The following is a 115,343-nucleotide window of genomic DNA, read 5'->3' as shown; positions in this document are numbered from 1 at the left end:
AGGTGCCAGGCATAAAATCCCTCCGTAAAAATAGAAAACGCCTCGAGGGCGCTTCAATCTAATCTTTAAACAACCATTCAATTATACATTAATATGCTCTATTTATCTTGTTATTTATTCTCCCGGGGCGGTCTTTTGCCCCAATACTGATAATAATCCGTTCGGATAAACCCATTGAACAGCTTCCGTTTCTTCGTGGCTGGCTTGCCATAAAATTTCTCAAAGTCCTCGTTGGAAGTCATGATGTATACAGACCATGTATCAAGAGGGATCAGAACTTTTCCCATCTCTTTATACATTTGCTCCACAGCACTCTTTTCACCCAGCCGCTCGCCGTATGGCGGATTGCTGACAATCACTCCATATTGATTTTGGGTTGTGAAATCCTGGACCCTCATTTGTTTAAATGTAACCAATTCTCCCAGTCCTGCCTCAAAGGCATTCTCTTTGGCGATATTTACAAGCCTATGGTCGATATCGGATCCAGTGATCTCCAGCGGCTGGTCATAATTAGCCATGTCCTCCGCCTCAGTCCTGGCCTGGTCCCATACCGCCCTTGAAATCCAGTCCCATGATTCAGAGACAAATTCCCGGTTGAAGCCTGGTGCAATATTCTGTCCAATCAAAGCAGCTTCGATAGGAATGGTCCCTGACCCGCAGAAAGGATCTGCAAACGGACGGTCCGGCGTCCAGTTCGTCAGCATCACCAGGGCAGCGGCCAATGTTTCTTTTAATGGTGCTTCACCTTGATCGACCCGGTAGCCCCTCTTGTGAAGTCCGCTTCCGCTGGCATCAATTGTAATGGTTGCGACATCCTTTACAAGCGCAACCTCTATTTTAAATAAAGGGCCGTTTTCTTCAAACCATGAGGTTTTTTTATAATGTTTCCTTAATCTTTCCACGATTGCTTTCTTTACAATCGCCTGGCAATCAGGCACACTGAATAATTTAGACTTTTGGGACTTGCCGCTGACCGGAAATTCGGCATTTTCCGGTAAAAATTGTTCCCATGGAATCGCCTTGGTCCGTTCAAACAGCTCGTCAAAAGTATAGGCTTTAAACTCACCAGCCTTAATCTTAACCCTGTCAGCGGTCCGCAGCCACAGATTGCTTCGGGCTATTGCAAGCTCGTCCCCCTGGAAGGTAATTCTCCCGTTTTCTACTTCACACTCATATCCAAGGGACCTGACCTCCTTGGCAACCAACGCCTCCAGCCCCATGGCAGAGGTAGCAATCAAATCAAATTTTTTCATCTATTTCACCCTTAATGATTTATATTCGGCTGTTGAACATCTATCATACCAGTTTAGCATCTGTCACTTCAAATAATCTATGTAAAAATAAAAGCCCTCCCGGCAATAGGAGAGCTTTTAAAAAACACTCATACAAAATCAATTAATAACGTTCTGTAAGCCATGTTTTGTTCCTTTGTGCTGCAAACGACAAATGTCTCGCACTCCGGTGGTAACCATCTATCTACAGGTTTTCACCTGTCCTTCTCTTCGTTCATTTCCTCCAAGAAAGTGCCCCTACCATTGTTTGGGTTTCTCGCTCGCGGGGTTTACCTCGTTCCACCCTCACCATTTCTGGTGAGGCTCCGTCACTGTGGCACTTTTATAGGTACTCATGCCATATCGATATCGACTTAGGCACTTTCCCTGCCGTCAGCCGCAAAAGGCGGCTGCCCTGGCTTATGAATTGGCCAGGCACGAACACTACGGGCATCTCAGCCCGTGCGAGCATGGACTTTCCTCTGCAGCAAGCTGCAGCGATTACCCGAACGCTATTAACGACTACAAAAACTATTATATATAATCAGAGGTAATATAGCAATGGTAATCAACTTGTAAATTTGGAAATAAACGGATTTAATCGTACAATTTATTACCAAATACGTGTTTTTCCAAGTTTGATAATCTCTTTAAAATATCAAAATTGGTTGTCCCGGCAGCAGCTTGTGTTGCAGGCCGCCTTGAAGCTTCCTCAAGCTGTTTTTTTAGCCGCAGGTTTTCTTGCTGAAGATCTTCGATTTCCTGATGGAAGGTTTCATAATCCTTAATCACCAGATCAAGATATTTATCCACGTCTTCAGGCTTATACCCTCGCATAGCGGTTTTGAACTCTTTTTCCAAAATATCTTTCGCTGTCAGTTTAATTTTATCAGATAGCATCATATTCACCTCAATTTACCCCTATCATCAACTTATATTTTTTCAAAAACGAGCAATTTTGTCAATTTTTCTACTTAAGCTAAAACTCCTGGTTATTGAACTCTTCTTCCTCAACAATTAACTGCAGGTCGTGGAAGCCGATCATCCGGATATCATATCCTTTTCTTTCCTGCTTCTGTTTAGCGGCTTCAAGGAAATATCTGGGGCTTCCCTCCTTTTCGGTGTCATACAGGATAATGAGCACATCACTTTTTTCAATCAAAAACTGGTTAGCTGCTTTAAGCTGCAAAGGTTTTTCATATGGACGCCTGGAAACCGAGTCAACATGATCCGCCTGGACAAGGACCGACTCATACCATTCCTTATTGTTTTCATTCCACTTTTCTTCCTGCTTTAAAAAAGGAGTAATGACAGACAGCTTTAAGTCAGGTAGATATTCCTGCAGCTGGAAGACAACTTCGGCTGCCCATAGCTCGACTCCGGGCTGTCCGCTGATGACAACCCATTCAAGACCTTCTTCTACCAGGGGGACAAGCTGCTTGAGGATGGCCGTTTTTATGTAGTTGACTGCAGGATGCTTTTGATTAAAAACACCAAGTTCATACGCTTTATACCCTGTTATGAGCGCAACTTTTGTCATGGCTTCTCCTTTCGCATCATTTCTAAGTGTATTCATTATTGTTTTAAATATTAACGTATGAATAGATTAATTTGGCAGTACGAAGTAAAAACAAGGGCTTTGCAGTCCAAGCCCTTGTTTTTATCAGCCTTTTAGTACTCTGAGACATTTAATTCCAAAACCTTGATTCCCTGAATAGGACTATCTTCCGAAAAATGGACCTGCACCTGGTCCGGGACCAAATGCACCGAATGGCGGACGTGGTCCTCCATAGAAATGCTGATGCGACACTTCATTTACAGAAGACTGAGTGTGCGGGAAATAATGAACATGATCAAATTTTGTATGATGGACATTAGTTGTGTGCGATGGATGAATATGCGGCACCACATTATTAGAGAAGCTATGGTTCACACAGCATTTGGTTGGATGAACGACAGCTGGCAAAACTTTTGTTGGTCTACAAAACATTTTATTCGCTCCTTCCTCATAAACTTTTTCTTTACATTACAGCCTATGAAAGAAAGGAGTGTCTTGTACTAAGGAAAACACCTATTTTAATAGCTTTTATCCTTAACAGACCTTAGAGGAAAGTATAAAAATTGTCTTTTAAGCCTGTAAAAACAATAGCTGTCAGACAAACGACCACAAAAAACATAACCAAAATTGCTTTATACATGATTAACAGCCCCACATAAAAATTATTAGTTTTATTCCATACAAGATTCAATTTTAACGTTGAAGGCTGGGAGATACAACAGGAATTTAGTCGATTTTCCAACTGATTTGTTAATTTTCTGTGACACCATGAAAAGATTCATTTTGGCAGGCTGCTTTCAGCTCAATCAACATGGGATTTTACTTCCTGATTGGCAATCATTCCATCTGATATATGTTCCCGCTTTACCTGTTTAGACATGATCCTGTTGATCCTTTTGTCTAAATCTGCTGTTACCCTACCATTCTTTTTCCCGTTTTCCATCGAATTAAGCAATGATATTGCTTTTTCACAGTAATGTGCAGCCGTTCCGTAATCCTTGCTGTGGTGTTCATGATACTTTGCCAGTTCAATGCAGGCTTCAACTCTTTTAATAGGCTCTCCTGCAGTTGCTGAAGACTCCCATAGCGGGACTGCCTTTTTCCAATCTTTCACTCTCTTAAATTCATAGGCAAGAGCATGCTTGGCCGCGATTGATTCCGAATCCTTGGCCTCTGCAATATCCTGAAACAATTCCTTGGCTTTTTCCCTTTCTCCAAGATAGGAAAACCATCTTCCAACCTCAAATGCCTCTTTTGAGGTTCTCGCTCTGTCTTCACCCAGCAGCTGGAAAGAAAGATGGGCATACAAAGTGATGAGTGACAGAATGTCAAGCTCATTATGTTTTATAACACCCAGCAGTCCTTCAGGGTTTTTTCTTTCTAGAAAATCAAAATAGATCATTGGTGCCAGGTAACCGGGAATGTCATCCTTCCGTTCAAATCCAAGAATCTCTTTCTCGACAGCGGAAAGTTTCATTCGATCGATTTTATGCTTCCATAACCTTCTGGCACCGTGAAAAAGATCAAAATGTCCAAATGCCGGCAGCTTAGGAACATGATCACGGACAAGCGTATGGCGCGTCTTTACTTGCGGCCAATCAAAAGCCTTTCCGTTATAGGTGACAAGAGTTGTATAGTCGACACTGGCCAGAAAGCTCTGGTAAAGGGCTACCTCAGCGCCTGGCTGAGGCAGGATATGCTGGGTCAGGACTACCCGGTCAGCAGTCAGCCTGGCATGCCCAAGCAAAAAAATTGTATTGCCGGCACCGCCCCCAAGGCCTGTAGTCTCGGTGTCAAAAAAGAACAAATCCCCCGGTTTGTGCCCGGCAGCTGATAATGGATGGGAGGTGCCGGCCTCATTCCACCTTGCCACAGCTTCGGCAGCATCTGCAAATCGGTATTTGCCATGTTTATGCATTAACGGGTAGGTTACTTCCCGGACCAGACAGTAATTGCCATCAAAAAAATAAGGTTTTACGCTTTCCTGCTCCCATATGTCGCTATAAGGAATCTCTTCCGGAATGACTGGAAGCGGACTCGCTGCACTCTCAGCAGGGAATGGCTTTTGCCCGCCGGTTAAATGTGGTTTTAATCGGTTAAGCTTTTTCTTTAGCGACATTTCGATCCTCCTTCCTTAAGAAGCCGCGTTCTTCAAAAAGTAATTAATAATCTTAATAACATCTGCTTTTGCACTTTCTGAAGCTGTATCAGTCCCGATACAGGAAGGACAGCCAGAAGTGCATTGGCAGTTTTCAACCATCCGTTTTGTTTCGTCAAGGATGTGTTCGATCCCCTGATAGATTTTTTCACTAAGGCCGATGCCACCAGGGTAGCGATCATAAAAGAATATGGTTGGTCTTTCATTATGAGAAGCTTTTACCTGCGGGACCACATGTACGTCCTGAGGGTCGCACATAACAAATAAAGGCACAATATGCTTGAGGGATTGTGCAGCTCCGATAAGCCCCTGTTCCAGCCTTTCATCCCCCATGCCGGAACGACCTTTGTCAAAGGAAATCCAGACAGAACTTGTATGCAATTCCTCCTCGGGAAGATGAATCGGACCGGAACCAATATTTTCATGCGATTCAAACTTAATCTTTTTAAAAATGGTGGCCATTGCTCTGACGCTGACATCGCCGTATCCAATTTCTGCAGACCCAAGGTTTCGATGTTTATCCATTTCTAGCACGTTTAGCTGAACGGCAAGATTAGCATCCGTAAAATAATCAACAGCTACTTCCCTGACAAAGGCCTTCTTTTCTTCCCAATCGAGCTTTTCCACCTGAAACTGGATTCCCTGATGCAAATAGATGGCTTCGTCATGTAAAAGAGTCATGGCAGAAAAGGTATCCATTTCACCAATGACCCGTACATTCGCGATATCAGATTGATCTATGATGACCACATTTTCCTGGGAAGCGGAACGCAGGGAAATGTTATGGGCAGGAAAGGCATCATTCATCCAATACCACTTATCACCGTTCTGGTGCAAAATGCGTTCTTCAGTCAAGTATTCAAGTATTTCTTCCACTTCTGCTGTTCCAAAATGCTCTCCTTTTTTAAACGGGAGCTCATAGGAAGCACATTTTAAATGGTCGATCAGGATGATCAGGTTGTCAGGATTAATCCTCGCTGTTTCAGGGCTTCTGTTAAAAAAGTAATCAGGGTGCTGAATCATGTACTGGTCAAGCGGGCTGGAGCTTGCGACCATCACAACAACAGCTTCACCATGCCTTCTCCCTGCCCGTCCAGCTTGCTGCCAGGCGCTGGCAATCGTTCCAGGATATCCATTCATGATACAGACCTGAAGCTGGCCGATGTCCACTCCAAGCTCAAGGGCATTGGTGCTGACGACTCCGTAAATTTCCCCTGACCTAAGACCTTTTTCAATTTCACGGCGTTCAGTTGGCAAATACCCTCCCCGATAACCTCTGATGGCCTTTGGACCGAGCTTATGCTTAACCAGCTCCTGCAGGTAAGTCAAAAGGATCTCAACTCTCACCCGGCTGCGGGCAAAGACGATGGTCTGGATTTTATTCTTGAGGAACATCCCCGCCAGCATTCGAGTTTCAAGCGTCGCACTCCTCCTGATATTCAGGGGTTTGTTTACAATGGGCGGGTTGTAAAACAGGAAATGCTTCCTGCCTGACGGAGCCCCATTGTTGTCAATCAAGTTCATTTTTGTTTCAGTCAGATTTTCAGCAAGCTCCAGCGGGTTTGCAATGGTTGCCGAAGTACAGATGAATATTGGATCACTTCCATAATAACGGCATATCCTCTTCAGCCTCCTGATTACGTTCGCTACATGGCTTCCAAATACACCTCGATAAATATGAAGCTCATCAATCACCACAAACTTCAGGTTTTCGAAGAGCGATACCCACTTTGTATGGTGCGGCAATATCGCCGAGTGAAGCATATCGGGATTGGTAATGACAATATGGCCCGCTTTCCGCACCTTTTGGCGGATATTTGCAGGCGTATCCCCGTCATATGTATAGCTGTTAATGTTAAGGCCGGATTCCTGAATAAGTTCATTAATTTCGCTTTTCTGATCCTGGGCAAGTGCTTTGGTTGGGAACATATAAAGTGCCCGGGAATTAGGATCATTGATGATTTCCTGTATCACCGGCAGATTATAGCAAAGGGTTTTTCCCGAGGCAGTTGGGGTTACAGCTACCATGCTTTGTCCCCTTGCTGCTGTTTCAAATGCTGATTTTTGATGTGTATAAAGCTCGCCAATCCCCCGCTTGTTAAGAGCGTCAATTAAAGCTGGGTGGATGCCCTCCGGCAGTGCGGAAGTTCTAGCTTCCTTTTCTTCAATTGTATGCCAATGAACAATATTGTCTCTTACAGATTCATCCAGCTTTAGGCTGTCCATAATTTCTTTTAAATTTTTCCGGAACTTCAAAACCCTCACCTCATTCCTTCATTGTATCGAATAAATGTTCGTTCAAAAAGGGAAAAACGGTGATTTTTTTATGCTATTTTTTAACAGCCTGCCGTCTGCCCCTCTTCATTGCCGGCATATTTTGTTAAAATGGTTTTATTGTGATATTTACTTGAGGTGAACCAATGAACAGTAATTAATTAAAGGAATTTTTAGCTAAATACTCATTATTCAAGGATTTGGATGACATGGAGCTTACGAGAGTTGCAGAAATTTCAATACTAAGAAAATGGGAAAAGAACAGTCATGTATTTCTTCAGGGGGACACGCTTGAGAATGTTTATTTTATCCTTGACGGCAAGGTTAAAATCTATAAAAGCGATATCAATGGCCGGGAGCAAATCGTCGCCATCCTCAAAAACGGGGAAATGTTCCCGCACATAGGCTTTTTCCGGAAAGGGGGCTACCCTGCATTTGCGGAAGTCCTTGAGACTTCAGACCTGGTGGTTATTCCGATCGCCCTCTTTGAAAAAGTGCTGATCGAGAATCCACACTTAAGCATAAAAGTTTTTAAAGTACTGGGAGAAAAAATTGTTGATTTGCAGGATCGGCTTGAGGAACAAATTTTGAACAATACCTATGAGCAAATTATTAAACTCCTTATCCGTTTGGCTGATAAGCACGGGGAAACCTTGGAAGATGGGAGGGTCTGTCTTAAACCTGAATTTACGAACAGGGATCTTGCCAATATGATAGGCACTACAAGGGAAACCGTCAGCAGAACGTTGACGAAAATGAAAAAAGACGAATTGCTGGTGATGGATGGCACTCATAACATGTTCTTTGATCCTAGAGCACTTTTGGAAGAGATTCTATAGGAAAAACCCGCTCCCCTGTTTTGTTTATGGGGAGCGGGTTCTCATGTTAGGATTCTGCGGATTCCAGCATGGCTTTCAAGTCCTCCTCAACTGTTGTGATGAGCTTCAAATTAAATGTTTGCTGAAGGACATTCATGACCCCTTCAGAAATAAACTCAGGCGGCTTTGGCCCTATGCGGATATCCTGAATCCCAAGGCTGAAGAGACCCAGCAGGATGGCAACAGCTTTCTGTTCGAACCACGAAAGCACAATGCTTACTGGCAGCTCATTGACAGGACAATTAAAAGCATTGGCCAGTGCACTGGCAATCTTTATGGTAGAAACAGAGTTATTGCATTGGCCGAGGTCGATGTACCTTGGGATTTCTGTTCCTGGCACAACTCCGTAATCTACATCGTTAAAACGGAATTTTCCGCAAGAAGTAGTGAGAATAACAGCCTCCGGCGGCAGGGATGTCGCAAGCTCCCGGTAATACTCCCCCCCCTTGCCCGGGGCATCGCACCCCGCTATGACAAAGAAACGTTTGATTTTACCTGCCTTAACAGCATCAATCACTTCAGGCGCAAGCCCTAATACAGTTTCATGATGAAAACCAGTCAGCAAGGTTTCATCTGAATGAATATTTGCCTCCGGCAGTTCAAGAGCCCTTGTAATTAATGGCTCAAAATCATCATTTTCAATTTTTTGGACATTTTCCAGTCCGGCCACTTCATAGGAAAACATCCTGTCCGCGTAGGATCCCTTGATTGGCATAACGCAGTTTGTAGTGGCAAGGATGGCACCAGGGAACTTTTCAAACAAACGGCGCTGGTCGTACCAGGCTTTTCCCATATTTCCCTTTAAATGGCTAAATTTCTTTAATGCCGGATAACCATGTGCCGGGAGCATTTCAGAATGAGTATAGATGTTGATCCCTTTTCCCTCTGTTTGCTTTAACAGTTCTTCAAGTGCAAATAGATTATGGCCTGTTACAACAATCGCTCTGCCTTCAATTTTATTTTGGCTGACAGTAATCGGCTCCGGTATGCCCAGACGCTTTGTATGGGCTTCATCCAGCATTTCCATGACGCGGACTGCCGACTGTCCTACTTTCATCGCCATATCGATATGTTCCTGCAAATTAAAGTTAGAGTTGGTCAATGTCATATAAAGTGCTTCATGAGTGGTAGCATCCACAAACGGATCGGTGTATCCCAACTGGCTGGCATGCGTCCGATAGGCGGCTATCCCCTTAAGCCCAAAAACGATCGTATCCTGCAAACTTGCAATTGTTTCGTCTTTTCCGCATACTCCGATTACTTTACAGCCCCCAGCTGGAGTCTGTTCACATTGATAACAAAACATATCTAATTACCCCTTTTCTTCAATTGCTTCCTGTAAACAGAATACGATAGATAAAAAAAGCAATGCGTGATAAAAGTCACAGGGGTGCTAAGTGTCACAAATCGTTCAAGATTAAAACGATATTCAAAAAAAAAAAGCAAGCAGAGAGTATCAGTTCTGCTTGCTTCACAGCCAGGAGCTATTTATTTTATTAGACTTTTAATATGCCCCCCAATCCTTTTACCATGGACGAAACCTGGCTGACTGCATTCATCATCTGTCCAGCAGTATCAATCATTTTATTGATATCAAGGTTTCCATCCTGACTCTTAAACGAATTCATGACAGATTGAAATCCAGAAGGCTGTTTTGGCAGGAATGCCTGATGAGGATAAGGATTCATATTTTGATAAGTTACTGCCGGCTGGGAAACCGGACCGTATCCATACGGAGGTTCCCCCTGCTGCAGAGGATTCCCAAAAAGGCTTTGGGAGACATCGGATCCATACCCCTGATTAGCCCCCTGCCAGGCTGAATGCATGGGAACCTGGCCATAATTTACTTCCTGCGGGTAGAAAGATGGATCGCCCATTTGCATGACAGGCCAGTTTGGCGCATATTGCTGTGGAGGCTGCGGCAGCATTCTAGCTTGACCTCCATTCCAGGATACTGGAATGGGGTGAGAGGCATAAGGAAAGTTTCCCGGCATTCGTCGTCTCTGGGTATACATGAACAAACCTCCTCCTCAATTTTTCGCTGGAATATTTTATGACCATAAAGCCCAGTTGGTGAAAAATTGAACGTGATTTCTCATGTCTAATCATGAAGAATCCTGTCTGAAATCTCAATTTTTGAAAAATAAAAGACCAATTACCTGGCATGATAAAATAGAGAAAAGCCTTAAGGAGGAAAATCATGAATGTTCACGAGCTAAAAATCATGTTTTCGCAAGCCAGGGACTATACACCCAGCCATGTTAATGAATTACTGGATTTTGCAAAAAAAGCTTACGTGTACAATGAAATTTCCTTCAAAGATTATCGCTGCCTTGTTCGTGAGTTAGAGCTTCAAGGGGCAGAATTCCCGGAAGACGCAAAACAATTTTCCTGAGAAAAAAAACAAAGTGCCGTTTGGTACTTTGTTTTTTTTTGCTAAAGTGAAGAAGTATCAATGAAGTATCAGGCATAATCCTCTATAATTCTTTCCAGCGCCTTTAAGAAGCTATTTAACACAAACTCAATGGATTGAATATGCCCAATAAACCTTTTTCTGCTGGTCTCTGGGAAAAATGCCTGGATTGAAACCATCTCGATATTTTCTGCTGCTGATAAAATCTGACGAGTGTGAAGATTCCGTTGTGGGTGTTTCATAAGCCAGTCGGAAGCTTCTTTCCTCCAAATTTCGGCTTCTTCCTTTACATTATCAGCAAAAGGCTTTACTTCTTTATAAAAGTCCCCTTTTTCCCCTGAGGCTTTTGCCTGCTCAAAACGCAGCAATGCCTTCTCATTATAAGACAGTAACCTTTTAGTCTTAATCATTAACTCTTTCTCAGTAATCATGCCTGGAACCCCCAAAATAAAAAGCAGCTTCGTCAGGAAGCTACTCTGCTATACCCTCATTTTATTTAATTTAGTATCCCAGTTCAAGTTTAATGGAAGGAACACTGCTGCTGTATTGTTTCCTGGATTCCAGTGGATTATTTTTTTCAAGGTCCCTTAAACTTTCCTCGAGGGCAATTAATTTTTTTCCACAATCTTCAAGCCGGCTTTCTTGAGATCCGTACCAGTCGTTCCAATATTCCTCAATTGAGGAATGCAACTCAGACTCAAGCATATTAAGCTGATCATTCAACTCAGACAGCATTAACAACACTTCTTCCCTTTCAATCCCTGCCGTTTTCATCATAGGATCCTCCTTCGGCTTGTACTGACCTGGAATATGCTTTATGGCCCATTTCGAGGACAAGTTTGTAAGTCCCTTCAACTAATGCTCTCTGTCTTTTCCAGGTGCTAAACATATTCGACCTTTCTCCCCCGAGCTCCTTCTCCCTGACAAAACTAGAAGCAATTCGGCAAAGAAAGCGAAATTCCTTTCATGAATTCAGGATTCGACAAAAGCTGCCGCATGAAAATTACAATTGTGCACAAAATACTAACCGGAGGTGTTACAATGAAAAAACAAGAAAAAAGCAATAAACAACAGCCTAAAAACCTGGAAGAAAGAAAAGCCGGATACGGTGACAAGAAACTAGAAGGTCCAGACCGTCCATCAACTTGATGAGGAAAGACCCGCAAGAGAAAAGCAAGGGAAACCTTGCTTTTTAATTTTTCCCGTTTATTTCATTAGCTGCTTTAAAAGTACAAGCGTTTTAAATTGCTGCTGTTTCCCAACAAACCATTTCGTGAGATCAATCGGATGTTTATGGCATACCTTCTTTTCCATCCAGGATTTCTGTAAGCCTTGTTTTAGATACCAGTCTTCCCGGGCTGTTTCATGATGCCGGACGACAGGATAAATACATCTTAAATAAGGGGTGTCCCGATATGTCTTTTCGCGGAAATACTGTTCATAATCATTTCTTGACCCGGTATGTTCAGTTAAAAGAGCAAATTCGAGAAAGGAAGGATACAGCTTAGGGTTAAATAGGATATCTGCGAGTCTTTTGCCCAGGTCAATCCGTTTATGAACGTTCTTGAAGCCATTTACACTTGCACCAAAGAGCTTCCCGTTAATAGTAGGAAGCAATACCGCGCTAAAGTGAAGCCGGTCCTGAAAAAAAAACATGAATGTATCAAAAACCTGTTTTTGGTACACATGATGCTCGACAACTGTCCTGTGAATGACATTTTGCTCATTGACAATTAACGCGGTCATCAACTGTTTTTGATCCCTGTGTATCCAATATTGTTCCCATTCCCGTAACATGAAAGAAGATACTTTTAAATATGGGAGCAGGTGAAACATTTTTCGCTTTTTTTGCGTCGAATACTCATAGAGGAGAAGCTGAGGGTATGCATCGTGGAAAATCGTCCAATTCGCTCGCTCATATGTTAAAAAAAGCCGGTTCCTAATGGATGGCTTTAGGACTTTTGGGTACCATTCCCCTTCAAGGTCACACATGCTGTATCCCCCGTTACGGGAAACCATGCTTGCAAGAAATGCCCATTTTATATCCGGATGTTGTAAATAAAAGTCTAAATAGGCCGAAGTTCTGGAAACATTATCAACATTTTTTCTTGCTGTTTCCGACTGAATTTTAAACAGGATTTGTACTTCCTCCGCCGTCAAATCCAGAGTCCCGGCATCTGCCCCTGTTTCCATGCTGCTCCCCCCTTTCCTTTTTATCCTAGCTTTAAATGGGGCTTTTTATTCAACCACACAACGTAAAGATTTGGTATGATAGGTAGTAGTTTGCGAGGTGGGTATAATTGAACTTTCATTATCCGAATGGAAAACGATATGTTCCAAAGACAAATACAGCAGCACCAAAAATCCGGAAAGAAAAAAATTTTGCATACAGCAATCGGGGGATGACGCTTGAAGAAGACCTGAATGAGACAAATCTGTATTATCTTGAGCAGAATATTGCCGTTATCCATAAAAAGCCTACTCCTGTCCAGATTGTTAACGTGGACTACCCTAAAAGAAGTGCAGCCGTCATTAAAGAAGCCTATTTCAAACAGGCCTCCACTACGGATTACAATGGCGTATACAAAGGCAAGTATATCGATTTTGAAGCGAAAGAAACAAAGTTCACCAGTTCCTTTCCGCTCAAAAACTTCCACACCCACCAGATCCGCCATATGAGGGATGTATTATCCCATCAAGGGGTCTGTTTTGTGATCCTGCGCTTTACTAGCCTGGAGGAGGTTTTTTTGCTTGAGGCAAGCTATCTGCTGTCTTTTTGGGACAGAATGGAGGAAGGCGGCCGTAAATCTATAACCAAAGAGGAGGTAGAGAAATATGGCCATCAAATACCTCTTGGTTTCCAGCCCAGGATTGACTATATTAAAGTAATAGATTATCTTTATAACCTTAGTTAGTTTTATTTTTTGTTTATTAGAAAGGAAGGAATAGATATGGCAGACAAACCTCAGACAAGGGAGGAGCGCCGTAAACAGCTTGCCGCAAAGAACCCTAAGACCAAGACACAAAACAAGAAATCTGCAGGCAGCAAAGCTGGAGGCACATTTAAAAAGGTCTTTCTTGTACTGATTGCCTTGGGAATTATTGGAATGCTTACTGGGATTGCTACGTTCGCGTTTATGGTTAAAGACACACCCAAGCTGGATGAATCCATGCTTAAAGATCCTATTTCCTCCAAGATTTACGATATAAATGGGGAACTTATAACTGAAGTTGGCTCTGAAAACCGTGATTATGTTGCATATGAAGATATCCCAAAATTAGTTGAAAGTGCAGTATTAGCAACAGAGGATGTCCGTTTTTATAAGCATAACGGCATTGATCCCATCCGTCTGGGCGGAGCGGTTATTGCCAATATTACCGATGGATTCGGAGCTGAAGGCGCAAGTACAATCACACAGCAGGTAGTCAAAAACTACTTCCTTTCTTTTGATAAAACGATAGACCGTAAAGCAAAGGAAGTCTGGCTTGCGTTTCAGTTGGAACAGAAATATACGAAACAAGAAATATTTGAGATGTATGTAAACAAAGTGTTTGTTTCAGAAAATAGCCATGGTTTAGCTACTGCTGCAAAAATTTATTTTAATAAAGATTTAAAGGACGTTGAACTTCATGAAGCGGCGCTGCTTGCCGGCATGCCGCAGAGCCCAAATAACTATAATCCTTTTAAACATCCTGAAAAAGCGGAAAAAAGGCGCAATATCGTTCTTTCCCTGATGAACCAGCATGGCTTCATTACAAAAGAGGAAATGACTGAAGCCCAGGCAATCCCCGTCACTTCAAGTTTGGTGGCAGAGGGTGAACGCCAAAAACATAAAGAAAAGCCATTCGATTCATTTATCGACCGGGTAATTGACGAAGTGGACGAACAAGGTGATTTTGATATCTTTTCCGATGGACTTCAAATTTATACGACCCTGGATCCCGATGCCCAAACTTATGTTGAAAAAGTTTTGAACTCGGACGAAGCAGTCAACTATCCTAACGATGAAATGCAGGCAAGCATCGTCCTGCTGGATACACAGACAGGCGAAATCCGTGCAATTGGCGGAGGACGCAACCAGGAAGGACAGCGTGGATGGAACTATGCCACCGATTTGAAAAGGCAGCCTGGTTCAACCATCAAGCCAATCCTTGACTATGGCCCGGCGATCGAGCATCTGAAATGGGGAACATACCATATGCTCGAAGACAAGCCATACAGCTATTCCAACGGCCAGCCGATATCAAACTGGAACAATTCCTATATGGGCCCAATGACCATGAGGACTGCTCTTGGAATGTCCAGAAACATACCGGCACTGCAGGCTTTGCAGGAAGTAGGTCTTGAAAAAGCCCGGGATTTTGCAGTTGGACTTGGAGTTGAGTCCCTGCCCGACCCGATAACGGAGTCGGCAGCAATTGGCTCATATGATGTGTCTCCCATGGAGATGGCTGGAGCGTATGCAGCATTTGGAAATAACGGTTTCTATACTGAACCACATGCAGTGAAGAAAATTGTTCTGCGTGACAAGACAGAAATTGATATGTCGCCTGAATCTGAAGTAGCGATGAAAGATTATACAGCCTTCATGATTACAGATATGCTGAAGAGTGTCGTTAAGGCATCCTATGGAACAGGCCGAATGGCCGACATACCTAGCCTGCCAGTTGCAGGGAAAACAGGTACAACCAACTATACAGATCAGGAAATCAGCGATTGGGGAATTCCGGATGGCGGAGTCCCTGACTCTTGGTTCGTAGGATACACGAGCAGGTACACTGCAGCAGTCTGGACAGGGTATGAAACTAGAAAGAATGCCCTCCTTGCCGACGGGTATCAGCAAAAAATTTCGCAGCTTCTCTTTAAAAATGTGATTGAAAAAGTTTCAGAGAATGTAGACACTCCTGACTACACAATGCCCAAAAGTGTTGAACAAGTCTCAATTGAAAAAGGATCAATACCGGCGAAGCTTGCAAGCAAATACACTCCAAGCGATCAAATTGTCACCGAATATGCTATAAAAGGAAATATTCCTACCGAGGTCTCCAAAAAATTCGACAAGCTGGATTCTCCTTCAGGCCTGGGAGCCAAGTATGACGAAGAAGCCAACCAGATTGTCTTGACATGGCAATATGGCAATAAAGACGGTGTTAATTTCAATGTCAGTGCATCTCTGGATGGCGGTGCGGAACAAAACTTAACCTCGTCATCAGAAACTAGCTTGACCGTTTCAAACCCTGCACCGGGAGGAAATTACTCGTTTAAAGTGACAGCTGTTCGGGGTAATCAAAGCAGTAATGCAGCAACTGTTTCGATCAGCATACCTGATCCTGAAGAAGAGCCGGAGGATGAACCAGGCGAAACCGGTGATGAGAGTGAAGATGGAAACAACCCCGAAGATGAGAATGGAAACAGCGGCAACGGCAATGAAAACGGGAATGGAAATGGGAATGCTAACGGTAACGGGAATGGAAACAACAATGGTAATGGAAATGGAAATGGAAACGGCAATAACAATGACGCTGAGACCGGAAACACAAATGGTGATGAAGAAGGTTCTGATGGATCGGAAGGTACGCCGGGAGAAACAAATACCGGGGAAGGAACAGATACTGGTCAAGACAGCCAGCCTGCCGCAGGTGAAGAAAGTACTGATGGCAGCGAAGGCGGAAATGAAGAACCAAACAACAGCGACACAGGAAATGAAAACTAGCCCATCCCTATTCCATAAAAAAACGCCCGGGAATTTTATTCCCGGACGTTTTTTTTTATCTTTTTAAGCAGTAGCGTTTTTGCAAAAAGTTTTTCCTGTTCAATCATCAATTCAGCGAGCTGTTTATAGGAATGGTAGTGATTAGGCTGTGACATGATAAAACTAACCCTGTCCTCGATATTCGTTGGCTTTGCTTTTAGTGTATCCATATTATCCAAAGGGAAATGAACCGGGATGCCATTGGTCCAATATAGCATCTCAATAAACAAGCAAATGGCGACTTTCATTGATTCCCCGGCATTCGCCCTATCCCGATTAGCAAATTTCCGGGCCAGATCATCCTTAAGGGAGTGCCACTGCTCCAGCAGTCGCGGAATAGCCATCTCGGAGGTCTCCCATGGTCTGGGCGCCTCGATGCCTTCCTGAAAAGCTGCATCGTAAATAAAAGGAATATCCAGGTGAAATTCCTGGAAGTATTTTTCTTCCCACTTATTTGCATCCCCAGAAAACAAAAGTTCCTCTGTCGGAAGCCAACCCTTGAATTTTTCCACTATATGCCCCTGCCCTTCATCCGCTTCTGGCCTTCACGGCATAGTTCCAGCAGCGGACAAATTTCACATTGAGGGTTCTGTGCTTTGCAATGATACCGTCCAAAAAAGATCATTCGGTGATGGGTGACCGACCATTCTTCTTCGGGTACTTTTTTCATTAAAGCCTTTTCAACCTCAAGGACCGAGTCCTTCCAACGGCAAAAGCCAAGCCGTTTAGATACGCGTTCAACATGTGTATCTACTGCAATTGCAGGCACCCCGTAAGCAACTGACACAACAACATTGGCTGTTTTTCGTCCCACACCAGGCAGCTTTGTTAATTCGTCCCTGTCTTCGGGAACAATGCCGCCGTAATCATCAAGAAGCATTCTGCAAAGCTTTTGGATATTCTTTGCTTTATTGCGAAAAAGGCCTATGGATCTAATGTCTTGCTGAAGCTCTTCAAGAGGTACACCGAGATAATCCTCAGGTGTTTTATATTTTTCAAACAAATTCTTGGTTACCTTATTGACCAATGCATCTGTACACTGTGCAGACAGGGCAACCGCAATGACCAGTTCAAATGGATTGGAATGGTTAAGCTCACAGTGAGCCTCAGGAAACATCCTTCCCATTTCATCAAGACAATAACGTATTTGAGTTTTATTCAGCATAGATACCACCCGTTGATTTTGTAAAATGATAAAAAACGAGAGAATCTTTCCCTCGTCTGTTTAATAATCTTCCTATTGTTCAAGCCAATTGTAAAACGGCACAGGCCTTGACTTAACCTTGGGCTCATCTGCCTGCCTGGCCTGCCCTTGATGCTGCCTGAATTTCCTGCCATAGCTTTTTGCCTGTTCAATTGTTTTAATTCCGTTTTTCTTCCATTCAAACAAAATCCGGTCGATGTACCTGAAATTTAACTTCCCGGAAATGACAGCTTCTCTCAGTGCAGCTTTTATGATGACAGGATCATGCTGATCATCGTCCATCCACATTGCCAATGTTTCACATTCAAAAGGAGACAATGGCCTTCCAAATTCTTTTTCAAAGCAGGTATACAAATCAGTTTCTTCTACCTGTCGGGCTTCAACTTTTTCCCTTTTACGGTTTAGAAGGAAACGATCAATCAATTTCTCCCAAAGCGGCTCCAGAGAGTACTTTTCAAATCTTATGCCTTCCGGCGAATCACCGTCAATGATCTCAATAAAACCTTTTTGAATAAGGGCACGTAGCATTTCAGTACAGTCAAACGCTGTTACAGCCATCCGTCCGGAGAGCTCGACTGGAGTTGGAAAATCATTGCCTTTTTCTGAAAAGTGAATGACCTGAAGAAGAAGAACGAGCTCCTGCTCAGTCAGGTGCATATTTTTGTATTCTGTTAATAAAGCAGCGGGGATGGTAATATTCCCTGCCCGCAGCCAATCTAAAAAGTCAGCTTTTTGCATACCGGACACCTCATTTCTAAGTATAACACGGAACCCAGCCGCAAGTAACAGAATGCAAAAAGATTAAAGATGGGAATTAGTTTTAAAAAACTGAAAAGAATAAACGCCCAGCCGGCAATCCGGATCGGGCGTTTGACAACTACATTAAGGATATAGGCGGTTTAACAGGCGCGGGAATGGGATTGTCTCCCTAACGTGCTCCACTCCGCTGATCCAGGCAACTGTGCGTTCAAGCCCAAGACCAAAACCTGAATGCGGCACGGAACCATACTGGCGTAAATCAAGGTACCATTGGTACGTTTCTAATGGAAGCTCATGCTCATCAAGTCGCTTCTTCAACAGATCGAAATCATGGATTCTCTCTGATCCCCCAATAATTTCACCATAGCCTTCAGGTGCAATCAAATCCGCACAAAGCACAACCTCCGGGCGGTCTGGTGCCGGCTGCATATAAAATGCTTTAAGAGAGGTCGGATAATGCGTGATGAACACTGGCTTATCATAGCTCTCGGCAATTGCCGTTTCATGTGGGGCTCCAAAATCATCTCCCCATTGAACATCTGTAAAACCTTTTTCATGAAGAAGCTTCAGCGCATCATCATAAGTAATCCGAGGGAATGGTGCCTGGATATTTTCCAATTTGGAAGTATCCCTTCCAAGAGTTTTGAGCTCGACCTGGCAGTTCTTAAGAACGGATTGAACAATATAGGAAACATATTGCTCCTGTACTTTAAGATTATCCTCATGTTCATAAAAAGCCATCTCCGGCTCAATCATCCAGAATTCAATTAAGTGACGGCGTGTTTTAGATTTTTCTGCCCTGAAAGTAGGACCAAAGGAGAAGACCTTGCCTAATGCCATGGCAGCCGCTTCCAGATGAAGCTGTCCGCTCTGTGAAAGGTAGGCATCCTCATCGAAATATTTAGTATGGAACAGTTCACTTCCCCCTTCAGGTGAACTTCCCGTCAGGATAGGGGGATCGACTTTAGTAAATCCTTCTTGGTTAAAAAACTCATAGGTCGCTCTGATAATTTCATTCCGTACTTTCATAACCGCATGCTGACGACGTGAACGCAGCCATAGATGGCGATGATCCATCAAGAACTCTGTTCCATGCTCTTTAGGAGTAATTGGATAGTCTACAGCTTGATGAATGACTTCGATGCCTGTCACCTGCATTTCAAAGCCAAGGGGGGAACGCTCATCCTTCTGCACTTTGCCAGTCACATACAGGGAGGACTCCTGTGTAATGGACTTTGCAAGCTGGAAAACTTCCTCCTCCACCTCACTCTTGACAACTACTCCCTGAATGAATCCTGTCCCATCCCGAAGCTGAAGAAAAGCAATCTTTCCGCTGGACCGCTTATTAGCAAGCCATGCACCAATTTTAACTTCCTGGTCAACATATTTATAAACTTCGGATATTGTTGTTTTATTCACTGTTTGTTCCCTCCAAAACTATTGCCTAACTGGGTGATATGTACGTTACTATTATAACGTTCGTAAAAAAAGGGGGCAACCGTAAAAGGCGGATGACCGAACCATCGGCCATCCGCCCACTTTTCCTTACCCTCGTTTTGATTCAATATAGTTCTTAATGCGATCTACAGCAGCCTCCAGCAGATCTAAAGAGGTAGCATAAGATAAACGGATATAATCAGGAGCTCCAAAGCCTGAACCCGGGACAACGGCAACGTTGGCCTCAGTCAAAAGCTTGTCGACAAGTTCATCCACATCCTTGCAGCCTGAAATGGCAGCAGCCTCGCTGACATTAGGGAAAAGGTAGAAAGCCCCTTGCGGCTTTATGCAAGAAACACCAGGAATCTCCACAAGCTTCCGGTGCACAATGTCGAGTCTTTCTTCAAAAGCCTGACGCATTGCCTCAACCGGTTCCTGACTTTCGGCATACGCTGCAATCGTAGCATACTGGGCATTTGAAGTTGGATTTGAGGTACTGTGGCTGGCCAGGTCTGTCATTGCACTGATGATTTCGCTGTTTCCTGCTGCATAGCCAATTCTCCAGCCGGTCATTGAATGGGATTTGGACACACCGTTAATAATGATGGTTTGTTCCTTTAATTCGGGCGAAAGCTCAGCGATTGAGACATGGGTATGTCCGCCATAAACAAGCTTTTCGTAAATTTCATCCGATACGATTAAAATACCAAGCTCCAGGCATACTTTACCAAGTGCTTCCAGTTCTTCTTTAGAATAAATCATTCCTGTAGGATTGCTTGGTGAATTGATGATTACGGCTTTAGTCCTGTTGGTGGCAGCTTCTCTTAGCTGTTCAGGTGTAATTTTGAAATCATTTGCCTCGGCTCCGTTAATATAAACTGGAGTTCCGCCGGCAAGTTTAACCTGCTCCGGATAACTTACCCAGTATGGGATTGGAATGATCACTTCATCCCCTTCATCCAAAATGACCTGAAAGAGAGTATACAGGGCATGCTTCGCGCCATTGGTGACAATGATTTCTTTTGCGTCATAGTCAAGGCCCTGGTCTCTTTTTAGCTTGGCAGCAACCTCTTTCTTTAATGCAGGAAGACCTCCGGATGGAGTGTATTTTGTCAGGCCGGCCTCCATTGATTTAACTGCAGCATCAATGATATGCTGCGGGGTGTTAAAGTCCGGCTCGCCCGCTCCCAGTCCAATGACATCGATTCCCTGTGCTTTCATTTCCTTCGCTTTTGCAGTAATTGCAAGTGTAGTTGAGGGGGTAAGCGTCCCTACCCTTTTCGCAAGTTTGATCTCCATCCCAAATTACCTCCATAGTCTATATCTAAAAATTATCAATTGCCCTTAATTTTTCACCGGTTTCAAAATCAACATAATAATAATTTAAATTGTCATTCCCGGTCTTATATAGAATTTCCCAGGCAGGACGGTCCGTTTTTTGGATCCGTGCCATCCCCAGCTTCACTGATATGACCTGCTCGGGTTCTCTGTCTGCATATACAGTTTTGACAGCCTGGTCTTCTTTTACACCATCGCTGACCAGCTTTGTCATAATTTTCTTATCCTTTTCTGAAACCCACACATAAACAGCTTGTTCCTTTTCATTTCTTGCTTTCAACACATAATACGATTCTTCGCCATGATAAAGTTGAAAATCGGAGAATTGAGTCAGCTCGGTTTCCTGTTGAAGGAGTTTGACCGCTTTTTCTTCAGCCGATTTTATTGGCTCTGTGGAATTCAGGTAAATGCCCACCATGCCTCCGATACCCGCAAGAACAACTGCTATCGCAGCAACAATCCATTTTTTCATTCAATCACTTCTTTACGTCCGGTATATTGTAAAAATTGCCTTTTCCTTATCTACCTGATCAAGGGCCAGACCAAACATCAAATCCTTATGCTTAAGGGTCCTGTTAAGCGCATCAACAATTTTGTATAGATCAGGACTTTGCTCAAGCGTTACGGTTGATAAAATTTCAATCTTGGATTCCATGCAGTATACCTCCTTGCGCAAAACAAAATTTGTTACTTATAACAAGGCACCTTCAAGCGAACAATAATATTACTACTAAAACATCCATAACACCCATTATAACAGGTGTTTTAAATTGTAGATATTACTGTTTACTGAAAAATCAACTAAATTTTCTTCTGGTTCACACACACCTATTTGCTGCGCAGAGATGCGCAGCTTTTTTTGTCCGCTGTTCCATTAAAGCCACCTTTGGATAAAAGGAATTATTTTATCAATAGACGCTTTCCTTACTGGAACAGGAGGTATCGATTGCAAAAAAGCACGGCCATAGGAGGTAGTCAGTACCCTTCTGTCAAAAACAAACACAATCCCCTTGTCGGTGGACGTTCTAACCAGCCTTCCGAAACCTTGCTTAAATCTCAATACGGCCTCTGGCAGGGAATACTCGGAAAACGGATTCCCCCCCCGCTGCCGGATATGCTCGCACTTAGCCTCCGTCAGGGGTTCACCAGGCGGGGAAAAAGGAAGACGCACTATAATAAGACAGGATAAATCTTCCCCTGGTATATCGACCCCTTCCCAAAAACTGCTTGTCCCAAAGAGAATCGCTTTGTCGAATCTTTGGAAATTTCGCGTGAGCCGGCTCCTGCTGCCTGCTGTGATTCCCTGGGCAATTAGCGCAAAATCTTCAAGCAAACCGCTTTCTTTAATCAGCTCATAGGTTTTTCTGAGCATGTCATGGGAAGTAAAAAGGATCAGCATCCTCCCTTCGGTTGCTTCTGCAATTGAAATAATATGCTCGGTTATGGCCGCGATATATTCATCTTCACTCACCGTTTTTATTTCTGGCAAATCATCAGGAACAATAAGCTCGACCTGTTCCTGATAGCGAAAAGGCGACGGAATCTTTACTTCAATAAGGGGCATGTCACCAATCCCCAGTTCCTGTTTAATATACTTGAAAGAATCTTCAACCGTTAAGGTGGCAGATGTTAGCACCACACTGCTCTTGGCTTCAAAAAAACGCTCCTTCAGATGGTCCGAGATATCGACTGGCCGGCCAGAAATTGTGGTGAAGTTTTGGACCGCCCGAAGATCTGTCTCAATCCATCGGAGGTTCTTCCCATTTCTGTCAAGGATCAAATCTCTCGCCGTACGTCTTGCTGACTCTAATTCCTCTTTCAAGATGAAAAGCTCCTCCAGGAAAAGCTTCTCTTCCTGATTCAGCTGGTTTCTATACCTCTCCACCAACGAGAACCGCTGTTCAATCGCAATGACGACATCCCTTAACATGAATGAAAAGCGTTCTGCACTTGCATATAAAGCTTGCCACTCCCTGCCTTCTACACGATCCGGAAGCCTGATTTGAATTCTGTTTTTTAATGAGGGATTTATTTTTTTCCTTTTTACAAAAAGGCTTGCAGCTTTAAATAATTGATCTGTTTCATATTGAAGTCCGCTGATGATTTCGTTCAGCTTATATGTATGTTCATTAAAACTGGCTCCTGCTCCAAGCCTGACAAGCAGCTTTTCAAGCTTATGAAAAAGGTGTCCCTGCTCATACTGCCCAAGCTGGTTCAGCAGCAGCCGGACAGATAAGTAATCCAGGCTTTTTCCGAAATATCTCCCGGCAACCTTTTCAAACTGGTGTGCCTCATCCAAAACAGCATACTCATATTCCGGCAGGTACGATCCTTCTGAATTCAAGTCCGACAGCAGCATAGAGTGATTCGTTATAACCAGGTCGGCATTTTCTGCTTCCTTTCGCGCCCGCAAATAAAAATCCCAGGCATCCCAGTGCTTGGCTTGTATAAAAGTTGATTCCCCGTTCTTAATCTTATTCCAGTAAATCATTCCGCCGCTAGAAAGGTTCAGTTCATCAATATCTCCTGTTTCCGTCTCAGTCAGCCAGACAATAATCTGCATTTTTGAAAGAGTCGTATCGTAATTATCATCCTCTTCTTTCAATGACTGTTCAAATCTTGCCAAGTTAATATAATGGTTTCTGCCCTTTAACAAGACCGCCTTAATCGGAAAGTCAAACATGGCTCTTAATTTCGGGAGATCATTTACTAAAAGCTGGTGCTGCAGCTGGGTGGTAAAGGTTGAGACAACAATTGTTTTTCTGTAAATCTTAGAAAAAAAGACGGCTGGCACAAGGTAGGCCAGGGTTTTGCCTATACCGGTTCCTGCTTCAATCATGGCATGCCTTCCATCTTCAAAAGCACCGAAGATCTGGTCCATCATTTCAAGCTGGCCATTCCTTACTTCAAATGCCGCAAGGGCTTTGGCCAGAAGGTTTTGTTTTTCTTCCCTGCCGTAAGGATAAGCCGGGGATTTGTGATCCGTTTTAACGAGCTGGAAGGGACGTTTTAAGGCAATCCCCCTCATAATTTCAAGGTCCTGAGGCAGCTCTTCCAATTCCCTCTCTTTCCTTTGCAATGCCTCATCAAACAGCATATAAAGATCACTTTTCAGGCCTGCTGAAAGCTTGCACAGGCTTTTAACCGTTGTATGCGGAAATTCATTCAGCCGGCTTAGCATAATAAGCAAAAGTTCCGCTGTTACATAGGCATCGCTGTCTGCCTGGTGCGGCCGGTCATGGCTAATGCCTTCCCTGACTGCCAAATCTGAAAGCTTATATCCATCTGCTGTTGGAAACAGTATCCTGGATAGCTCCACTGTATCTATGATATGGCCGTAAAAACCTTCAAAGCCCGCGTTTTGCAGCTCTTCCTGGAGAAAACCGAGATCAAAGAATACATTGTGGGCGACAAAAAATGCACCATCCAGCATTTCGATCATATCTTTTGCAATATCTGAAAATGCCGGGGCATCATTAACCATTTCATCACTGATCCCTGTTAACTCCTCGATGAAAGCTGGAATTGGCTGCCCAGGATTTACAAGTGAAGTATACTGCCCCGTGATTCTTCCGTCTTCAATGATAACCGCCCCGACTTGAATAATTCGGTCCCCTTTTTTTGGAGAGTTTCCTGTAGTTTCTAAATCAACCACCACAAATTTATTGCCCATTATGCACACCTCTATATTCAGTCATTCAACGGTATCATAAAAACAGAAAAGAAAAAAGTATTGCAAGTAAGATTTCACGAATTTCCCGAAGAAGGTCGGGCGCTGCTCGACCTGAACCAATTAGAGAAAATTATACAATATCTTCAGGAAAAAAGCTTCCGCAATGCGGAAGCTTAAAGAACCGTCCGTTCCGGTTCCGCTTTTAGAATTTCAACAATCCTGTTATTCTCGTCCATGATCGCAACCTTTGGGTGATGGTATGGAACTCTTTCCTCGGGAACAAGGGCATAGGAAATGATAATTACAACATCTCCCTCCTGCACCAGACGTGCAGCTGCACCGTTCAGGCAGACTACGCCGCTTCCTCTTTCCCCCGGAATGATATAGGTTTCGAAACGCGCTCCATTATTATTATTTACAATTTGAACTTTTTCATTTGCAGCAAGCCCTACAGCATCCAGAATTTCGGTATCGATTGTGATGCTTCCAACATAGTTTAAATTAGCCTCGGTCACGCGAGCCCGATGGATTTTGGCATTCATCATGGTTCGGAACATAAATAGAATTCCCCCTCATTTTCCTATTCTACTTCCAGGATAAGATTGTCAATCAGCCGTGCTTTTGAGAATTTGACAGCCAGGGCAATAATCACATTCCCGGTCAATGTGCGCAATGGCTTTAGGTCCGGATAGGAATAAATACTGACATAGTCTACTGCAGCCTCACAATGATTGTTAAGATGAGCTCTGACCATCTCAATGAGGGTTTCTGGATTCCTTTCACCCTTCTCGATTGCCTCCCGCGCTTCCTGAAGGCTCTTATATAAATGTGCAGCCTGGCGCCTTTCTCCCTGATCAAGATAGACATTCCTGGAGCTTTTTGCAAGGCCGTCCTCCTCCCGTACGGTTGGTACAGGCACCATTTCCACAGGAAAATGAAAATCCTTTATGAGACCATCTACCACCGCTGCCTGCTGGGCATCCTTCAATCCAAAATAAACCCGATCAGGCATAATGATATGAAATAGTTTAGTCAAGACGGTTGCAACTCCATCAAAGTGCCCCGATCTGGAAGCGCCGCACAGGACATCAGTCCGCTCCTGTACGGTCACTTTTACAGATGGAGGCTTTGGATACATCTCTTCTGCTGATGGATAAAAAATATAGTCAACTCCGGCATTTTCTGCAGCGGCCCGGTCTCGGTCAAAATCCCTTGGATAGGCGTCCAGGTCTTCCCCTGGGCCAAATTGAAGCGGATTGACAAAAATACTTAAAACCAGTATTTCATTTTCTTTTTTCGCTCTAGTTAAAAGTGTAATGTGCCCTTCATGGAGAAATCCCATTGTCGGAACGAAGCCAATCGATCTCCCCTGAGCCTTCAAGGCCGAAATCTCAGCTTGCATTTCTTTTACCCTGGTGATTATTCTCATACTTTCCCCCCATAAAGGACCTTCAGCTCTTCTTCCTTCATCGTGAAACTATGTCTGTTTTCGGGAAACTGACCAGCCCGAACCTCATTGACGAACGCATTCAGGCCAGCTAAAATCGGTTCCCCAATATTTGAAAATTGCTTGACGAATTTTGGGATACGATTGACTCCATAGGTTAAAATATCATGATAAACGAGCACCTGACCATCCACTGACGCACCGGCTCCAATTCCGATCGTGGGGATTTCAAGAGCAGCCGATATTTCTTCTGCAAGCTGCCTCGGCACACATTCAAGCACCAGTGCAAACGCACCGGCTTCCTGGCATTTTTTTGCATCCTGGATCAGTTTACGGGCTGTCTCCGAATCCTTGCCCTGTACTTTATATCCGCCAAGGACAGCCACTGACTGTGGGGTGAGTCCTAAATGAGCAACAACAGGAATCCCCGACTTCACAAGAGCCTTTATATGATCAGCTACTTCTCCTCCGCCTTCAAGCTTTACAGCATGAGCACCTGTTTCCTGCATGATTCTTGCGCCATTCAGCAGGGTATCCCTGATGGAAAGGTGGTAGCTCATGAAGGGCATATCGACTACTATGAAAGTATCAACCGCTCCTCTCTTGACGGCTTTTGCATGATGAATCATATCTTCCATCGTGACAGGTACGGTTGAATCGAGACCAAGAACCACCATTCCCAGCGAATCCCCTACCAGGATCATATCTGCCTCGGCCTGTTCCACAAATTTTGCAGATGGATAGTCGTAGGCTGTCACCATGACAATCTTGCTGCCAGAAACCTTCATCTTCATAAAATCATTAATGTGTTTCATACTCTCATTCCTCCTTTTAAGTAGGAGAGGTGATAAATCATGCAGCACGATGAAATCAAAAAGGATCCTTCTTAGCCAGAAGGATCCCGTAAAGTTACATACATAATTCATCCCTCTGTCCCGGTCCGGCTGCGGATCTAGGCAGAACTAATTTTTTATAATAGAAAAGAGTTTACAGGTGCAGTTCGTTACGATACCGCCCAAAGTGATTATATAAAAAAAAACGGATTTTGGCTATCTATTCTGTCAATCGTTCTCAAGAAGAATATCAGCAGAATACACTTGACGGACTGCCCCATCTTCCTGCTCGATCATAAGTACTCCGTCCTCTGTAATTCCCAAGGCTTTCCCTTTGATTTCCCCTGTTAAAGTCCTAGCAATGATATTTTTCCCAATGCTTATGGCATAGCTTTCCCAAAGCAGTTTGATGGGGTGAAAACCGTTTTGCAAATAAGTGATGTACAGTTTCTCCAATCTGGAAAGGACTGACTGAATCAAGGAAGCCCTTGAAATTGGCTTGCCAGACTCTATTGCAAGCGAGGAAGCTGTATGAAGAAGCTCTTCAGGAAAGTCTTCGTACTGCTGGTTTACATTGATTCCTATTCCGATAATAACGGCTTTGATCCGATCTGAATCAGCCTGCAGTTCAGTCAGAATGCCGGTTACCTTTTTCCCGCCAACCAAAATATCGTTTGGCCATTTAATTTGGGGCATAAGGCCGGTCAGCTCTTCTATTGCCTGCACGACTGCAACGGCAGCCACTAATGTTAGCTGGGGAGCTCTTGGCGGAGGAAGATTGGGCTTTAATATCACACTCATCCAGACACCGGAATATTTAGGGGAATGCCATTGGCGATCCATTCTGCCTTTGCCTGATGTCTGTTCTTCGGCAACAACCACTGTTCCGTCGCTGACTCCGTCCGTAACAAGTCTATGGGCAATTTTTTGAGTTGAGCTTACACTTTCCTCATAGTGAATCGTCCTCCCAAGAAAAGCCGTTTTCAGACCCAGGCTAATTTCGTCCGCCGATACTTTCTCGGGCGTCTGCAAAATTTTATACCCTTTTCGTTTAACTGCCTCAAAAACAAATCCTTCTTTGCGGAGCTCTTCGATGTGTTTCCAAACAGCTGTTCTAGAGCACCCGGCAATTTCGGCTAAATGCTGCCCGGAAAGAAACTCTCCTCCGGCATCTGTAAAAGCCTCTATCAGTCTTTTCCTGAGCTCTGATTGCACTTTAACAGCCACTCCTTTATCTCTGCTTTCGTATTCCTTACTTTCCCAAGCAGAACTGCTTTCTCAATATCTGACACTGCCTCTTTAATCCAAGGACCGGGTTTCCTGTCAAACCACGATATTAGGTCATTCCCATTCACATCTAGCTCAGAGGAGTTCTTTATCGGCAAACTGTCAAATAACGCTTCCAGCTTGTCCAGCACCGCCTCTCCTCCGGCAAGACAGTGAAAGATCCTTTCTGCTGAGAGCATAACGGACTTCCCTGAATGATACGCTGATTCAGCGTCCCAATTGTCCCCCAGCCGGAAATCCAGCCATTTCAGGATGTGAATGCAGTGCTTCATTTTCTTTACTGGCAGCTTCCATTTCCTTAGGAAATCTTCTGCCTCCTGATCATTCAGGTTCATAAAATAAAGGAGCAGCGACCACATTTCTTCAATAGTGAAGCCAGCAGTTCCGCAGCGGGCAAGGTCGGAAAGACATTTTTTCTTTCCTGCAAGCCCAGGTAAATAGGAGTGTATCCCTGCCTCTAGCAGCAGGGGCAAGGCCTTACTGACATATTTACCAGCCAGCAGCTTTTCAAACTCTGCCGTTCTTCTTTCAACCGCAATGCTTTCAAGTAAATGACCCTGTTTCTTTAGCGCAGCAAATGTTCCATGTTCGATTGAAAAGCCCAGCTGGCTGACAAACCGCAGCGCCCTCATGATTCGAAGAGCATCCTCACCAAATCTATCGGATGCTTTGCCAACTGTTTTAATTTGCTGATCGCTGATCGAAACAGTCCCATGGAATGGATCAATTATATTTCCTGTCTTGTCCATTGCCATTGCATTCATCGTAAAGTCCCTGCGCTTTAAATCTTCATTTAGGGAACGAATAAATTCGACATTGTCCGGTCTTCTATGGTCGGTATACTGTGACTCCGTCCTAAAGGTCGTTATCTCGTATGGCACCCCATTGTACAGGACTAAAATGGTCCCATGTTCGATACCAAGGTCAACAGTCCGCGGAAAGATTTTTTTTAGCTCGGCAGGCAGTGCGGAGGTTGCAATATCAACATCTGCAATCTTACGGTTCAAAAGAGAATCACGTACAGACCCGCCGACAAAATACGCCTCAAAACCCGCCGTTTCTATTGCTTCCAGCAACGGAACAGCTTTTAAAAAAGGAAGCTGCATTATCGACTCCCCTGTTCAAGAACTTGTTCATAAATTGCTTCATATTCCTCAACAATCTTTTGTGCCGCAAATTTCTCTTTTACAGCCAGTACAGAGTGTTCTGACAGCTGATGGTATAAATCTGGATCACTTAAAAGCCTGATTGCTTTTGCCGAGAACTCTTCAATATCCCCCAGGTTGCAGACAAAACCTGTCACACCGTCCTCAATCACCTCGGGAATTCCTCCTACATTTGTCCCAATGCACGGAACACCGCAGGCCATTGCCTCGAGTGCGACTAGTCCAAAGCTCTCTTTTTCTGACAACAGCAGCTTTAAATTGCTGATCGAATACAATTCCTCCAAATTATCCTGCTTGCCGAGATACAGGACTTTGTCCCTCAGACCCAGCTTATTGACAAGATCGCATACTACCTTCATTTCAGGTCCGTCTCCAACCAGCAAAAGCTTTGCAGGCATGCTTTTGGATATATTGGCAAAGGTTTTCACTACATCCGTGACCCGTTTTACTGCCCTGAAGTTAGACACATGAATAATGACTTTTTCTTCCGGCAGGATCCCGTATTCCTGTCTCAGTTTGCTGGAACAGCTCCTTCTGTAGATACGGTCATCGATAAAATTGTAGACGCACTGAATGTTTTTTTTCGGATTAATCAGATCATAGGTTTGGCCAACAAGTGAATTTGATACTGCCGTTACAGCGTCGGACCTCTCAATTCCAAAACGGATGGCATCGCTCAAGGATGGATCATAGCCAAGGACAGTGATATCTGTCCCATGGAGAGTGGTCACAATCTTGAGATCTTTTCCGCTCATTTCCCTTGCGAGAATTGCGCAAACCGCATGCGGGATTGCATAATGGACATGGAGGAGGTCCAGATTTTCACGGACTGCCACCTCGGCGATTTTGCTGGCTAACGCAATATCATAAGGAGAGTATTGAAATACTGAGTATTGGTTCACCTCTACTTGGTGGTAGTAGATATTGTGATACATTTTGTTGAGCCGAAATGGCAGACTTGAAGTAATAAAGTGGATCTCATGCCCCTTTTCTGCCAATAGCTTCCCAAGCTCAGTAGCGACAACACCTGAACCGCCAACGGTCGGGTAGCAGGTTATGCCGATTTTTAATTTTTTCATCCTTTTTCTCCTAACAAATCATGAATTACTAACGGCGTCCTTGTCTTGAACCCCTCTGCATATTCGACTCCAGCTTCTTTCCCAAATAATCTTTCACGTGCTTCTACCGTTTCTATGTAGCCATTTACAAGCGGTGTCTCGTAGCTATTTTTATCTTTAATAAATTGACTCTCGTATGCCAGTAGGGCCCTTTTCTTAGTTTCCATAAAGTTCGTTATATCAATGACAAAATCCGGCCTGTGAAACCCATTTATCATGTAAAAAAATAAAGAGCTTACCTTATGAGGCGGAAGTCCGTCACCACTGTCAAATTTTTTAATCCCTGCTGAAAAAACCGCCTCTTCGACCAGTCGAGCACAGTTCCCATGGTCAGGATGACGGTCTTCAAAAAAAGGAGCAAACAGAACCAGCGGGCGAGTGCGCCGGATAACAGAAACAATTTTCTTTATGTATTCCTCTTTCATTAGCAATCCTCTGTCCGGGATATCCAGCACTTCCCGAAAGCCAGCACCAATGATGCCAGCTGCCTTTTCCGCCTCTTCCATTCGGAGCCCGACAGTGCCATTTGATGATAACTCCGCTTTTGTCAGATCACATATTCCTATTTCTTTTCCTAATGATGCGTATTTTGCAATCGTCCCTCCCATGCCGATTTCAACATCATCAGCATGGGCCCCGATTGCAAGAATATCAAGCTTTGTTCTAGCCATTGTTTGATTCACTCACCCTTTTTTACAATTTTCCTCCAGTCAAGGTCTCCCCGTTCTATGCCCCTGATCAATAATTCGGCTGTTCCCATATTAGTAGCAAGCGGGATTGCATAGACATCACAGAGCCGGACCAGGGCAGTAACGTCAGGCTCATGTGGCTGTGCCGTCAGAGGATCACGGAAGAAAAAGATGGCATCCATTGTATTTTTTGCGATCATAGCTCCAATTTCCTGATCACCGCCAAGCGGGCCGGATTGAAAGCGGTGGACATTCAGGCCTGTGGCTTCCATTATGCGCAAACCGGTAGTTCCCGTGGCATAGAGATTGTGTTCCTCAAAAATAGGCTTGTATGCCACCGCAAAGCGGACCAGGTCATCTTTTTTCTTGTCATGGGCAACCAATGCTATATTCATTTTCCCCAGCTCCTCTATTCAATAATGTTTTCAAGGCCATAAACAAGTGAATCCTTTTCCATAACCGTCTCGACAGCCAGCTTCACCCCGGACATAAATGAAGCACGGTTATAGGAATCATGGCGGATTGACAGTGTCTGTCCATCTGAACCGAACATCACCTGCTGGTGGGCAATAAGACCAGGAAGACGAACAGAATGTATATGCATTCCTTCAAAATCCGCTCCTCTTGCGCCAGGAATCGCTTCTTTTTCGTCATTATGCCCTTGTTTTTTCCTTTCGCGTACAGAAGAGATCATTTCTGCAGTTTTAACCGCTGTCCCAGAAGGGGCATCAAGTTTTTGATCGTGGTGAAGTTCAATGATTTCTACATCACTGAAGTATCTTGCTGCCATTTTAGAAAATTTCATCATCAGTACAGCGCCGACAGCAAAATTAGGTGCAATAATACACCCTAGTCGAGTTTGTTTGCAGAGATCTTCCAGCTTGGCTAAATCTCCTGTTGAAAAACCAGTAGTCCCAACCACAGGGCGTACTCCCGATTCAAGTGCGATAACGGTATGCTCCATGCCAACTTCAGGTGTAGTCAGGTCAATCAGCACATCAGGCTGCTGTTCTTTAAAGCACTTATAAATATCGGTATAAATAAGTGCATCTGAATCGACACCCTCTGCTTCCCTGAGAGATTTTCCATCGTTCCTGCGATCGAGGACACCCGCCAATTCAAAATTCTCGGTCTCCAGCACAAGTTCTACGGCTTCTTTTCCCATGCGTCCCCGTGGTCCTGCCACGACAATTTTTACTTTTTTCATTATGTACTCTCCTTTACTGATCTTCTATCCTAGTCCATCGGTCTTTATCTCTGGTGTTGAACTTTTCCATCACGAGCTCATGAGCCTTTTGCAGGTCAATGTTCAGGGAATTGGCGAAGCAAATTAAGACAAAAAGCATATCACCAAGCTCTTCTTCAATCGCCTTTTCCTTTTCCTCTGATTTTTTTGGCTTTTCTCCATAATAATGATTTACTTCCCTTGCAAGCTCTCCCAGTTCCTCTGTCATTCTTGCCATCATTGCAAGAGGGCTGAAGTATCCCTCCTTAAATTGACTTATGTATTGGTCTACTTCTTCCTGGAGTTCTTTTACCGTTCTGTTTTCTTTCAAATTGCCTTCACCTCAACTGCAATTCATTTTATTCTATGTATATCTCTTTTTGATGTTAGCCTACAAGGGTGGTTTTGACAAATATTTTAGTCAATAAAGGCTATACTGTTAAAGATTGCCCCGGTGGGGGTAATTTTATATAATTAAGTACGCCTTGGTATGTTCTCAAATGATAGGGGGGCTAACATGTTTACTGGACTTAAAATCAAGAATATTTTCTTTATCCTGATTGGTTCTGCGATTTTTTCATTTGGACTAGTCCATTTTAATATGCAAAATAATTTAGCTGAAGGCGGGTTCACTGGAATTACACTCCTTCTATACTTTGTATTTGGCTGGGACCCCGCAATCACAAACTTAATTCTTAATATCCCGCTTTTTTTTATTGGATGGAAGCTTCTAGGAAGGAATGTATTTTTATATACTCTTATTGGTACACTTGGCGTTTCCGTATTTTTAGCGATTTTTCAAAGATTCCAGATCAAAATGCCACTATACGAAGATCTTTTTCTTGCCGCCCTGTTTGCTGGTGTATTTATCGGGATTGGCCTCGGAATCATCTTCCGCTTTGGAGGAACTACTGGCGGTGTTGATATCATAGCACGGCTTGCACAGAAATATTTTGGCTGGACAATGGGCCGCACTATGTTCATGTTCGATTTATGCGTCATCACACTTTCTTTGATTACATATTTAAATTACCGTGAAGCCATGTACACCCTTGTCGTCGTTTTTATTGGAGCAAGAGTCATTGATTTTATGCAGGAAGGCGCTTATGCTGCAAGGGGTGCCATGATTATCTCGGATAAAAACCAGGAGATTGCCGATAAAATCCTGAAAGAAATGGACAGGGGCGTAACGATGCTAAAAGCTATGGGCTCTTTTACAAAAAAAGAACGCAATGTCCTTTATTGTGTGGTCGGGAAAAACGAAATTGTCCGGTTAAAAAGTGTCATCAACAGTGTTGATCCCCATGCTTTTGTTTCGGTCACTGTGGTCCATGATGTATTGGGAGAAGGGTTTACCCTTGATGAAAACAAGCTTCCCGTTGAAAGATAGGAAAAGAGCCGTGCGATTGCACGGCCCTCTTTTTTAAGATGAATTATTCCTCTCTGGTCATTCCTGTATAGATCAGCACCAGACGCAATAATTCGAGCACTGCTACTGCCGCAGCAGCCACGTAGGTCAGGGCAGCGGCATTTAGCACTTTCTTTGTTTCGCGCTCTTCGTCATTCCGGATGATGCCGGCGCTTACGATTTGGTCCATGGCCCTGTTTGATGCATTAAATTCCACTGGCAAAGTAACCAGCTGGAACAGGACAGCAGCCGCCATAAAAATGATCCCCAATAGGAGCATGTTGCTCATTTGGGCAAAAATCCCGATCATCACAAGAATCCAGGAAAAGTTTGAACCGAGGTTGGCAACAGGGACAAGTGCATGGCGGAAACGCAGGAAAGAATAATCCTCCTGATCCTGAATGGCATGCCCCACCTCATGCGCCGCAATCGCAGCTGCCGCAACCGAATGGCCATGGTAGTTCCCAGAAGACAACCGCACTGTTTTTGAACGGGGATCATAATGGTCGCTTAAATATCCTCTTGTTTCTTCCACACCGACATGGTAAAGCCCATTATCATCAAGAATCTTCCTTGCCACTTCGGCGCCGCGGTATTGTGAGGAAGAAGAAACCTGAGAATACTTCTTATACGTTCCCTTTACCCGAAACTGTGCCCATATAGGAACCAGAATTACAATCGCAAAATAAATGAGAATCAATCGAAGAACCTCCTATTAAATCTGGGTGCTTACCTCTTATTTTATTGATGAAAAATAATTGTGTCAATTCTTTCGCTCTTTTTGACGATTATTCATTCTTTCCCTGTCTGCTTTGAACTTTCTCCAGCCAACATATGACAGGGTCAGAATAATGATACTTCCTGTTGAGATGATGACCCACCATAAGGACGGATCTGATTCATCTTCTGTCATGCCGTCAAAGATGTCTTTTAAGTCCGACTCCAGCGCTTCAAGCTCCTCCTGCCCGTCTTCATTGGACAATACCTGGGGACGGTAATGGTTGATAAAATTTACCCGCGTATTTAATTTTTGAATCTGTTCAGGAGAAATATCAATCTTTAAGCTGGGATAAATAACATTATATAAAGCCAGAAAGGAGTCAAGGTTGGATAAAAACACTTCCTTATTGCCATCATAGGCAGCATCTTTCATCCCGCTAAATACAGTCATGATTGGTTCTTCCATTTCTGTCCAAAGCGGCTGATGGGTTGAAAGCAAAGCATCTATGACAAGGCGAAACTTCGTCACCCTGTTCATTCGTTCATCATGCTGCATAGTTGCGCTTACTGCAGCCTCAATCGCCTCATCATGGGCAACCGTAATGATTCTCAGCTCGTCCATCGAAAAAGAACGGCCTTCCCCTGTAACAGTAAGGAACTCTTTTTCGAAATGCTCAAGCAGCTTTTTAGCATCCTGATACCGATGGATCTTCACCATTTGAAGCGCTTCATCGGATATGCTGTCCAGCTTTTCAACTGAAGGTGCCGGTTCAGCATATACCGCAAGCGGCACCAGCAACAGCAGCACTGCCATCAATATAGCTATCCTTTCTCTCATTCCTGTCCCCCCTCTAGATACTATTAAAATGTATGAGAGGGTGGACAAGGTTATACCAATTTTATAAGCGACTGTGTTTCAAAAAACAGTAGTATTAATTAACAATTAGCTTGACGATTTGATTGACAGGACAAAACGATTTTTACGCAAGCAAAAGAAATAGCCTATTCCAATGGACAGGATGCTAAGCCAGAAGGTAAAATATCCAATTTCCCTGATGTAGAGATCCAGCAGATGATAGGTGGGCATCATCATAAAAACATAATCGATGATTTCATTGTGGAGGACCACAATCGATGCTAAAACTAAATGCCATGCTTTTATCCGGTAAAACGGGGAATACAGCACCCCTTCAATCGCCATGGCCAAATGTGACCCCATGAGCATGAGGCCAATCCAATCCAGTTCCCCGGAAACAATGAAAACAAGAAGGTTCATGACTACAGCCCATATTCCATATTTTACTAGGCTGACGATGGCCAAAGCTTCCATTAAAGGCCAGTTCTTCCCTAAAAGAAAAGCGATGAGGACAAATACGAAGAAAAGACTCGCCGTGGGGCTGTCCGGCACAAATGGAAGAAAAATACCCGGTGTATCTTTCAGCTGCGATTGGTACCAGTAGTAACCGTATGCTGTGCCCCCAAGATTGATGATGAGCAGCAGCCACAAAACAGAACGGTTTGCAAGAAAGGGATAAAATCGTGAAATCATTGGGATTCTCCTTTTAACAAAAAAACCGGCGGGAAAACCCGCCAGTTTCTATTTTTACTTAAGTTCTGCAATATATTCAGACATCACTTTAAGCTCTTCATCTGTTCCTTTAAAGACACCAGCCGGCATATTGCCTTTACCATTAACGGCAATTTCGGCGATTTCCTCTGCTGATAATCCTGTTTCAGTCAGCTTTGGTGCTGCAGCACCGCCGCCAAGCTCTCCACCATGGCAGCTCAAGCATGTATTAGCTTCAGCAATTTTATATCCATCGGCGTTTTTGTCGATTTCAACAGCAGAAATCGCACCCATCTTTTCTTTCGCTTCCCAGTCTGTTTGATCTACTGACTCCCAGGTTAAATAGAAAACGGCAGCTACGGAGAGCAGCATAAAGCCAGTTGCCAACGGACGCTTTGACGGGCGTCGTTCTGGACCGCGGTCGATAAACGGAGCAAGCATCAATCCTCCGAACGCAAGGCCTGGTATGACCAAAGCCCCGATAACGGTGTACGGACCAGCTGCAAAAGAGTATTTTAATAGCTGGTATAAAAACAGGAAGTACCAGTCAGGAAGCGGAATGTAGCCGGTATCAGTCGGATCGGCCACCCTCTCAAGCGGAGAAGGATGGGCCACAGTCAGGCACAAAAAGCCGATCAGGAAAACTGCACCAACCATCCATTCTTTTAAAAGGTAATTAGGCCAGAACGCTTCCGTTTTGCCTGGATATTCCGAGTAGTCTTTAGGAACAAATGGTTTCCTCTCAGCAGGCACACGTGAATCGCCTACAAATTTCATTCCTTTGCCACGATGCATCGAGCAATCCCCTCCTTTTTACGTAAAGTTGAACGAAACCTTTCATCCGAACAACGTAAATTACAGCATTTTACAATGGTCCAGAAATACCTTGCCTGCGGATCATGATAAAGTGCGCCGCCATGAGGCCGAAAAGTGCAGCAGGCAGGAAGAATACATGGATGGCAAAGAATCTGGTAAGAGTCTGTGCACCCACAATCGCTGCATCGCCGGCCATCAGTATTTTCAGGTATGGTCCGAGCAGCGGTACTGCTTCCACGATCTGCAAGGTTACTTTTGTAGCGAATAACGCTTTCATATCCCAAGGCAACAGGTAACCTGTAAGGCCAAGACCAAGCATAACAAAGAAAATCAATACCCCTACAACCCAGTTCAGTTCACGGGGTTTTTTATAAGCTCCCTGGAAAAATACCCTCAATGTATGTAAGAACATCATGACAATAACCAGGCTGGCTCCCCAGTGATGCATACCGCGGACAATTTGTCCAAAAGCAACTTCATTTTGAAGGTAATAGACAGATTCCCATGCATTCTTGATATCTGGAACATAATACATAGTCAGGAACATTCCTGAAAGGATCTGAATGACGGTAATAAAGAATGTCAAGCCGCCAAAACAGTACACAAATGCGGAAAAGTGATGCGCCGGGTTAACATGCTCCGGTACCTCATGATCCGCGATATCACGCCACAACGGCGCAATATCTAAACGTTCATCTACCCAATCGTAAATTTTGTTTAACAATTATTACGCCCCCTCCCGTGGTTGAGCTTTTCCTAGATAAAGGATGCCGTCTTTCTCCTGATATGGATAGACATCAAGCGGTGCCAACGGCGGAGTATTCGGAACATTCGTTCCATCCTTCTCATAAAGGCCGTAGTGACATGGACAGAAGAATCTGTTTGGATTCTGCTTGTCTGCATTCCAGTCAACTGTACAGCCCAAGTGTTTACACACAGGTGAAAGGGCCACAATTTTACCTTCGTCATTTTTAAAGACCCATGCAGTGCCAGTTACTTCAGACTCATACCATGCATCTACCTGGTCAAATGTGAAGTCAACACGCTGCGGTTCATTAGTGATATCAGCCACTTTAACATTTGTCGCTATGTAATCGCCACTGGCATTCGCTTTCAGAACTGGATCCACGGCAAAACGCACCATTGGCATCAGCATGCCCGCAGCCATGAAACCGCCTACACCTGTAAGTGTATAATTTAAGAATTGTCGTCTTGAAACACGATTCTTGCTCAAGCTTTTCCCCCCTCTATTCCCATTTTAAGTACATCGGACATAAATTGAACACATTTTAGACTAGGACATAATCATGATATATCAATATCTTTATAAAATCAATATAATACTATGTTGAAAACATTTTCACACTGCATAAAAATTCCCTTCTATTCCTCTTCCCTCCATTTGCTGATAAAAAGGTTCATCAGCTGTCTTACCTGGTCCTCCATGACAGAAACTTTTGACCCCTCGTCCATTTGATGCAGCGGCAGCGAGGGCAGCCAGAGCAGTGTGCCTTTCAGCTGTCCTTCCCGCTGCTTCCAGTCGATGTCCGACGTTACATAGAATACATGCCTGAACTGCCTGTCCATCAGCTGAGTTTCCCATTTCTGCAGCAGGGCCATTGATTCTTGAGCCGTATTTTTAAAATACGAATAGCCGGGAAGCAAAAGGATCCTTCCCTGCAGCTGCCTTTCAAGCTGGCTTGAGAGGATATTGGCGAAGTCGGTCATTGAGGCTGTTTCTTTCATATCATCCCCAAGGGAAACCGGCAATAAAGGAACCACCGCCGTATCAATATATTCTGAGGCCTTCATGAATTTTTCAATATCTGCTGGTGACCATTTCATACATTTCAACTCCAATTTTTTATTCTTCTTAATCTTACCACTATGGGTTCACATTGGCAGTAAGAAAGCAAAATTAAAAAGCTTGCTTTAAAAGCAAGCTTTTTAACTTCCCGGTCCCAGCTGTTTTAATTGTTCTGTCAAACGCTGGAATTCCTCTTTATCCTGTCTGTCAAGGGCTTCGTCGATCAATCTTACCAGCTTATCTTTTTGAAAGCGGTAAAGACTGTCTTTAAGGAAGCGCTCTGCGATTAGCCGGTCTTTGTCAGTGATTTGAAGCCGTTTAGGCATATAAGGGTTTTCCTCGAGGACTGCAGCAAATTGATGTGCCTTGTTGGACGCATGGAAATTCAATTGAATATAAATTTCTTCATCCCGGTTCAAGCGAATGTCATGAAAAGATTTCTCTGCATCAGTCGTCATGATGTTTTCCTTATAGAAACGGAAAGGAACCTCGTCAATACAATGTGTCGACATCACGAGGCCTCTAGGACAGAACTGGGCATTTTCAACGAAGTGGACTCGTTCCATCAGCTGATCATGACTCATTAAGTAATTCAGGATCCATACACATTCTCTTCTTTTCAGTTGATAATGATTTAGAAACCAGCGGATAAAATCTTTCTTTTCATTGACAGAAACAGGGGCTGTCATGTTTGATTCCCTCCTCTGCATGCTTGGGCTTTTTTTTTTGCCTTCAGTAATCTTCAGTCAATCGCTCAATAAGTTCCCGGTACTCCTCATTGCCTGGTTCTAATTTAACTAGCATACTAAAAATTTCGGCGGCCTCGGCTATTTTTCCTTCCTCAATTAAAAAATAACCATAGTCCTTAAGAAATTCCTTGTTCTCCTTAAAGAAAGTATATGCAAGCTGATATTTATTTAATGCCATTGAATATTGTTCCAGATGCTGCAATGCAACAGCCGAATCCCAGATAAGCTGTGGTTCATCTTCTTCATTTAAATCGGTATCTTCAATAAGCCCCAGGACATCCTCATACCTTTCTTGTTTGATAAGCAGCTTATTTAAGACCAGCGCACCTTCCGTAAAACCTGGATCCAGAGCAATAGCTTCCCTCAGCAACCTTTCTGCTTCTTCCTCCCTGGCTAACTTCAATGCGATTTTTCCGCCATAATAATAAAGATCCTTATTGAATTCATCCTGTTTAATCCCCGCAGATATGGCTTCAAAAGCTTCCACAAGCAGTTCTTCTCGTTCATAGGACTGTGCGAGATGCAGATAAAGGGAATGATATTCAGGATCAAGAGCCTTTAATTCTTCAAATTTTTCAATGGCAGTCCGATTTCTTCCCGCTTGAAGGGCAGTGAAAGCATAACCAAACAGCGTATTGATTTCAAGACGGTCATTAAGGGCCTCTTGGTAGTAATTCAGGGCTTCCTCAAATTCGCCCGACGCACTGTAAACCTCAGCAAGCCTTTGGTTTAAACTGGCTCCAGCGACTTCCTGTCTAATCTTGATCACTTTTTCATAAGCCACTATTGCTTCTGAAAAGCGGCCCTGGGTTGCATAAAGTTCTCCCAATGCGAAATCAATGATCTCTTCTTCCGGAAGCAGCTGTTTTGCACGCAGCAGTTTTTGTTCACTTACTTCGAACAATCCATTCATTTGATAAAGATCCGCCATCAACAGCAGCGCTCTCGGATACTCAGAATCATCCCCATTTACCTTATCAAGAGTGAGCATCGCTGTTTCTTCATCCCCCATTTCGAGATAAGTTTCGGCAAGCAGGATGAGAAGTTCCCCTTCATCAGGATAAGTCTGGAGGAGTGTATTTAAAAGTTCTTTCGTTTCTTCAAGAAATCCAAAGCGAAACAATTCTTCTGCCAGCAGGAATTTTTCCTCATCACTTCCCGCTGTGAGGACCATTTCATAACCTGCTTTTGCTTCCTGTAGCTGGCCGTTTTCTAAAAAACTAGTGATTGTATCAATATTCATTTTAATCCTTCCAATCTATGTGGGGGTTAAATAGAAAGACGGAGTGATTATTTCCAAATATTCTCCATAGCCTGGACTATAGCTTATTTGCCTGCCGGCGCGGATTACCTTGCCTTTATGCAAAGTTACTTCCAGGAAGGAGTCTTTTGACATAAACAGCTCTCTTTCTGTCATATTAACAGTTTCTCTGTCTTGTAAATAAAAATTGTAACTCACTTCCCCGCCATGATGCAAATTTGATTTCCTGGGATAGACACCAATCTTCTTTAAGGCTTCCATTCCGAGCGGAATATTTTCTTCTAGCTCATCACGAAAGCTTGGAATTTTTTCTGCTGCCATCAATTTTGCCCAGACCTTCGGCAAGGATTTATCTTCCTTATTAATAAATACAGGAACAAGGGGGCTGTTATAGGGGAATATGGCCTCTTTAATCCAGCCCCAAGGAAGTGAGAATAGCTCTGATATGCTTTTAACTTCAACAAATATGACTGGAAGCCTTTCCTTTTTGCTCCTCCTTATTAAACCTGGAGTAAGCTTTGACGCCGGGACACGAACTCCAATGACATAATCAACTGGACAGTCCAAAAGCTGGGTCCTTATTCTTTTCAAGGCATGTTCCAGCTCTTTTTCTCGTTGAACAGCAACACAGGTGATGATGGTCGTACAGCCCTTTTTTATAAAATTGGTAAGATAGTGAGCCTTTCTGACCTCAAAAGGCTGGGATAGAGGAAGAAAAGAATCTAGGAGAACATGGGTGGGAGTCATGATGTAGCCAGCGGCATCCATCCGGATGTGTTTGTACATCCGGAAGGAGGGCCCTACAGACGTTATCGTATCTTTTTCTATTAGGAGAGACAGCACCTTTCTGGTCCCATCCTTTAATACATGCGCATTTTCAATTATATACGCCATAAAACCACTCCTTAAGGGTCTTATGACAAGCTATGAATTTAGCGGGGAAATATGCAGATATTCAAAAAAAAATCAGGGCATCTTTAAGAAAAGGCCTCTCCGGATCGATCCGGGGAGGCCAGTTTTCCTTTTTGCCATCATTATTTTAATGAGTTCAGATGGTCGAAGAAAGATGGATAGGAAACAGCTACTGCCTCACTGTTTTCAAGGTGGGTTGTATCACTTGTGATTAAACTGGCAACTGCGAGCATCATACCGATACGATGATCTCCATGACTGGAGACAGTGCCGCCATGAAGACTCGTTTTACCGTGTATGACCATACCATCTTCAGTCGCTTCAATCCTCGCACCCAGCTTTGCAAGCTCATTTACCACTGTATCGATGCGATTTGTTTCTTTTACCTTCAGCTCAGCTGCATCCTTAATGATGGTCTTTCCTTCTGCTTGGGTTGCAAGGAGTGCGATAATCGGGATTTCATCAATAAGCCTTGGAATAAGTTCTCCCTCAATGATTGTCCCTTTAAGGTCCGACGTTTGGATGACCATATCCCCTGCCGGCTCCGAAGATGATTCTTCATATTCCTTTATGCTAAGGTCCGCCCCCATTTCGCACAGGACATCAATGATTCCTGTCCTGGTCGGATTGAGCCCTACATTTTTCAGTTCAATTCGGCTGTCCCTGACAATGGCACCGGCAGCAAGGAAAAAGGCTGCCGACGATATATCTCCCGGGACATTGACATGTGTTCCTGTCAATGTCTGGCCGCCATGAACTGTGATGGCATTCCCGTCAGTCCGAACCTCGCCGCCAAACATTCTGATCATCCTCTCGGTATGATCCCGTGTTTTTTCCGGTTCTACAACAGTTGTGTCACCCTTTGCCTGTATACCTGCCAGCAAAATGGCCGATTTCACCTGGGCACTCGCTACTGGCAATTTGTATTCAATACCTTCCAAGTTTCCGCCAGTGATTGACAGCGGGGTAAATTCCGCCCCTTTTCTGCCTGAGATGCTGGCTCCCATGGATTTCAACGGGTTCGTTACACGAGTCATTGGGCGCTTGCCAATGGAATGGTCACCAATTAAAACGGAATGGAAGGGTCTTCCGGCCAAGATTCCCATCATTAGCCGGATTGTTGTTCCTGAATTCCCAACGTCAAGAATTCCGTCCGGTTCCTGAAGCCCTTCAAGCCCTGCCCCATTGACAGTAACCCTGGTTCCATCCTGCCTAATTGTAACACCAAGCTTCCGGAAACAGGCAATCGTACTTAGACAGTCCTCTCCTGGCAGAAAATTTTCAACCGTAGTCACTCCTCCTGCTATGGAACCAAACATCACAGCCCGGTGAGAAATCGACTTATCTCCGGGAACAGAGATGGTTCCGTGCAAGGAAGAAGAAATTGGCTGCAGCTTTTTCGCTTCCATATTGTACTCCTTTTTATCTAATAATGTCTGCTATCCTATTTGAGTTTCAAATTTTGTATAATGATTGATGCATTCTTCCGCTCTTGCCCTGTCTTCCTCATTTTGAAAACTGATCACCAGGACCCCATAAACGTCCTCTCTTGTTTCAAGGATGCGGATATTTGTAATATTAATTTTTTCTCTTGCCAAGTACCCTGTTATTTCTGAAATGCTCCCTGGATAATCGGGAACATCTACAAAAAGATCATAAAAGGCAGGAATCGCGCCTTTTTCCTTAGAAGGCAAACCATCCCGATAATTCTTTGCCTTTTCGAAATAATGATAGATTTCCTCTCCATCGCCGGTTTCAAGAATCTCCAAGACGCGCTGCATTTCAAACTGCCAATTTTTTAAAAGGTCCATTAAGACTTCCTTATTGTGGAGCAGAATATCCCGCCACATTTCAGGGCTGCTCGATGCAATTCTTGTAATATCCCTGAATCCCCCTGCCGCCAGCCTGCTGACAAGGTTTGAGTCTTCCTCGGCCGCAGCAGCCTGGTGAACAAGAGAAGCCGCGATGATATGAGGAAAATGACTAATGACTCCAGTAAGGTAGTCATGTTCTTCCGGAGAAACGGACAAAAACTTCGCTTTCGTTCCTTCCAGCCAGGCCATTAACCTTTCAAAAGCGTCCTCGCTTGAGTTTTTATCAGGTGTAAACAAATAAAAGGCATTTTCAAACAGGATGCTTTTTGCAGCTGTTACACCGCTTTTATGCGACCCCGCCATCGGATGTCCTCCAATGAAGTGGATCCCTCTGCTGGTCAGGCACGAAGCCTTTCTAATAATAGTGGTCTTCGTGCTTCCTGTGTCAGTTATAATGACTCCTTTTTTTAATGCCATCCTTGAGAGCGCCTCAAGAATCTGTTCAGCAACTGTGACAGGAGTCGATATGATGATCAGGTCTGCTTCACTGGCGCCTTCCTCTATGCTATCTGCAGTTTCATCAATTACGCCGATCATCTTGGCCAGTCTCGCTTGTTCTGCGTTAATATCATACCCAATGATGGCAGCATCTTTATGTTTTTCTTTAATGCAGAGGGCAAGAGAGCCTCCAATTAGTCCTAAACCAATGACAAACACGCGGCCTCTCAAACAATCACCTTCTTCTTATGATAAAGCTGCCTTAGCTGCAAAAAATTCTTCCATTTTGGAAATCACTCCGGCGTTCTGTTCTTTTGAACCAACGGTTACCCTGATATAGGTAGGGAATCCGAGTGGAACACCAGACCGGACAATATAGCCCTTTTCCATTAAGAACTGGAAGACTTCGTTTCCGTCACAGTTAAAGTCAATTAGGATAAAATTCCCCTGTGATGGGAAGTAAGACAGATTCTGCTCTTCACAAAACCTGTAGAATTGCTGTAAACCATTAATATTAGCCTCCCGGCAATGTTTGACAAATTCCTGATCATGAACAGCAGCTATAGCTGCAGCCTGGCCAAGAGCATTTACATTAAAAGGAGGTCTGGCTGGATCGAGTACCTTGACTATGGTTTCATCTGCAATCCCGTAGCCAACCCTCAGGCTCGCCAGACCATAAATTTTTGAAAAAGTCCGAAGAACGATTAGGTTTTTGTGCTCTTTTACCAGGGCAAGAGCGTCATAATAGTCTTCCGCGTGGACGTATTCTTTATAGGCCTCGTCAAGAACGACCAGAACATCCTTTGGTACTTTCGACAAGAAATCAGTAATTGCCTGATTATTTATGTAAACTCCTGTAGGGTTATTAGGGGAACATAGCCAAACGATGACAGTATTGTCATCAATTGCATCAAGCATTGAATTCAAATCGTGGGCTCCATCGATTAACGGAACCTCTCTTATCTCACTGCCCTCAATTATTGCGTTGTGCTTGTATTGCGAGAAAGTTCCTGTCGCCATTACCGTGTTATTCCCGGGATGCAGCAGCGCTCTGGAAATGATCTGAATCAATTCGTCGGAGCCGTCACCAAAAATCAGCTGCTCCTGCCTAACCTGCAGGCTCACAGAAAGAGCTTCCCGCAGCTCTGCAGCATATCCATCCGGATATAGTGCATACGAATTGGAAAAGTTCCTGATAACCTCTGCAGCTTTTGGAGAACAGCCCAATGGATTTTCATTGGAAGCCAGTTTAACGATTTCTTCCAGCCCGTACTGTTTTTTTACTTCGTTAATTGTCCTTCCTGGCTGATATGCTTTTAAAGACAGCAACTGCTTTTTCCACTTCATTTTTTCCACCTCATGCATCACTGTTAATTTCGTCCAAACTTTTAAACTTCCTTTTCCCGTAAAATCTAAGCTTTAAGGAGGTCGGGACGCAAAACGGTTGCCCCCTCAAGATAGACATGCTTTATATCTTCCTGGCATATTTCTGTATCAGCATGAAACATCACCCGGATACATTTTGGCAGTGAGCCAGGGACCGGAACTTCCTGCATGCACATGACAGGAACATACGCCCAGCCCTCAATCTGGCGCAGAGCCTTGGCTGGAAAGGCAGCGGTCAGTTCCTCTGTTACGGAAACAAATACCGAGGCAACGGTTTCCGGGCTGATTCCATTTTGCTTAATGATTTCTCTCATTAGTCTTTCCGTAGCCGGGACAATTTCTTCTTCAATGTTTTCTTTTACGGTGATAGCTCCTCTAATTCCTCTGATCATGCAATTCCCCCCTGTCTTTTAAAAGCATCCAAACGATTCAGCAAGTATGCATCGTCAAGTTCTTCAACCCCGGGACTCCCAATCTTATTTAGAAGAACAAACCGAACCTTTTGTCCAACTGATTTTTTATCTTGTTTCATTCTGGCAAGAAGCCGGTGAGTGGACAGGCCTTCAGGCAGTTCTGTCACATATCCCAGTTTCTTGAGCCATTCATTAAATTCCAAAAGATTAAAATTAAATGAATGCCGCTCCATGCTGATCTTCAAGGCAAAAACCATGCCGATAGCCACAGCTTCTCCATGGGATATGCTCCCGTAACCTGCTTCGGCTTCAATTGCATGGCCAAGTGTATGGCCAAAGTTCAAGTAGGCTCTTACCCCTGTTTCTGTTTCATCCTGTTCAACAATAGCCCCTTTGACTTTGATTCCCTTTGTCAGGAACTCGGTCATCAAGGTATTCGGAATAGAATTAAGGTTTTCTACACTTTTTACAAGCCAGTCATAAAATTCTTCATCACTAATTAGAGCATGTTTAATCACTTCAGCAAACCCTGATCTTATTTCAGCTGGCGGAAGCGATTGGAGGAATTTCAAATCATAGAATACAGCTTCTGGCTGATAAAAAGCCCCAATCATATTTTTCCCGAGTGCATGGTTGATTGCCACTTTCCCTCCTACCGCACTGTCATGTGCAAGGATCGTTGTCGGAATTTGTATGAAAGGAATTCCTCTCATATAGGAAGCTGCGACAAAACCTGCCAAATCTCCAACTGCCCCGCCGCCAAAGGATAGAATAAGAGACTTGCGATCGAGCTTTTTTTCGAGTGCATAACTCAGACATTCGTGATAAACCTCGAATGTCTTGGCCTTCTCTCCGGCGGGCACAACCTTAACATATGTTTCGGATAAATTCAGAGCTGCCTTAAACTCTTCAAGATAAAGCTTCCCTACTGTTTCGTCAGTAATGATCAAGACCGATGTGAGTTTAGGATAGTTTTCCTGGAGGAATGATTTAAGTTGATTCACAGCCCCAATTCCAATGTAAACCGGATATTTCTTTGATCCTGCACTTATATGAAGTGTCTCCATTAAAATTCCCTCGCATATCGGCGCTGTTCTTCCACCGCCGCTTCAAGTGCCTCCATTCGGTCAGATGAGAACTGTTCCACAATGGCAGAAGCAAGCTCCCAGGCAATAACACTTTCAGCAACGACTGCTGCTGCAGGCACTGCACAGCTGTCAGAACGTTCAATACTTGCTGCATACGGTTCTTTCGTTTCAATATCGACACTTTGAAGAGGTTTATAAAGAGTCGGGATTGGTTTCATTACCCCTCTCACGACAATTGGCATTCCAGTAGTCATTCCGCCCTCAAATCCACCTAATCGATTTGTTTTGCGGTAGTAGCCTTTCTCTGGTGAATAAGCAATCTCATCATGTACTTCACTGCCAGGCTTGCGGGCCGCTTCAAAGCCGATCCCGAATTCCACCCCTTTGAAAGCATTGATGCTGACCATGGCTCCTGCTAGCTTAGAGTCAAGCTTTCTATCATAATGGACGTAGCTGCCAACTCCTGCAGGCATCCCTTCGACAATGACTTCGACAATTCCCCCAATGGAATCGCCATTTTTCTTTGCATCATCAATTGCAGCCATCATCTGTTTCTCTGCAACCGGGTCAAAACATCGCACCGGGGAGGCTTCTGTCCTCTCTTTTAATTCATCCAGTGACGAATAATCCAGATCCGCGGCTCTCACTCCCCCAATCTCCAATACATGGCAAGCTAACTGGATGCCAAGCAATGACAAGAGTTTTTTCGCTGCTGCTCCGGCTGCGACTCTTACAGTGGTTTCCCGTGCCGAGGATCGTTCGAGAACATTCCTCATATCACGGTGTCCATATTTTAAAGCACCGTTTAGATCGGCATGCCCAGGGCGCGCCCTTGTAATTTTTCGTTTTACTTCTTCTGATTCTTCAGGATCAAGCGGATCCTGGCCCATTATTTTGGTCCAATGGCTCCAGTCCTTGTTCTCTACAACTAATGCAACTGGCGATCCAAGGGTATACCCGTGACGGACTCCCCCAACAATTTGGGCGGCATCCGTTTCGATTTGCATCCTTCTTCCCCGCCCATGTCCTTTTTGGCGTCTTGCAAGATCCTTATTAATTTCTTCTTCTGTTAGTGGCATCCCGGCCGGAAGTCCTTCAATAATAGTAGTTAATTGCGGTCCATGGGATTCCCCTGCTGTTAAATATCTCATATTCTTTCTCCCTTCAACTCATTAAAGGATTATGTATCAATATATCATACGCCTTACAATAAAAATAGCAAAAATTTAAAAAATATGATAGATAAGTTAAAGAACTTTAGAATTTGCTTTTTTGCATTCCTTATAAGATACCACTGATTTAACAATAAAAAAAAGCCGGGAATCCCGACTATTTTTTTCGATAAAAAAAGGTATCTTCTGTTTCAAATCCATATTTGCCGGGATTGAAAATTTGTTCTGTACTGCCAACAAAAAAAATGCCCCCCGGCTTCAATGCTGCACTGAATTTCGCATACAATATATCTTTTGCCTGTTCAGTGAAATAAATCAGTACATTTCGGCAGACAATTAAATCGTAAGCGGAGCCGAATGGCTCATCCAAAAGATTCTGCTTTTTAAAAACAACTGATTTTTTTACTTCGGGGCTTATACTGTAGTATCCATTTTCTTCTGTAAAATATTTTTTCTTGAAAACCTCCGGAACCTCATTCAGGGATCTCTCATGATAAATGCCAAGCCGGGCTTTTGCCAGCACATTTTCGTCTATGTCTGTAGCCAATATTCTTAATTGTGATAAAGGAATAAAATTAGACATCATCATCGCAACTGTATAGGGCTCTTCGCCTGTTGAACAGGCTGCGCTCCATATCTTGATTCTCTGGTTTTTTTGCAATAGTTTCGGCATAATTTGCTTTTCAAGAACTTCCCACCTTCTGGAATTGCGGTAAAATTCCGAAACATTTATAGTCATACGATCCAGAAACTCGTTTAACAGTCCAGCATCCTGCTCCATCGCCTGGTAAAAGTCCTGAAAGTTTTTATATCCTTTTTTTTCGTAAAGAGATATAAGCCTGCGTTTCATTTGAGCTTCTTTGTAAAGCGCAAGGTTAATCCCCGTTTTTTTGTTTATGTTTACGATAAATTTTTCATAGTCCCCTAGCATCTCTCTTCTCCTCAACTTCTTGCTGTTAGTAGCTGCTCTTTAGTATATCGGAAACTTGCCGTGACAACTTTACCTTTTTGGACGGAATAAATAAAAAAACACCTGCAAAAACTATGCAGGTGCACTTGCTTAATATATCCACTCATTCATTAGTTTGGAGTAATCGACAAGTTCATTGTCTTTAAAAAACAATCCAATTTCACGGACAGCGCTTTCAGGAGAATCAGATCCATGGATGATATTCTTCCCAACAATTAACCCAAAATCCCCGCGGATGGTTCCTGGAGCTGCATCCTTTGGATTAGTGGAACCCATCATTTGACGAGCAGTCGCGATAACATTTTCCCCTTGCCAAACCATCGCGAAAACAGGACCCGAAGTAATGAAGTCTACAAGCTCGCCAAAAAACGGGCGCTCTTTATGTTCACCATAATGCTGTTCTGCCAATTCTTTTGGTATGCTCATTAACTTTGCACCAACAAGCTGAAAGCCCTTCTTTTCAAAGCGTGTAACAATCTCACCAATAACATTGCGTTGTACCCCATCAGGTTTAACCATTAAGAACGTCTTTTCCATGAACTCCACTCCTAATATGTATATGTATGGGTCGATTTTAAATTACTCAACCATTGAAAATAGTATCATTATTTCAAAAACTTAGCAACTTGCTAAAATTTGCGCTTCCCGATATATTTAGCAATGTCCCTAAGCGTTCTCTTGGCACGGTTTTGCGGGAGCTCTTCCAATACCGCGAGCGCCTTGTCAAGATAATGGTCGCTTACAAGAATAGACTTCTCTATTGCACCTGATTGAAGAATTCGCGAGATAATGCGGTCAATCTGAGGTCTTGGCATATCCTCGCGAACAGATTGAATCTCCATCCGGAGTTCTCTGTCTTCCATGGCATAAAGCACTGGAAGGGTAATGTTTCCTTGAAGAAGATCCCCGCCGGCAGGCTTTCCCAATTCTTTCTCGGTTCCGGTAAAATCAAGAATATCGTCTGTAATCTGATAGCTCATGCCAACATAATATCCAAAGCGGAAGAGGTTTTTGTGTACTTTTTCTTCAACCCCTGAGGCCACAGCTCCAAGCTGGCAGCTGGCAGCGATAAGGAGCGCGGTTTTCCGTTTTATTCTCCGGAAGTAGTCTCTTAAGTTTTGATTGAAGTTATACTTATCTTTTATCTGCTCAATTTCGCCCACGGAAAGTTCAACAATTGTTTTGGAAAGAATCTGATGTGCCAGAGGATTTTTAATTTCTGTCACAAGTTCAAGGGCCCTCGCAAAAATATAATCCCCAGTATACATGGCAATTCTGTTATCCCACTTCGCTTTAATGGTAGGCTGCCCTCTGCGCAGCTCTGCATCATCAATTACATCGTCATGTACAAGGGAAGCCATATGAATGAGCTCCAGGGGAACAGCGGCATTTTTTATCACATTTATATCATAATCGCCAAATTTGCCGCCCAGCAGCACAAATACAGGCCTGATCCTTTTCCCACCGGCACGTAAGGTGTGAAGGGATGCTTGACGAAGCAAAGACGATTCAGCCTCGATTGTTTTTTCCAGAGATTGTTCTATTACATTTATATCTGTATTTAAATAGGAGTACATCATTTTTAATTTCATGGTATCCACCCAGCACTATTTTTTATGGCCTATATGGACAGCTGCAACTCCGCCGCTGTAGGGCTTGTAGCTAACATTGGCAAAGCCGGCCTTCTGGAACATCCCAGCAAGTTCTTTCATGCCTGGAAAGTCGCGGGCAGATTCCTGGAGCCATGAATATTCTTCATAACTTTTAGCAAAAATTTTACCGAATAATGGCATGATATGTTTAAAGTAAAAGTAGTAGATCTGTTTAAAACCAAACATTTCAGGCTGTGAAGTTTCAAGGCATACGCCCAATCCGCCCGGTTTAAGGACCCGCTGCATTTCCTTAAGGACCTGCAGGTAATCCGGGACATTTCTAAGTCCAAACCCAATTGTAACATAGTCAAAACTATTGTCTTCGAACGGCAGTGCCATTGCATTCCCATGGATGAGCGTTATCTGGTCCAGATTCCTTTCTTTTACTTTCTTTTCGCCAATCTTTAGCATGTTTTCACTGAAGTCCAGCCCGGTCACCTTGCCTTCAGGTCCCACCGCTTCTGCCAGTGCAATTGTCCAGTCCGCCGTCCCGCAGCATATATCAAGCGCACACTGTCCCTTCTGGACATTCATTCTTTTCATTGTATCTTTACGCCATCTAATATGCTGTTTAAAGCTGATGACGGAATTCATTTGATCATAGTTTTTATAAATTTTTTCAAATACACCGTGAACCCGTTCTTCTTTTGATTGCTGCATTTTTACCCTTCTTCCAAAATAATTTTTGACATGGATCGATGTTGGCCTAGAATTTCACCTAAGCGTTCTTCCAGAAGGCTTTCCAAGGCAGGCAGCTTCTTTAAAGCTGCTTCAATCATACTGATGGAGAAATCAATATATCGTTCACAGATGGATAATAGATATTTCTGCTGTTCAATAGAAAGCATGGCTAGCTCAAGGTTGCTTTTGGGAAAAGCCAGCTTTTTTAAACCTTCAAAAACAACGGAGCTGCCTGTTTGCACAAAGTTTTTTTCTTCCGCAATCATTCTTTTTATGAACAGCAGGTTCGATGCTAGCTCCTTCCATTCCTTGGCATTAAAGTATTCTGCCACCCTGCTTAGCAATGATGCTTCAATCAGCTTTACGCTGTTCATTAACTTATCGATTGCGTCGGCATCTTTTCGATAAACCAGAATTTTATGTTCATTTACCTCTTTAACGCCGGCGGCGAGTTCCTTAATCATTTCGACCTTCTGTGTTTCGGCCAGCATTTTATAATATAGCCCGCTGTAATAAGTGCCAGCCAGCACCGTTAACTGACGTTTTTTCAATTTCCCCGATTCTTCACCTGAATATGAATTATCTACATTTTCATGGGTGTCCAGGGCTATTTGCAAAAGCATTGCCGTAACGCTGTACTTTTCTATTTCATCCATACTCAGAGCCTGCTCGTCCAAAAGTGACACAAGCAATAATAGCTTATCTTCATCGATAACCGGAGCTGTAATATTGTCCAGGAGATACGGATGGAATAGTTTCTGTGTTAGCTGATTCCTTACGCCCGCCAATTTCATATGAAAATCTTGCAAATGTATCACCCTTGTCCATGAAAGTTAGAATTGATTAGCCAGAAACCCGCTGTTTTGGCAAAAATTAAACAGGCAAAAAAAGTGCCTTTATAATGTCATTTTTTATAATAAATACTATACAAAGCAGAGCAATTATAACATAATTTCTGGACAGCTTGGGAATGAAAACAAAATTAATGAATTCCGATAGATCCTGTAACCGCTCATTTTACAGGTTTATTTACTTTTTTTCGCTGTCAACTTCCCCATATGATGTCATAATTTTGGCATGGCCTCTTACTTTTATCGCTGATGTATGCTCTGTAAACTGTGCAATCATCACTTCGCCTTTATCCAGCTTTTCGGAGTGATGGAATCTGGTATCTGTTCCGCGTGTCAGTCCAATCACATTAACTCCATCTTCAATCGCTTTGATCACAATATAATCTGAATTGTGTGATGGCTTGTTTTCCATGATAACTCCCCCTTTTAGATTTATAAAGGCAAGGGTCACTTGCCTTTCAGTTACAGAAAGAGTCCTTTGGGTCCAGGAGCTCTACTCTTTAATAAGTGCCAGGATTTCTGAACGTGCACTTACATCTTTGGCAAGAGTTCCCCTGACAGCAGATGTTACAGTCTTGGATCCCGGTTTCTTTACGCCCCTCATCGTCATGCACATATGCTCAGCCTCAACCACAACCATTACTCCATGAGGGTCCAGTTTCTCCATGATTGCATTGGCTATTGTTGAAGTAATCCGTTCCTGAAGCTGTGGCCTCTTCGCCACCGCTTCCACTGCTCTGGCAAGCTTGCTGAGGCCTGTCACTTTGCCGCCGCGCGGGATATAGGCAACATGCGCTTTGCCAAAGAACGGAACTAAATGATGCTCACACATTGAATAAAACGGAATATCCTTTACAAGGACAAGCTCTTCATGATCCTCGCCAAAAATCGTTTCGAAATATTCCTTGGGATCCTGGTTCAAGCCTGCGAAGACTTCCTCATACATCCGGGCGACACGCTTTGGTGTATCAAGGAGACCTTCACGATTTGGGTCTTCTCCCACTGCTTCTAAAATTAAACGCACCGCTTCCTCTATTTGGGCGTGATTCACGTTGGCCATTCCACTTCCTCCTAAACATGTATGTCTATATTCTCTGCAATCGTTAATTATAACATTTCCATATTAGCATAATTATTTCTTACCAAGCAAAATAATAAAGTGGAACCCAGGTATAAAATAGCACAGCCTCTTCACATAATAAAAAGGCCGCTTTATTTGCGGCCTTTTTCTCAAGTATGCTTTTGCATATTTCTATGTAATTATTTCACTGCATCCTTAAGAGCCTTACCTGGTTTGAAAGCAGGCACTTTGCTGGCAGAGATTTCGATTTCATCACCAGTTTGCGGGTTGCGTCCTTTACGGGCAGCGCGCTCGCGAACCTCGAAGTTCCCAAAACCGATTAATTGCACCTTATCTCCGTTTTTTAAAGCATTTAAGATTGAATCAAAAACAGCGTCTACTGCTTTTGTTGCATCCTTCTTGGAAAGCTCACCAGCTTCTGCAACTGCATTGATTAGTTCTGTCTTGTTCATGCCATTCACCTCCTCCCAAAAAAATCCTGTACTATTGTTCAGAAAATAACTTGTTTAGTACCTTTCTAAACAAATAAAAGGAATTCTATACGTCGCCGGAACATTTTTCTAGCCATAATTAAAAAAATATGCAAAATCCATTCAAAAACATTGGGATTTTCCTCCAAAACCCTGTTATCACAAGGGTTTGAACGCCTGCAACGTTAATTCTGTTAAAAGATTATCACAATCATTTATGCTTATCAAGATAAAACCCTGAAATAATGGGAATCTTTTCTTATTCCCGCTGATTCGCGTGTCCCGCTTATCAATACCCTGTTGGATACTCAGCTAAACTGGATCAAAAGCTAAATAAAAAGACTCCTAATTGGAGTCTAAAGCTTACAGTATGATAGCGATTAAACCGCCTGAGCCTTCATTAATAATTCTTTCAAGTGTTTCTTTAAGCTTGTAGCGTGCATTCTCGGGCATAAGGGAGAGCTTTGCCGAAATGCCTTCTCTAACGATGGAGCTTAAGCTCCTGCCAAAAATATCAGAGTTCCAGATCGATAATGGATCATCCTCAAAATCCTGCATGAGATATCTCACGAGCTCTTCACTTTGTTTTTCTGTTCCTATGATTGGCGAAAACTCCGATTCAACATCAACTTTTATCATATGGATGGATGGTGCCACTGCTTTCAGCCGCACCCCAAACCTTGAACCCTGGCGGATGATTTCCGGCTCCTCGAGGCTCATGTCCGCCAAAGAAGGCGAGGCGATTCCATACCCAGTCTGTTTCACCATCTTGAGAGCATCAGATACCTGGTCGTATTCAGCCTTTGCATAAGCAAAGTCCTGCATCAGTTCCAACAAATGATCTTTGCCGCGTATCTCCACTCCGACAATTTCCTTAAGAATGTCATCGTAGAGATCATCAGGGGCAAATAAATCTATTTCCGCTACTCCCTGGCCCATTTCAATCCCGGCCAGCCCGGCACGTTCAATGAACTCAAAATCGCTGAAATGCTGGACAACCCTGTCTACATCACGCAGTCTCTTAATATCTTTAACCGTTTCTTTTACAGCTTCCTGATAACTTTCCCGCAGCCAGTGATTCTCCCTGAGCACCATCACCCAGCTCGGCAGATTCACATTCACCTCCAGCACCGGGAACTCATATAATGCCTCGCGCAGTACATTCAGTACATCGGATTCCCTCATGCTTTCGACACTCATTGAAAGGACAGGGATATCGTATTTTTCCGCTAGCTGGGTTCGGAGCGTCTCTGTATTCGGATGGTGGGGCTGGGCACTGTTTACAACCATGATAAACGGCTTTCCTACCTCTTTTAGCTCCTCAATGACCCGCTCCTCTGCCTCGATATAATCGAGGCGGGGAATATCCCCAATCGTACCGTCGGAAGTAATGACAACTCCTATGGTGGAATGCTCCTGGATCACCTTTCTTGTTCCAATTTCAGCAGCTTCGTGAAATGGAATAGGCTCTTCATACCATGGAGTATTGATCATCCGCGGCCCGTTTTCGTCCTCATATCCTTTTGCCCCTGGCACAGTATAGCCTACACAGTCCACCAGCCTGATATTAACATCAAGGCCTTCATCAACATGAATGGATGCAGCCTGGTTCGGAACAAACTTTGGCTCTGTTGTCATGATCGTCTTCCCGGCTGCACTTTGCGGCAATTCATCCTGGGCTCTTGCACGATCAGCTTCATTGTTTATATTCGGCAATACAACTAGCTCCATAAACTTCTTAATGAAAGTGGATTTGCCCGTCCTTACAGCACCGACAACTCCAAGATAGATATCGCCGCCTGTTCGTTCGGCAATATCCTTAAAAATATCTACCTTTTCCAAGTGATCCCCTCCTGAAATCTTGAGTTAGTGGGAAAATATCATCCTTATTGGTAATCTGGGACAATATATATTTATGATGTTGTCCTATGCTGATATGACATTTTTAAATAATTTTTTATTGATCTCCCACAGAAGGGCGGGCTCCGTTCCCACTGATTAAACTGTATGAAGGCAAAAAAAGACCCTTCTCCCACAATATATTTTGCAGAAGAAGGGTTATGCCTATTTCTCTAAAAAGATTGGTTCACCTGTCTCTTCATCAATTGTGTACGGCAAGGAAAAGCCCGGCACAAATTGAGAGTCTTCAACAAGGATATGGCGTATGTCCTCCCCCGGACTTACATCCTCGTCCCCGTCTTTCAGTTTTTGATATAGATCACTGCGGTAATCAACATAAACATCCCCATCACCTGTAATGATAAAGGGAAGATTTGCTCCCGTGTAAGGGCTGGCCGCTGCAGGAGCTTCTTTATATCCCAGCTTTTTAAAGTCGAGCGTAAAGGCATTTTTCCCAATTTGTTTTTTAAAAGGGGGATACTTCTTGGCCTTGATTCTAAGCTTAATATCCCTTATTGTCTCCGCCATCCGCAAATCCAGAAGCTTGACCGTGGGTTTAGTCTCGACATCGACTAGGACGTACTGGAATATTCCTCCGCTTTCGAATGCATTCCCCGGCGGCTCCGGCATATATCTGGGTACAATCCTTTGAAAATCAATTAAATATTTTTCATAGATTGGTGTATCCGCTTCCTTCGTCTTTATCGGAAGAATGCCGCTGTTATCTTCCCTGAATCCATCTACCGCTTTTTGGACACTTTCAAGTTGGACCTCATGCGGAATTCTATTTTGTGCGAGATTCTCTTCGGGATACATACACCCGCTGAGGATTAGAACGAGAAGAATGCATGGCAATAATACGAATAATTTCCTCATTTGGTTTCCTATCCTTTATAACTGTTATTCTCTATTCACTGGTAGGCCCGCTCATAACAACAAGAAAAATGATCAGTCCCGCTGCAAGCATCAGGATATATGCAATGACTGCAGTAAAGATTTTAAAGACTCCCTTTAATTTATAGCGGCTTAAATAGAGTGAAATGAGGGAAATGAACATAAAGCCCATCCCAACAAAAGAAACATACATTTTCAGCAAAGCTGGCGACAAAAAAACCACTCCCCTTTTCCGAGAAGTATTATAACATATATTTATGGATTCTGGACAAGGACAAAAAGGAGAGGCTGAACAAAAAAAACTGAGATAAAGAAGGGGCTGCTCCTTACCTCAGTTATAAGTGACTAAATAACCCTGACACCCGGTTCAAACCACCAGTTGCTTCGATGCATTGTATGCAGAATCCTGTGAAATCGCATCACCGAATGCCTATATTTATGAATTTAATCTCCAATTATTTCAGTCTGCCCCAAGAATATCCTCCAGGTCTTCCATTTCATGTGTCTTTCTCCGTGACATCAGGCCGTCCACTGCATCCTTGGGATTCATACCGTTGAACAGTACATCATAGAGAGCATCAGTGATCGGCATTCTAACATCATACTTTTTCGCAAGCTGATAGGCAGCCTTTGTTGTCCGTACACCCTCGACGACCATCCCCATGCTGGCCAATACTTCTTCAAGCTTTTGTCCCTTTCCCAGCATATTGCCGGCACGCCAATTCCGTGAATGGACGCTTGTACAAGTAACAATCAAGTCCCCGATGCCGGTTAGTCCTGAAAAGGTTAATGGACTTGCTCCCATTTTCACTCCCAGCCTGGCAATTTCAGCCAAACCCCTCGTAATTAAGGCAGCCTTGGCATTGTCCCCATAACCAAGACCATCAGAAATCCCTGCACCAAGTGCAATGATATTTTTGAGTGCTCCTCCAATTTCGACTCCGATGAGGTCTGGATTTGTGTATACGCGGAAATTTTGATTGATAAACAGGTCCTGAATTTTTTCTGCAGCCTCCATATTCTTTGCAGAAACCGTAACCGTCGTGGGGTGGCGCAGGCTGACTTCCTCAGCGTGGCTTGGCCCGGATAATACTACAACGTCCTCTAAGAGTTCCCCTGGCAGCTCTTCCTCAATCATTTCAGAGATTCTTAAAAGTGTGTCGGGCTCAATTCCCTTGCTGACATGTACGATGACCAAAGGTTCAGACTGGAATGCTGCAATCTTTTGCAACACTTCACGGATGGCTTTCGTTGGGACGGCAATAATGATGGTTTTAACATCGGCAAGGGTCTTTATTAAATCTGTATACCCTTGTATCAGCTCGGGAAGGTCGATTTCCGGCAGGTATTTCCTGTTTGTATGCTGGGCATTGATTTCTTCTATTAGTGCAGGATTATGGCCCCAAATCCTTACACTATGCCCGTTATCCGCCAGTACCATTGCCAGCGCCGTTCCCCAGCTTCCAGCGCCAATGACTGCCACATTTTCGGTCTTCTGCTCCATATAAACACAACCTTTTTTATATAATAAAAAAGTACTCCCGCTCAAGGGGTTTTATAAGGACTCGAGGCAAACGCATAACGCATGCCCCTCCTTCATTTTTTAACTTCTTTCCCTTGCGAAAATTTTAATTGGAGTGCCCTCAAAGCCAAATGCTTCCCTGATCCGGTTCTCCAGGAAACGCTGATAGGAAAAGTGCATAAGCTCGGGGTCATTTACAAATACGACAAACGCCGGGGGTTTTACAGCCACCTGGGTTGTATAATAAACCTTCAACCTTTTCCCTTTGTCAGCAGGCGCCGGATTTCTGGCAACCGCATCTGTAACCACTTCATTCAGGATGGTTGTCTGTACCCTCCTAGCGTGGTTTTCACTGGCAAGATTGATCATTGGCATTAAAGTATGGATGCGTTTTTTGGTTTTAGCCGACAAAAAGACGATTGGTGCATAGCTCAGGAACTGAAAATGCTCCCTGATGTTCTGTTCAAATTCCTTCATTGTCCTTTCATCTTTTTCTACAGCATCCCATTTATTAACGACAATGACAACAGCCCGTCCAGCCTCATGGGCATAGCCTGCGATATGTTTATCCTGCTCAATGATTCCTTCTTCCCCATCGAGGACTACCAGAACCACATCGGAACGCTCAATGGCACGCAATGCGCGCAAAACACTGTACTTCTCCGTCGTTTCGTACACTTTCCCTTTCTTTCTCATACCTGCAGTATCGATAATCACATAATCCTGGCCATCGTACTTGAGCGCCGAATCAATCGCATCTCTCGTGGTGCCTGCGATGTCACTGACGATTACCCTTTCTTCCCCAAGAATGGCGTTTGTAAGGGATGACTTGCCAACATTCGGGCGGCCGATTAGAGAAAACTTTATAACATCTTCATCATAATCTTTTTCATCGATTTTCGGGAAATGTTTTGCTACTTCATCAAGCAAATCGCCGAGCCCCAGGCCATGTGAGCCAGACACCGGGATTGGCTCTCCAAATCCCAAAGCATAAAAATCATAGATATCGTTGCGCATTTCCGGATTGTCCACTTTATTGACGGCAAGGACAACAGGCTTATTTGATCGGTAGAGAATTTTGGCCACTTCTTCGTCGGCCCCTGTAACTCCTTCTCTCCCATTAACCAGGAAAATTATTACATCCGCTTCATCAATTGCTATTTCGGCCTGCTGACGAATCTGTTCCAAAAATGGTTCGTCTCCTATATCAATGCCGCCTGTGTCAATAATGTTAAAGTCGTATGCCAGCCATTCCCCGGAACTGTATATCCGGTCTCTTGTGACGCCGGGTATGTCTTCAACTATGGAAATACGTTCACCAACGATTCGGTTAAAAATCGTCGATTTCCCTACATTCGGTCGACCAACGATCGCTACCACTGGTTTCGCCATGAACTTTTCACCCTTTCAAATTCACTAAATTCAATACTTTTTTTGTAAACCTTTTACTTCAATTTTTATGAAAGAAACCCTTCCTGTAATAGAAGGGTCTAACTAAAACAGTTTATCAAAAGGTTTGGTAGATAAGCAATGAAAAGCTATCATTAATGCTTGACTATTACATAAAGTTCTTCAGAAAGCCCATGAGCAATACCATCAAGGATTGCCTCCAGATTAGCCGCAAACGTCTCCATCTCCTCTTTGGAATCACAAAAAAATACACCCGTTCCCCCCGGTACCTTCTTGGGATTGGTTGTAATAACAGCGAGGATGTATTTCTCGAGGGTCATTTTTTATTCCCACCTTTCTCCGTCGGCATCCTGATCGCGTTTTCAAGAGTCGGCACCTGGCCAATTACTTTGATTGCTCTTTCTATGTCGCGCTCTTGGGGCAGGACAAATACACCGACCCTGCCATCATCAAGATCCCTTTTAGCAAGAGGCACCAGTGCAGGTGTACCCGAATCTCGATAAACGCCCAACGCCGTTGAGACATCGTGAAGAACAGCCTGCCGCTGTCCTAAATTGGCAATTGTTGACCTTGCATTGAACGTCTTAGGCTTTAAAATAAAACCCATCCCGTATTTCAGTACTTCTTTTTGCCTTTCCGGCAATCCAATATTCATAATATAAATATTGTCCACATATAGCCCTGCCCCTTCAAACCGGGGTTCAAAATACTCAATTTCCACTATATCCTTCAGTTTGCCTCCTGCCATCAATACCTTTGAAAGAACCATACAGAGTATGGCTAAAATGATCCCCATCCAAACATTAAAGATAAGGTATCCAAGCGTACTTATAAGTGAAGTGAAAATAACAAGGTAATTGCGGCTTTCAAAGGCAACAGCAATCCCTTCAATATACGTTTTCCCCCTCGTAACCAGCTCATAATGGTCCAATTCGGTTAGTGTGTTCCTTTCCATGTTCCTTACTTCCCTGAATTGGGAGGCAGCGATGGTCAGGAAGGTTACGGCAGTAAATTCTTCTTCGAGGATTGATGGTCCTGCAACAGCTCCCAAACCCGCAGCAATAAAGCCCAGAGCAATATGGATGATCTTGCCATGCAGGTAAGTGGGATACTGGCGATAATCAGTCCTTAACATAAACAGCCTGGATATGGTCCCGGCCAGCAGCCCGAAAACAATTGGAAGCGTATATTCATTCATGGTGTCTTTTGCTTCCCCCTCCCTGGTTTATATAGGTGCCCGCAACAAATGCAGTATGGCTTAAACCCGCCCAGACAGCCAACACGATAACACTTACGGCTAAAATATCCAAAAAAGCATGAGTGGCCACTGGATAAGGAAATAACAGTCTCTTCATTAAAATGGAATAGACAATTTCGCCTTGAAGGAGTCCCGAAACTAAAATAGAGATCCTCATCCGAATATTTGACTGCAGAAACGAACATATACACACGCTTGTTAAAGCAACCATCCAAATTCGGTCAAATATCACCCAAATCGGGTCAAACAGTTCAAATAACAAAAAACTGACATATGCCAGCATCACAATGAACGCTGAAACAAAAAAACTGAAAAAAGCCCTTTTCCGCAGCGATGCCGTTTCATGCAGTATGTAGGCCATCAAAATAAGTGCAGAAACCTGCATTTCAATCCCTCCATAGGCTATGCCATAAGGAGATGCCACGATTAATAAAAGCAAGCCCAATGAAAGTTTAAAACGATACACGTTCTTTTTATCCATTAGGAAAGTTGCCCACACCCAGCCTATCCAGGCAAACAGAAAGAACCATAATCCATCCATCCTTATTACCCTCCTATTATTTCCATTATGGCTGAGTGCTATGTACTTTAATCTTCTTTGTATAATCTTTTTTGAAAGTTCCATGTTATAAATAGGAGGTGGAAGAGATGGGAAACAACGACAGACAGATGAAAAAATTAAACCGAAGCGGACGGGTTGAGTCCGACCGGGACCAGGCCCTGCATTATCCTGGTGCTACCAAAATGCAAAGCCCCGAAGAAGCAAGGAGACTAAACGACGGGAAACAGAGCTGATTTTTTCCGTAGAGCCTGCTAAATATGCATTATAAAAAAAACTTCTACGCGTGTTAGAAGTTTGAATTTGCCGACAAAAAAGGTTCGGAATGATCTCATTCCGAACCCTTTTTGATTTCATTGAGTTTTGAACATCAACTCTTAACCGCATAACCAGGATGTTAATGTCCACTGGTTATTAAGGCAGCCGGATGTTTTATGCCTAATGAGAGAAAGTTAGAAGTCAGAACTAAAAGAATGTTAAAAAGAAAAAGCCCTAGGGTTACACAGACTGTTTTGAACTGGGAGTTTGTCTTTACTGTCTTTACTGGCCCCCGGCTCTCCAGGTGGCCAGTAAACGCCTCACCGGCGCTCTCTTCGTGTTATAACGTCTACGAACCTTCTGGCCCACCGCTAACAGTTAGAGGACATCTAAACTTAATTTTAACCGGTTTAAAGTCTACTGGGCATAGCCTGCTATTTTCTCCGGCTGTATGTACTGGTGTCAATTCCTCTCTCGTTGAGCCAGTGCCATGTAGGCCCTGAAATAACAAGAGGAGCAGTCTGCAGATCCGCAATGGTTTTCGCACCCAAAGCTGTCATGATGTACGCTATTTCTTCATGCAGCTGGTTAATTTCCTTCACAAGTTCATCGACCCCTGATTCAAGCAGAATCCTGAGAAATTGTCCTGCAAGTCCCGCCGCATTGGCCCCCAATGCAATAGCCTTCGCAACATCCAGGCTGTTTTGAATTCCTCCCGAAGCAATAATAGGCTGTGTTTGAGTTATATTCCTGGCTTCAGCTATAGAAACAGCGGTGGGGATTCCCCATCCTTCAAAAAAATCCAGCCTGGTTTTTCGCCGGTTATTTTCAATCGAGGCAAAGTTAGTACCCCCAAAGCCTCCCACATCTATCGCCATTGCTCCAGCATCCAAAAGTTTTTCTACTGTTTCTGCTCCCATTCCAAAACCTGTTTCTTTGACAATTAATGGAACATCAATTTTGCCGGCAATTTCTTCTATCCTGGCTAAAACCCCTGTAAAATCCCGGTCACCTTCCGGCATGGTTAATTCCTGTACAACATTTAAGTGAAGCTGCAAGGCATCAGCTCCAATCATATCCACCGCCTGCTTTGCCTGTTCCACTGAAGCTTCACTTCCCAGGTTGGCAAAAATAATACCTTCAGGATATTCCTTTCGAACAATTTCATAGGTCTGCCTTTCGGAAGCATCCTTTAATGCAGACATTTGGGAGCCAACAGCTATTCCCACGCCAGTCTCTCTGGCGGCAATTGCCAGCTTGCGATTGATATCCAGTGTCCGATCCCCGCCACCGCCTGTCATTGCATTGATAAAAATTGGCGAACTTAAACTAAGTTCGCCAATCTCCGTATGCAAATTTATCGAGTCAAGCGATGTGCCTGGCAAACTCTGGTGGACAAATGAAACGTCGTCCAATCCGGCAGTTCGCAGCTGGCCGGTTTCCAGGGCCAGCCGAATGTGGTCCCATTTCCGTTTAGATCTCGACAAATTCATCACCATTATCGTTTCAGATTCTTAAGCTTGTCTCCAATCATTTCACCCAATTGGAAGCCCTTTGACTCTTCCGGAAGCTCATAATCGGTTGCTTCCTGCTCTTCTTTCGGTTCAAATTCCTTCATGCTTAAAGAAAGGCGCTGCTCTTCTTTGTTTACATCAAGGACTTTCACTTTGACTTCCTGGCCTTCGCTTAATACTTCATGAGGCGTCCCGATATGACGATTCGAAATCTGCGAAATATGAACAAGTCCCTCAACCCCAGGGAACACTTCTACAAAAGCTCCGTAAGAAACCAGTCTTTTCACGGTTCCTTCCAATGTGCTTCCTTTGGAGGCTTTTTCCTCAATATCAGACCATGGCCCAGGCAAGGTTTCCTTAATAGACAAAGAAATTCTCTCGTTATCACGGTCAACGCTTAAAACTTTAACCTGAACTTGCTGTCCTTCCTGAACAACATCCGATGGTTTTTCAACATGTTCATGGGACAGCTGGGAAATGTGAACGAGCCCATCAATTCCGCCGATGTCAACGAACGCACCGAAATCAGTGATTCGCTGCACCGTTCCATCAAGTACTTCGCCCGCCTGTAGGGAATCCAGCAGGCCTTGCTTTTTCTTGCTCTGCTCCTGCTCCACTACGGCACGGTGGGAAAGGATCAAGCGGTTCTTATCTTTGTCAAGCTCCACAATTTTAAAGCTAAGTTCTTTCCCTTTGTAATCGGAAAAATCCTCAACGAAGTGCGCTTCTACCAAAGAAGCCGGAACGAAACCGCGAACGCCCAGGTCTACAACCAGACCGCCCTTAACTACATCCTTAACTTCCGCATCGAAGATCTCTCCACTTTCAAACTTTTCCTGCAAGACATCCCAGGCTTTCGTTGCATCTACTTTTCGCTTTGAAAGAATAAGAGCATCCTCTTCCACTTTAAGGACTTCAAGTTCGAGTTCATCCCCTTCTTTCACAGCATCTTCCGCTTTTTCAATATGAAGGCTTGAAAGCTCGCTAATTGGAATGATTCCGTCCAATTTGCTGTTTTCGATGTTGACAATAACCTGTTTTTCCTCAACCTTGGTCACTTGTGCTGTTACACGGTCACCTGCTTCGAAATTTTGCACTTCAATTTGGTTCATATCTTCTGACATATGTACTCCTCCTTAATCCATAACTGCTCCTATAAAAATATAGAAATGTGACGACAGCATCACATTTATAAACAATAACAGAGAAATCCGAAAAGAATCCCTTTTCACTAACTTCTTATAAATGAGTTTTTTTGTCAAGCAAGAAACCCTATTTGTTTTCCAATAACAGTTTACGGATTTCATCCATAATTAATTCACTTGCCGCCTCTGCAGACCCTTTGTTTGCTCGTATGGCATCCATATCAATAGGTTTGCCGTAAGCAACCTTCAGCTTACGAAATGGCTTATAGGGCCCTATAATGGCACAGGGGACGACAGACGCTTCAGTCCGGAGGGCGAAAAAGCCGGCACCTGCCAGTCCCTTTCCCAATTCTCCTGTCTTGCTTCTTGTTCCCTCTGGAAACAATCCTAAAACCTTTCCTTCCTTTAAAATTGACAATCCTTTTCTTAATGCCTCCCGATCACTCAACCCCCGCTTAACCGGGAAAGCATTCACATGGGGTACTATTTTTCCAAGAACAGGGACAGAAAAAAGCTCTGCCTTTGCCATAAAGTGTACTGGCCGCGGGGCCATTGCCCCAACGACAAGCGGGTCAAAATTATCAATATGATTGGTACAAAGAAGGACTCCTCCCTCTGATGGAAAGTTTTCTCCCCCAATTACTTCTATCCGGTATAAAGGTTTAAACACTCCATACACGACTGACTTGGCAAAATCATAAAAGGTCAAATTCATCCGATCCTTTCCAGGGCCAGCTTCATGATTCTATCAACCACTTGTTGGATGGACAGGGAAGTAGTATCAATTTCCACTGCGTCTTGGGCCTTTTTTAATGGGGCTATTTCTCGTTCCGAGTCGATTTTGTCTCTTAATGCAATCTCTTCTTTGAGTTTTTCAAGATTGGAGGGATATCCTTTTTCGATATTTTCCGAATGTCTCCGCTGCGCTCTCTCTTCCACACTCGCAAGCAGGAAGACCTTCACTTCAGCGTTGGGAAGAACATGAGTGCCGATGTCCCGGCCATCCATGACGACTCCGCCATTTGCTGCAAGCTGCTGCTGCCTGCGGACCATTTCCATTCGGACTCCCGGATGGACAGCAGCATAGGATACACTATTCGTAACCTGAGCTGTTCTGATATCCGCTGAGACATCCTGCCCGTCCAATAATACAATCTGGCCAGACTTTCCAGGCAATAGCTGGATATTGGTATCGTTAAGGATTTCGAGCACTTCACTTTCACTGTGAAGGTCTGCACCTTTCATAATGGACTTGTATGTAAGCGCCCTGTACATGGCTCCTGTATCTATATATACATATTCAAGCCCCTCAGCGACAATTTTTGCAACGGTGCTTTTCCCTGCAGCTGCCGGGCCGTCAATAGCAATTGATAATCTGTTATTCATAATGCCTCCTGTAACCCTACACGATGTATTGATTCGTTCTCTTTATTTTAACACAAGAAAAGATTCTACTTACAATAAAAAGCGGAACCGCTGGTTGAAAAAAAAGAAAGCAGGTCAATTTCCTGCTTGGCTGCTGTTCCAGATTGTCTCTACAGTGTCCGAGTTTTTTTCTTTTACAATTCCTTCGTATTGTGTCAGGACTTTAAGTTCCGGAAAAACGTTAAGCTGATGAAAAAAAAGCTGAGCGGCCACCAAAAAGATAAATTGAATGAGCGCAGCCTTAATCAAAATTCTTTCTATCGTCTTCACAACCCCACCTCTTTCCTCCCTATTATGGGAAGAAAATTCCATTATTATGCTTGTTTAAACTGGTAGGCCTTTTTTTCTTAATTCCAGCTGACGTTCGAAGCAAAAGCGAAGGAGCAGCTGCCGATCCAGCCCGGATGCACCCACAAATTGAACGGATATCCTGTTCATCCCGGGAAAGGCCTCATTGACTCTGATAACCTTGCCTTTAAACCGCTTGTATTCGCACTCCCCATTCTGCATAGGAAGGACAAATAAACAGCTTACAGTCATGCCTGGTTTGATTGGAGCACTCTGGCTTGCAAGGATCGCGGCTCCCCCGGCGCTGATATCGTCTGTAACAGCTGTAAATGGGGCTGAATCACCGAAAGGCTGTATAGACACATCCAGAGAAGTTTCAACTCGGACATACTGCCGGCGCTGGATTTTCACCAAACCTTCTTCTCCTGGAAATGAAAGGATCAACATGGGGATTCCCTGTTTCTTTCTCCCTTTTATTTCGGTTTGAAAATAATACTGGCCGCCATTCCCGCTTGCAAAAACGGCTCTTAAAGGGGTGCGGTCAAGCAGATACACAGTTTTCCCTGTACCAATATTAATCGGATAATCTATATATAGATCATTGCCGATCCTTTCAACAAGTTTACATTTATAACGTTCCGAGGAATTTGAAAATTGATGTTCCAGAGTTAGTACATCCCCAATTTTTAACATATGCTGGCCACACTTCCTATTTACCTTTTGAAATTCCTTCCATAATTATTACTGAAAAAAAACGGATCCGCAAGAGTTGTTTTTTGAACAAATGTTTCAGCCTGCACTGTTGCTCTTTGCAGCGGAGGTTGGTTGTACAGGGTGATCAAACCTCCATTCCCTTATCCGATTCTCATAACCGATTTCTCCTGCAGTCCCTGCTTGGCCTTCATAAATATAAAAGGTATCCTAAAAACAGACACCGACCCATAATTGAGCCAGACAAGAAAAAAGGAAAAGCGAAACGCTCTTCCTTAAACGGCATCCTCATAAATCGGTTCTGCATTTTCAAGCTTTTGAACTTTTTCCTCTGCACCGCTTTCAGCATTGATAAAAATACGGTAGGTGTCATCGCCAAGCACCCCAGTAAATTCATGGCACAGGACCTCCTGATTCAGATCATTTAGAATGATTGAACGGCCTTCTTCCATAATCTTTACATTTGGATTTACTTTAGTCTTCGCTTCCTTGGCGCTCATCCTGGCCTCCGGGATTTCACGGGAATGGTGGGACTTCAGGTAGTCCTCTGCTGAAAATCCAATAATGTCCCCATTATCAAGTGCCACTTTTACCCTGATCGAATCCGGATAGATTCTTGTTCCATCCTGACTTCCAATGAATGTGAAGACACCGGTATTATCATATTGAGCACTTTCAAATAGGTCAAGGTTCGTGAATCTGTTTTCCTTCAAGAATGCAATCGCCTTGTTGCTGGCATCATTTAGGCTGATACTTTGTTTTTTTACTTCCCTTGAAGCAATGAACCAGATAGGATATCCGCCTTTTTTGGTGATATCCATAGAAGATTCCGTCCTGGTACCACGGTCTTCCATCGAGATGCTGTAGAAACCGAAATGGGATCCTTTACCGTTCTCCGTAACTTTGGTTTCAACTTTCTTCCCTCTTGGAGCAGCCCACTTTTTTGCCATACTGACTGCTTCCTTTTGGGTAATTGTTTTCCCTTTTAGCTTCTTAAACTGATCATCGTCCTTTTGCATACTGACCATCCCGGGTCCAAATTCAGTCTCTGAGTAGCTTTCGACTGTTTTTTCTACCGTTTGGAAACCATCAATAATTGTGTTATCGGCGTTTTCCTTCCCGGACGCAAGAGCAAGCTCTACATCCATCCAGGTCAGGTTGTTTTCCAGGACCGTATGCTGGACTTCCCTAAGGTCATTCTGGATATTGGCTGACTCTTTATAAAGCTTTTGGAGTGTTTGGTATTCCTGGTCTGTAAGCGGCTCCTTATCAAGATCACGCACTGCGGCTTTATAGGTAAAGTTGCCTATATTCGCAAGAAACTCTTCTGTCTTATTGAATGGGACCAGTGTCAAAGGAAGCTGTCCCACATCGTTATGCGCTTCAGAGGTAATTTTCCACACTTCCGCCAGTGCCGGGGATAGGGAGCTGCGTGAGTTCATAGCTAAAGACGTTCCAATTTTATCATGGAGCAAATCAATTTGATAGCTCAGGTCATGAAAGGCGCGCTGGTAATTGTTTTCAGCATTCTGCAGAATGGCATTTTTTTCTTTGTGCTCCTGGTAGCCCCAAAATGCTGTACCCGCTATTCCTATTGTCAAAACTGCAATGATAATTCCTCTAAGCAAATCGTTCACCCCTATTTACAAAAGATATGTTTTCCGATTCGTTTGATTTGCGGCCTGCCCCAGATCCATGGGCTCGTAGCCGTATCAGGGTTAAAATAATATGTTGCACTCCCTGTAGGATCCCAGCCATTAATGGCATCAAGTACAGCTTTTTTTGCGGTTTCATTAGGTGTCAGCCAAATTTGCCCATCTGCTACTGCAGTAAAGGCCAAGGGCTCAAAGATGACTCCTGACACAGTATTGGGAAAGGTTGAGCTTTCCACCCTGTTTAAAATAACTGCCGCTACAGCTACCTGGCCAGTATAGGGCTCCCCTCTTGCTTCACCGTAAACGGCATTTGCCATCAGCTGGATATCATTCTGAGAAAATCCGTTTGGCTTGTTGGCCGCAGTGACTTTGGCAGGTGCTGGTGCTGTGTTATTTTTGGGCGCCCCTTGATTACCTCTCTGCGGCGCCGGCTTATTAGCCCCTTTGGGAGCTGCCTGCTTCTTAATATCGGTGCCACCGTAATGCGTAAATTTATTTCCTTTGTTCAACTGTTCCTTTACATGCTCCCTATTGTATTTAGAAGCCTTCACCAGTTTATTTTTGGTTGTTTGTCCTGCAAGCCCGTCTATTTCCATTCCAAATTCGTATTGAAAGTTTCTCAGGGCCCAATATGTGCCCCACCCAAAAACACCGTCGATCTTCCCGTTGTAGAACCCGAGATATTGAAGCCTGGACTGCAATTCAATGACATCATCTCCTACTGCTCCCTGCTGTATGACCTGGTTGGAAAATGCCTCTGCCTTTTGCGTAAAACTGCTGCAAGGAATCAGCGCGGCAATAAAAACAAGGATGGCAAACAATTTAAGAAAAGATTTCATTTCGATAACCCCCCCATGATGTAAACTATTAAAATTTAAGATTAAACCTATTTTTTGTAAGGAAAGTATTTTTATACAAAAAAATAAACCCCTCGTTAAGAAACGAAGGGTTTTTTTATCAAATGGCTGTCCTGCATATGGTGCGCGCTTAATAGTCGGGCTTTTTTCACTTTTTTCAGGCCCAGATACCATAGGAAAATCATGAATGGAATCATTGGCAGAAGCCAATCCTCAAGCATGATCAGAATATAGTTATAACTTCCGTGCAAAAGGAAAGGAATTAAAAGAGACAGGAGAAGCCATTTTTTCTTGGACTCTTTCGCAAACTTGCTTTTTCCGAGATAATAGCCCATGATAACTCCAAACAAGGCATGACTGGAAACAGGGAGAAGGGCACGGCCAAGGGCATACTCAAGTCCGTTTGCGAACAGGTAGAAAATGTTCTCGATCGTTGCAAAACCAAGTGAAACAGATGCACCGTAGACAATACCATCATAGGGTTCGTCAAACGAGGTATGCTGCAGGACAGTAAAATACAAAATAAACCATTTAAAGAATTCTTCAAGGAGTCCCATAGTCAGAAACGGCTTAAATAACACGCCCTGAACAACATTCTCTGCATCAAGGACATATTGGATGAACATGATCGGGAACACAAGCAATGAGCCAAAAATAAAGGATCGAAATACAATCGATAAGGGCTCTGAATCATATTGGTCTTTTAAATAAAAATAACTCAACAGAGCCAATCCGGGAGCAATCCCAGCAGTAACAATTCCCAGCATCAGCTTATCCTCTTTTCAATTTGTTTTATTAATCGTATCATGATATAGGAAGAAAGAAAATGGATTCTTCCTGATTCAATGTAAGGAGGTACCTGATTTTGGAAAAAAATATTCTTTTAATCCATACAGGCGGAACAATATCAATGAGTGAAGATACAAGCGGAGCCGTAAAGCCTGGAGCTAAAAATCCACTGACGGAAGAGGCCCAGATTCTCTCCGGCCTGGCAAACCTGATCGTCGAGGAACCTTTTAATCTTCCTTCTCCCCATATAACTCCAAAAGAAATGATGACGTTAAAACATATTATCGAACAACATTACAATCAGGGCGGTATTGACGGGGTTGTCATCACCCACGGTACGGACACACTGGAGGAAACGGCTTATTTTCTTGATCTTACGGTACAGGCAGACCTTCCCATCGTCGTTACCGGAGCAATGCGCTCCAGCAATGAAATCGGAGCAGATGGACTATATAACCTCATTTCATCCATCAGGGTTGCCTTGAGCAGGGAAGCTAAGGGAAAAGGAGTCCTGATCGTTCTGAATGATGAGATTCATACAGCAGAAAATGCCACAAAAACACATACCAGCAATGTTTCTACTTTCCAAAGTCCCCAGTACGGACCAATTGGAATTGTCACAAAAAGAGGGATCTTCTTCCATCATATGCCTGCCAGCCGGGAAAATTATCAAATTGAGGACCCTTCAAAACGGGTTGTTCTTATTAAGGCTCATGCAGGAATGGACTCCTCCCTGCTGTTGGCAGTTAAAGAATTACAAGTTGACGGAGTGGTCATAGAGGCATTAGGGCAGGGGAACCTTCCGCCATCAGCCATGAAGGGAATCAGGGCACTAATTAGTGACAATATACCTGTAGTGATTGTTTCCCGATGCTTCAATGGAGTCGTCCAGGATATATATGGCTATGAAGGCGGCGGGAAGCATCTTAAAGACTGCGGTGTTATATTTTCAAATGGCTTAAACGGACAAAAAGCAAGAATCAAACTTTTGATCGCTTTAGCCATGACAAACAATATGAAGGAAATTGATAAGATGTTCAGTCTATAGATATGTTACCAAAGAAGGCAGGCCAATCAATGGCCTGCCTTCTTTGCCAGTTACCCCCTCTCCTGGATTGCTTCCGCTATTTGCCCTCCATGGAAACGTCCGTTTTCAATAAAGATTTCATTCGCATTATTTCCTGCCGCGATTACACCGGCAATAAATATACCGGAAACATTGGTTTCCATCGTTTCTGGATTATGAATGGGCCTTCCAGATTCATCATCTATTTCCACACCCATTCTTTTTAAGAATGAATGATCAGGATGGTATCCGGTCATGGCAAAGACGACATCATTTTTTATTGTTTTCTTAGCCCCATCCACTTCATAGGCAACAGATGTTTCAGTAATTTCCTGAACATGGGCATTAAACTCCATCTTAATTGTACCGTTTCTCACTAGGGAATCGAATTCAGGCAATATCCATGGCTTAATGCTGTTTGAATATTGATTTCCCCTATACAAAACGGTAACTCTTGCTCCCGCCTTTACAAGCTCCAATGCTGCGTCGACACTGGAATTCTTCCCCCCGATCACTGTTACATCAAGGTCAAAATACGGGTGTGCTTCTTTAAAATAATGATGGACTTTTGGTAGCTCCTCTCCTTTTACACCCATGTAATTAGGGTGATCATAGTAGCCAGTAGCTACTACTGCATAGCGGGTGCAATAAGAATTTTTATTTGTCTGTACCTTAAAAGTGCCATCAGACTGTTTCTTTACATCCAGCACCTTCTCGTAAGAATGAACACGCAGATTTTCACGCTTCGCTACTTCCCTGTAGTAGACCAGTGCCTGGTTCCGTTTAGGCTTATGCTGTTCGGTAATGAAGGGCACGTCCCCAATCGAAAGTTTTTCACTGCTGCTGAAGAAGGTCTGGTGTGTTGGATAATTATAAATCGCGTTAACGATATTTCCTTTTTCAATTATAAGAGGCTCCTTGCCAATTTTCTGCAGAGCAATGGCAGCAGCCAGTCCGCAGGGCCCGCCTCCTATAATAATCACATCTTCTTGTTCCAACTAATACTCACTCCCTATAACACAAAAAACTTTTAACATCTGAATAACAGAAAAAATCTCCATCCTTTTGGTAGGAGATTTTTCATTAAGCTGCACAATTAGATTGAAGGTGTTAAATCCAGCCCCTGAATCTGCTCGCCTCGGCCATTTTCCGAACTCCGACCATATATGCGGCCAAACGCATATCCACCCGCCGGCTATTAGCTGTTTCATAAATATTTTCGAATGATTTAACCATTACCTTTTCCAGCTTCTCTTCCACTTCTTCCTCTGTCCAGTAGTATCCTTGGTTATTTTGGACCCACTCAAAGTAAGAAACGGTTACCCCGCCGGCTGAAGCCAATACATCCGGAACAAGAAGGATTCCTCTGTCCGTCAGTATTTGGGTTGCCTCGAGCGTCGTAGGCCCGTTTGCAGCCTCAACAACAATGCTGGCTCGGATATTATGAGCATTCTCTTCGGTTATCTGGTTTTCTATGGCAGCCGGCACAAGAATGTCACAATCCAATTCAAGAAGTTCCTTATTGGAGATTGTATTGTTAAAAAGTTTTGTTACTGTGCCAAAGCTGTCCCTGCGATCAAGCAGGTAGTCGATGTCGAGGCCTTCCGGATCATGAAGGGCCCCATAAGCATCAGATATGCCTACCACCTTTGCCCCGGCATCATGCATGAATTTTGATAAAAAACTACCCGCATTTCCGAAGCCTTGTACCACTACTCTCGCGCCCTGTAAATCAATCCCCTTCTTTTTGGCCGCTTCTCTGATACAAATGGTAACACCTTTGGCAGTTGCGGATTCACGTCCATGAGATCCACCCAGAACCAATGGCTTTCCTGTAATGAAACCTGGTGAGTTAAATTCATCAATCCGGCTGTACTCATCCATCATCCAGGCCATGATCTGTGAATTGGTAAACACATCGGGTGCCGGAATATCTTTTGTTGGCCCGACAATCTGGCTGATTGCGCGCACATAACCCCGGCTCAGCCTTTCAAGTTCCCTGAAGCTCATGTCCCGGGGGTCGCAGATGATACCGCCCTTTCCCCCGCCATATGGGAGGTCTACTATTCCACATTTCAGACTCATCCAGATCGAAAGAGCCTTTACCTCTTTTTCAGTAACATTCGGATGAAAACGGATACCTCCCTTTGTAGGTCCGACTGCATCGTTGTGCTGAGCCCTGTAGCCAGTAAAGATTTTGACAGATCCATCATCCATGCGGACAGGAATCTTGACTGTCATCATTCTCAACGGTTCCTTCAGCAGCTCATAGACTTCTTCGGGATAGCCCAGCCTCTCTAAAGCCTTATGAATAACCGTTTGCGTAGAGCGAAGAACATCATTTTTTTCTTCTATATTTACATTTTCATCGTTGTTTGGGGCTACCATTTCCGGAATCCTCCTAAATTGCTTTTGCGGTTGTATGCCGCTTTCATGACATAGTATACACCACTAGTATTTTAATGCAAGAATAAAACAAACAGTTTTCAAAGATTTAAACAACCTGGAATTATTGAATAAAAAAAGAATTCTTTTCTCTTCTATTTCACTCTTTTATCATCGGCTAAACAATAAAAAACAGCGGCAGCTCCGCTGTCTTATGAGAAATGACGGACAAGGGTTTCAACTGCTTTGTCCTTAATGATTGTTTTTCCATATTCAATAAGGCGGTGGATGCTAAATATAGAGGGATTTCCATATTCCGCCAGAAGCGAGACGACTTTTTCAGGTTCCTGGAGCTTGCCGCCCATGGAGAAATAATACACATTGTCCAGGCAGTAAAGGCTGCCTCCCCCTATGCCTGCTGCGGAGAGCCTCTTTGACATCTGGATGACGTCATCAATATTCGGAAATTCAAAGAGAATGTCATCGCAGCCTTCGACAGAAACCTGCATTTCTATATAGCCTTCATCAAAAGGTTCATCCTCAAGCACTTCATCTTCCACTGTGACAATCATGACCATCCCCTGAGCTTGAAGGGAGAAAATTTCAACTGCTACTGTTCCGAGTATCTCCAGCCCAAACTCATCACTTGCTTCTTCAAGCATATCATGAAACAGCTGATGCCACTTCAGTGAATCCTTCCAAATATCTTCCTTAGTTAATCCCCGGTCTGACAGGTCATCAGAGGTAAGGAATATTTTAATCTTATTATACGTCAATCTTTCTAAGCGCATTTGTATGCCCCCTGCCATCAACGAAGCTCTTGTTTTCATTTTATGAAATAATTGCAGGATGGTGATTTAATTTAACTTGTTCAGTGAGCACTGTTTCTTTCCATATTTTCCAGCCATCAGTCCCTGCCAATGCTTGTACTTGTCAGAGTAATGAGATGGGTTTCTGCGGGAGCACCAAGCCTGAATGGCAATGCTGTCGTTCCATATCCGTTGCTGATAAATAAAGTGGTATTTTCTTTGTGCCTTATGCCTCCTAATTCGTAAGGTCCATACCCAAAGAGTCTGATCTGTCCCCCATGGGTATGCCCGCTCAAAACAAGCTGGATTTGTTGTTCGGCGGTAATCGAATACACTGCGTCGGGATTATGGCTAATGAGTATTTTAAATGCAATATCACCAACGGATTGAAGTGCTTCATCTAAATTGCATTCACCTGTCATAAAGTCATCAACTCCAAGGAGGGCAAACTCATCCCCATCCTTCGACTTTATCTTTACAGCCGAATTTTTGAGAACCTTGACACCTTTCTCGTCGAGGAGCTCATCCAGTTCGGAGGATACCTCATAATCATTATTCCCCCAGACGAAATAGACCGGCCCGATGGATTGGAGCCTCGAAAGGTTTTCTTCCATATGACTGCGCTTAACCCCTTTTTCAGCAAGGTCACCGCCAATAACAACCAAATCTGCTTTTCCTTTTACATTATGAAGCACTGTTTCACTTATAATTCGTCTATGTAAATCAGAAATAAAAAAAATCTTCACTGTGCCAAAACTTGAAGGAAGTTCCGGGAAGGAGAAATCATGAAGAATGGTCCTGTCAGCATGAGCCTCCTGATACATGTGCAAACCCAACAGGCCAAATATAATTAGAAAAACAGCAGCTATAATCAAAAAAGTACCCATTTCCGCTTCCTTTCTCGGACAAAGAATAAGTCTAGGCTTTCATTCGCTTTTTTTCTGCTCCATATGTAAAACTATTAGAAATCATACCATATACAAACGAAAAACAGAACAATACTGCTGTATGCCAGAAGCTCATCCTGAAGAGGATAAAAAACGCCGCTAAAAATATCGAGTAAAATAGCAAGTCACTTGCATTTATAAACGCTTCCCTTTTTAGAATTGAAATGAACCCGGAAATCAGGGTTCTGAAAAAGCTCCCATAAGCCATAAACCCAATAATCAGGGCATTGGCTGCTGCTAAGAATTCAATCGGGTGAAACAGCAGTTCTGCAAAAAATTCTGCCGGATGAAAGGGTGTTTCAACTGGAATCCAAACAATAATCAGGTATCCGCAAATAAAACCCAAAGGCAGCTTTAATAATTTTGCCAACATAAAAAAACCTCCCACTGTAGTGTATGAGAGGATCATGTTTTATTGCCCTTAAAAATTCGTTCATTGAGTACCAGAAGTCCTGAGCCTGGTTGGTCCAGTTTTATCAGCTTATGTTCACTGTCCCCTCCTTTGACTGGGACCGCCATTCCGTCCAAGCTATCTGGGAATTTATTTATTTTCATGAAACAAATTAATATCATACATTTTCTTCATCATTTCAAAAACCAGATGCCTATTTTTCCATTCATCCTCTTTTTTCCACAAATCTTTGCTTTTATCAATGATTTCACACCGCAGTGCATGAAATTCTTTTTCCGCTTTTTCCCGCTTTTCTTTTAAGAGATTCATCAGTCCGAATAAGCCAGCAGTCAAAATTAGAAAATATAAATTGGGCGAACGGCTGACAAAGACAGAAAAAACTTCATAAAAAGAATAAGAATAGGGCTTAATTGTCGTAAGGTAAAGATATGCCAGGAATATACCGGCCATGCCAATGGTTGCCCACATCACAATTAAATGGTTTTTCTTGAATTTATCGAACTTCCTTTTCCTTTGAACGACATTATGCAGCATTCTTCTTGTTGCTTGATCTGTCCTGCCATCAAGATTCTGAATCAGTTGTTCCATACCAATCCCTCCTCAAGATGAATATATGAACTTGTCCCCAAATATATGTAATTATGGATTAATAATGCCCGGGCCTCTGGAGAACTTTTGGGCGCACAAAAAAAGCCACCCATATTGATGAATGGCTTTTATTCTTTCAAAGGTATTTTCAGAACCTGTCCCAATTGAATTTCATTTCCCTGAAGGTTATTCGCTTTTCTGATGATCTCAATTCCGGCCTGTGATTGATAATATTTCATGGCAACCCGGAACAGTGTTTCCCCAGATTGTACGGTATGATAGATCACTTTTTCCTTTTGCGTATTTTCGGGTTCAGGTTTAGGACTGACTCCACCCTGCTCATTTTGGGATGGTGGTTCGCTTTTCTGAGGTGCAGGCTCCGGTACAGATACCACTTCCTGCCTCTTAGAAGCTTTTATGGTAGGTGTCTGCTCTTCTTGATCAGTCGAGGCCGCTGGCGCATCCTTGCTTTCAGATCCAGTTACAACTGACTCTTTTGGAAGAGGAGCAGGATCAACAGAAACAGGTTCTTCCTTTGTTCCCGGCTCCTTCTCTTCTATTTTTACAGGCAGAAATTCGTCCTGGATATCCTTTTCGCCTGATACATCTTTTTCCTTTTCAACTGAAATGGTCTCATATCCGCCAGTTTCCACAGGGTTTTTCCCCATCGTCCCAACTTTTCCATTTAGATAATTGTAGGCGCTGAAAACCGTGATGGGCAGCAATATAAAAAATAAAACCAGCATCCGGATCACGGGATATTTTAATTTAATTTTATTTTTGTTCCTTTTTTGAGAATGAACCCGGCTTCTAGGCGGAATTTCATCGCCTGAAACGGGTGCAGTACTCTTATTGCGCTCGATTTTTTTTCGCAGCCGTTCTGCCTGGTCGCGATAAGGATCTTCCTTATTCATTAAACATCCCTTCCTGTTTGCCGCTTTTCTTTAAGCTGATTGAAACCCCAAGGAGAAAATCGATGACAAAGTGCATCATAACTGTTACAGCCAAATTTCCCGTCGAATAATAAATATACCCAATTACGAAACTAAGAAATGTGATATTGAAGAATAAAAACCAATTAAACAAATAACGATAATGTACAAGGGCGAAGATAATGCTGGACATAAACAGGCCAAAATGAGTCTGAATGACGCCACGAAATAGAAGTTCCTCACTAAACGCGACAAGAGCCGCAATAACAGCTATATGTGGAATACTTCGATTTCGGAAAATCCTTTCATTTAATCCGCCATCATCGTAGAGCGAAGATGGCAAAAACCTCATAAGCGTTAAATCTGCAGCTACCACAGCCAAACCTGCTGCTGCTCCAATCGTCAGAACACGGGAATCCTTCCACTTAAATAGAGTCGAAATATCCGATATCCTGTCAAATAATATAATACCTAATAAAAAGGAAATCGTTAAGAGTAAAATTTGAGTTAAGTAAAGATGCATCAAAAGTTCCTTATCCGATAAACCCTTAACTAGTTCACTGTATTTGTTCTTTTTCATCTGTTTCGCTCACTTGTCTCAGAATGGACGCTAATTCTTTCTTCCAGTCATAATAGGTCGGCCCAGCTGCAGGTACAGGCTCTTTTTTATAAAAGTATTGTTCATTATTGAGTTGACAATTGCTGCAGCATTTTTGCGGCCTTGAACTTGAAGGTTCTCCGAAGTAGTTCAGAATAAAAGAACGTTTGCAGCCTTGGTGCTGAATATATTGAAGCATTTCAAAGATCTTCGTTTTCTTCATTTGAAGCCGTTCAGTCACATAATTTCCCATCTTCTTCTGGATAATGCTGAATGCTTCTTTAGATCTGCTTTCTATAAAATCTGCAGAAAACCTCCACTGAGTTTCAGTAAAGCCACAGTAACCGGTAAATAGCTCTTCATGCTGCTTTATCTCTGACATTGAAATACTTTTTTCTTCCGCAGAACTGAACAGCCTTTCAATTTGAAATTGATCCGGAAGCTCCCCTTCGGCCAATTGGAAACTTAACTGTTCATCTCCTGCAGAGTAAAGCAATATGGCAATACTTTCGCTGCCGTCCCTGCCGGCTCTTCCAATTTCCTGTAAATAAGATTCCAGCTGAAGCGGCATGTGATAGTGGATTACATAACGAATATTTTCTTTGTTGATCCCCATTCCAAAAGCACTTGTGGCACAGACAATATTAAGCTGTCCATTAATAAATTGCTGCTGAATCAATATCCTGTTTTCTTGCTCAAGCCCCCCATGATAAGCCATTGCCCTTTCCCCTTTTCCCCTTAACATGGCGGCAATTTGCTCAGCCATCTTTTTGCTGGAAAAATAAATAATACCAGGACCCTGAAGGCTGGCAGCGAGCTCGAGAACACGCTTTTGTTTTTCTTGATAGCCTGCCTCTTCCACACTTATGGAAATTTCTGGCCTGTCCACCGAATAGATAAATTCATGAATCTTTTCCAGCCCAAGACATTTGACTATGTCTGCCCTTACCTCCTCTGTTGCGGTAGCTGTCAATGCAAGGGTTAAGGGATTCCCCAGTAACGACCGGAAATGGCCCAGCTTTAAATAATCAGGCCTAAAATCAAATCCCCACTGGGAGATACAATGTGCTTCATCTACTGCCAGAAGGGATATATTCATTTCCGAAAGTCTTTCCAGGACTGAATGCACACCCAGCATCTCTGGGGAAATAAAAATAAATTTATATTCATGCAGGGAGCGAAGCACCTGCTTTTTCTGGTCAGGAGATAAAAAGGAATTCAATGCAACAGCACGTTTTTCCCCTTTAGCCTTCATTTGTTCCACCTGATCCTGCATTAAGGATAGCAGCGGTGATACAATAATTACCTGTCCCGGGAGCATGTATCCCGATAATTGATAACAAAGGGATTTACCTGTTCCAGTTGGCAGCATGGCCAGGGTATGATGGCCAGAGAGAATCGAATTAATGGTTTCTTTCTGGCCGGGCCTGAATGTACTGAAATTAAAGTAATGCAATAAAGATTTTTCTATTTCCACTTTTGATCACCATTTCTGGCCAGTACAAGCCTTATTTCAAAGTAGCTGGCATCCTCTGCGTATTCTCGGATAAGCTTTAGCTTTTTGGCTGAAGTCTCCTTTGCCGCTTCCAGGATTCTCTTCTCTTTGTCCTTTGGCACATACGCGGCAAGGTCAAAATTTTTTATATGCAGTGCGATTTCAACAATATGGTCTTCAATCGTGCTTCTTTTTAAATTTCGAATCCTGGAAATTTGCTCCACTGTATAACCTCTGTTCAAAAGCTGAAATGTCTTTTCTGTCGACAAGGTGAATGGGACAGGCTTTTCAGCTTCAGGAATTAGGGCATTTAGAAGCGGAAACTCAACAGCCTCATCTGATACAGTCCCAATCAGAAAGTGAAGGATATTGAGGAATTCCAGCTGATACCTTGTATGGTCCATTCCCAGCAATTCTGCAGCCTGTCCTGATGTAAGCCCAATTCTGTCTTGCCCAGTTAGCCTCAACACCAGTATGGAGGGATCAATCGTCTTATCCCTCTGGAAACAATTCAATAGCTCTAAAAAAAGAGTGCTCGACAGCCCCATTCTTCCTTCTTGCCGTTTTTTAATGAAGGCTTTAACCCAATCCAAAGTTTCTAGTTTGTTTTGAATGGGAATAAAGCTCTTTTTTTGATAGACAAGATTAGAACATACTTGCACAAGGATCGAGAGCCTCTCCCAAAATAGTGCAGTTAAATGATGGTGTCTCCAGCCATCCAGATACTTTGGCGGGAGCGTATTTGCCTGGAAGTATTCACCCAGCTTTAAATCCCCCGTACTGGTTAAGATAAAATGTTCGTTCGATTTTTTATCAAGCAAGCTTTTTTTCTCCATCCTTTCAATTTGCCTTGCAAGCTCTTCCCGGGAAATAAAAGGGAAGGCTTGAAAAAAAGGAGTGAGATGGTATAAGTGAGCATCCTGTATCGTTTGGGAAGACTTTTTCCCTTGATACAAATGGTACAGTGAAAAAATCGTCCGTTCACCTTTCAACTGTTTTAAACAGTAGAGTATGACGGCTTCTGTGTAGGTTATCTCCATAAAAACACCTGTCTTAGGAAAACTTAAATCACTTGCATTATTTTAATGTAAGTCCATACAAATAATAATACAAGGATTTTTCTCACTCTATCTTACCATGAAACATATAGCAGCAGTCTAAAACTATTTAAATGGAAACCACAGCCAGCCCTTTGCTGATAAGCATTCTCAATACTTTTTTTATTGAAAAGTTGGTGATACAGATTTACAATAATACTTGAGGATGATATTTTCTTAAATTGGTCACGATAACGACAACAAATTGTTTATAATACGGGAGGTTATTTCATGGCAAAGTATACGATTGTTGACAAAGAGACTTGCATTGCTTGCGGTGCATGTGGTGCAGCTGCTCCGGACATCTATGATTACGACGATGAAGGCATTGCTTATGTAACATTGGACGAAAACGAAGGTATCGTTGAAATTCCGGATGTGCTTGAAGAGGACATGATGGATGCATTTGAGGGCTGCCCTACAGATTCCATCAAAGTAGCTGACGAACCATTCAATGGAGATCCATTAAAATTCGAGTAGTATGAATTCGTACATACTGTCCCTTCCTGTCTGGAAGGGATTTTTTTTGTCCACCAAAATAAAAAGCAGGGGGAATGTTCCCCGCTGCTTCTTTAGCCAGGCGCATGTTTATGCGCTTTTATAATGCTGCTTATTAATCCAGCTTCCCATCCTGGTGAACAGGAGCATAAAGACAACTGTAATCATTAACCCTTTGATAAGGTTGAATGGAAGGATTCCGGTCACGATCATCTGCCTTAAATCCGGAGATGCCATCGCAGGCATATTAAGGAAGATTGTATACGCAGGCATGATGACATAATAATTGAGAATACTCATTAGAATGGCCATAGTGGCTGTGGCTGTGACAAGTGCAAACACCATTCCTTTTTTTGACCTCATTTTATTATAGATATAATAGGCCGGCAGAACGAACAGGATCCCTGCTACAAAGTTGGCAATATGGCCAACAGGCACACCGGTCGCACTCCCTGTCATAAAGTAATCGAGAATATTTTTTATAAATTCAACAAGTATGCCAGCCACCGGTCCAAAAATTAAAGCTGCGACCAATGCAGGGATATCACTGAAATCCACCATTAAAAAATTTGGAAACACTGGCAGCGGGAAATTCAACAGCATTAACACATAGGCAATACTGCTGAGCATTCCTATTGACACTAAAGCTTTGACATTCAACTTCTTCATTTTCCTCTCTCCTTTTTGAGATCCACCTCAAAGAAGAAAGGTTCGGCATCATCGTGTATAGCCCCCTAAATTTAAAAACCCCAAGCTTTTGGCTTGGGGAGAAATATTAGAGGCATACCTAATAAACGTTCAAAAACGTTTTATTTTTTGAACGCTGCAGAACCTCCACCTTCTCCCATCCAGACTTTACTGTCGGCTTTGGAATCGCACCAAATCCTGCCTTGCGGCTCGCGGGCTTAGAGCTCATTGTGCTCATCACCGCCGGTCGGGAATTTCACCACGCCCCGAAGATAGATCATATTTAGTTACAAATATATTATACTTAAAGCCGGGGCGTTTGGGAAGAAATAAATCCTGAAGCAGAAGATGACAAAGGAGTCCTTCCTGTTAAAAACCTATTCATGCTTGTAACACAGAAAATCCGACCGCGTAGATCACATCAGTGAAACCAGGCCATGTGTCTAAGGAAACTTGCCTGGACCAGACTGCGAGCTTTGGGTGTTTTCCAGTATGCAAGCTCATTCTCCCTTTTTCCCCCAATCGTCTGTAAAAATTCCACTCGAACGCCCCCAGGGACAAAGTTTAATCACATGGGTATCTTTGAATAATCCCCGCAGCCCTCTCGCTTGATATGATTCACGAAGGTACGACCAATGTTTGGTTAATCCGAATAAAATTGTTTTTCAGCCTATTTTTTTGTTTAATGGCTTCAACACTAGAATCATATTGCCGGGCGATGGACCATAAGGTCTCTCCGTTTCTTACAATATGGGATATGGCTTGTCCATTATTAGAAGACTCTTTATCTAAGGGCTTATGCGCTTTCTCTTCCGTTATTGAACCTGAGGTTTCTAAAGAAGCAAGAGAATTTCCTCTTTCCTGGGCAGCTACAACCTGTCCAATTTTTGATGTTCCGAATGCCATCTCCGGATTCACGGCATTCTCTTTTCCATATGTCCATTCATGCCGATGGACTTCAAAATGCAAATGGACGCCTGAAGAATCACCTGTATTCCCCATTTCTCCGATAAATTCCCCTTGGCGGACCGTCTGACCTTCAGCCACTTTCCTCGTTTTCAAGTGAGCGTAAACCGTTTCAAAATTATTTTGATGTTTGATAAAGATGACGTTTCCGTATGTATCCGAATAATAGGATCTCGTAACAATACCCCCGTCAACAGTATAGACAGGGGTTCCGAGATCTGCTGCAATATCGATCCCTTTGTGCATGCCTTTCCTGGTTCCAAATATATCTGAAATCTCGCCATCCGCCGGCCAGATCCATTGGGATGTTCCCTTTGACTCTGAAATTGTCTGGGCCGAAGGATGTTTCCCTCCAAGGAAAAGCAGGCTTACGCACAGTGCAATGATTCCGGCGATTAAAAACCGCCTTATGTAGTCACGCATTTTTATCCTCCTAGTTAAGACTCTGCTCACTAAAGTATGATATCCGGCTCCTATTTAGAACATCAATCTAAAAAGCAAAAGCTGGAAACACACGTGTTATTATTTTGTCACTCGAGAGATTTTATACAAAAAAAACAAAAAAAGAGGGGCTCATTCGCCTACCTCTTTTTCTCCTTCTATTATTTTTTTATTTGGACCCACAGGAAGCGGTAAGACTTCTGACAGATCAAAAGGGCCAATAGAATCTGGAGCAGCATTTTCCAAACGAACGGCTTCAAACCCAAAGTTTTTGGCAGTCAGCATAATAGCCTCGAGGCTGTGCAGGAAATCCCCAGGCAACCTCGATCCGTCAGCCAGCTTTATGAGGAGCACTTTCTCGTCATGACTTAGAGAAACGAGGTCATCCCTGAATTGCTCGGGCAGCGATGCTTTTAAACCAAGCTCTTTTCGGTCCTTGAGCATCTGCTGAAGAGCTTCAGCTACTGTGTCATAGCTCTCTTCTGCCGGGACGATATAAGGGTTCGCATTTCCTTCCGGATAATAAAAATAGTAGGCATGCCGTTTCCTGTCTTTGATTTGAAGCTCGGTCACATTCCCGGTATTCCCAAGCTCTATCCCCTTTTGGCCTTCCGTGCTGAAATTGATTTTCTTCACTCGCTCGTAAGGTAATGATTGTGCCAATATCCTTTCAAACGCTGTTTCTGAAGCTGAGCCTGAGCCATACTGATGGTCAGCAGGAACATCTACATGAACTTCCTCCGTCTCCTCTATATAGCTTAGCTGGGCATTAAGCGGAAAATAGTCAGCAAGTCCCCATTTTTCCTCTTGTAGGGTCTTCATGGTCTGCTCAAAAAGCTCGAACCACGTTTCCCCCCCCTTACTGTGGACCAGCACTGTAATTGGAACAGCAATCTGTGCATTTGGTTCAGGGATCGCATATGTCAGCACATTGTAGCCATTTATATCCTCTGAATAGACAGCTGTGGGCTGATCCTGTTCGAGAGGACCATCCTGCATTTCCGAGTTGGGCTCGACAGCAGAATCATCATTCGAAAACTTCATTTGGTTATTTCGGGATACAGAATCCCCCGCATCCTGGGACTCTTCTTTCATTTCGGTTTTCGCCAACTCTGCTCCCGACTCTGCCTTTTCACTATTCGAAGCACTATTTTGCCATCCAGACAGCGACGGGGAAAGGATGAGCAGAAGAATAAGTGCAGCACTGGCGGCAACGCTTGGTACAAGCCACCCTGGCAGTCTTTTTCTCGTCCTTTTTACTGATAGATTTTGATAGATTTCTTCCGGGGAGCGTTTATCTGTAACTTTGGGAAGGTCCCTAAGCAAATTTTCAATCTGTTTTTCGCTAAGGTCTGACTTTTTCACTGGGCATCACTTCCTTTTCAGTTGCTTCCATCAGCTTTTTTAAGGCCTTTATCGCTCTGTGCTGTGTTGTCTTTACTTTACTCTCCGTCCATGAAAGAACCTCAGCGGTTTCACTTATAGACAGTTCATGAATATATCTAAGAATGATCACCATCTTCTGGTCAACCGTGCATTGATCCAGGCATTCGTACATTCGCTGAATAGTCTCCTTTTGCTGGGCAAGCTCCTCTGGCAAAGGCATTTGGTCTCTGACCTGGGCTGCAGAGAAATCAAGTTTCTCCAAAAGCCACTGCTTCCATCCTTTCTGCTTCCGAAAATGATCGATGGCAACATTTTTGGCGATTGAAAAAAGCCAGGTTTTTTCACTGCTTTTCCCTTCAAACCGGTCATAGGCTTTAAGCACGCGAATATACACTTCTTGTACAAGGTCCTCGGCTAGTTCCTTGTTTTTAACCATATAGAATAGGAATCTGTAAAGATCCTGATGATATTTTTGATACAGAATATCAAAAACGGAGTCCATTGGTTTATCCCCTCCGTATGCATATTATTAGTCGTAATTAGAAAGAAAAAGTTTCATACTAACTATATTCCGTTTTCAAGATAAAAGGAAGAATGTTTTGCTATCTCCAAAAATAAAAATCCATCACGTTGGATGGATTTTTGCCATATATGCCAGCTGCTTTTCACCGGGCAGAATCATGCCTTACCCCAGTAGTGTTTCTCATGAATCAAGATAAGTCGGCATAATCTTATAAATTATTCAATACTGCGCGGAATAAAAAAGGAAAATGTCGTTCCTTGTCCCAGTTTGCTTTGGACCGATATAGTGCCTTTATGGGCATCGATGATATTTTTGGCAATTGCCAGGCCAAGCCCCGTACCTGACCTTCCTCTGGTCCGGGATTTATCCCCCTTGTAGAAACGTTCAAAAAGGAAAGGCAAATCTTCCTCCGGTATTCCCGTTCCCTCATCCTTCACTTCAAAGTATAGTCCACGGTCTACTAGTTTGACCTTGATCATAATAGACGCAGGGCCTGAAGTATGCCTGATTGCATTATCGAGCAAGTTTGTCAGCACTTGTTCTATACGATCTGGGTCAAAACGGATAGCGTTACTGTCGCCGGATTCCATTACGGCAGAAAGTTCTATTCCCTTTTCTTTAGCAAGAGTCTGAAATTTGCGAATGATCCGATTGACATAAGGATGAAGATCCACCGTCTCCAATGAAAGCTGAATATGCCCTGCCTGCATCCTCGCAAGGTCCAATAATTCATTGACCAGCCTTCCCATCCTTAAGGATTCGTCATATATAATCTGTGCCATTTCAACCTTTTCTTCATCCGTCTGGGCTATGCCATCAACAATCGCCTCACTGTACCCTTGAAGCATCGAAATCGGTGTTCGCAATTCGTGTGAAACATTGGCGATGAAATCTTCGCGCATTTTATCCAGTTTCCGTTCCTCTGTCATATCCCGTATAACAGCTACAGCTCCCCGGATTGTTTTTTTATTGTAGAGAGGGCTGACAATGATTACCCAGGAGCGGCCTTGAACTTTTATTTCCCCGACTTGCTCTCGCACTGTATTGACGGCCAGCTGAAATAATTCCATTACCTCAGATGGCACCGCATCTGTATCTTCATTCGCCCCCTGTTCATAGTACCAGTAGCGCAGGAACTGTTCTGCAGGAGGATTGGTAATCAGAATGGTTCCATCCTGATTGAACGTAATTACGCCATCCGCCATGCTGCTGAGAATACTTGACAGCTGCTCTTTCTCCTGACTCAGGGCATTCATATTAAATTTCAGCTGACGCCCCATTTGATTAAAAGCTGTGGCAAGTTCTCCAATTTCATCACTTGTCAGAACTGGAAGCTTTGTGTCAAATTTACCTTTTGCTACCTCGAAGGCTGCCTCCCTCATTTTACGAAGAGGGGCTGTAATCCTGGTTGACAGGAAAAACGCAAAGATGGTTGTAAGAACAATTGCCACCCCTGCGGCCAAAAGGATAAATTTTGCGGTCTGCTGAGTGGTTTCCTCCATCACTTCTAGTGACTGGTAGATAAATACTGCCCCGTCTCCCCCTTGAAAATCCTTAAGAGGGACACCAATGATAAGATAATCCGGTCCCTTCTCCGTACCGGATGGATAAGAGACAATTGTATTAACCGGTTCATCTCCTTCAAAGACGGCGGCAAGGTCTTTATCATTCAGCAAATACCCCACTGGAAGCATCCGCGCATTTTTTGTTTCAGGAGAAGAGAAGTAGTTTTCTCTATCCTGAACAATTGCAGCGCTGGTGACTTCGTCTATCAGGCCCCATGATATCTCAAGACCCATCTCTAGTTCGTCCCCACTGTGAGCCTTCAGGTTCTCGGAAATCTTTTCAGCAGTATAAGTCAATTCTTTTCTTGTCTCACTTATATTGTAATTCTCGAAAAACTCCAAAAGCATCACTGTTAAAATAAACAGAACAAAGGAAACGAGCAATAGGATGGTAAACCATAATTTACCTACTACGCTGCGCCAGAACATCATTCATTGACAACCTCGAATTTATAGCCGACCCCCCATACAGTCACGATCATCTTGGCTGCCTGTTCCGAAACTTTATTGAGTTTCTCCCGCAACCGTTTAACATGGGTATCCACTGTCCTCAGATCACCGAAAAATTCATAATGCCAGACCTCTTTAAGCAGCTGTTCCCTGTCAAAAACTTTATCGGGCGCTTTCGCAAGGAAATATAATAGCTCGTATTCCTTAGGTGTTAAACTAACCTCTTTTCCCTGTGCGGTTACCCTGTGGGCATCGTTATCAATGGTCAAATGAGGGAAAACGATTACATCCTTTGTTGTGGTCTCAGTTTGAAGATAGCTGGTACTGGAAGACCGCCGGAGCATTGCTTTTACTCTCAGGACCACTTCTCTTGGACTGAATGGCTTGACAATATAATCATCCGTCCCCACTTCAAAGCCCTGAACGCGGTTGACTTCTTCGCCTTTAGCTGTCAGCATGATTACAGGCGTCGATTTCTTCTCACGAAGTTCCCGGCAAACTTCCAGCCCGTCCTTACCGGGCATCATCAAATCCAATAAAATCACATCATATTCATTAGCTAAAGATTTGGCAAGGGCCTCATTCCCATCCTCTGCCTCATCGATTATATAGTTTTCACGCTCTAAGTACATTTTCAGTAATCTTCTAATTCTTTCCTCATCATCCACTACTAAAATTTTTATTTCCTTTTCCATTGCTATCCCTCCTGTGATTATTTTACTTAATGATATCTTAAGTAGCTATTACTTTTTATCTTTTCCATGATGGAAACCTTAAGCGCCGCCTTAATTTAGACATATTTATTACATATTACCTCTTATCATCATCGATATGTATAATTTCGCCATAATTGTATGAAAAAAGCCTCCACTAATACGTTAGCGGAGGCTGATAGCCAGGCGTCTAGGAGCCTGCATAGGAATGCAGACCTGCAATTACAAGATTGACAGCAACCAGGTTGAACATAATAATGATGAAACCAATCACTGCAAGCCAGGCAGATTTTTCTCCATGCCAGCCTTTAGACAGACGGAGATGAAGGAATGCGGCATAAAACAGCCAGGTGATTAAAGCCCATACTTCCTTCGGATCCCATCCCCAAAACCTTGTCCACGCAATCTGTGCCCATATCATGGCAAAAATCAACGCACCCAGAGTAAATACAGGAAACCCGATTAATACTGACCTATAGCTGATTTCATCCACTAAATCCAGATTAATATTCTTTACAAGCGGTTTAAGTGAAGCTGCAAGCCTTTTTCGAAGGATCAATCGAAGCAAACCGTACAGGATCAGCCCTGCCCCTAGCGACCAGATAACAGTATTCAATTTTTTTGCATTAATAATGGCCGGTGTTTCCACCATTGGTTCAAATTTCCCTTTCGCAGCCAATTGGCCTTCATGCGGACCAACTAATGCCGGCATCTGGTAGTCATAGGCAGCCTCGGCGCCATTCTTGTCGATATAATTAAATTTGGCTTCATAGCCGGCAGCGGAGAATGCAGTGGAAACTATAATAAAGCCTAATGTAGCAACCATGCCGAACATGACTACTTCAAGCCACAGGGTACTTTTGCTTTTCACAGTCTGATCGACATGTTTAATTAGATAAATCAGTCCGGCTGCGAATGAAATTGCCAGTATTGCCTCGCCAAGTGCTGCTGTCGTGACATGGATATGCAGCCAGTCACTTTGGAGTGCAGGTATGAGCGGGGATATTTCCCTGGGGAACATACTTGCATAAGCAATGATCAGCACAGCAACAGGCAGCGTAAATACTCCCAACAACGGTGTTTTATATATAAAGTAAATAGCGATGAATGCACCAACCAGCGCCATCCCGAAAAACGTCGTAAACTCAAATAAATTGCTGACTGGTGCATGTCCTGCAGCAATCCAGCGCAAAATAAAGTAACCAACCTGGGCGATGAACCCTATGATTGTAATAATAATTGCAATAGCGGCCCATTTATTGGGTCCGGTCTCCCTTTGTCCATCCTTCTTCGCTTTAATTGCACCACCAAAAAACGCAGTCGCGATTAAATAAAGGATAAAAGCTGTATAAAGTAAATTAGAGCTTAGCGCTGCCATGATTTTCCCCCTTACCCATTCTTTGCATCTTCAGCTTGTTGTTCTGCCGGAGCTTCCATTCCGGTCCCCTTAAATATTTCTTCAAGCTCTCTTTTTAAGCCATGCCAGTTTTTATTGGTATGCCCGGCTGTCCACAACTGCCCGTCTACATTCCTGACCCACAGGCGCCGGTGGTTCCAATAGGCACCCTGAACGACACCAATCATAAAAATAAGTCCTCCCAGGGCAATGATCCACAGTGTAAGGTCCTTCCTGACTGTAAGAGCTGCAACATTTTTGGTTTCTGCAGCCTTAAAGGCCATTTTGTATTGATTATCACCATTTGGCTCGATTGTTTCCCGGATGGCGACAAAACTTACTTCCCCTTCAGGCTTATCAGGTGTTTTCATTTCGAAAACAAAGGCAGGGTTGTTAGGAATTCTGGATTTCGTCGTTGGATTCCCATCTTCGCCAAATTCAAAATCCGGAAAATAACTCAGCACTTCAACCGAATACCCTTTGCCAAGATCATACTCGGATTTTGGATTGTAAAGATCAATCTGAATCTCTCCGAACTCTTCCTGGGTTTCCTTGTTTTGAAGGGCCAGCGTCATTTTATTTAGTTCATTTAGTTTATAGTCAACCTGATAAAGGGCAAAGCCTTCAAATTTGAGCGGTTCATTGACCCTGATTTCCTCATCCTTCACTTTTTCCAGTTCAGGTGTTTCCCCAGGGATACTATCGCCCGCTTTCTTGTACAGGGTTACATTCGATTGATAGTTTTTAGCAACCATGCCCGCCTTATCAATTGCCTGTTCAAAGACTTCATCTTCTTTTTCTTTATCGTAAACTTCAAGGATGAACTGGTTGTTCTTAAGATAATACTGCCCTTCTGTTTCAGGAATTGCCTTTGTTTCGCCTTCCCTGATCCAAAGGACACTGTCGATGTACATCCCCGGTACGAAGCGCAGCATTCCCCCTATTAGAAAAATGATGAGTCCAACATGATTTACATAGGGACCCCATCGGGAAAACCGGTTCTTTTCTGCAAGAATATTTCCGTTTTCTTCACGAATTTTATAGCGCTTGGACTGTAGGTTTCCCTTTAGCTTCTTAATGGATTCCTGGTCAGGAGCTTCTGCAGAAATTCCAAACAGCCTTTGCCTCTGCAGGAAGCCTTCGTGACGGGTAACCCTCTGCTTGTTCAAGGCCCTGTAAAGTGGTACTACCCGGTCAAGACTGCATATTACCAGTGAGACTCCAATCGAAGCTATCAATAATAAATACCACCAGGAACTGTATAAATTATGAAATCCAAGTTCATAATAGAGCTTTCCGAACCAGCCATATTGCTCTTCATAATACTCAGCGGCAGGCATGACAGGAGGGATATACATTTCCTGGGGCAGAATAGTCCCGAAAGCTGAAGCAACCAGTGTGACAACAATCAGCCACACTCCTACTTTAACGGAAGAAAAGAAGTTCCACACTTTGTCAATAATGGTTTTATTGTAGGTTTGGGACCTTCGGGCGCTTCCTTCATACCTCATATCCAGGAGTTTTTTCTGCATTTCTTTTTCTTCAAGGACTTTGCCGCAAGATTCACACAGAACTGTCCCATGCGGATTTACATGGCCGCATTCACATTTTACTTCATTCATTATTAAGACTCCCTGTTTCCTTTACATTAAGGTTTTATTTCTTCCATGAATTGGCGGACTGTGGCTTCTGTCAATTCCCCTGTATGGGAACGGACAACCTTTCCATCTTTGTCAATTAAAAAAGTAATTGGCAGGGGATCAATTCCATATGCCGTCTGGACCTGCCCATCACTGTCTATCATGACCGGAAAGCTCAGATTATGCCGTTCGATGAACTTGTTTACCGCTACCCTGGATTCGCCGACATCGACCGTCAACACTTTAACTCCCTGATCCTTAAAATTATTGTACTGGTGGTCAATATAAGGCATTTCCCTTTCGCACGGTTTGCACCATGTTGCCCAAAAATTTAAAAATACCCCTTGTCCGCGGTAATCAGAAAGTTTATGTTTTTCGCCATTCATATCCACTAATGCAAAATCAGGTGCCGTTTTTCCAACTTCAACCCTTTGGATATCATCCTTTGTGAAATTGGCATAAAGCGTATAGCCAACCGCCGCAGCCAGGACTAAAAGAATGACAGTCCTGATTGCAAGTCGCTTCTTTTTCATGTTAGTCCCCCCAGTTTCACCTTATTATATCATTAGAAATCATCAGGTGAGGTTATTTGCTTTTTTCTATTTCTTCCCCATTGCAAGTGTCCGCAGCTGTTTCACTTCATGCGGTGTCAGCTCTTTAAAATCCCCGGAGTTTAAACCATGGAGGGTCAGGGTTCCGTAACGTTCACGTTTTAGCTTCAAAACTGGATGTCCAATCGCTTCAAACATTCTTCTCACCTGTCTGTTCCTGCCCTCATGGATGGCAAGTTCAATAATGGATGTTTGTTTTTTCTTATCAAGAGACAGAAGCTTGACCCTTGCAGGAGCTGTTTTCCCATCTTCTAAATGGACTCCCTTTTCAAGGCTCCTCAGCTTTTCCTTAACAGGGATTCCCTTTACCTTGGCAACATAGACTTTTTCCACTTCACTGCTCGGGTGCATCAAAAGGTTAGCAAACTCCCCGTCATTTGTAAGGAGCAATGCTCCGGAAGTGTCAAAATCCAGCCTCCCGACCGGGTAAATCCTTTGTTTTATCTGTTCGAAATAATCTGTAACCACTTTTCTGCCCTTTTCATCTTTTACGCTGGAAATGACTCCGCGCGGCTTATAGAAGAGGAAATACACAGGCTCCTCCCTTTCCAAAGGAATTCCGCTTACTTCAATCCTGTCTGAACCTGTCACTTTTATCCCAAGCTCTTTGACGACCTTTCCATTAACCGTTACTCTTCCTTCAAGAATCAGCTCTTCTGCTTTTCTTCTTGAAGCTATCCCGGCGTGTGCTATTACTTTTTGCAATCTTTCCATGCAGGTCACTCCCATTATCGTGTCAACTTAAATTATTATTTTAATATCAAATCCATCCTTATGAATTATGACATAAAACGCTTTGTTTTCAAAGCACACAGCCCATAAAAAAAGATACCTGCCTCAAGGTACCTCCAACTGTGCACAAACTCGGTGAATATCCGAGTTTCCCTGTGCTCTTAATGTTCAGCAAAATTATGATTGCCTTTTCAGGCGCTTCGCCTACCGCGGGTAGCCAGGGGGCCTCCCCTCCGCGCAATAAACCTTCTGATTTCCCTGTCCTGTGCCCGCATGATTCAAAGTCTAAGCCCACAGGTATTCTATATGGGTCCGGCACTATTCTAAAACATGGTTAGATTCAATCAAATAAAGATTAAATCAATGAAGTACTCCCTCCAGGGGGATTGCCTCCGCCTTAAGCAAAATACAAAAAAGAGGATTGGGAATGAGAGCATTCCTAATCCTCTTTTGGAGGGGCAACCCCGAATATCTTCGGTTTAGATATCTCCTTACATGCGAATGACTTGTACATCTCTATCCAAACATGATGGTGACTACAACAATTGCAGCCGCAAATCCTGCCAGGTCGGCCAGCAATCCCACTTTAAGCGCATCCCCCATTTTCTTGATTCCTACTGCACCAAAATAGACAGTCAGTACATAAAAGGTTGTATCCGTGCTCCCCTGAAGGGTTGAGGCCAATCTTCCGATAAAAGAGTCGGGCCCATGTGCGGCAATCAAGTCGCTGGTCATCCCCAGGGCTGCATTCCCTGAAATCGGCCGGATAATCGCCAATGGGATAACATCGGCGGGTATGCCTATCTTCTCCAGGCCGGGCCTGATGAATTCCATAAAATAATCCAGCGCCCCGGATGCCCGAAACACCGATATAGCCACCATCATTCCAACCAGGAAGGGAATGATGGATACAGCCATCTTTATTCCCTCCTTGCCGCCTTCTACGAAAGTTTCGTAGGTAGGAACCTTTTTCAGCGTTCCGTAAACAAGGATAAATCCAATTAGGACCGGAATAATCCAGAGTGAAATGGCAGAGATCAATTGCATAGGCGCTTCATCCTTTTCTGGTTCTTCGATAATGGAAATAACGATCTATAAAAATTGCAGCCACTGCTGAAAAACAGGTAGCGATTAACGTAGGTCCAACGATTTCGGTAGGAGCCGCTGAATGATAGGTCATTCGAATTGCAATCACTGTAGTTGGTATAAGTGTAATGCTCGAGGTATTGATTGCCAAAAAGGTCACCATCGACCGGCTTACCGTATCTCTTCCTCCATTTAACCTTTTCAGTTCCTCCATTGCTTTTATTCCAAGAGGGGTGGCTGCGTTGCCGAGCCCAAACAAATTGGCCATCATGTTTGATAGAATATAGCCCATTGCCGGATGTCCTGGAGGAACTTCCGGAAACAAGCGTGAGATCAATGGGCGGAAGAGATTGGACAATTTATCAAGCAGCCCGGCGGATTCAGCGATCTTCATCATGCCCAGCCAAAATACAAGGATACTAATTAACCCAATACAGAGTGTTACAGCTTCTTTGGCTCCATTGAAGATGGCTTCGTTTACTTCAGCCATCGTTCCATTAATTCCTGCGAAAACAAGCCCAATCAACGTCATGAAGACCCAGATATAATTAACCATCAGTCATCAGCCCTTATGCCTGTAACAGCTGTAAAAATATTCTTAAAGAATTGCAAGTATGATTTTTTTTCGACAGGATCCTGCTTGTAGTAGATTGGCATCGACTTGATTTCCTGCCCGTCCAGATAGACTACTGCTTTCCCAACAATCTCGGGAATTCTTTCTTTCTCTGGATCTTCAGGGGGCTTAAGAAGCTTGTACTCAACCCTAACAAGACTTTCCTCTTTGGCCGTGAGCGGATATTCAAAAGAGTTGCGAAGATAGACCCTGCCTTTGTAAAGTGAATCTTTCAGCCCTTTAATCTTCCCTTCAGCCAGAATTTGAGCAACATCATACTGTGTAAATGCACTCTCATACAGATAGATATGGTCATTCCAGTCGCTTGGGCCATTAAGCGTTACGGCAATTAGCTCGAAGTCGCCTTTCGCAGCAGTTGTTACCAGAGTTCTTTTTGCCCTTTTTGTATAACCGGTTTTTCCGCCCGTTGTATACTTATATAATTCAGTCAAAAGTCTATTTTTGTTTTTCCAGACTCGATCCCAAGATTCATTTGGGTTTGGAGCACGGTGAATTTTCGTTCCTGATATTTCACGGTAGGTTTCATTATTCATCGCGTACCTGGTCAGCAGCGCCATATCATAGGCTGTCGAGTAATGGTTCTCATGATCATCCAATCCATGAGGGTTGGCAAAATGAGTGTTTTTCATTCCGATCTCTTCTGCCTTCTGATTCATCAAAAAAACAAACCCGTCAAGGCTGCCTCCTACATGTTCCGAGATTGCTACTGCAGCATCATTGCCAGACCTTAGCATTAACCCATAAACAAGGTCCTCCAGCAAAATTTTTTCTCCGGCCTTCAGGTAGAGAGAGGACCCTTCCGTACCAGCTGCATTGCTGCTGACCTTGACTTGTTCATTCAGTTTACCGGACTCAATCGCCAAAATGGCCGTCATGATCTTGGTGATACTGGCAATGCGTTCGGTATCATGAGCCTTTTTTTCATAAAGGACACGACCCGTGTCCTGTTCGATCAATATGGCATTTCGGGCACTCACTGAACCAGCTGCTGCTGGCTGCGGGTCGTAATGAAATAGCCATGTAGCAAGTAGCAATAATACGATTGATATCCTCTTCATTGAACAGACCTCGTCTCCCTTTGGCAGTTTGTACAAGTTTATGCAGAGGAGGAGCTGATATGACAAAAAGGATGTCCACCCTTCCGGCGATTAATAAAATAAATAAAGCAGCCTCTAGGCAAATTCAATGAAAAATCGACCTTGTCTAGGGTTTTTTATTAGTGTTTATTAATGGGACTGTTGACTTCCGTTCCAGTCGTTTCGCTTACCTCGGGGCGGGCGGTACCCGCAGGAGTTTTAACGACTTCCACTTCAATCACAGGGTTTTAATAGGCATTGTGATCCTCGATCATTAAAAGGTGGTAACCCGTCATATGGGGCAAGGATATGTAAAAGAAGCAGTTCACCTGAGGCATTGACTGTTCAAAACGTAAGGAGAACATGGAGCGGATACTTGCAGATGCAAAAGGAATGCATGGGCGTGCATTTTATCATCCTTAGGTGACTTAAAAAATTGTCCATGCCAGCGATGCTTGCTTTTGCTGCATTGAGTCTGAAAAAAGATGGCCAATTGGACATGGTGGGGCCAGATAATGGCCTAGCGTCCGAAGCAAGGGGGCGGCTAACCTGGAGGAAAAACTCAAAAATAGACAAAAGGGGTTCGGAATGGAAACATTCCGAACCCCTTTTGTCTACAAACTGAAAGCAGCCTGTCATGCTGCTTTTTCCCTTTATTTTGACTGTAGCATTTTTGTTCGATAATCTGTTTCGTAATATTCAAGTTCCTCGCGAATCCTTTGAAACTCACCTTCAAGGGACACGAATAACGCCTTTACACTATGCGGCACGGGTTCCCTGAATTTTATTGCATTTTTCCCGGTATAAGCGGAGCGGCTGTCTTCATACCATATATCACTCTTTGGAGAGAAAAACTCTTCCACACAGTGATAATAAATACGATAGAGAGTTTTTTCGGCGGCCCCTTTGGAGAACGGCTGGGATTGGGCAACTATATTGCATGCTTCCAGGCCTTCTTCACAGAAAACCAGCAGCTTGCGGATCGTGGATAATACTTGTTTATAGTAATCCTCATTCCCAGGTTCTTCCTTTATAAGTCCTGCCAGGGTAGAATCGTTTAAGAACCCTTCCAGGCCTGATACAGTTTGTCCCAGAAAATTTTTCACTTCTTCAACCTGTGTTTTCACAATCGTATTCCCCATAGTGGCACCTCCAGTTTTTATACGGACTTGAGCAATTTGGCCTAAACGGTCTGAATGATATATTCATGAGATGAGCGCACTTCAGCGCTTCCATTATCTACAATTTGCTGAACGAGCCCGGACAGTTTATGAAAATCAAGGCCTTTAAAAATGTCCTGAAATTCTCTCTCCGAGTTGATATATACCCTTTTACGATGTTTATATGCTGGATTTTTCAGCAGACAGGCAAGAGCCACGATATCCTTGAATGAAACTTCATGAACGCCAAAACTAAATATTGGATCTTGTTGATAAGGGGTAAACCGGTCAAACTGTTCATTAAAATATCGGACATACAGGATATGCACTGTTTTTTCAGTACCGTTCTCCATGAATGTGACTTCACTACGGTTAAAGAAGTCTTCAGATGTGTTCGATTGCTGTTTTTCCAGTTCGTAGCCCTTGCATCGTTTGATAATCATTCGAACCCTCCTGGAATGATTCATTTGCGTCCTGTAGTAAATATGTATGCTTGAAATGCTCCATCCGAGAACAGGAAGCATTTGTAATAATATTTAAATTTTATCATATTTTCGGTCATTTGTCTTAAGACAATTTATCCAGAAAAAAGCGCCTTGTTCAGCATATTGGCTGCTCAAGGCGCAAATTTTAGAGTTCCTGGAATTTCTCAAAAAACAGATCTGCTTCCTCATCTGTATCTTCATCCTCAATCTTCTCTGGCAATGGCGGCAGTTCATCAATACTTTGCAGGCCAAAGTAATCGAGGAATTCTTTCGTCGTTCCATATAGAAAGGCACGTCCTGTCCCTTCTGCCCGTCCTACTTCTTTTATTAAAGCTCTGGCCGACAGGGTCTGTATGGGCCTTTCCGTTTTAACCCCGCGAATTTCCTCAATCTCCACTCTTGTGATTGGCTGCTTATAGGCAATTATAGCCAGAGTCTCTAATGCGGCTTGAGATAAATGGGATGTACCTGGTGATTCAACAAGCCTCTTTAGGTATTCTGCATGCGCCTTCCTGGTTGCCAGCTGATAGACCCCCGCAATCAGAAGAAGCACCAGGCCCCTATTTTCATCGTCCTCATAATCTTTCTGCAGGGCACTGACCAGTTCTTGGGCCTCCGATTCCTCCATCTCAAGAACTCCCGCAATTTGCTTCAAGGAGAGGCCTTCGTCACCTGCAGCAAATAAAAGGCTTTCGAGAACTCCTTTCCAGTTAATGGTCTCCAATCCCGTTGGCCCCTTTCTGTGCTGTCACATATATTTCTGCAAAATTATGCTCCTGATCAACCTGAATTTCCTGTCTCTTCATGAGCTCCAGGACCGCGAGAAATGTAACCACAATATGTTCTCGTTCCGGCACTGGAAACAGCTCGGAAAAACTCCTCCGTTTGCCATCCGCTTTAAGGAGGTCAATGATTTCCGCCATGCGCTTTTCTATTGGTATTTCCTGCCGGGTCACTTTGGTGGACAAAGGCCTCTGCAGCTTTTTCCTTCGCAGCAGCTTTTGCATTGCGCCGAGCATATCGTAAAGAGTGACATTCAAATCTGCATTATCATGCTGGTTCTCCTTGGCATACTCAGTTAAGTCGCTAGGCGGTTTGGTATACATCAATCCGCGATCCATCTCTAATGCTTTGAATTCATTCGCAGCTTCTTTATATTTTTTATACTCAACCAATTTTTCGACAAGTTCATCACGGGGATCCTCCTCTTCATCAAACGAAAAAGCATCCACTGGTACTTCTTCATGCTTAGGCAGCAGCATCTTGCTTTTGATTTCAAGCAGTTCGGCTGCCATAACCAAAAACTCGCTGGCAATGTCCAGCTCGAGTTCCTTCATCGCATGTATATAGATTAGGTACTGCTCTGTTATTTCAGCGACAGGGATATCATAGATATCGATTTCAAGCCTGTTTATTAAATGGAGGAGCAAATCCAGCGGCCCCTCGAACGCTTCAATTTTTACATTATATTGCATTGTTTCCCACCAAGATTCAAGATGTCATAGTTTTTGTCATATCTAGTATAGAGGATAGCATTTTTCTTATCCATAAATATTTGTCCCGGATTTCCGACTCATCCTTTCTGCTACATTATGATAAGCTATAGTTAGCTGCTAGCAGAAGGAGGTAGGGGAATGTTCCCGAATGCATATATAGAATACCTTATCCATTTCCATGGAGACAGGGATTATTTCGAATGCCATGAAGTGCTGGAGGAATACTGGAAAGAAACAGATCCAGGCAATAAAAGGTCCATCTGGGTAGGACTTATTCAGTTTGCTGTGTCTTCCTACCACTTCCGAAGAAGGAATCTGGCAGGAGCTCTAAGAACTCTGGAAAAGGCAGCCGAAATCATAGCTGCGGAAAGAGAAAAATGCACAAATCTGGGAATTGATCACATAAGATTTATGGAGCTTCTATCTGACCGGAGAAACGAAATCATAACACACCAGACCTACCAAAGCGTAAATATACCGATTGCTGACACAGGGCTGTTACAGACATGCAAAGTTCAATGTGAAAGGCTTGGGTATGTCTGGGGAAGTAAAAGCAATCTAGCTGATAAACAACTTATCAGCAGGCATTCGCTCAGAGACAGAACGGATGTCATTATGGAAAGACATTCTGCGCTTAAAGCGAGGCAAAGAAAAAAAGGGCAGTGATGTTTATTAATCACTGCCCTTTTCGCTGGCAATTTCTCCTGCCGCTGCACATTTTTCAACAAACGACGCGGTTTCTGCATTGGGAGAAACTGCCTTATTAGAGTAAAGGTCCTGCAATGCACACACCATTCTTTTGCCAATTCCCTGATGGCGATGAGATGGATTTACGGAAATATGCTGAATTTCCAATGTTTCTTCATTTATGATCTGGACCCCTATTAGCCCTGTAATATCTTCGTCTTTCCAAAGAAACAGCTGCCAGCTGTCATCTGTTTCATATTGCTTCATCGTTTGCTGCAGCTTTTTTAAATCTTTTTCGTTTGGCATGAAAGACAGGAGTCCCATGGCTATTTTTTCGAATGCTTTTTTATAACGAATTAACATATTGATCCCTCATTAATTGACTGGCCCTCTAAAAATAAATGATAACATATCCATTTTCTCCATAGCGGGTTGAATTTAAACCTTTTGTAGTTTATGCATGAATAGGAAAGCAGGTTCGTTTAAAAATGCAATTGATATTATCATACAGAATTCTAGCAGTTTCTTCAAATATATTTCCAGCGCTTTATTTGCCGGGAATAATAAAAAGCCAGTAATACACTCCCCATGCAATGGCCATAATCAAAAGGAGAGCAAACAGCAGCCAGTTATTTTTTTTCATTAAGCCCGACCTCCCATTTGATATTCTACAACACCGGGAGGAAAAAAGGCAATTTTTGCTGTCGAAAATAAAAATGGAGCTGCCGGATGGCAGCTCATTTATTTACCCTTTCTTCAAGCGGCAAATCCAGCCTTACCATATCTTCAAAGGTTTCGCGCTTAACAACAAGTCTTTCTTTGCCATTCTCCACAAATACAACAGCCGGCCTTGGAATCCGGTTATAGTTATTTGCCATGGAGTAGCCGTAGGCACCCGTACAGAAAACTGCCAGGATATCCGTGCTTCCGGCCTTTGGCAATGGCAGATCCCAAATGAGCATATCCCCGGATTCACAGGCTTTACCAGCAATCGATACGGTCTCTTCAGGTTCCTCAAGCGCCTTGTTTGCTAGGATTGCCTCATATTTAGCCTGGTAAAGAGCTGGTCGGATGTTATCACTCATCCCTCCATCTACAGCCACATACTGCCTGACATTTGGAACTTCCTTCCTCGAACCGATGCGGTATAAAGTTGTTCCTGCATCCCCGACAAGAGATCGGCCAGGCTCGATCCAGATTTCCGGAACCTTCATATCAAAACGCTTTGCCTGTTTTTTTACCTCGTCAATAATCTCTTCCACATATTGGGAAGCGGGGATTGGATCGTCTTCGCTAGTGTAGCGAATCCCAAAGCCTCCGCCCAAATTCAGTACTGTTGGTTCAAACGATTTCTCTTTTTTCCATCCGTTGAGCTTTTCGAAAATCTTCTTAGCTGCAAGGAGGAATCCAGTCGTTTCAAAGATTTGCGAACCAATATGGCAATGAACACCGAGCAGCTTTAGATTCTTCGATTTAAGGGCAGCCTCAACCGCCTCATCGGCTTGTCCATTTTGAAGGCCAAATCCAAATTTCGAATCCTCCTGGCCTGTCAAAATATAATCATGCGTATGCGCCTCGATTCCCGGTGTTACACGGAGGAGAACATTCACTTGTTTTCCTTTAGCCAAACATAGATCATTCAGCATTTCCAGTTCATAAAAGTTATCAACCACAAAGCAGCCAATTTCCTTTTCAATAGCCATATCCAGCTCTTCAAGGCTTTTATTATTCCCATGGAAGTGAATTTTTTCGGGTGGAAACCCAGCTGCCATAGCCGTATACAGCTCTCCTCCCGATACGACATCAAGAGATAAACCTTCTTCTGCCGCCAGCTGAACCATGGCAACAGTTGAAAAAGCTTTGCTGGCATAGGCTACCTGGGCTTTGATCCCGAGAGATTCAAACGTCCTCTTAAAACTTCTTGCTCTTTCCCTGATTAGCGCAACATCATAGATATACAGAGGAGTCCCATACTGCTCTGCAAGTTTTACTGTATCGATTCCACCTATCTCGAGATGCCCAATGCTGTTAACTTTTGCTGTTCCATGAAATTGCATGATGTCCCCCTCATTCCTTTACCTTCTTGATAAATAAATAGACAGCATCCGGCAGGAGAACTGTCTATTTGTTTTATCTCTTTAGTCCGTTAAATTAAAACTACTTTATCATAATTTATAGGAACACGCAATTTAGTTTTTCAGCTTTTTGCAGGCTGTCTGACCCGATTTCGTGAATGGACAATGCTTGGGCGGATCCGGGAGCCAGGGACAGCCCTGCGGACAAGGATTTGCAAGCACGCCTTGGGCGAAAATGGCAGAAAAGGCCACAGATAAGGAGTATTCAGACATTTAATACCAGCTAAAAACAGGATCCACAGAACTACCCCTACCATAAAACCTGGAACTTTAAATATGGCAGCAGCTGCCAACAGGAAAATCCTTCCTATTTTATTGGCGACACTTAACTCATAGCTTGGTGTGGCATAGGTTCCTATTGCAGCGACGGCAACATAGAGAATGACCTCTGCCCCAAACAGCCCGACATCAATGGCAATCTGGCCAATCAAGACAGCGGCTATCAACCCCATCGCTGTCGATAGCGGAGTTGGGGTATGAATGGCAGCCATTCTTAGGAATTCAATTCCGATATCAGCGAGAAAAAGCTGCAGCAGGATTGGTATATTAGATTCTTTACTAGGGCCGATAAAGGATAAGTAATCCGGCAAAAGCCCAGGATCCTGTACAAATAAATACCATAGCGGCAGCAGCACGACAGATGCAGCCACTCCAAGGAAACGAATCCACCTGACCATTGTTCCTACACCAGGAGATTGCCTGTATTCCTCCGCATGCTGTAAATGATGGAAGAAGGTAGTCGGCGTAATGATGACACTTGGGGATGTATCCACATAGATCAGGACATGCCCTTCCAGCAAATGAGTGGCAGCCACATCTGCACGTTCGGTGTATCTTACTAGTGGATACGGATTATATCCCTGTTTGACCAAAAATTCCTCAATTGTCTTATCAGCCATTGTAATCCCGTCAATGTCAATGGCCTCCAGCTCTTTCTTTATAACCTTTATCAGTTCCGGATTGGCGACATCTTTGATGTATCCCAGTGCTACATCGGTCTTCGACCGTTCGCCTACCTTCAACATTTCGAACCGAAGGCGTTCATCCCGGATTCTTCGTCTGGTCAGGGCTGTGTTTACTATAATATTTTCAACATATCCATCTCTTGAGCCCCGCACTACTTTTTCAGTATCCGGCTCCTGTGGCTGCCTCCCGGGATAGCTTCTCACATCAACTATCAATGCTTTCTCTTCACCATCAACCAGAATGGCAATTAAACCAGACAGAACCTGATCGACGATTTCGTCCAAGGTTTGAACTGGCTGAATTGATTGATGAACAATTCGATTTTCTACAATAGCCTGCAGCTGAGTTGACAGCTTTTCACGATTGTTGATTCCTACGATTTCTTTTATGATCTGCACAATGATACTTGTGTCACAAAGACCATTTACATAATAAAAATGTACCTCTTTTTTAAGGATCTTCAGTTTCCTGACACCAAAATCGAAACTGTCGCCAAGGCCAACCCGATTTTTCATATAGGTTTCAACCTCTGATAACGAGCTTGGTATTGGTTTTTTCTTGTCGTCCGCAGCCATTATACCGCTCTCCTTTCAAGAAGTTTCGATACCAATTAATCCACAAAGTAAACCCATTGGAACAAGGACCCAAATACTTTTCCTAAAACAATGGCCATTATTAAAGTAACAATCCGATCTTCGATTCCAATTCTTTTTGCCAGTATTGGAAATACATTAAGCACTTCAGTCAGAGCAGCAGCAAGCATCCCGACAAAAGTCCCTCCCGCAAGTCCAATTGGTATGGCTATAAACCCTGAAAAGTGCCATACGGGATCTTGTATACTCGCAAAAGTACCAAGGATGGCTCCTAGTACAACCGACCATTCATACCAATAAATCATGCCCATTGTCTTGGTTAACTGTGTAAGCCTTGGTATCACACCAAGAACAGCAAGGAACGCAACAAACCCAGACCCAACTGCAAGACCGCCCGCAAGCCCTGTCAGCATTACAAACAATACGTTAATCGTCATCAAGGTTTTTTATGCTTTCCTTATTTTCGTGCAGGATGACATACTGGTCCAGCGACTGCTGATAATTAAACATTTCAACTTCAAGCGGGCTAGGTTCCTCGTTCAGCCTTTTCTTAAAGACATGGTTAAAAAACAAAATCATGCCAAGGCCTATTCCCAGTGAATAAGGAATTTGAAACAGCAGGGGCTTACTCACATGTTTGCCTGTAAGCAACAGATAAAGACGCTGTTGCACCGCCTGCATACTGACATCTTCATGGAAGTTCATGATTGTCAAGGCGGCCCCGATAAACAACAGCAGCCAGACTAACAGGAACAGGGGGATGGAAACCGTTTTTTTCTTCAGTATAACTTCAATAATGGTCTGGGTTGGACCAACTGCCTGAACCTCTGTCTCGGGAAAGGCCCCAGTGATTTGTCGGATTACTTTCATTACATCAATGATGATAATGTTGTTATCTTCCGGTGAAACTTTGTGAACAGGGAGCGTTTCCAATTTCAAATGGATATCGTCCCTAGAAATAATCTGTGCTATATCCTTAAGCAAGATTGATTCACCGGGATTCACTTTCACCCGGTTGCGCATGCGAATGTAAATTGTGTTTTCCATCCGGTTCACTTCCAACACATAGTTTTCCTCGTATAAATAGTATGGGTTGGTTTGTTGGTTTCATGAAGTCCAATAAATGGGTGGATTCTAATCTGAGACAAAAAGTCAGTTCTGAATAGGATTCACCTCAAATATAAAATTGGGCAAAAAAACATGGATCTTTGACCCATGCCAGTTGTAGACAAAAGGGTTCTGAAAGGTTCCATTCCGAATCCCTTTTGAACTTTTATTGAGTTTTTACATTAGGTTAGGCATTATCGGAGCTGCCATGTCAAATTGGCCATCTTTTTAGGTTCCAATGCAATGTAAGTAGGCATCGCCTGCAAGGACAATTTTTTAAGTTCCCTTAGGGGTGTCCAACGCATGGAATGCTTTTCTTTTGCACCTGCCAATTTACACTCGGTGGTTTCCTTGGGTTGCGCATATATGTTTTTTACTTATTGTAGACGTGAAGACTCCTGTGGGCAGCGGGACAGGTGAGACTCCGCAGGAGCAGCGGGACAGGTGAGACTCCGCAGGAGCAGTGCGACGAGGAAGCTCTCCGCCCGCCCCGCGGAAAGTGAAATGCCTGGAACGGAAGTCAACAGTCCTCACTCATAAACACACATAAAAAAGACTGTGACATTCTCGATTTTCGTCGAGTTGTCTACAGTCTGACATGGATCATTGATCCATACGGGTTTTCATTTGCTGAAGTATTTTCTTTTCCAGACGAGATACCTGAACCTGGGATATCCCAAGCCTTTCAGCTACCTCTGACTGTGTTTGGTCCTTGTAATAGCGGAGGTAGACAATAAGTCGTTCCCTTTCATCAAGCTCCCTTATTGCTTCTTTAAGGGCAATTTTGTCGAACCATCGCCCCTCCTCGCCATTGTCAATTTGATCAAGAAGGGTGATCGGATCACCATCATTTTCATAGACGGTTTCATGGATGGAAGATGGAGTCCGGCTTGCTTCCTGGGCAAGGATTATTTCCTCCGGGGATAGCTGCAGCGACTCAGCCAATTCATTCACTGTCGGTATCCTTCCAAGAGTCTTTGACAGTTCATCCTTTGCCTTGCGGATTTTATTTGCCATTTCTTTTAGGGACCGGCTTACCTTTACGGTGCCATCATCTCTGATAAAGCGTTGTATTTCCCCGATAATCATTGGGACAGCATAGGTAGAGAACTTAACATCATAAGAAAGGTCAAATTTATCAACCGATTTAAGGAGACCGATGCTTCCTATCTGAAACAAATCATCCGGCTCGTAGCCGCGATTCAGGAAGCGCTGGACCACCGACCAGACAAGGCGCATATTTTTCTGGACGATCAGATCTCTCGCTTCCTGGTCCCCTTCATGGCTGCGCTTAATCAGTTCCTTCACTTCATGGTCCTTCAAATAGGCTTGACTGCTATCGTTCTTCACTTCGACATCCATAAGCAGGGCTCCTTAATTGCACAGTGCTTTGCTTTTTAATAAGTGCTTCCTCAAACGTACCTCGGTTCCAAAACCCGGTTCTGACCGAACCTCGACTTCGTCCATAAAATTTTCCATAATCGTAAAACCCATACCAGATCTTTCAAGCTCCGGTTTTGAAGTGTATAATGGCTGGCGTGCTTCATCAATATCCTTTATGCCAACCCCTTCATCCCTGATCACTAACTCTACGGCAGATTCCTCAAGCAAAACGGAAATAAACACCTTGCCGTCAGGCTTGCCATCATATCCATGTATGATTGAATTGGTAACTGCCTCAGAAACCACTGTTTTAATTTCGGTAAGTTCATCCATTGTTGGATCAAGCTGAGCAATAAATGCAGCTACAGTTACGCGGGCAAATGATTCGTTCTGGCTTAAGGCGCTAAATTGAAGATTCATTTCATTCCTCATGCTATGCAACCCCCAAACTTTCTAAGGCAAATTCTTCTGTAGGCTCCAGGCGAACAATTTTAAACAGGCCTGACATATCGAATAGCCTCTTGATTGGCGGTGAAATTGCACAAACGATCATTTCCCCATGCAGCTGCTTGATTTGTTTATATCTTCCTAAAATTACTCCTAGACCTGAACTGTCCATAAAAGTTAAGTTTTCTAGATTAAGGACGATATGGCGGACATTGGGATCTTCCAGAGCCTTTGTAGCCTTTGCGCGCAGTTCATCGGCAGCGTGGTGGTCCAATTCCCCAGTTAGACGGATGCATAATACTTCATCTCTTACTTCCATATTAATGTTAAGACTCACTAGTCCATTGCCTCCTTATCTGGTATAGTGAGTCCTTTTCGCCTTTCATCCAGTCAATTCCTTCCTTCTGGACAAAACTAGTGGCCTTTCGCCAAAAGATTTTACCTTACCTTGAGATTTCGACATCATTCAGGAATGGAAACATAATTACTGCCCTGCTCTTGAAAACATGCCAAAGGCTCTCTTATACAGCTGCCACCAGTTTGCCTCATTGACTGCTTTGCTCGCTACAAGCTGCGATTCAACCATTGTTTTTCCGTCCTGGATCAGCCTTAGAGTCCCTACTTCATCCCCTTTTTGAATTGGGGCTTTCAAGCTCTTCTTCATGGTGATTTTCTGTTCCACATTGTCTATGCTTTCCCCTTTTTTGGTCAGCAGGGAAATCCGCTCAGAGGTTACGGCCTCTATCCGCTTTTCCTTTCCTTTGCTGACAGGTACACTTCCAACGGAATGCCCTTTTTTAAACATTGGGTGTGACTGATACTGACTAAATGCGTAATCAAGCATTTTTGTAACCTGGGCATTTCTTGATTTGGATGTTGGGGCGCCAAACACAACAGTTATTACTCTCATCCCGTCCTTTTGGGCGGTAGCCGTTAAGCAATACTTTGCCTGATTTGTAAAACCAGTCTTAAGCCCATCTACCCCTGGATAGAATCTAACCAGACGGTTGGTATTGACCAGCCAGAACTTTTCATCTGTATCTTCTCGGAGATAATCTTCATATTTCCCTGTAAACTGAGTGATCTTTTCGTATTTCAACAACTCCTTAGCCATTAATGCCATATCATGAGCCGTACTGTAATGTTCGGTTGTCGGAAGTCCGGTCGGGTTTTTAAAAGTGGTATTCTTTAGCCCGAGTTCCTTTACTTTTGCATTCATCATTTTAACGAACTCTTCCTCAGAACCTGCTAATCTTTCTGCCATAGCAACAGAGGCATCATTCCCTGAACCAATAGCAATTCCTTTGAGCATTTCTTCCACTGTCATTTCTTCTCCTGGTTCAAGGAAAATCTGAGATCCTCCCATAGAAGCAGCGTATTCACTTGTACGAACCTTTTCGTCAAACTTTAGCCTGCCCTCGTCGAGAGCTTCCATGATCAGAAGCATCGTCATAATCTTGGTCATGCTTGCCGGCGGAAGCTTTTCATTGCTGTTTTTCTCATACAGTATCCTGCCTGTATCCCGTTCTATCAATATCGCTGAGCTAGACTCATCGGCAAGCTGAGCTCTGCCTTCATTCGCCAGCGTACTGGTCGAAAATAGCGATGTAATAAAAAATGAAACGATCATCAGACTAAACAAACATTTGCGTCTCATGGCCATAACCCTCCTATCTTTATAAGTTCTATTTTTTCCACGTATACCATTTTTATACAGCTAAATAATCAAAAAAAAAGAAGCAGAGAGTTCATCTCAGCTTCTTCCTTCTTGGCAGGCATTTCTGCATGTACTATTCTGTTATCTCACCGTGTACTAATGTGGGGGCATTCACCTGGTTCTTGGTGAGCTTTAAGTTTTTATAAAGCAGTTCTTTTACATGGTCAACATTTTCAAAATTGCTGTGGATGGTAAGCAGTGACTCCCCTTTTTCCACCTTGTCCCCTATTTTCTTTCTAAGGACCAGGCCGACAGCCAAGTCAATTTGAGAGTCCTTCGTTGCCCTTCCTGCTCCAAGAAGCATGGCGGCGGTACCTATTTCATCGGCAACCATCTCTGAAAGATAGCCGGATTCCTTTGCTTCAAGCTCGTACTTGTATTTCGCCTGCGGAAGCCTTGCTGGGTCATCCACTATGGAAGCGTCTCCACCTTGGGAGCTAAGGAAAACCCTGAATGCTTCCAATGCAGAACCGTCCTGGATTGCTTTTTCAAGCAAGTTTCTGGCCTCTTCCAGCGTATTCGCCTTGCCAGCCAGGTAGACCATATGACTGCCGAGTGTCAGGCAAAGCTCGGTAAGATCTTCGGGACCTTGCCCCTTTAACGTATCAATGGCTTCCTGGACTTCAAGGGCATTTCCGATCGCATATCCCAGCGGCTGGCTCATATCAGAAATAACTGCCATCGTCCTTCTGCCAACATTATTCCCAATCCGTACCATTGCCTTTGCCAGTTCCCGGGAGTCCTCCAGCGTTTTCATGAATGCGCCGGCGCCTGTTTTTACATCAAGGACAATTGCATCTGCTCCTGCTGCTATTTTTTTGCTCATAATGGAACTGGCTATCAGCGGGATGCTGTCCACAGTTGCCGTTACATCACGAAGTGCGTATAGCTTTTTATCCGCAGGTGTGAGGTTCCCGCTCTGCCCTATGACAGCTAATTTGTTTTTGTTCACCAGGTGAATGAACTGTTCATTATCGATTTCAACATGGAAGCCTTTGACTGCTTCCAGCTTATCAATGGTTCCCCCTGTATGCCCAAGTCCACGACCTGACATTTTTGCTACAGGAACTCCTACAGCGGCGACAAGAGGACCAAGCACCAAAGTTGTTGTATCCCCCACTCCTCCTGTAGAATGTTTATCTACCTTTATGCCTTCAATCCTTGCTAGATCAATTTGATCTCCCGATTTAACCATTGCCATCGTTAAATCAGCCCGTTCTCTTTCAGACATCCCTTTAAAATAGATCGCCATTGTCAAGGCGCTTATCTGGTAATCAGGAATGGAATTATCTGTATAGCCCTTGATGATAAAGTCTATCTCTGCTGCTGACAGCTCAAAGCCATCCCTTTTCTTCTCTATTAAATCCACCATTCTCATCATAATCACCACTTACCTAAGTATTTGACGATCCTTAAGCTTTGCCAATTTCTTTTACAAGCTCTTTTACATAGCGGAGGAAAGTTGCCTTTACTTTTTCCGTTGTTTCGATGACCTCGTCGTGGGAAAGCGGCTGGTCAAGGATCCCGGCTGCCATATTGGAAATGCATGAAATACCCAGAACGTTCATCCCTGAGTGTCTGGCAACGATTACCTCCGGAACAGTAGACATCCCTACTGCATCTCCGCCCAATGACCGAAGCATGCGAATCTCCGCCGGAGTTTCATATACAGGGCCTGTGTTGCCCACATATACCCCTTCCTGCACATTGATTTGCAAGGACTTGGCAACCTCTTTGGCTGTTTTTCTCAATTCCCTTGAATATGCTTCGCTTAAGTCAGGAAAACGAGGTCCCAGCTCCGCATCATTTGGGCCAATCAACGGGTTTGTCCCCATATTATTGATATGATCGGAAATGAGCATTAGATCTCCGGGTGAAAAACTTTCATTTACACCGCCTGCAGCATTTGTAACGATCAGCGACTCTATTCCCAGCTCTTTCATTACCCGGACAGGGAAGGTGACCTTATCCATGGTGTATCCTTCGTAAAAATGGAACCGGCCCTGCATCGCAACGACACTGACTCCATGCAGGCTGCCGAACACTAGCTGTCCCGCATGCCCTTCCACTGTTGAAACGGGAAAATCCGGAATTTCTCCATAAGGGATTTTCACCGGGTTTTCAATTTCTTCGGCTAGGATCCCCAGTCCGGATCCCAAAATAAGTCCAATTTTAGGCTGTTGGCTGAATTTTTCTTTCAAGAACAATGCTGAGTTTTTGATTTTTCCTCTATCCATTTCTCCACCTCATAACTATTTCATTTCAGATAAGAAACTTGTGCCATGTTCAGGCATTTTCACCTGAAAATTATCCGCTACCGTTGCCCCAACATCCGCAAATGTCTGGCGTAATGGAAGCTCTTTGCCTTTAGCGTTCCCTTTTGAATAGACCAGGAGCGGAACGAATTCGCGTGTATGATCTGTTCCATGGTGGACCGGATCATTCCCATGATCGGCAGTGATAATCAGAAGATCATCTTCCTTTAATTTTCCCATGACCTCAGTGAGCCTTTCATCGTATTCCTCCAACGCCTTGCCATAGCCCAGCGGATCACGGCGATGACCATACAGAGCGTCAAAATCAACCAGGTTCAAAAAGCTGAGTCCAGTGAAATCTTGATCAAGTGTTTGAACCAGCTTATCCATGCCATCCATATTGGAGACGGTCCGCAGGGATTCTGTTACTCCCTCCCCGTCATAAATGTCGGCAATTTTCCCGATGGAAATGACATCATAACCTGCATCCTTCAGTTCATTCATGACCGTGCGCCCAAACGGCTTCAGGGCGTAATCATGACGGTTAGAAGTGCGCTTAAAATCCCCCGGCTGGCCTAGGAATGGGCGGGCAATGACCCTTCCTACCATATACTTCTCATCAAGTGTCAGCTCCCTTGCAATTTTGCAGATTTCATAAAGCTCCTGCAAGGGAATGATTTCTTCGTGTGCAGCAATCTGCAAGACTGAATCTGCTGATGTATAAACAATCATGGCTCCAGTTTTCATATGTTCCCCGCCAAGCTCATCAAGAATTTCCGTACCGCTTGCCGGCTTGTTTCCTATAACCTTTCTCCCGGTCCGTGTCTCCAATTCGGATATAAGTTCATCCGGGAAACCCTCCGGAAATACCTGGAAAGGCGTTTGGATATTAAGGCCCATGATTTCCCAATGCCCAGTCATTGTATCCTTTCCGTTGGACGCTTCCTGCATTTTCGTATAAAAGGCCAACGGTTTTTCCGCCTTTTGGATACCTTTGATTTCCCTGATATTGCTCAGCCCAAGCCTGGCCATATTAGGCATGTTCAAGCCATCCATCTTTTCCGCAATATGCCCAAAAGTATCGGCCCCCTTGTCACCGAACTTCTCGGCATCGGGCGCTTCCCCAATCCCCACGGAATCCATGACGATTAAAAACACCCTTTTATATGTATATGACATCGTGTTTCCTCCTTTTTGGATACGCTCACATAAAATGCTCTAGGTATTTTACCCTTTTTTCCAATTAATAACCCCGATCACCTTTCTTAAAAGTCAGAAGTCTGACATCTATATTTTACTAAATTCCACTCTGAAAAAACAAGAAAAAGCTGCCAGAACCAGACAGCTTTTTCTTGGGCGTATTCTTTCTTGCAAGGAAACTATTTATGGATAACCAAAGAGCCATTTTTCCAGCTATCCGGTCCCCGCTTCTCCTGATGACATGTCTTTTAAATCTGGCAAACTCCTAAGCTCGCGGATGGAACTGGCTGTAAACATCCTTCAACCTTGTTTTTGTCACATGCGTATAAATCTGGGTTGTTGAGATATCCGCATGGCCAAGCATTTCCTGAACGGCACGCAAATCCGCCCCATTCTCCAGCAAATGGGTGGCAAAGGAATGCCTCAGGGTATGAGGTGTCAGTTCCTTTTGAATGCCAGCATCCTTTGCCAGGCGCTTTAAGATTTTCCAAAAGCCCTGCCTTGTCAGCCTCTTGCCATGAAGGTTCAGGAAAAGGGCTTCCTCCTTTTGCTGCTTTTCCATAAATCTTGGCCGGCCTTTATCAAGATACTTTTCCAATGCGGCAGCTGCCGTTTTTCCGATTGGAATGATTCTCTCCTTGTTCCCTTTGCCGATGCAGCGGACAAAGCCCATAGTCAAATGAACATCAGCCAAATTAAGTCCAATCAATTCACTAACCCTGATGCCAGTCGCATACAGGAGTTCCAGCATCGCTTTATCCCTATAGCCAAAATGGTCAACCAGCCTGGGGGATTCCAGCAGAATCTCTACCTCCGCAAGGCTCAGTACCTTGGGAAGAGTCCTTTCCAGCTGCGGGCTTTCAATATGGACAGTAGGATCATGCCCGACTGCTTTTTCACGCAATAAAAATTGATGAAAGGACCGGATTGAAGCCACATGTCTGGCAATCGTCCTGGAAGACTTCCCCCCATCCTTAAGGTAGCCAAGGAAGTGGACGATCTGAAGCCGCTGGACACCCTGCAGGTCCTGAAGCCCCTCCACCTTTTCCATATACTTTAAGTAGCTTTTTAAATCACGTTCGTATGAGGTGATGGTATTTCGCGACAGCCCTTTTTCAACAATCAAGAAGTGAACAAAATCTTTGAGACACTCTTCCATTTCTATTACTCCCCATTCAAATAAAACAGGATTAACCGGTCGAGCATGCTTGGCTCATCTTCAGAAGTTTGCGCCGAAACTTTTATGGCAGCTCCCTCCGGCTCATCATACCGATGGTAATTCTGGTACTCTTCGTTAACCCACATAATACCATAGTAAAATAAAATTGTGCATCCCGTGAATAAAATAAACACCTTGAATGCATGCAGAATCATTGAGATAAATTTCATTTCATGGCCTCCGAGTAGCTTAATACTACAAGATATGCCATTTTGGACAAGAAATATACCTAGAAGAGGTGCACATCCTGTACAAGATCCTAATAATTAAAAAAACCCTTTCTCGCGGAGAAAGAGTCTGGCTTCTATGCCTGTTCTGCTTTTTGGGGTAAATCCTCAAGTTGATCATTGTCTTTTTCCTGGCAGCGGTGACAAATGCCATGAAAGGTAAGACGATGATCCTTTATTTTAAATTTCCAGTCTCTTTCCACAATCTCCTCGACATCCTCAAGAAGATCTTCCTGGATTTCATCGACAGCACCGCATTCTATGCAAACGAGGTGATGGTGAAAATGGGCTGCGCCCTCCTGGCGGAGATCGTAACGGGAAACACCATCGCCGAAGTTAATTTTATCGACTATTTTCAGTTCAGTTAATAATTCAAGAGTCCGATATACTGTAGCAAGACCAATTTCAGGAGATTTTTCCTTGACCAGAAGGTAAACATCTTCTGCACTAAGATGGTCTTCCTCATTTTCCAATAAGACACGAACAGTTGCTTCACGCTGCGGCGTTAGTTTATAGCTGGACGAATGCAGCTGTTTTTTTATTCTCTCGATTCTTGTTTCCATATAGTTAGTCTCACTCCCCCGCCACTGTCAATTATCATTATATCAGAAGGGAATAGAGATTCAAAATAAAATTATTACAAACTAGAGACGATAATTATTATAAAACAATAATTATTAACAACTAACTTATTGTATGGATGACAGTCTTAAGGAGCGCAGGTGAAATGATGGCCTCAATGCCAGCTGCTGCGGCAACAAAAACGACCGCAATGGCAAAGGAAAATAAATACCTGAAAAATTGTGGCAGCACAGGCTGATTTACCTTCTTCATAAACTGGTTCCTGATCATTTTTAAAGAAAACGTTACACTCAAAGCGGCCATAATGATGAACAGCGGGATGATCAATAAATTTTGAGGCAAAATGGAAACAAATGAAAGCAAAAAGCCATCCCACCCCATTTGATTGACAAGGAACCCTACCGTAAAGCCTACCGCCATGCCTTTCATAAATAATATTATAAGAATGACCGGAAGGCCAATGATGGAGATCCCCAGCACCCAAATCAGACCAATAAATTTGCTGTTATCAAAAAAGCTTTGTGCAAACAAATCACGGGCTGCTGCCACATCACCGTCTGCTGCCTGTCCAAAAAACTGAGTTAGATAATAAAACAAATCTTCTTTCTGCGTAAAGCTTAAACTGTTGACAATCACTGCCCCAAAAATTACACCCATTAAAAATAATACAACTACAAACAAATAGATAGAGGAATATTCTCGGAGATGATCAGCTGCGACGTTCTGGTATTTTTTTTTCTTCATTGTTTTTCCTCCTGCACATTGGATATTAGATTTTATGCAGGATTAAACGTTCTATGACTAGCATTTTAGAAATAGCGATTAATAGATTTGACAACTGGAATAGGCCGGCCCCTTGCCGGCCGGCCCTCACTTATTTATTATCTTTCCGTATCTCCCGCCGCCTCCGGCATGGACCTTTAACTCTCCGCTCCGGGCTTTGACAATTAAGTCTGCAATCTTTGCCGGGATGGCTTCTTCTAGGGCTGCACGCGGAACAGAGTGCAGCACAGCCATTTCCGTTCCAAAATGATCCATAAGCCGTTCCAGCAATTTAGGTCCCAAACCGGGAATGAATTCAAGCGGAACCTGATGGATATAAGGCGGCCTGCCTCCCATTGTACCGGATTCTGCTGTTTTAAGCTCAGCAATTCTGTCAGCCACACCTCTGATATATTTTTCACTGCCGCAATGTAAACAATGAAGTGCCCCTTCCGGAAAGGGAGACAGACAATTTGAACAAACCGTCCTGTGATACTTTCCCAGCAGGGGATCCAGTCCATAATTAGCCGCTACTTTTCTGCCATCCTCCCTGCTTAGTGCTTTTCTTAGCTCTTCAAAAGAGGGTTCTTTCATTTCAATCTTTTGGTATTCCCTCGCAATCTTGGCAAGAGAATGAGCGTCTGAATTGGTGAGAAAAGGGTAACGGTGCAGCTCGAGCAGCTGATCGGCCATTGAGGTGTCGGCGCTTAAACCCAGCTCCACTGCATCAATGAGGGCCGGATCAAAAACTTCCGCCAAGGTGCGCTTGACCCCTTTCCCATACAAACTTTTAAAAGGGGTAAACACATGGGCCGGTATGAACAGCCCTCCTAATTCCTTCGTCTTCTTTTGCAGCTCTTTCCCCGAGACATACACACGCTGCGAGCTCAAATGAATATTTTTCAGATGTAATGACAGCCATTCGGAAAAAAGGCGCATGGTGTGAAGGTACGGAAAAAAGCAAAGTACATGGATTGGGCCTGACGTTTCTTCACTGTTGATTTCCAGCTCTGAACCAGGGATGATGCTCATGTCCCCATACATAAGCCCGCCATCTGGATGCTCTGACAGTTCCCCCAAATCAAGAAGTTCTTCCAGCTCCTGCAGGACTTCCGGGGAATGGCTATCAATAATCCCTACCATATTGAGCCCTTTTTTATCCCTTGCGTGGGCAATCAGGTTCGTAAGGGTCAATGTTTTCGCCCCTGTAATTTTTACTGCTCTGCCGGTTCTTGTCCGCCCGATATGAATATGCAAATCGGCGTAAAATGAAGTCATTTTCTTCCCATTGCTTTTTGCAGCTGCAAATATTGCACGGCAAAAGCAGTCTTGGCATCATAGATTTTTTGTCCCTTCACAAGCTCAACTGCTTCCTCTAGGGTGATTTCAATTAAATGAACGAACTCGTCCTCATCCGTTTCAGCGGCATCCTCTTTTTTGGTGAGACCTGTTGCCACATATATGTGAACCAGCTCATCAGCGAACCCAGGTGAAGTATAAAAGGAAGTCAGCCATTCCATTTTGGCGCATACATAGCCTGTTTCCTCCTCCAGTTCGCGGGCGGCGCAAATCTCGGGCTTTTCTCCTTGTTCCAGCTTTCCAGCGGGGATTTCTACAATCGTTCGTTCGAGTGCTTTTCGATACTGCTCCACCATGACAATTTTATGATCAGGGGTAACGGCAATGACAGCCACTGCTCCTGGATGTTTAATGAGTTCCCTTTTGGATGTTTTTCCATTTGGAAGTTCCACCTCATCTACCTGAAGGCTGATGATTTTCCCGGTGAAAATCTTTTCTGTACTGAGCGTTTTTTCTTCTAATGAGCTCATTCCATTCACTCCTGTTCTAATCCAAGTCTAATACTTCATACATTTTACCATACAAAATGAAGGGAGCATCACGATGAAGGTATATGTATATGACAATGGATTCTTGATGGCAGGGAAAGCATGGGAAATTAAAAAGAAACTAAAGGAATACAGCAAGGAATACAAACTAGTAAAGGACTGGACAGAGGCAGTCTCTAAAAGCGTTCCCCGTACAGATTAGTTGTAGTCACCCTGTCTCTTTCGATAAAATGGAGAAAAACGGGAATAGGGTGAATAGAAAAATGAGAAAACGGCAGTTAGGAAACTCCGATTTGTATGTAAGCGAAATGAGCCTCGGCTGTATGTCACTGGGAACCAATGAGAAAAAAGCCCGTACCAT

General features: G+C 43.5%; 127 protein-coding genes, 1 other RNA gene, 1 pseudogene and 1 riboswitch (2 of these 130 cut by a window edge). Of the genes and pseudogenes, 11 read left to right on the top strand and 118 right to left on the bottom strand.

Annotated features, from left to right (window positions below):
* The 8 genes from EV146_RS17945 to EV146_RS17910 all read right to left on the bottom strand — a co-directional run.
* A protein-coding gene (locus EV146_RS17945; RefSeq protein WP_132009043.1) for an ATP-dependent DNA helicase crosses the window boundary here: on the bottom strand, positions 1–13 show its 5' end (the start). It extends 1,931 nt beyond the left edge of the window; the window shows 13 of its 1,944 coding nt (coding positions 1–13); its start codon is at positions 11–13; the stop codon falls past the left edge of the window.
* 97 nt (positions 14–110) lie between these two features.
* Positions 111–1,253 carry a THUMP domain-containing class I SAM-dependent RNA methyltransferase gene (locus EV146_RS17940; RefSeq protein WP_132009040.1) on the bottom strand — a complete coding sequence of 381 codons (1,143 nt, stop codon included), beginning with the start codon at positions 1,251–1,253 and terminating at the stop codon, positions 111–113.
* Between the two features lie 151 nt (positions 1,254–1,404).
* An RNA gene (gene rnpB, locus EV146_RS17935) (RNase P RNA component class B) lies at positions 1,405–1,784 on the bottom strand.
* A gap of 84 nt (positions 1,785–1,868) precedes the next feature.
* Complete coding sequence (gpsB, locus tag EV146_RS17930; RefSeq protein ID WP_132009208.1) at positions 1,869–2,171, bottom strand: cell division regulator GpsB; 303 nt, start codon at positions 2,169–2,171, stop codon at positions 1,869–1,871.
* 79 nt (positions 2,172–2,250) lie between these two features.
* Positions 2,251–2,811 (bottom strand): SLOG family protein, encoded by a 561-nt coding sequence (locus EV146_RS17925; RefSeq protein WP_132009037.1) that lies wholly within the window; start codon positions 2,809–2,811, stop codon positions 2,251–2,253.
* 180 nt (positions 2,812–2,991) lie between these two features.
* Positions 2,992–3,261, bottom strand: a complete 270-nt coding sequence (locus EV146_RS17920; protein WP_121612052.1) for a CotD family spore coat protein — start codon at positions 3,259–3,261, stop codon at positions 2,992–2,994.
* 370 nt (positions 3,262–3,631) lie between these two features.
* On the bottom strand, positions 3,632–4,948 hold the full coding sequence (locus EV146_RS17915) for a ribonuclease H-like domain-containing protein (RefSeq protein ID WP_132009034.1): 1,317 nt from the start codon (positions 4,946–4,948) through the stop codon (positions 3,632–3,634).
* 15 nt (positions 4,949–4,963) lie between these two features.
* A complete protein-coding gene (locus EV146_RS17910; RefSeq protein ID WP_132009031.1) occupies positions 4,964–7,243 on the bottom strand; it encodes a DEAD/DEAH box helicase in 2,280 nt (759 codons plus the stop codon).
* A 227-nt stretch (positions 7,244–7,470) separates the two neighbouring features.
* Between EV146_RS17910 and EV146_RS17905 the strand changes: the two genes are divergently transcribed.
* Positions 7,471–8,100 (top strand): Crp/Fnr family transcriptional regulator, encoded by a 630-nt coding sequence (locus EV146_RS17905; protein ID WP_132009028.1) that lies wholly within the window; start codon positions 7,471–7,473, stop codon positions 8,098–8,100.
* A gap of 46 nt (positions 8,101–8,146) precedes the next feature.
* On the opposite strand, the gene hcp is transcribed toward EV146_RS17905, so the two are convergent.
* Together hcp and EV146_RS17895 are read right to left on the bottom strand one after the other, a co-directional pair.
* Complete coding sequence (gene hcp, locus EV146_RS17900; RefSeq protein WP_132009025.1) at positions 8,147–9,445, bottom strand: hydroxylamine reductase; 1,299 nt, start codon at positions 9,443–9,445, stop codon at positions 8,147–8,149.
* 190 nt (positions 9,446–9,635) lie between these two features.
* On the bottom strand, positions 9,636–10,154 hold the full coding sequence (locus tag EV146_RS17895) for a YppG family protein (protein WP_241993947.1): 519 nt from the start codon (positions 10,152–10,154) through the stop codon (positions 9,636–9,638).
* Between the two features lie 185 nt (positions 10,155–10,339).
* On the opposite strand from EV146_RS17895, the gene yppF reads away from it, so the two are divergent.
* A complete protein-coding gene (yppF, locus tag EV146_RS17890; protein ID WP_132009022.1) occupies positions 10,340–10,534 on the top strand; it encodes a YppF family protein in 195 nt (64 codons plus the stop codon).
* 68 nt (positions 10,535–10,602) lie between these two features.
* On the opposite strand, the gene EV146_RS17885 is transcribed toward yppF, so the two are convergent.
* The 3 genes from EV146_RS17885 to EV146_RS17875 all read right to left on the bottom strand — a co-directional run bounded on the left by EV146_RS17885 (position 10,603) and on the right by EV146_RS17875 (position 12,745).
* Positions 10,603–10,983, bottom strand: coding sequence for a YppE family protein (locus EV146_RS17885; protein ID WP_132009019.1), 381 nt, complete (start codon positions 10,981–10,983; stop codon positions 10,603–10,605).
* 70 nt (positions 10,984–11,053) lie between these two features.
* Entirely contained in the window at positions 11,054–11,329 is a 276-nt protein-coding gene (locus tag EV146_RS17880) for a hypothetical protein (protein WP_132009016.1), read from the bottom strand.
* A 429-nt stretch (positions 11,330–11,758) separates the two neighbouring features.
* Complete coding sequence (locus tag EV146_RS17875) at positions 11,759–12,745, bottom strand: DUF2515 domain-containing protein (RefSeq protein WP_132009013.1); 987 nt, start codon at positions 12,743–12,745, stop codon at positions 11,759–11,761.
* 107 nt (positions 12,746–12,852) lie between these two features.
* Between EV146_RS17875 and recU the strand changes: the two genes are divergently transcribed.
* The gene (gene recU, locus EV146_RS17870; protein WP_121612043.1) at positions 12,853–13,467 is read left to right on the top strand and encodes a Holliday junction resolvase RecU; all 615 of its coding nucleotides are present in this window, start codon (positions 12,853–12,855) and stop codon (positions 13,465–13,467) included.
* A 36-nt stretch (positions 13,468–13,503) separates the two neighbouring features.
* Complete coding sequence (locus EV146_RS17865; protein WP_132009010.1) at positions 13,504–16,266, top strand: transglycosylase domain-containing protein; 2,763 nt, start codon at positions 13,504–13,506, stop codon at positions 16,264–16,266.
* A gap of 35 nt (positions 16,267–16,301) precedes the next feature.
* Here the strand turns inward: EV146_RS17865 and EV146_RS17860 are convergent, their stop codons facing one another.
* From EV146_RS17860 to EV146_RS17775, 18 genes are all read right to left on the bottom strand, one after another.
* Entirely contained in the window at positions 16,302–16,817 is a 516-nt protein-coding gene (locus EV146_RS17860) for a YpoC family protein (RefSeq protein WP_132009007.1), read from the bottom strand.
* Positions 16,817–17,470 carry an endonuclease III gene (gene nth / locus EV146_RS17855; RefSeq protein WP_132009004.1) on the bottom strand — a complete coding sequence of 218 codons (654 nt, stop codon included), beginning with the start codon at positions 17,468–17,470 and terminating at the stop codon, positions 16,817–16,819. Before nth ends, EV146_RS17860 begins: the two co-directional genes overlap by 1 nt.
* Before the next feature lie 72 nt (positions 17,471–17,542).
* Positions 17,543–18,247 carry a DnaD domain-containing protein gene (locus EV146_RS17850; protein ID WP_121612039.1) on the bottom strand — a complete coding sequence of 235 codons (705 nt, stop codon included), beginning with the start codon at positions 18,245–18,247 and terminating at the stop codon, positions 17,543–17,545.
* A 144-nt stretch (positions 18,248–18,391) separates the two neighbouring features.
* Positions 18,392–19,687, bottom strand: coding sequence for an asparagine--tRNA ligase (gene asnS, locus EV146_RS17845; RefSeq protein WP_132009001.1), 1,296 nt, complete (start codon positions 19,685–19,687; stop codon positions 18,392–18,394).
* Positions 19,688–19,813: 126 nt separating this feature from the next.
* Positions 19,814–20,998 (bottom strand): pyridoxal phosphate-dependent aminotransferase, encoded by a 1,185-nt coding sequence (locus tag EV146_RS17840; RefSeq protein ID WP_132009202.1) that lies wholly within the window; start codon positions 20,996–20,998, stop codon positions 19,814–19,816.
* 31 nt (positions 20,999–21,029) lie between these two features.
* Complete coding sequence (locus EV146_RS17835; RefSeq protein ID WP_132008998.1) at positions 21,030–21,515, bottom strand: cell wall elongation regulator TseB-like domain-containing protein; 486 nt, start codon at positions 21,513–21,515, stop codon at positions 21,030–21,032.
* Positions 21,516–21,527: 12 nt separating this feature from the next.
* The gene (locus EV146_RS17830; RefSeq protein ID WP_132008995.1) at positions 21,528–21,698 is read right to left on the bottom strand and encodes a YpmA family protein; all 171 of its coding nucleotides are present in this window, start codon (positions 21,696–21,698) and stop codon (positions 21,528–21,530) included.
* 219 nt (positions 21,699–21,917) lie between these two features.
* A complete protein-coding gene (dinG, locus tag EV146_RS17825) occupies positions 21,918–24,716 on the bottom strand; it encodes an ATP-dependent DNA helicase DinG (RefSeq protein WP_132008992.1) in 2,799 nt (932 codons plus the stop codon).
* A 173-nt stretch (positions 24,717–24,889) separates the two neighbouring features.
* On the bottom strand, positions 24,890–25,273 hold the full coding sequence (gene panD / locus EV146_RS17820; protein ID WP_132008989.1) for an aspartate 1-decarboxylase: 384 nt from the start codon (positions 25,271–25,273) through the stop codon (positions 24,890–24,892).
* A gap of 23 nt (positions 25,274–25,296) precedes the next feature.
* Entirely contained in the window at positions 25,297–26,145 is an 849-nt protein-coding gene (panC, locus tag EV146_RS17815; protein ID WP_132008986.1) for a pantoate--beta-alanine ligase, read from the bottom strand.
* A complete protein-coding gene (panB, locus tag EV146_RS17810; protein ID WP_132008983.1) occupies positions 26,142–26,978 on the bottom strand; it encodes a 3-methyl-2-oxobutanoate hydroxymethyltransferase in 837 nt (278 codons plus the stop codon). Before panB ends, panC begins: the two co-directional genes overlap by 4 nt.
* A gap of 246 nt (positions 26,979–27,224) precedes the next feature.
* Positions 27,225–28,211, bottom strand: a complete 987-nt coding sequence (locus EV146_RS17805) for a biotin--[acetyl-CoA-carboxylase] ligase (RefSeq protein ID WP_132008980.1) — start codon at positions 28,209–28,211, stop codon at positions 27,225–27,227.
* On the bottom strand, positions 28,184–29,389 hold the full coding sequence (locus EV146_RS17800) for a CCA tRNA nucleotidyltransferase (RefSeq protein ID WP_132008977.1): 1,206 nt from the start codon (positions 29,387–29,389) through the stop codon (positions 28,184–28,186). Before EV146_RS17800 ends, EV146_RS17805 begins: the two co-directional genes overlap by 28 nt.
* Complete coding sequence (bshA, locus tag EV146_RS17795; RefSeq protein ID WP_132008974.1) at positions 29,389–30,528, bottom strand: N-acetyl-alpha-D-glucosaminyl L-malate synthase BshA; 1,140 nt, start codon at positions 30,526–30,528, stop codon at positions 29,389–29,391. Before bshA ends, EV146_RS17800 begins: the two co-directional genes overlap by 1 nt.
* Positions 30,525–31,238 carry a bacillithiol biosynthesis deacetylase BshB1 gene (gene bshB1, locus EV146_RS17790; protein WP_132008971.1) on the bottom strand — a complete coding sequence of 238 codons (714 nt, stop codon included), beginning with the start codon at positions 31,236–31,238 and terminating at the stop codon, positions 30,525–30,527. Before bshB1 ends, bshA begins: the two co-directional genes overlap by 4 nt.
* Positions 31,239–31,246: 8 nt before the next feature.
* Entirely contained in the window at positions 31,247–31,651 is a 405-nt protein-coding gene (mgsA, locus tag EV146_RS17785) for a methylglyoxal synthase (protein ID WP_121612027.1), read from the bottom strand.
* A gap of 14 nt (positions 31,652–31,665) precedes the next feature.
* A complete protein-coding gene (gene dapB, locus EV146_RS17780) occupies positions 31,666–32,463 on the bottom strand; it encodes a 4-hydroxy-tetrahydrodipicolinate reductase (protein WP_132008968.1) in 798 nt (265 codons plus the stop codon).
* A gap of 13 nt (positions 32,464–32,476) precedes the next feature.
* Positions 32,477–32,812 (bottom strand): nucleotide pyrophosphohydrolase, encoded by a 336-nt coding sequence (locus tag EV146_RS17775; protein ID WP_132008965.1) that lies wholly within the window; start codon positions 32,810–32,812, stop codon positions 32,477–32,479.
* Between the two features lie 186 nt (positions 32,813–32,998).
* Here EV146_RS17775 and EV146_RS17770 point away from each other — a divergent pair, with 186 nt between their 5' ends.
* A complete protein-coding gene (locus EV146_RS17770) occupies positions 32,999–33,871 on the top strand; it encodes a YitT family protein (RefSeq protein ID WP_121612024.1) in 873 nt (290 codons plus the stop codon).
* Between the two features lie 43 nt (positions 33,872–33,914).
* Here the strand turns inward: EV146_RS17770 and EV146_RS17765 are convergent, their stop codons facing one another.
* From EV146_RS17765 to EV146_RS17610, 32 genes are all read right to left on the bottom strand, one after another.
* Positions 33,915–34,589, bottom strand: a complete 675-nt coding sequence (locus tag EV146_RS17765) for a zinc metallopeptidase (RefSeq protein ID WP_132008962.1) — start codon at positions 34,587–34,589, stop codon at positions 33,915–33,917.
* 63 nt (positions 34,590–34,652) lie between these two features.
* A complete protein-coding gene (gene ypjB, locus EV146_RS17760) occupies positions 34,653–35,447 on the bottom strand; it encodes a sporulation protein YpjB (protein ID WP_132008959.1) in 795 nt (264 codons plus the stop codon).
* A gap of 105 nt (positions 35,448–35,552) precedes the next feature.
* A complete protein-coding gene (lhaT, locus tag EV146_RS17755; RefSeq protein WP_132009199.1) occupies positions 35,553–36,155 on the bottom strand; it encodes a lipoprotein heptaprenylglyceryl N-acetyltransferase LhaT in 603 nt (200 codons plus the stop codon).
* Between the two features lie 57 nt (positions 36,156–36,212).
* Positions 36,213–36,971, bottom strand: coding sequence for a menaquinol-cytochrome c reductase cytochrome b/c subunit (locus EV146_RS17750; protein WP_121612021.1), 759 nt, complete (start codon positions 36,969–36,971; stop codon positions 36,213–36,215).
* Between the two features lie 70 nt (positions 36,972–37,041).
* A complete protein-coding gene (gene qcrB / locus EV146_RS17745) occupies positions 37,042–37,716 on the bottom strand; it encodes a menaquinol-cytochrome c reductase cytochrome b subunit (RefSeq protein ID WP_121612020.1) in 675 nt (224 codons plus the stop codon).
* A gap of 3 nt (positions 37,717–37,719) precedes the next feature.
* A complete protein-coding gene (locus EV146_RS17740; protein ID WP_132008956.1) occupies positions 37,720–38,226 on the bottom strand; it encodes a QcrA and Rieske domain-containing protein in 507 nt (168 codons plus the stop codon).
* A gap of 149 nt (positions 38,227–38,375) precedes the next feature.
* Complete coding sequence (locus EV146_RS17735; protein ID WP_132008953.1) at positions 38,376–38,837, bottom strand: YpiF family protein; 462 nt, start codon at positions 38,835–38,837, stop codon at positions 38,376–38,378.
* A gap of 102 nt (positions 38,838–38,939) precedes the next feature.
* Positions 38,940–39,488 carry a ReoY family proteolytic degradation factor gene (locus EV146_RS17730; protein ID WP_121612017.1) on the bottom strand — a complete coding sequence of 183 codons (549 nt, stop codon included), beginning with the start codon at positions 39,486–39,488 and terminating at the stop codon, positions 38,940–38,942.
* 43 nt (positions 39,489–39,531) lie between these two features.
* The gene (locus tag EV146_RS17725) at positions 39,532–40,791 is read right to left on the bottom strand and encodes a tetratricopeptide repeat protein (protein WP_132008951.1); all 1,260 of its coding nucleotides are present in this window, start codon (positions 40,789–40,791) and stop codon (positions 39,532–39,534) included.
* Positions 40,792–40,806: 15 nt separating this feature from the next.
* Entirely contained in the window at positions 40,807–41,703 is an 897-nt protein-coding gene (locus EV146_RS17720; RefSeq protein ID WP_132008949.1) for a hypothetical protein, read from the bottom strand.
* A 140-nt stretch (positions 41,704–41,843) separates the two neighbouring features.
* Positions 41,844–43,130: a 3-phosphoshikimate 1-carboxyvinyltransferase gene (aroA, locus tag EV146_RS17715; protein ID WP_132008946.1), complete on the bottom strand. Its 1,287-nt coding sequence runs from the start codon at positions 43,128–43,130 to the stop codon at positions 41,844–41,846.
* Between the two features lie 30 nt (positions 43,131–43,160).
* Positions 43,161–44,264 (bottom strand): prephenate dehydrogenase, encoded by a 1,104-nt coding sequence (locus EV146_RS17710; RefSeq protein ID WP_132008943.1) that lies wholly within the window; start codon positions 44,262–44,264, stop codon positions 43,161–43,163.
* A 15-nt stretch (positions 44,265–44,279) separates the two neighbouring features.
* Positions 44,280–45,380 carry a histidinol-phosphate transaminase gene (gene hisC, locus EV146_RS17705; protein ID WP_132008940.1) on the bottom strand — a complete coding sequence of 367 codons (1,101 nt, stop codon included), beginning with the start codon at positions 45,378–45,380 and terminating at the stop codon, positions 44,280–44,282.
* A gap of 65 nt (positions 45,381–45,445) precedes the next feature.
* Complete coding sequence (gene aroH, locus EV146_RS17700; RefSeq protein ID WP_121612011.1) at positions 45,446–45,811, bottom strand: chorismate mutase; 366 nt, start codon at positions 45,809–45,811, stop codon at positions 45,446–45,448.
* On the bottom strand, positions 45,808–46,899 hold the full coding sequence (aroB, locus tag EV146_RS17695; protein WP_132008938.1) for a 3-dehydroquinate synthase: 1,092 nt from the start codon (positions 46,897–46,899) through the stop codon (positions 45,808–45,810). Before aroB ends, aroH begins: the two co-directional genes overlap by 4 nt.
* The gene (gene aroC / locus EV146_RS17690; protein ID WP_132008935.1) at positions 46,899–48,071 is read right to left on the bottom strand and encodes a chorismate synthase; all 1,173 of its coding nucleotides are present in this window, start codon (positions 48,069–48,071) and stop codon (positions 46,899–46,901) included. The genes aroB and aroC overlap by 1 nt, the downstream gene beginning before the upstream one ends.
* Positions 48,072–48,249: 178 nt before the next feature.
* Positions 48,250–49,023: a CheR family methyltransferase gene (locus EV146_RS17685; RefSeq protein WP_132008932.1), complete on the bottom strand. Its 774-nt coding sequence runs from the start codon at positions 49,021–49,023 to the stop codon at positions 48,250–48,252.
* A 129-nt stretch (positions 49,024–49,152) separates the two neighbouring features.
* Positions 49,153–49,599 carry a nucleoside-diphosphate kinase gene (gene ndk, locus EV146_RS17680; protein ID WP_121612007.1) on the bottom strand — a complete coding sequence of 149 codons (447 nt, stop codon included), beginning with the start codon at positions 49,597–49,599 and terminating at the stop codon, positions 49,153–49,155.
* 92 nt (positions 49,600–49,691) lie between these two features.
* Positions 49,692–50,654, bottom strand: a complete 963-nt coding sequence (gene hepT, locus EV146_RS17675) for a heptaprenyl diphosphate synthase component II (RefSeq protein WP_132008929.1) — start codon at positions 50,652–50,654, stop codon at positions 49,692–49,694.
* A 15-nt stretch (positions 50,655–50,669) separates the two neighbouring features.
* Positions 50,670–51,374 (bottom strand): demethylmenaquinone methyltransferase, encoded by a 705-nt coding sequence (gene menG / locus EV146_RS17670; RefSeq protein ID WP_132008926.1) that lies wholly within the window; start codon positions 51,372–51,374, stop codon positions 50,670–50,672.
* A gap of 2 nt (positions 51,375–51,376) precedes the next feature.
* Positions 51,377–52,213 carry a heptaprenyl diphosphate synthase component 1 gene (locus tag EV146_RS17665; RefSeq protein ID WP_241993946.1) on the bottom strand — a complete coding sequence of 279 codons (837 nt, stop codon included), beginning with the start codon at positions 52,211–52,213 and terminating at the stop codon, positions 51,377–51,379.
* Between the two features lie 211 nt (positions 52,214–52,424).
* Positions 52,425–52,658, bottom strand: coding sequence for a trp RNA-binding attenuation protein MtrB (mtrB, locus tag EV146_RS17660; protein WP_121612003.1), 234 nt, complete (start codon positions 52,656–52,658; stop codon positions 52,425–52,427).
* Positions 52,659–52,739: 81 nt separating this feature from the next.
* The gene (gene folE / locus EV146_RS17655) at positions 52,740–53,306 is read right to left on the bottom strand and encodes a GTP cyclohydrolase I FolE (RefSeq protein WP_121612002.1); all 567 of its coding nucleotides are present in this window, start codon (positions 53,304–53,306) and stop codon (positions 52,740–52,742) included.
* Positions 53,307–53,506: 200 nt separating this feature from the next.
* Positions 53,507–53,779, bottom strand: a complete 273-nt coding sequence (locus EV146_RS17650; RefSeq protein WP_121612001.1) for an HU family DNA-binding protein — start codon at positions 53,777–53,779, stop codon at positions 53,507–53,509.
* A gap of 381 nt (positions 53,780–54,160) precedes the next feature.
* Positions 54,161–55,639, bottom strand: a complete 1,479-nt coding sequence (gene spoIVA, locus EV146_RS17645; RefSeq protein ID WP_121612000.1) for a stage IV sporulation protein A — start codon at positions 55,637–55,639, stop codon at positions 54,161–54,163.
* A 222-nt stretch (positions 55,640–55,861) separates the two neighbouring features.
* A complete protein-coding gene (locus EV146_RS17640) occupies positions 55,862–56,572 on the bottom strand; it encodes a hypothetical protein (RefSeq protein ID WP_132008920.1) in 711 nt (236 codons plus the stop codon).
* Positions 56,573–56,603: 31 nt separating this feature from the next.
* Positions 56,604–56,804 carry a DUF2768 domain-containing protein gene (locus EV146_RS17635; protein WP_121611998.1) on the bottom strand — a complete coding sequence of 67 codons (201 nt, stop codon included), beginning with the start codon at positions 56,802–56,804 and terminating at the stop codon, positions 56,604–56,606.
* Between the two features lie 246 nt (positions 56,805–57,050).
* Positions 57,051–58,094, bottom strand: a complete 1,044-nt coding sequence (locus EV146_RS17630) for an NAD(P)H-dependent glycerol-3-phosphate dehydrogenase (RefSeq protein WP_132008917.1) — start codon at positions 58,092–58,094, stop codon at positions 57,051–57,053.
* Between the two features lie 99 nt (positions 58,095–58,193).
* Positions 58,194–59,504: a ribosome biogenesis GTPase Der gene (der, locus tag EV146_RS17625; RefSeq protein ID WP_121611996.1), complete on the bottom strand. Its 1,311-nt coding sequence runs from the start codon at positions 59,502–59,504 to the stop codon at positions 58,194–58,196.
* Positions 59,505–59,656: 152 nt separating this feature from the next.
* On the bottom strand, positions 59,657–59,842 hold the full coding sequence (locus tag EV146_RS17620; protein WP_121611995.1) for a capping complex subunit for YIEGIA: 186 nt from the start codon (positions 59,840–59,842) through the stop codon (positions 59,657–59,659).
* Complete coding sequence (locus EV146_RS17615; protein ID WP_132008914.1) at positions 59,839–60,720, bottom strand: YIEGIA family protein; 882 nt, start codon at positions 60,718–60,720, stop codon at positions 59,839–59,841. The genes EV146_RS17620 and EV146_RS17615 overlap by 4 nt, the downstream gene beginning before the upstream one ends.
* Positions 60,713–61,321, bottom strand: coding sequence for a YphA family membrane protein (locus tag EV146_RS17610; protein WP_132008910.1), 609 nt, complete (start codon positions 61,319–61,321; stop codon positions 60,713–60,715). The genes EV146_RS17615 and EV146_RS17610 overlap by 8 nt, the downstream gene beginning before the upstream one ends.
* 107 nt (positions 61,322–61,428) lie before the next feature.
* Between EV146_RS17610 and EV146_RS17605 the strand changes: the two genes are divergently transcribed.
* Positions 61,429–61,575, top strand: a complete 147-nt coding sequence (locus tag EV146_RS17605; RefSeq protein WP_121611992.1) for a YpzI family protein — start codon at positions 61,429–61,431, stop codon at positions 61,573–61,575.
* A 456-nt stretch (positions 61,576–62,031) separates the two neighbouring features.
* On the opposite strand, the gene fni is transcribed toward EV146_RS17605, so the two are convergent.
* From fni to prsW, 9 genes are all read right to left on the bottom strand, one after another.
* Positions 62,032–63,084, bottom strand: a complete 1,053-nt coding sequence (fni, locus tag EV146_RS17600; RefSeq protein ID WP_132008907.1) for a type 2 isopentenyl-diphosphate Delta-isomerase — start codon at positions 63,082–63,084, stop codon at positions 62,032–62,034.
* Between the two features lie 11 nt (positions 63,085–63,095).
* Entirely contained in the window at positions 63,096–64,235 is a 1,140-nt protein-coding gene (rpsA, locus tag EV146_RS17595) for a 30S ribosomal protein S1 (protein ID WP_132008904.1), read from the bottom strand.
* 148 nt (positions 64,236–64,383) lie between these two features.
* Positions 64,384–64,965: a lysophospholipid acyltransferase family protein gene (locus EV146_RS17590; RefSeq protein WP_181215914.1), complete on the bottom strand. Its 582-nt coding sequence runs from the start codon at positions 64,963–64,965 to the stop codon at positions 64,384–64,386.
* A gap of 2 nt (positions 64,966–64,967) precedes the next feature.
* Entirely contained in the window at positions 64,968–65,642 is a 675-nt protein-coding gene (gene cmk / locus EV146_RS17585) for a (d)CMP kinase (protein ID WP_132008898.1), read from the bottom strand.
* 114 nt (positions 65,643–65,756) lie between these two features.
* A complete protein-coding gene (locus tag EV146_RS17580; RefSeq protein WP_121613958.1) occupies positions 65,757–65,951 on the bottom strand; it encodes a YpfB family protein in 195 nt (64 codons plus the stop codon).
* Positions 65,952–66,005: 54 nt separating this feature from the next.
* Positions 66,006–66,662: a flagellar brake protein gene (locus EV146_RS17575; protein ID WP_132008895.1), complete on the bottom strand. Its 657-nt coding sequence runs from the start codon at positions 66,660–66,662 to the stop codon at positions 66,006–66,008.
* Positions 66,663–66,955: 293 nt separating this feature from the next.
* Positions 66,956–68,308 (bottom strand): germination protein YpeB, encoded by a 1,353-nt coding sequence (ypeB, locus tag EV146_RS17570; RefSeq protein WP_132008892.1) that lies wholly within the window; start codon positions 68,306–68,308, stop codon positions 66,956–66,958.
* A gap of 11 nt (positions 68,309–68,319) precedes the next feature.
* Entirely contained in the window at positions 68,320–69,174 is an 855-nt protein-coding gene (sleB, locus tag EV146_RS17565; protein ID WP_132008889.1) for a spore cortex-lytic enzyme, read from the bottom strand.
* Between the two features lie 95 nt (positions 69,175–69,269).
* Entirely contained in the window at positions 69,270–69,959 is a 690-nt protein-coding gene (prsW, locus tag EV146_RS17560) for a glutamic-type intramembrane protease PrsW (protein ID WP_132008886.1), read from the bottom strand.
* 95 nt (positions 69,960–70,054) lie between these two features.
* Between prsW and EV146_RS17555 the strand changes: the two genes are divergently transcribed.
* Positions 70,055–71,029 (top strand): asparaginase, encoded by a 975-nt coding sequence (locus tag EV146_RS17555; protein WP_132008883.1) that lies wholly within the window; start codon positions 70,055–70,057, stop codon positions 71,027–71,029.
* Between the two features lie 50 nt (positions 71,030–71,079).
* Here the strand turns inward: EV146_RS17555 and EV146_RS17550 are convergent, their stop codons facing one another.
* The 10 genes from EV146_RS17550 to EV146_RS17505 all read right to left on the bottom strand — a co-directional run bounded on the left by EV146_RS17550 (position 71,080) and on the right by EV146_RS17505 (position 80,253).
* Positions 71,080–72,045: a YpdA family putative bacillithiol disulfide reductase gene (locus tag EV146_RS17550; protein WP_132008880.1), complete on the bottom strand. Its 966-nt coding sequence runs from the start codon at positions 72,043–72,045 to the stop codon at positions 71,080–71,082.
* A 112-nt stretch (positions 72,046–72,157) separates the two neighbouring features.
* Complete coding sequence (locus EV146_RS17545; RefSeq protein WP_121611982.1) at positions 72,158–73,435, bottom strand: Glu/Leu/Phe/Val family dehydrogenase; 1,278 nt, start codon at positions 73,433–73,435, stop codon at positions 72,158–72,160.
* A gap of 209 nt (positions 73,436–73,644) precedes the next feature.
* Positions 73,645–74,223 carry a genetic competence negative regulator gene (locus tag EV146_RS17540; RefSeq protein ID WP_132008877.1) on the bottom strand — a complete coding sequence of 193 codons (579 nt, stop codon included), beginning with the start codon at positions 74,221–74,223 and terminating at the stop codon, positions 73,645–73,647.
* A gap of 116 nt (positions 74,224–74,339) precedes the next feature.
* Entirely contained in the window at positions 74,340–75,128 is a 789-nt protein-coding gene (locus tag EV146_RS17535) for a metallophosphoesterase (RefSeq protein ID WP_132008874.1), read from the bottom strand.
* Positions 75,129–75,159: 31 nt separating this feature from the next.
* Positions 75,160–75,561: a hypothetical protein gene (locus EV146_RS17530; RefSeq protein WP_132008871.1), complete on the bottom strand. Its 402-nt coding sequence runs from the start codon at positions 75,559–75,561 to the stop codon at positions 75,160–75,162.
* Positions 75,562–75,729: 168 nt separating this feature from the next.
* On the bottom strand, positions 75,730–76,188 hold the full coding sequence (locus EV146_RS17525) for a DUF2663 family protein (protein WP_132008868.1): 459 nt from the start codon (positions 76,186–76,188) through the stop codon (positions 75,730–75,732).
* A gap of 128 nt (positions 76,189–76,316) precedes the next feature.
* Positions 76,317–77,102, bottom strand: coding sequence for a LysM peptidoglycan-binding domain-containing protein (locus EV146_RS17520; protein ID WP_132008865.1), 786 nt, complete (start codon positions 77,100–77,102; stop codon positions 76,317–76,319).
* On the bottom strand, positions 77,095–77,700 hold the full coding sequence (locus tag EV146_RS17515; protein WP_132008862.1) for a CPBP family intramembrane glutamic endopeptidase: 606 nt from the start codon (positions 77,698–77,700) through the stop codon (positions 77,095–77,097). Before EV146_RS17515 ends, EV146_RS17520 begins: the two co-directional genes overlap by 8 nt.
* Positions 77,678–79,195 carry a RecQ family ATP-dependent DNA helicase gene (locus tag EV146_RS17510; protein ID WP_132008857.1) on the bottom strand — a complete coding sequence of 506 codons (1,518 nt, stop codon included), beginning with the start codon at positions 79,193–79,195 and terminating at the stop codon, positions 77,678–77,680. The genes EV146_RS17515 and EV146_RS17510 overlap by 23 nt, the downstream gene beginning before the upstream one ends.
* The gene (locus tag EV146_RS17505; protein ID WP_132008854.1) at positions 79,186–80,253 is read right to left on the bottom strand and encodes a YpbB family protein; all 1,068 of its coding nucleotides are present in this window, start codon (positions 80,251–80,253) and stop codon (positions 79,186–79,188) included. The genes EV146_RS17510 and EV146_RS17505 overlap by 10 nt, the downstream gene beginning before the upstream one ends.
* 288 nt (positions 80,254–80,541) lie before the next feature.
* Here EV146_RS17505 and EV146_RS17500 point away from each other — a divergent pair, with 288 nt between their 5' ends.
* A complete protein-coding gene (locus EV146_RS17500; protein ID WP_121611972.1) occupies positions 80,542–80,790 on the top strand; it encodes a ferredoxin in 249 nt (82 codons plus the stop codon).
* Between the two features lie 108 nt (positions 80,791–80,898).
* Here the strand turns inward: EV146_RS17500 and EV146_RS17495 are convergent, their stop codons facing one another.
* The 17 genes from EV146_RS17495 to EV146_RS17415 all read right to left on the bottom strand — a co-directional run bounded on the left by EV146_RS17495 (position 80,899) and on the right by EV146_RS17415 (position 97,834).
* Positions 80,899–81,477 carry an ECF transporter S component gene (locus EV146_RS17495; RefSeq protein WP_121611971.1) on the bottom strand — a complete coding sequence of 193 codons (579 nt, stop codon included), beginning with the start codon at positions 81,475–81,477 and terminating at the stop codon, positions 80,899–80,901.
* A gap of 163 nt (positions 81,478–81,640) precedes the next feature.
* Positions 81,641–81,773, bottom strand: a riboswitch (FMN riboswitch).
* 340 nt (positions 81,774–82,113) lie between these two features.
* Positions 82,114–82,884, bottom strand: a complete 771-nt coding sequence (locus EV146_RS17490) for a peptidoglycan DD-metalloendopeptidase family protein (protein WP_132008851.1) — start codon at positions 82,882–82,884, stop codon at positions 82,114–82,116.
* A 150-nt stretch (positions 82,885–83,034) separates the two neighbouring features.
* The gene (locus EV146_RS17485) at positions 83,035–84,267 is read right to left on the bottom strand and encodes a negative regulator of sigma-X activity (RefSeq protein WP_132008848.1); all 1,233 of its coding nucleotides are present in this window, start codon (positions 84,265–84,267) and stop codon (positions 83,035–83,037) included.
* Entirely contained in the window at positions 84,248–84,790 is a 543-nt protein-coding gene (gene sigX / locus EV146_RS17480) for an RNA polymerase sigma factor SigX (RefSeq protein ID WP_132008845.1), read from the bottom strand. The genes EV146_RS17485 and sigX overlap by 20 nt, the downstream gene beginning before the upstream one ends.
* A gap of 236 nt (positions 84,791–85,026) precedes the next feature.
* Entirely contained in the window at positions 85,027–86,808 is a 1,782-nt protein-coding gene (locus tag EV146_RS17475; RefSeq protein WP_132008842.1) for an ATP-binding protein, read from the bottom strand.
* Positions 86,805–87,521, bottom strand: a complete 717-nt coding sequence (locus EV146_RS17470) for a response regulator transcription factor (RefSeq protein ID WP_121611966.1) — start codon at positions 87,519–87,521, stop codon at positions 86,805–86,807. The genes EV146_RS17475 and EV146_RS17470 overlap by 4 nt, the downstream gene beginning before the upstream one ends.
* A gap of 208 nt (positions 87,522–87,729) precedes the next feature.
* Positions 87,730–88,917: a c-type cytochrome biogenesis protein CcsB gene (ccsB, locus tag EV146_RS17465; RefSeq protein ID WP_132008839.1), complete on the bottom strand. Its 1,188-nt coding sequence runs from the start codon at positions 88,915–88,917 to the stop codon at positions 87,730–87,732.
* An 11-nt stretch (positions 88,918–88,928) separates the two neighbouring features.
* On the bottom strand, positions 88,929–90,557 hold the full coding sequence (gene resB, locus EV146_RS17460; RefSeq protein ID WP_132008836.1) for a cytochrome c biogenesis protein ResB: 1,629 nt from the start codon (positions 90,555–90,557) through the stop codon (positions 88,929–88,931).
* A gap of 26 nt (positions 90,558–90,583) precedes the next feature.
* Positions 90,584–91,108, bottom strand: coding sequence for a thiol-disulfide oxidoreductase ResA (gene resA / locus EV146_RS17455; RefSeq protein WP_132008833.1), 525 nt, complete (start codon positions 91,106–91,108; stop codon positions 90,584–90,586).
* A gap of 66 nt (positions 91,109–91,174) precedes the next feature.
* Positions 91,175–91,900 carry a 23S rRNA pseudouridine(2605) synthase RluB gene (gene rluB / locus EV146_RS17450; protein WP_132008830.1) on the bottom strand — a complete coding sequence of 242 codons (726 nt, stop codon included), beginning with the start codon at positions 91,898–91,900 and terminating at the stop codon, positions 91,175–91,177.
* Positions 91,901–92,434: 534 nt separating this feature from the next.
* On the bottom strand, positions 92,435–92,965 hold the full coding sequence (locus EV146_RS17445; protein ID WP_121611961.1) for a spore maturation protein: 531 nt from the start codon (positions 92,963–92,965) through the stop codon (positions 92,435–92,437).
* 7 nt (positions 92,966–92,972) lie between these two features.
* Complete coding sequence (locus EV146_RS17440) at positions 92,973–93,560, bottom strand: nucleoside recognition domain-containing protein (RefSeq protein ID WP_121611960.1); 588 nt, start codon at positions 93,558–93,560, stop codon at positions 92,973–92,975.
* Positions 93,560–94,696, bottom strand: coding sequence for a D-alanyl-D-alanine carboxypeptidase family protein (locus EV146_RS17435; protein ID WP_132008827.1), 1,137 nt, complete (start codon positions 94,694–94,696; stop codon positions 93,560–93,562). The genes EV146_RS17440 and EV146_RS17435 overlap by 1 nt, the downstream gene beginning before the upstream one ends.
* A gap of 671 nt (positions 94,697–95,367) precedes the next feature.
* Positions 95,368–95,856 carry a YpuI family protein gene (locus EV146_RS17430; protein ID WP_132008824.1) on the bottom strand — a complete coding sequence of 163 codons (489 nt, stop codon included), beginning with the start codon at positions 95,854–95,856 and terminating at the stop codon, positions 95,368–95,370.
* Positions 95,857–95,897: 41 nt separating this feature from the next.
* On the bottom strand, positions 95,898–96,317 hold the full coding sequence (locus tag EV146_RS17425) for a hypothetical protein (RefSeq protein WP_132008821.1): 420 nt from the start codon (positions 96,315–96,317) through the stop codon (positions 95,898–95,900).
* Between the two features lie 187 nt (positions 96,318–96,504).
* Positions 96,505–97,083, bottom strand: a complete 579-nt coding sequence (gene scpB, locus EV146_RS17420; protein WP_132008818.1) for an SMC-Scp complex subunit ScpB — start codon at positions 97,081–97,083, stop codon at positions 96,505–96,507.
* The gene (locus EV146_RS17415; protein WP_132008815.1) at positions 97,070–97,834 is read right to left on the bottom strand and encodes a segregation/condensation protein A; all 765 of its coding nucleotides are present in this window, start codon (positions 97,832–97,834) and stop codon (positions 97,070–97,072) included. Before EV146_RS17415 ends, scpB begins: the two co-directional genes overlap by 14 nt.
* Before the next feature lie 159 nt (positions 97,835–97,993).
* Here EV146_RS17415 and EV146_RS17410 point away from each other — a divergent pair, with 159 nt between their 5' ends.
* Positions 97,994–98,521 carry a DUF309 domain-containing protein gene (locus tag EV146_RS17410; protein WP_132008812.1) on the top strand — a complete coding sequence of 176 codons (528 nt, stop codon included), beginning with the start codon at positions 97,994–97,996 and terminating at the stop codon, positions 98,519–98,521.
* A gap of 6 nt (positions 98,522–98,527) precedes the next feature.
* Here EV146_RS17410 and EV146_RS17405 read toward each other — a convergent pair whose 3' ends face one another.
* From EV146_RS17405 to EV146_RS17315, 19 genes and pseudogenes are all read right to left on the bottom strand, one after another.
* Positions 98,528–98,905 (bottom strand): GNAT family N-acetyltransferase, encoded by a 378-nt coding sequence (locus EV146_RS17405; RefSeq protein WP_132008809.1) that lies wholly within the window; start codon positions 98,903–98,905, stop codon positions 98,528–98,530.
* Between the two features lie 374 nt (positions 98,906–99,279).
* A complete protein-coding gene (lysA, locus tag EV146_RS17400; protein WP_132008806.1) occupies positions 99,280–100,599 on the bottom strand; it encodes a diaminopimelate decarboxylase in 1,320 nt (439 codons plus the stop codon).
* 140 nt (positions 100,600–100,739) lie between these two features.
* A complete protein-coding gene (locus tag EV146_RS17395) occupies positions 100,740–102,218 on the bottom strand; it encodes a spore germination protein (RefSeq protein WP_132008803.1) in 1,479 nt (492 codons plus the stop codon).
* Positions 102,219–102,253: 35 nt separating this feature from the next.
* On the bottom strand, positions 102,254–102,673 hold the full coding sequence (locus EV146_RS17390) for a stage V sporulation protein AB (protein WP_132009196.1): 420 nt from the start codon (positions 102,671–102,673) through the stop codon (positions 102,254–102,256).
* Positions 102,663–103,283, bottom strand: a complete 621-nt coding sequence (locus EV146_RS17385) for a stage V sporulation protein AA (RefSeq protein WP_132008800.1) — start codon at positions 103,281–103,283, stop codon at positions 102,663–102,665. The genes EV146_RS17390 and EV146_RS17385 overlap by 11 nt, the downstream gene beginning before the upstream one ends.
* Positions 103,284–103,537: 254 nt before the next feature.
* A pseudogene (locus EV146_RS27920) lies at positions 103,538–103,720 on the bottom strand (transposase); the annotation flags it as partial.
* 226 nt (positions 103,721–103,946) lie between these two features.
* Positions 103,947–104,705, bottom strand: a complete 759-nt coding sequence (gene sigF / locus EV146_RS17375; protein ID WP_121611948.1) for an RNA polymerase sporulation sigma factor SigF — start codon at positions 104,703–104,705, stop codon at positions 103,947–103,949.
* A gap of 12 nt (positions 104,706–104,717) precedes the next feature.
* Positions 104,718–105,158 (bottom strand): anti-sigma F factor, encoded by a 441-nt coding sequence (gene spoIIAB, locus EV146_RS17370; RefSeq protein WP_132008797.1) that lies wholly within the window; start codon positions 105,156–105,158, stop codon positions 104,718–104,720.
* Position 105,159: 1 nt separating this feature from the next.
* The gene (spoIIAA, locus tag EV146_RS17365; RefSeq protein WP_121611946.1) at positions 105,160–105,510 is read right to left on the bottom strand and encodes an anti-sigma F factor antagonist; all 351 of its coding nucleotides are present in this window, start codon (positions 105,508–105,510) and stop codon (positions 105,160–105,162) included.
* 147 nt (positions 105,511–105,657) lie between these two features.
* Entirely contained in the window at positions 105,658–106,830 is a 1,173-nt protein-coding gene (locus EV146_RS17360; RefSeq protein ID WP_132008793.1) for a D-alanyl-D-alanine carboxypeptidase family protein, read from the bottom strand.
* A 133-nt stretch (positions 106,831–106,963) separates the two neighbouring features.
* Entirely contained in the window at positions 106,964–108,268 is a 1,305-nt protein-coding gene (locus EV146_RS17355; RefSeq protein ID WP_132009193.1) for a pyrimidine-nucleoside phosphorylase, read from the bottom strand.
* 34 nt (positions 108,269–108,302) lie between these two features.
* Complete coding sequence (locus tag EV146_RS17350; RefSeq protein ID WP_121611943.1) at positions 108,303–109,127, bottom strand: purine-nucleoside phosphorylase; 825 nt, start codon at positions 109,125–109,127, stop codon at positions 108,303–108,305.
* A 15-nt stretch (positions 109,128–109,142) separates the two neighbouring features.
* Positions 109,143–110,324, bottom strand: coding sequence for a phosphopentomutase (gene deoB, locus EV146_RS17345; protein ID WP_132008790.1), 1,182 nt, complete (start codon positions 110,322–110,324; stop codon positions 109,143–109,145).
* A 286-nt stretch (positions 110,325–110,610) separates the two neighbouring features.
* Complete coding sequence (xerD, locus tag EV146_RS17340) at positions 110,611–111,504, bottom strand: site-specific tyrosine recombinase XerD (RefSeq protein WP_121611941.1); 894 nt, start codon at positions 111,502–111,504, stop codon at positions 110,611–110,613.
* Between the two features lie 5 nt (positions 111,505–111,509).
* On the bottom strand, positions 111,510–111,734 hold the full coding sequence (locus EV146_RS17335; RefSeq protein WP_121611940.1) for a YqzK family protein: 225 nt from the start codon (positions 111,732–111,734) through the stop codon (positions 111,510–111,512).
* 134 nt (positions 111,735–111,868) lie between these two features.
* Positions 111,869–112,354, bottom strand: coding sequence for a ferric iron uptake transcriptional regulator (gene fur, locus EV146_RS17330; RefSeq protein WP_121611939.1), 486 nt, complete (start codon positions 112,352–112,354; stop codon positions 111,869–111,871).
* A 121-nt stretch (positions 112,355–112,475) separates the two neighbouring features.
* Positions 112,476–113,117, bottom strand: coding sequence for a stage II sporulation protein M (gene spoIIM, locus EV146_RS17325; RefSeq protein WP_132008787.1), 642 nt, complete (start codon positions 113,115–113,117; stop codon positions 112,476–112,478).
* Between the two features lie 126 nt (positions 113,118–113,243).
* On the bottom strand, positions 113,244–114,413 hold the full coding sequence (locus tag EV146_RS17320; RefSeq protein WP_132008784.1) for an endonuclease Q family protein: 1,170 nt from the start codon (positions 114,411–114,413) through the stop codon (positions 113,244–113,246).
* The gene (locus EV146_RS17315; protein ID WP_121611936.1) at positions 114,410–114,964 is read right to left on the bottom strand and encodes an NUDIX hydrolase; all 555 of its coding nucleotides are present in this window, start codon (positions 114,962–114,964) and stop codon (positions 114,410–114,412) included. The genes EV146_RS17320 and EV146_RS17315 overlap by 4 nt, the downstream gene beginning before the upstream one ends.
* A gap of 73 nt (positions 114,965–115,037) precedes the next feature.
* On the opposite strand from EV146_RS17315, the gene mciZ reads away from it, so the two are divergent.
* Both mciZ and EV146_RS17305 read left to right on the top strand, forming a co-directional pair.
* A complete protein-coding gene (gene mciZ / locus EV146_RS17310; protein ID WP_121611935.1) occupies positions 115,038–115,184 on the top strand; it encodes a Z-ring formation inhibitor MciZ in 147 nt (48 codons plus the stop codon).
* Positions 115,185–115,245: 61 nt separating this feature from the next.
* Positions 115,246–115,343: the 5' end (the start) of an aldo/keto reductase gene (locus EV146_RS17305; RefSeq protein ID WP_132008781.1), read on the top strand. 817 nt of this gene lie beyond the right edge of the window; the window shows 98 of its 915 coding nt (coding positions 1–98); its start codon is at positions 115,246–115,248; its stop codon lies beyond the right edge, outside the window.

Origin of the sequence: Mesobacillus foraminis, from assembly GCF_004340465.1 — a bacterium.
Classification (GTDB): domain Bacteria; phylum Bacillota; class Bacilli; order Bacillales; family Cytobacillaceae; genus Mesobacillus_B; species Mesobacillus_B foraminis.
This window is presented reverse-complemented; position numbering and strand designations above follow the sequence as displayed.

Bases quoted from the DNA above. Each gene is read 5' to 3' on its own strand.
- EV146_RS17630 (WP_132008917.1), bottom strand. From the start codon at position 58,094: ATGGAGCAGAAGACCGAAAATGTGGCAGTCATTGGCGCTGGAAGCTGG.
- deoB (WP_132008790.1), bottom strand. From the start codon at position 110,324: ATGTCATATACATATAAAAGGGTGTTTTTAATCGTCATGGATTCCGTG.
- sigX (WP_132008845.1), bottom strand. From the start codon at position 84,790: ATGGACTCCGTTTTTGATATTCTGTATCAAAAATATCATCAGGATCTT.
- bshA (WP_132008974.1), bottom strand. From the start codon at position 30,528: ATGAAAAAATTAAAAATCGGCATAACCTGCTACCCGACCGTTGGCGGT.
- EV146_RS17430 (WP_132008824.1), bottom strand. From the start codon at position 95,856: ATGGGGAATACGATTGTGAAAACACAGGTTGAAGAAGTGAAAAATTTT.
- resB (WP_132008836.1), bottom strand. From the start codon at position 90,557: ATGAATGAAGTAAAATGTGAATGCGGCCATGTAAATCCGCATGGGACA.
- EV146_RS17540 (WP_132008877.1), bottom strand. From the start codon at position 74,223: ATGCGCTTAGAAAGATTGACGTATAATAAGATTAAAATATTCCTTACC.
- xerD (WP_121611941.1), bottom strand. From the start codon at position 111,504: ATGGAAGAGTGTCTCAAAGATTTTGTTCACTTCTTGATTGTTGAAAAA.
- EV146_RS17835 (WP_132008998.1), bottom strand. From the start codon at position 21,515: ATGAAAAAATGGATTGTTGCTGCGATAGCAGTTGTTCTTGCGGGTATC.
- EV146_RS17355 (WP_132009193.1), bottom strand. From the start codon at position 108,268: ATGAGAATGGTGGATTTAATAGAGAAGAAAAGGGATGGCTTTGAGCTG.
- mciZ (WP_121611935.1), top strand. From the start codon at position 115,038: ATGAAGGTATATGTATATGACAATGGATTCTTGATGGCAGGGAAAGCA.
- EV146_RS17425 (WP_132008821.1), bottom strand. From the start codon at position 96,317: ATGATTATCAAACGATGCAAGGGCTACGAACTGGAAAAACAGCAATCG.
- panB (WP_132008983.1), bottom strand. From the start codon at position 26,978: ATGAAACACATTAATGATTTTATGAAGATGAAGGTTTCTGGCAGCAAG.
- EV146_RS17610 (WP_132008910.1), bottom strand. From the start codon at position 61,321: ATGGATGGATTATGGTTCTTTCTGTTTGCCTGGATAGGCTGGGTGTGG.
- EV146_RS17730 (WP_121612017.1), bottom strand. From the start codon at position 39,488: ATGACAGCCCCTGTTTCTGTCAATGAAAAGAAAGATTTTATCCGCTGG.
- EV146_RS17470 (WP_121611966.1), bottom strand. From the start codon at position 87,521: ATGGAAAAGGAAATAAAAATTTTAGTAGTGGATGATGAGGAAAGAATT.
- EV146_RS17735 (WP_132008953.1), bottom strand. From the start codon at position 38,837: ATGAAATGGTCACCAGCAGATATTGAAAAATTCATGAAGGCCTCAGAA.
- EV146_RS17750 (WP_121612021.1), bottom strand. From the start codon at position 36,971: ATGCATCGTGGCAAAGGAATGAAATTTGTAGGCGATTCACGTGTGCCT.
- EV146_RS17830 (WP_132008995.1), bottom strand. From the start codon at position 21,698: ATGGAATCCAAGATTGAAATTTTATCAACCGTAACGCTTGAGCAAAGT.
- yppF (WP_132009022.1), top strand. From the start codon at position 10,340: ATGAATGTTCACGAGCTAAAAATCATGTTTTCGCAAGCCAGGGACTAT.
- ccsB (WP_132008839.1), bottom strand. From the start codon at position 88,917: ATGGCAGCGCTAAGCTCTAATTTACTTTATACAGCTTTTATCCTTTAT.
- panD (WP_132008989.1), bottom strand. From the start codon at position 25,273: ATGTTCCGAACCATGATGAATGCCAAAATCCATCGGGCTCGCGTGACC.
- aroB (WP_132008938.1), bottom strand. From the start codon at position 46,899: ATGGAGACACTTCATATAAGTGCAGGATCAAAGAAATATCCGGTTTAC.
- EV146_RS17525 (WP_132008868.1), bottom strand. From the start codon at position 76,188: ATGGAACAACTGATTCAGAATCTTGATGGCAGGACAGATCAAGCAACA.
- EV146_RS17875 (WP_132009013.1), bottom strand. From the start codon at position 12,745: ATGGAAACAGGGGCAGATGCCGGGACTCTGGATTTGACGGCGGAGGAA.
- EV146_RS17615 (WP_132008914.1), bottom strand. From the start codon at position 60,720: ATGAATGAATATACGCTTCCAATTGTTTTCGGGCTGCTGGCCGGGACC.
- EV146_RS17885 (WP_132009019.1), bottom strand. From the start codon at position 10,983: ATGATTACTGAGAAAGAGTTAATGATTAAGACTAAAAGGTTACTGTCT.
- gpsB (WP_132009208.1), bottom strand. From the start codon at position 2,171: ATGCTATCTGATAAAATTAAACTGACAGCGAAAGATATTTTGGAAAAA.
- EV146_RS17435 (WP_132008827.1), bottom strand. From the start codon at position 94,696: ATGAAGAGGATATCAATCGTATTATTGCTACTTGCTACATGGCTATTT.
- EV146_RS17505 (WP_132008854.1), bottom strand. From the start codon at position 80,253: ATGGAGATAACCTACACAGAAGCCGTCATACTCTACTGTTTAAAACAG.
- dinG (WP_132008992.1), bottom strand. From the start codon at position 24,716: ATGGGCAATAAATTTGTGGTGGTTGATTTAGAAACTACAGGAAACTCT.
- fur (WP_121611939.1), bottom strand. From the start codon at position 112,354: ATGGAAACAAGAATCGAGAGAATAAAAAAACAGCTGCATTCGTCCAGC.
- EV146_RS17360 (WP_132008793.1), bottom strand. From the start codon at position 106,830: ATGAGACGCAAATGTTTGTTTAGTCTGATGATCGTTTCATTTTTTATT.
- EV146_RS17575 (WP_132008895.1), bottom strand. From the start codon at position 66,662: ATGTTAAAAATTGGGGATGTACTAACTCTGGAACATCAATTTTCAAAT.
- EV146_RS17350 (WP_121611943.1), bottom strand. From the start codon at position 109,127: ATGGATAGAGGAAAAATCAAAAACTCAGCATTGTTCTTGAAAGAAAAA.
- EV146_RS17440 (WP_121611960.1), bottom strand. From the start codon at position 93,560: ATGGTTAATTATATCTGGGTCTTCATGACGTTGATTGGGCTTGTTTTC.
- lysA (WP_132008806.1), bottom strand. From the start codon at position 100,599: ATGCAATTTCATGGAACAGCAAAAGTTAACAGCATTGGGCATCTCGAG.
- ypjB (WP_132008959.1), bottom strand. From the start codon at position 35,447: ATGAGAGAAAGGATAGCTATATTGATGGCAGTGCTGCTGTTGCTGGTG.
- aroH (WP_121612011.1), bottom strand. From the start codon at position 45,811: ATGATCAGAGGAATTAGAGGAGCTATCACCGTAAAAGAAAACATTGAA.
- EV146_RS17385 (WP_132008800.1), bottom strand. From the start codon at position 103,283: ATGGAAAACACAATTTACATTCGCATGCGCAACCGGGTGAAAGTGAAT.
- EV146_RS17940 (WP_132009040.1), bottom strand. From the start codon at position 1,253: ATGAAAAAATTTGATTTGATTGCTACCTCTGCCATGGGGCTGGAGGCG.
- rluB (WP_132008830.1), bottom strand. From the start codon at position 91,900: ATGGAAAGATTGCAAAAAGTAATAGCACACGCCGGGATAGCTTCAAGA.
- EV146_RS17410 (WP_132008812.1), top strand. From the start codon at position 97,994: ATGTTCCCGAATGCATATATAGAATACCTTATCCATTTCCATGGAGAC.
- EV146_RS17405 (WP_132008809.1), bottom strand. From the start codon at position 98,905: ATGTTAATTCGTTATAAAAAAGCATTCGAAAAAATAGCCATGGGACTC.
- spoIIM (WP_132008787.1), bottom strand. From the start codon at position 113,117: ATGAAGAAAAAAAAATACCAGAACGTCGCAGCTGATCATCTCCGAGAA.
- EV146_RS17720 (WP_132008949.1), bottom strand. From the start codon at position 41,703: ATGGCGTATATAATTGAAAATGCGCATGTATTAAAGGATGGGACCAGA.
- EV146_RS17515 (WP_132008862.1), bottom strand. From the start codon at position 77,700: ATGAAAAAGAACAAATACAGTGAACTAGTTAAGGGTTTATCGGATAAG.
- EV146_RS17850 (WP_121612039.1), bottom strand. From the start codon at position 18,247: ATGCAAAAAGCTGACTTTTTAGATTGGCTGCGGGCAGGGAATATTACC.
- EV146_RS17725 (WP_132008951.1), bottom strand. From the start codon at position 40,791: ATGAATATTGATACAATCACTAGTTTTTTAGAAAACGGCCAGCTACAG.
- EV146_RS17895 (WP_241993947.1), bottom strand. From the start codon at position 10,154: ATGTATACCCAGAGACGACGAATGCCGGGAAACTTTCCTTATGCCTCT.
- EV146_RS17415 (WP_132008815.1), bottom strand. From the start codon at position 97,834: ATGCAATATAATGTAAAAATTGAAGCGTTCGAGGGGCCGCTGGATTTG.
- dapB (WP_132008968.1), bottom strand. From the start codon at position 32,463: ATGAAAAAAGTAAAAATTGTCGTGGCAGGACCACGGGGACGCATGGGA.
- EV146_RS17395 (WP_132008803.1), bottom strand. From the start codon at position 102,218: ATGGCTGCGGACGACAAGAAAAAACCAATACCAAGCTCGTTATCAGAG.
- EV146_RS17475 (WP_132008842.1), bottom strand. From the start codon at position 86,808: ATGATGTTCTGGCGCAGCGTAGTAGGTAAATTATGGTTTACCATCCTA.
- EV146_RS17685 (WP_132008932.1), bottom strand. From the start codon at position 49,023: ATGCTAGGGGACTATGAAAAATTTATCGTAAACATAAACAAAAAAACG.
- EV146_RS17500 (WP_121611972.1), top strand. From the start codon at position 80,542: ATGGCAAAGTATACGATTGTTGACAAAGAGACTTGCATTGCTTGCGGT.
- prsW (WP_132008886.1), bottom strand. From the start codon at position 69,959: ATGCTGGGAATTGTTACTGCTGGGATTGCTCCCGGATTGGCTCTGTTG.
- hepT (WP_132008929.1), bottom strand. From the start codon at position 50,654: ATGAAATTAAAAATGATGTACTCCTATTTAAATACAGATATAAATGTA.
- EV146_RS17925 (WP_132009037.1), bottom strand. From the start codon at position 2,811: ATGACAAAAGTTGCGCTCATAACAGGGTATAAAGCGTATGAACTTGGT.
- bshB1 (WP_132008971.1), bottom strand. From the start codon at position 31,238: ATGGCTAGAACAAAGCTTGATATTCTTGCAATCGGGGCCCATGCTGAT.
- EV146_RS17520 (WP_132008865.1), bottom strand. From the start codon at position 77,102: ATGAATAAGGAAGATCCTTATCGCGACCAGGCAGAACGGCTGCGAAAA.
- nth (WP_132009004.1), bottom strand. From the start codon at position 17,470: ATGCTGAATAAAACTCAAATACGTTATTGTCTTGATGAAATGGGAAGG.
- spoIIAB (WP_132008797.1), bottom strand. From the start codon at position 105,158: ATGAGGAATGAAATGAATCTTCAATTTAGCGCCTTAAGCCAGAACGAA.
- EV146_RS17315 (WP_121611936.1), bottom strand. From the start codon at position 114,964: ATGAGCTCATTAGAAGAAAAAACGCTCAGTACAGAAAAGATTTTCACC.
- EV146_RS17495 (WP_121611971.1), bottom strand. From the start codon at position 81,477: ATGAAGAAGTTGAATGTCAAAGCTTTAGTGTCAATAGGAATGCTCAGC.
- sleB (WP_132008889.1), bottom strand. From the start codon at position 69,174: ATGAAATCTTTTCTTAAATTGTTTGCCATCCTTGTTTTTATTGCCGCG.
- aroC (WP_132008935.1), bottom strand. From the start codon at position 48,071: ATGAGATATTTAACAGCAGGGGAATCCCATGGACCGCAATTAACTACT.
- panC (WP_132008986.1), bottom strand. From the start codon at position 26,145: ATGAGAATAATCACCAGGGTAAAAGAAATGCAAGCTGAGATTTCGGCC.
- EV146_RS17915 (WP_132009034.1), bottom strand. From the start codon at position 4,948: ATGTCGCTAAAGAAAAAGCTTAACCGATTAAAACCACATTTAACCGGC.
- folE (WP_121612002.1), bottom strand. From the start codon at position 53,306: ATGGCCAACGTGAATCACGCCCAAATAGAGGAAGCGGTGCGTTTAATT.
- rpsA (WP_132008904.1), bottom strand. From the start codon at position 64,235: ATGTCAGAAGATATGAACCAAATTGAAGTGCAAAATTTCGAAGCAGGT.
- hcp (WP_132009025.1), bottom strand. From the start codon at position 9,445: ATGTTTTGTTATCAATGTGAACAGACTCCAGCTGGGGGCTGTAAAGTA.
- aroA (WP_132008946.1), bottom strand. From the start codon at position 43,130: ATGGAAGCGAAAAAGCTGCAGCCAATTTCTTCTTCCTTGCACGGAACC.
- EV146_RS17920 (WP_121612052.1), bottom strand. From the start codon at position 3,261: ATGTTTTGTAGACCAACAAAAGTTTTGCCAGCTGTCGTTCATCCAACC.
- EV146_RS17335 (WP_121611940.1), bottom strand. From the start codon at position 111,734: ATGAAATTTATCTCAATGATTCTGCATGCATTCAAGGTGTTTATTTTA.
- EV146_RS17650 (WP_121612001.1), bottom strand. From the start codon at position 53,779: ATGAACAAGACAGAACTAATCAATGCAGTTGCAGAAGCTGGTGAGCTT.
- hisC (WP_132008940.1), bottom strand. From the start codon at position 45,380: ATGAAGTGGAAAAAGCAGTTGCTGTCTTTAAAAGCATATCAGCCAGGA.
- sigF (WP_121611948.1), bottom strand. From the start codon at position 104,705: ATGGATGTCGAAGTGAAGAACGATAGCAGTCAAGCCTATTTGAAGGAC.
- EV146_RS17390 (WP_132009196.1), bottom strand. From the start codon at position 102,673: ATGACGATTAACGTATTGTTTGTAATGCTGACAGGGCTTGCGGGCGGT.
- EV146_RS17865 (WP_132009010.1), top strand. From the start codon at position 13,504: ATGGCAGACAAACCTCAGACAAGGGAGGAGCGCCGTAAACAGCTTGCC.
- EV146_RS17545 (WP_121611982.1), bottom strand. From the start codon at position 73,435: ATGGTAGCCCCAAACAACGATGAAAATGTAAATATAGAAGAAAAAAAT.
- EV146_RS17605 (WP_121611992.1), top strand. From the start codon at position 61,429: ATGGGAAACAACGACAGACAGATGAAAAAATTAAACCGAAGCGGACGG.
- ndk (WP_121612007.1), bottom strand. From the start codon at position 49,599: ATGGAAAAGACGTTCTTAATGGTTAAACCTGATGGGGTACAACGCAAT.
- EV146_RS17445 (WP_121611961.1), bottom strand. From the start codon at position 92,965: ATGCAATTGATCTCTGCCATTTCACTCTGGATTATTCCGGTCCTAATT.
- EV146_RS17880 (WP_132009016.1), bottom strand. From the start codon at position 11,329: ATGATGAAAACGGCAGGGATTGAAAGGGAAGAAGTGTTGTTAATGCTG.
- cmk (WP_132008898.1), bottom strand. From the start codon at position 65,642: ATGAATAACAGATTATCAATTGCTATTGACGGCCCGGCAGCTGCAGGG.
- EV146_RS17770 (WP_121612024.1), top strand. From the start codon at position 32,999: ATGTTTACTGGACTTAAAATCAAGAATATTTTCTTTATCCTGATTGGT.
- EV146_RS17640 (WP_132008920.1), bottom strand. From the start codon at position 56,572: ATGAGGAAATTATTCGTATTATTGCCATGCATTCTTCTCGTTCTAATC.
- EV146_RS17490 (WP_132008851.1), bottom strand. From the start codon at position 82,884: ATGCGTGACTACATAAGGCGGTTTTTAATCGCCGGAATCATTGCACTG.
- EV146_RS17800 (WP_132008977.1), bottom strand. From the start codon at position 29,389: ATGCAGCTTCCTTTTTTAAAAGCTGTTCCGTTGCTGGAAGCAATAGAA.
- resA (WP_132008833.1), bottom strand. From the start codon at position 91,108: ATGAAAAAGAAGCGACTTGCAATCAGGACTGTCATTCTTTTAGTCCTG.
- EV146_RS17620 (WP_121611995.1), bottom strand. From the start codon at position 59,842: ATGACCCTCGAGAAATACATCCTCGCTGTTATTACAACCAATCCCAAG.
- EV146_RS17320 (WP_132008784.1), bottom strand. From the start codon at position 114,413: ATGACTTCATTTTACGCCGATTTGCATATTCATATCGGGCGGACAAGA.
- EV146_RS17535 (WP_132008874.1), bottom strand. From the start codon at position 75,128: ATGGGTACTTTTTTGATTATAGCTGCTGTTTTTCTAATTATATTTGGC.
- mgsA (WP_121612027.1), bottom strand. From the start codon at position 31,651: ATGAATATAGCATTGGTTGCCCATGACAAGAAAAAAGATGACCTGGTC.
- menG (WP_132008926.1), bottom strand. From the start codon at position 51,374: ATGCAGCAATCAAAAGAAGAACGGGTTCACGGTGTATTTGAAAAAATT.
- EV146_RS17905 (WP_132009028.1), top strand. From the start codon at position 7,471: ATGGAGCTTACGAGAGTTGCAGAAATTTCAATACTAAGAAAATGGGAA.
- mtrB (WP_121612003.1), bottom strand. From the start codon at position 52,658: ATGGAAAACAAGCCATCACACAATTCAGATTATATTGTGATCAAAGCG.
- der (WP_121611996.1), bottom strand. From the start codon at position 59,504: ATGGCGAAACCAGTGGTAGCGATCGTTGGTCGACCGAATGTAGGGAAA.
- EV146_RS17530 (WP_132008871.1), bottom strand. From the start codon at position 75,561: ATGTTGGCAAAATTATTAAAGCTGCCTTTGGGTTTTATTTGCGGATAC.